This window comes from Streptomyces sp. CG4 (assembly GCF_041080655.1).
In the GTDB taxonomy this organism is placed as follows: Bacteria; Actinomycetota; Actinomycetes; order Streptomycetales; family Streptomycetaceae; genus Streptomyces.
Genome location: NZ_CP163525.1, coordinates 8,528,698 through 8,641,094, shown reverse-complemented (window position 1 = coordinate 8,641,094; position 112,397 = coordinate 8,528,698). Strand labels below are relative to the sequence as shown.

The following is a 112,397-nucleotide window of genomic DNA, read 5'->3' as shown; positions in this document are numbered from 1 at the left end:
GGGCGGACAGGACGGAGACGGCTGAACAGAGGGCGGTTCTGACTCTCATCGGTGCTTCCTCGCGCCGGTCCCGTAGCGGGAGATGTTTCGCCTCGACGACATCTGCGTATCGCCGTGCGGAAGAGATGGGATGTTTATAGGCGCGCCCTCGGTACCCTGTCTACCCCACAGCCGAATGGGCATCAAAGTGCCAGTTCATGACCCATGCGGGATTCCGGACGGCACCAAGAAGGCAAGATCCATCCCATCAATTCTCGGGTTTGGTTGATCCAAATCGGCCATGAAGCCCTGACAGACATTCCATGTCTGGCCAGTCGCATATCGCAACAGATCGGCCTCAAATAGAGCCAACTCCCGGGTCGCTCAGCGCTTTTCATCCCTGCACACCGGTTGACATCCCAGGGAGACATGGCGGACCTTCATGCGTAACAAGCGGCGCCCTGTATTCCCCTCCCCCTTCTGCACCAGGGATGTCTCCATGTCGAGTTCGATCAACAGACGCCACTTCCTGGCCGGTGCCACCTGCGTCGCCGCGGCGGCCGTTGCCGGAGGTGTGTTCGACGCCGGTACCGCCCGGGCGGCACCCAGCACGTATACGCCCGACTGGAACTCTGTCGACCAGCACCCGCCGGCCCCGGAGTGGTTCCAGGACGCCAAGTTCGGCATCTACTTCCACTGGGGCGTCTTCAGCGTCCCCGCCTACGACAACGAGTGGTACCCGCGCACCATGTACCAGGCGGGCAGCAACGCCAACCAGCACCACATCGCGACCTACGGCCAGCCATCGGCATGGCCGTACCACAACTTCATCAACGGGGCGCAGGACCTGGCGGGCAACTTCGTGAAGTTCGCGCCGAAACTGAAGTCGGCGGGCGGGAAGTTCGACCCCGACGAGTGGGTGCAGCTGTTCGTCGACGCCGGCGCCAGGTTCGCCGGCCCGGTCGCCGAGCACCATGACGGCTTCTCCATGTGGGACAGCCAGGTCAACGAGTGGAACTCGGTGAAGAAGGGCCCGGGGCTCGACCTGCTGCGGCTCTTCTCCACGGCCATCCGCGCCAAGGGCCTCAAGCTGCTGGTGGCCATGCACCACGCGTACCACTTCAACGGCTTCTACGAGTTCGTCCCCGCCCAGACGGACCCCAGCCTCAAGAAGCTCTACGGGCAGCTGGGCTCGGCCGCGGAGAACCAGCTCTGGTTCGACAAGCTCAAGGAGGTCATCGACCGTACCCAGCCCGACATCCTGTGGCAGGACTTCAAGATGGACGCCGTGGACGAGACACAGCGCCTGAACTTCCTGTCGTACTACTACAACCAGGCGGGCAGCTGGGGCAAAGAGGTCGTCGCCACCTACAAGGACGGCATGAACGCCAAGGGCGAGGTCTTCGACTACGAACGTGGCGGCCCGGCCGACATCACCACCCCGTACTGGCTGACCGACGACAGCATCTCCAGCTCCAGCTGGTGCTACACCCAGGGCATCGGCTACTACACCGTCCAGCAGATGCTGCACTCGTTCATCGACCGGGTCAGCAAGAACGGCAACATGCTGCTGAACATCGCGCCGATGGCCGACGGCACCATCCCCCAGGCGCAGAAGGACATCCTGCTCGGTATCGGGGACCACCTGAAGCGCTTCGGCGAGTCGCTGTACTCGACGCGCGCCTGGACGGCGTACGGCGAGGGCCCGACGAAGATGGGCGGCGGTGCGTTCACCACCCCACACGCCGGCACGCCCCAGGACATCCGCTTCACCCGCAACAAGGCGAACACCGTCCTGTACGCCACCGTCCTGGGCTGGCCCGGCAGTTCACTGACGATCAAGACCCTCGGCTCGGACCGGATCACCCTCTCGTCGCTGACCTCGGTGAAGCTCCTCGGCACCACCGCCGGCACCTACATCGACCTGCCCACGCCGGCCCAGAGCTCCTCCGGCCTCACGGTCACCCTGCCGTCCTCGGCCCCGTACAGCGCGGGCGCCTACGTCCTGAAGCTCGCCTTCTCCGGCACCATCCCGGGCCTGCGGCCGCTCGCCGGCACCCTCGCCTCCACGGACGTCAACTACGGCGGCAACTCGGCCGTACTCGCCGTCGGTGACTACACCACGGCCGACCTCACCTCGGCCGGGCTGGGCGCGGGCAGCATCTCCTCCCTCCGGCCGGCCCCCGGCTACCAGGTGACCGGCTACTCCGGGGACAACTTCACCGGCACCTCCTGGACGTTCACCGCCGAGAACCCCGACCTGCGGGTCACCGGCAACAACGACCAGATCGCCTCGCTGAGGGTCCAGTTCAACCCGGCGGCGTACTTCCGGCTCACCAACGCCACCGACGGACTCGCCCTGGACAGCGGCGGCGGCGTGGCCTCCGGGTCCGACCTCAAGCAGTGGACGTGGAACGGCAGCTCCAACCTGCAGTGGCAGGCGGAGGCGGTCGGCGACGGCTTCTACCGGCTGGTCAACCGGACGAACGGCATGGTCGCCGACGGCTGGGGCGCCACCGACAACGGCTCTCCGGCCCGACAGGCTCCCTGGAACGGCGGTACCAACCAGCAGTGGAAGATCACTTCCCGGGGCGGCGACGCCTACTCGATCGCCAACCGCACCACCGGCCTGGTCCTCGACGGCGGTGGCAACGTCGACTCGGGCTCCGTCACCAAGCAGTGGGCGTACGGCAGCAGCACCAACCTGCTGTGGTCCTTCACGGCCGTCTGATCTCTTTCCGCGGACCCCCGCCGCCGCCCGGATTCCGTTCCAAGTCGGCCGGGCGGCGGTGGGTCACCACGACGACGGGTCACCGCTCCCCTCCCCCACGACCACGCCCCGCCGACCGGACACAGGAGTCCCCTTGACCGACAGCGCCATCAACCGCAGACGGTTCCTCACCGCGGCCGCACTGAACGCGGGAGCCGCGGCCCTGCCCGGCGGTCTGCTCTCGGGCAGGTCGGTGGCGGCCGTCCCCCCGCAGATCACCCTCCCCGAGCGCGGCATCCACGACACGTCCCCGGCCTCCTCCTGGACCGACGGCTTCCTCACCGGCAACGGCGAATACGGGGCCGTGCTGCACGGCGCTCCCGCTTTGGAGAAGGTGGTCTTCAACTACCAGCGGCTGGTGCTGCCGAACGGCACCCGTGACGTGACCCCGCCGGTGATCTCCGGCCGTCTGGAAGGCGCACGCGACAAAGCACTCGCGGGTGACTACGCGGGCGCCAACCGGGACTTCGCCGCGGGCTGGTCGCTGCGTTGGACGCAGGCCTATCACCCCGCGTACGAACTGCACATCGACACGCCCGGCATGACCACGGTCAACGACTACGCACGGGTCACCGACTTCCGTACCGGCGAGGTGAGTTGCGCAGGCCGGCGCCAGGTGCGCACGGCGAGTCCTCCGCCGTCGGTCGCGTACGGGATCCACGTGCGCCCTGCCTCGTCCGCCGGCCCGAGGGCCGCGGGATCCAGGAGGCGCGCCGTCTCGACGAGCCCTGCTCGGACCGGGTGCGACCTGCTGCCGCCCGAGCGTCGGAGGAGCACGTCCCAGTCGCCCTCGGCGAGGTCCCAGTGACGTTTGTCGAGGACGGCCCGTACGCTGCGGTCGCCGCCCATGTCGGGCTGTTCGAACTGAATCCCCGCAGTGGCGGCGATGTTCTCGCTCCGGGGGTGCAGGACCAACTGCCAGTTCCGGGGCACCGACTGACCGGCGGACACCTCGAAGGCGAGCGAGCCTCCGGGCACCACCCGGCAGTCGACCGTGACCGGCCGGCTGCGCCGGGCAACGCCCAGGCCGGACAGCCCGGTCAGCCGCCGCAGACCGGCCGCGGCCTTCGACGAGGCGCGCCCGCTCTTCGGGCCGAGGGCGGCCGTCCGCCCGCGTTCGGCGTCGTTCTCGACCGGGCGGCGGTCCCGGACCACGAGGCCGTCCTCGCCGTGCGTAATGATCTCGCGGGGCGCGCGCCTCACTCTGCTCATTCCGAACTCCTCGTGGCCTTGGTCCGCACCTCCATCCCATCGCGGGCCCCTGCGATGTTCACTCCGCCGACCAGCGGGAGCACCCCCGCCGACAGGCTGATCGGTGACCATCCTTCGACCTGCGCATCGCCACCGTCGAACACCGGTCAGGCATCCGCCCTGGTGTCGTACGCCCGCTGGCTGCTCTGGATCTCTTCGCTGTGCTCGACGGTCCAGTCGTAGAGGTGTCCGAACGGCTCGCGCAGGGACTGGCCCAGGGGCGTGAGCGAGTACTCGACGCCGACCGGTGAGGTCGGCAGCACCGTACGCCGAATCATGCCGTTGCGCTCGAGACGGCGCAGTGTCTGGGTGAGGACACGTTGGGTCACGCCCTCCAGACCTCGCTAAGGCTCATTGAACCGGGTGAGCCGCGGGCGCCGTCGCCGACGTTAGGTATGCATCGCAAACCTACATGCCTGCTCGACCCTGCGCGTGAGCACCGAACACGGCGTCGCCCGGATCGTCCTCGACAATCCCCCGGTGAACGCGCTCGGAACGACGATGATGCGCGAGCTGCGGACGGTGCTGACCGGCCTCAAGGACGATTCAACCGTCCGCGTGATCGTCTTCTCGAGTGCCGACCCGGAATTCTTCATCGCTCACGTGGACATGCGCATCGGGGAAGAGACGGACACCCTCCAGGAACTCGCTGCATCCGCGTCGGCAGACGTCAACGTGTTCCAGGCGATCGGTGAGCTGATTCGCCATCAGCCCCAGGTGACCATCGTGAAGCTCGCCGGGAAGGCCCGCGGAGGCGGCGCGGAATTCGTGGCCGCGGCGGACATGGCGTTCGCCGCCATGGAGACCGCCGGACTCGGTCGGATCGAAGCGCTCATGGGCATCATCCCCGGCGGAGGCGGAACGCAGTACCTCCGGGACCGCGTGGGTCGCAACCGCGCACTGGAGGTGGTCCTCACCGCCGACCTGTTCGATGCCGAGACCGCAGCGTCCTACGGCTGGATCAACCGGGCCCTGCCGACCCACGAGCTCGACGAGTTCGTCGACCGTATCGCCCGTAACATCGCCACGCTGCCCGACGGTGTCATCGAAGCGGCCAGGCGCTCGCTGCCCGCCGATGACTTCAAGGAAGGGCTCCTCCGTGAGAACGACGCCTTGGCTTCTACGATCAGTCTGCCGGCCGCTCAACACCTGATCAGCGGAGCCCTGCAGGACGGGGCGCAAACACCGGCAGGCGAACGCGACCTTGAGAGACTGATGCGCAGCGTCGCGCGCTGATTGCCGCCATCCCGTCTCGGCTCCCTCTAGGGCACCGAGGCACGGCTGGCTCTCGATGTCGGGGGACCGAGGCCAGCCGCGCCTGAGGAAGGAGACGGACCGACCCCGGCCCTGATGTCTGGTCAGCCGCCGCTGACGGTCAGGTTGTTGGTGTTGAAGTTGAGTCCGCCGGACGACGAGGTGATCTCATAGCCGAACTGCACGTCGCCGATGACCTCGTTGCCGGGCATCCAGCCCTTGGTGTAGGCGATCCAGTTGAGGACCTGCTTGACGTCCACGGTGCCGGAGTCGGAGTTGGACGTCCGCAGGAACGAGAACACCTGGTTCGACCCGTTGGTGCCCTTGTAGACGTCCCAGTTGTGGCCGCCGAGCGTGACGTTGGCCTGCCAGCTGCCGATCGGGCCGACGGCTCCGGTGTGGTTGACCCAGAGCATGATCTCGTACTGGTGGGCGTTGTCCCAGATGTCGTACGACGTGTTGTACGCGCCGGACGACGGGACGCTGACGTTGTAGTCGCTGGTGAGCCGGCTGAGGGTGTCGATCGACTTGTTGATCGACTTCGTCGAGTTGGCGTAGGACTTGATACCGCCGGTGTTGGGGTGGTCGGCCCAGACTCCCCAACCGGTCCCGGAGTTGGCCCAGATGCACTGGCCGCCCGCACCGGAGCCCCAGATGTTGTTGTAGAGCCTGTAACCGTCCAGGCTGGTGCTGGCCCACTGGTCGCAGGAGTTCCAGACGGCGGCCGAAGCGCGGGCGGAGGCGAGGCCGACGGTGGCGCCGAGCGCCATCGCCGACGCGAGCACCGCCATGGTTATCTTGCCTGTTCTGCTTTTCACCATGCTGTCCCTTCCATGGGTGGGGGGAGATGTGGGGGTTCTTGCCACGCCCCTTGCTGAGGACGTGGTCCTCTCCGGCGACGAGCTGGACCAGCTCCGCGTCGCCGGAAGAAATCCTGGTGGGTGGCGGGCACCTCGCCGGTCACCGGGCGAGGTCGCCGGGGTCTCAGCCCTTGATGGCTCCGGTGAGCATGCCCTTCTTGAAGTGCCGCTGGACGAAGGGGGAGGCAACCGCGACGGGGATCAGCGCGAGGACCATGACAGCCATCTGCAGCCCCAGCGAGGACAGTTGTCCGGTGCGGACCTGCTGCTGGAGACCGGTCGGCGCCTCGGTGTTCTTCTGGACCAGTTGGATGAGCACGTTCTGCAGCGGCATCATGTTCTGGTCGGAGAGGTAGATGGAGGCGTTGAACCAGGCACTCCAGTAGCCGACCGCGTAGAACAGCGAGATGACGGCCAGCACCGCGCGCGACAGCGGCACGATAATGGTCAGCAGGATGCGCAGGTCACTGGCCCCGTCGATGCGGGCGGACTCGGTGAGTTCGGGTGAGATGCCCATGAAGAAGCCCCGCAGGACGAGGATGTTGAAGACACTGACCGCGCTCGGCAGCACCAGTGACAGATAGGTGTCGGTGAGGCCCAGCGTCTGTACCAGAAGGTACGTCGGTATGAGTCCGGCCCCGAAGAACATCGTCGCCATCATGGCCATCAGGAAGAACCGGTGGCCCAGACTCCCCGGCCGCGACAGGCCGTAGGCCGCCAGCACCGACACCGTCATCGAGAACAGCGTGCCGAAGAGCGTGACACCGACCGAGACCATGATCGCGCGGCTGACCTGGCCGCCGCCGAGCAGTTCCGTGTAGTTGACGAAGGTGATGCCCTGGGGGATCACGACGAGGCCGCCGGCCCGGTCGATCACGGGTTTGGGAGAGAGGCTGGTGACGATCACGATCCACAGCGGACCGAGCACTCCCAGGCAGCACAGCAGGAGGAAGCCGCTCTTGGCGGTGGTTCCTGCCTTGCTCGGCGGCTCCTCCCACACGGGGCGGGCAGGAGCCTTCAGGCTGCGGATGAGCTGCGTGTTGAGGCTCACTTCTGGTACACCCCCTGCTCGCCGAGCAGGTGCGCGACCTTGTTCGCGCCCAGGACGAGACACACTCCGATGGCTCCCTTGACGAGGCCGACCGCGGCCGCGTAGCTGAAGTCGCCGTACTTGATGCCCACGCTCCACACATAGGTGTCGAGGACCTCGGCGGCCCTTGTGCCGACCGCGTCCCGCTGGAGCAGGAACTGCTCGAATCCGACGCTCAGCGCGTCGCCCACCCGCAGGACCAGCAGCAGCGCGATCACCGGGCGCAGTGCGGGCAGCGTGACATGCCACATACGGCGCCGGCGCCCCGCGCCGTCCATGGCGGCGGCCTCGTACAGGTCGGTGCTGACGGCGGACAGGGCCGCGAGGAAGACGATGATCCCCCAGCCGGCGTCCTTCCACACGGCCTGCCCGATGACCAGATACTTGAAGACGTCCGCGTTGGTCATCAGGTCGAAGCCGCTCCACCCGTGCTTCGCCAGGGTCTGCGCGATGATGCCCGCGCCACCGAGGATCTGCTGGAACACGGTCACCACGAGGACCCACGAGAAGAAGTGCGGCAGATACATGATCGCCTGCGCCACGGCTCGCACCCGGGGCCGGATCACGCTGTTGATGACCAGCGCGAGGACGATCGGTACCGGGAAGAACAGCACCAGTTGGAGCACGAACAGGATGATGGTGTTCTTCACCGCGCTCCAGAACAGCGGGTCGTCGAGCATCCGCGAGAACTGCTCCACGCCCACCCAGGGGCTGTGGAAGATCGCCGTGATGCCGTTGCTGGAGGCGTACGGGTCGTAGTCCTGGAAGGCGACGACGTTGCCGAGCAGGGGGACGTAGTTGAAGAGGAGGAGCAGGACGATGACGGGCAAGGTCATCAGGATGAGCCCGCGGTCGCGGCGCAGCCGGATCCGCCACGGGACCTTGCCCGCCTTGCCGGCCTTGCTCGTCCTGCGGGGCACCCGGTCCTTCGCCGCCGCGGTGGCGACCGCGGCCGTCGGTTCCTCGACGGCCACGGACGGGCTGGTCCCGTCGGGCCTGCTACCGGCCGTCATGGACATCAGTTGCCGCTGCCGTTCTTGTCGAGGAGCTGCTTGTACCAGTCGCGCAGCTTGTCGCCACCGGAGGACTTCCAGGTAGAGATGGCCTGCTGCACATCGGACAGCTTCTTGTGGCCGCGCACGAAGTCGATCTCCAGCTGCTCGAACTGGCTGGCGAGGTTCGCGTAGCGGGTCGGTTCGACGATGTTCATGCCGAAGGTGGACGTCTTCTTCATGAAGGCACCCATCCGCTGCTGCCACTCGACCTGCTTGCGGGCGACATCGGGAAAGTCGGGGTGGGCGAAGTAGGGGGCCGGGGACGCCAGCATCACCCAGGCGTTGATCACCTCGGAGTTGCCCTGGTCGTTCTTGACCGGGACGCCGTCCTTGACCGTGTAGTGGGTGCCCTCGACGCCGTAGTCGACGAGCATGCGCTCCTTGGTGCCGTAGGGCGCTGCCGCGAAGTTGGCGGCGGCCAGCGCGTTCTCCACGGTCTCCTTGGAGGCGCCCTTGCGGATCAGCGACCAGATGCTGGCGGGCGAGGACGCCCACAGCTTCGGGTTGCCGCCGCCGGCGCCGAAGTAGTCCATGCCCTCGATCTTGAAGTCCGGATGGGACTTCGCCTGTTCGGCGGTCTTGACGTACCAGGCCGAGGCGTCATCGGCCATGACCAGGATCTGTCCGGAGGTGAACCGCTGGCCCGCGTCGCCGGTGCGCGCCCTGTCGTCGGGATGGACCACGCCGGCGTCGAACAGCTTGCGAGTCCACTCCAGGGCCTCGAGGTACTCGGGCTGCTCGATACGGTAGGTCAGCTTGCCGTCGTCCCCGATGTTCCAGCCGAGCGTCCCGGAGGGACGGACGCCGAAGATGCCCGCCGATACCCAGGTCATGTTGTCCCCGCAGGCGTACACCTTGGCCTTGGCGCTGGTGACGTCCTTGGCCCAGCTGAGGAACTCCTCGGGCGACTTGGGTACGGTGTAGCCCTTCTTGTCGAAGATGTCCTTGCGGTAGTAGGGCACGATGGACGACGCGGCAGCGGTGGGCATCGGGATACCGCGCAGCGCTCCGCCGAAGATGGACATGCGCCAGGAGTCGGAGGGGATCGCGGCCAGGTTCGGGTACTTCTTGACGTTGTCGCCCGCCAGGTAGGGGCCGAGGTCCATGAACTTCGCGGACACCGCGTTCGGGATCTGGCCGACCAGCAACCAGCTGGGCACGACCACCATGTCGGGTATGGAGCTGGAGGCGAGAACGGCGCCGAGCTTCTGGGCGTAGGTGTTGCCGTCCTGGTTCTGCCAGGTGACCTTGGTGCCCGCCGCCGCGTCGACCGCCTTGTAGTACGCGCAATCGGTCTTCGGCGGGGTGCCCCAGAGGGGGGACATGATCGTGAAGGAGGCGCCGGTGCCGAGCTTGTGCGGGACCGAGGTGGCGAGGGCCGCGAGGTCGATCTTGCGGGTGTAGCCGGCCGACGAACCGTTCTTCGACGGAAGGTCCGGCTTGGCGACCGTGCCGGCGACGTAAGTCGGGAGCAGCTTGTCGGCGGCCTTGCCCGACGTGGTGCCGCCTTGCGACCCGGTGTCCGAGCCACCGCAGGCGGTGAGCAGCGGCATTCCCCCGGCCGCCGCCGCGGTGGCGACCGCCGTGGAGGCGAGAAAGCTTCTCCGGCTCAGTCCGGAGGAGGCGGCGTTCGGCGTCATTGCGTCAACCCTTCATGGCGCACCTGGACACCCGGCGGTGGGCCGTCGGCTGCGGTGTCGTGACTGGAACTGGCTGAGCTGAAAGCAGACATCCCATTACTACGACGTGATTTACAGTCGAAGCGCTTCGATGTTGCTGTGAGGTTAAGTGAACACCCATGGGCGCACAAGGGTCGGTTCCAAGATTCCTACGGGGCACTGGGGGGCACTATATGTATGACCTGCTTGATGAGTTGATGTTGATCTCTTGACACCTCGCTGATGCCTGAAGAGCATCGAAGCGCTTCGAATAGCCTGCCAGCTCCCCCTCAAGGAATCCCGCGTGTCCGTACACACGCCGCACACGCCACTGCCTTTCCGCGATCCGCAGCTGCCGTTCGCGAAGCGCATCGACGACCTTCTGTCCCGGCTCACGCTCGACGAAAAGGTGGGATTCCTGCACCAGTTCGTGCCCGCTGTGGAGCGCCTCGGCATCGCCGCGTTCCGCACCGGCCAGGAGGCTCTGCACGGCGTGGCCTGGATGGGCCCGGCCACCGTCTTCCCGCAGGCCGTCGGCCTCGGGGCGACCTGGAACACCGATCTCGTACGACGGGTCGGCGAGGCCGTCTCCAAGGAGACCCGCGCGATGCGCGCCCGCGACGACCGCGTGGGCCTGAACGTCTGGTCCCCCACGGTCGACCTCCTGCGCCACCCCCTGTGGGGCCGAAACGAGGAGGGCTACTCCGAGGACCCGAAGCTCACCTCGGCCATCGCCACCGCGTACACCCGTGGCCTGCGCGGCGACCACCCGACGTACTGGCGCACCGCGCCCGTCCTCAAGCACTGGCTGGCCCACAACAACGAGACGGGCCGTGACGTCACGTCCTCCACGATCCGCCCGCGCGTGCTGCACGAGTACGACCTGCGCGCCTTCCGCGAGACGGTCGAGGCGGGCGCGACGGCAGGCGTGATGCCGGCGTACAACCTGGTCAACGGCCGCCCCAACCACGTCTCCCCGTACCTGCGCGAGCACCTGCGCACCTGGACGGACGAGGACCTCCTCGTCTGCTCGGACGCGGGCGCGCCCTCCAACCTGGTCGACTCCGAGCACTACTTCGACACCCACGAGGAGGCGACGGCCGCCGCGCTGCTGGCCGGCGTCGACAGCTTCACCGACCACGGCACGGACAGCTCGAAGATCACCGCACGGGTCCGAGGAGCCCTGGAACAGGGCCTGCTGACCGAGTCGGACCTCGACACGGCGGTCCGCCGCCAGCTCTCGGTCCGCTTCCGGCTCGGCGAGTTCGACCCGGAGTACGACCCGCACGCGCTCACCCAGGACTTCGACACCCCGGCCCACCGCGCCCTCGCCCAGGAGGCCGCCGAGCAGGCGGTCGTCCTGCTCAAGAACAGCGCCGGCCTGCTGCCGCTCGCGCCCGACACCCGGCTCGCCGTGGTCGGCCTGCTCGCGGACGAGTGCAAGCTCGACTGGTACAGCGGCACGCTCATCCACCGCTCGACGCCGCTGGAGGGCCTGTACGAGCGGTTCGGCGCGGAGCGTGTGGAGGTCGCGGAGGGCGTGGACCGGATCCTGCTGAAGACCTCGGCCGGAACCTTCCTGCACGTCCCCGAGGCGGACACAGCCGACGAGGTGCGCGGCGCCGAGGGCGCCCTCGACCCCGCCCTGCTCGCGGGCCGTACGGACCTGCCCCCGCTCACCACCGACGCGGCCGGCACGGAGTTCGCGCTCGTCGACTGGGGCGAGGGCGTGCTGACCCTGCGCTCCCCCGACGGCCGCTATCTCTCGGTCGCCGAGGACGGCCGTGTCCGCGCCTGCGCCGACCAGCCCGGAGGATGGGTCGTCCAGGAGACGTTCCGCCTGGAACCACACGAGAACGGGCACCTTCTTCGGCACATGGGAACGGGTCACCACGTCTCTGTCGCCGCCGACGGCCTCAAGGTTGCCGACGGGAACGGAGAGATCTTCGAGGTCGTCGTCGTCGAAAGCGGCGAGGACGCGGTGAACAGGGTCGCCTCACAGGCGGACGTGGTCCTGGTGGTCGCGGGTAACGATCCGCACATCAACGGCCGCGAGACCGAGGACCGTACGACCCTGGCCCTCCCCGCCCAGCAGGAGCGCCTCCTGCGCGCGGCCCGCACCGTCAACCCGAACACGGTGCTGGCGCTGGTGTCGGCGTATCCGTACGCCGTGGATCACACGTCGCTGTCGGCGATGCTCTGGACGTCCCACGGCGGCCAGGCGGCCGGCACCGCCCTGGCCCGCGTCCTCGCCGGCGACGTCTCCCCCGCCGGCCGCCGGGACGAGCCGGCCCCGTGCTTCGAGGCGCGCCGGCCCCGACCAGTGCCCCGTGAGGTGCAGCACGGAGCCGGGCCCACTTCGGCGGAAGCGCTCCGGCCGCTGTCGAGCGGGGGCGCGAAGGTCCCCGTCCACGTCGCTCCGGTGACTGGCACCCCCGAACGCACCAGCCCGAGCGCCGTGGAGCGGAGGCCGATCCAGGCTGGAAGTCGAAGCGCGTGATGGGGGTGGCTGCCACTTCGAGCGAGAAGGCCATCGATCACCCTGCGGTCGAAGGAGTTCATCCGCGGCGTGCGAGCGCGCGTGCTGCCATGTGGTGCTGACTCCTCGGCGTCCGATGCTGGCCTTTTGCTGACGCCCGAGGGTCTTCGATGCCTCTGACCTGGGAAGAACCGCCAACGCCACTCGCCCGAGTTGTCCGACGCAGCCTGATAGCAAGAACCCGGCGACCACCGCGGCCACACGCGCGTCGACTGCACTGACGTACAGGCCTATGTGCGCACCAGAGGCCTCATGCTGCCGTCATGACGTCAGCCCTTCATGCCGGACCAACGGGCCTCATGTCTGCCTCAAGATCACTCGCAGCGCCGACACCGAACTGCGACCCGCGAACGACACCGGAAGCCATTTATGGGCGTCCGCTCCACTCCGCGTGACCTTGGCCGCTGCAAGGTCGATACTGCCGACAGCAGGATTTCGACAGCGCCACCATCGATCACCAAGGGATATCTGACACCCTATCAGAAAAGTCAGCGTTGAGTCGGCATCAGGACCGCCGGAACCCGCTTTCAGCCGCCGTGGACCGCCAAGATCGATAACTGACCTCACCCATCCTGACCAGCAAAGACTCTTGCCAGAGACCCATCTGCTAGTCTCACAAGGAGGTACCCATGAAGATGCTGATCAACGTGCCCGAGACCGTCGTGGCGGACGCGCTGCGCGGGATGGCGGCCGCGTATCCCGATCTGACCGTGGACGTGGAGAACCGGGTGATCGTCCGCCGGGATGCTCCGGTGGCCGGGCAGGTCGCGCTGGTGTCCGGCGGCGGGTCGGGGCACGAGCCGCTGCACGGCGGGTTCGTCGGTCCGGGCATGCTCTCCGCGGCGTGTCCCGGCGAGGTGTTCACCTCACCGGTGCCGGACCAGATGGCGCGTGCCGCGGCCGCCGTGGACAGCGGCGCCGGGGTGCTGTTCGTCGTGAAGAACTACACCGGTGACGTACTGAACTTCGACATGGCGGCCGAACTGGCCGAAGACGAGGGCATCCAGGTCGCCAAGGTGCTGGTGAACGACGACGTGGCGGTCACCGACAGCCTTTACACGGCGGGCCGGCGCGGCACCGGCGCGACTCTGTTCGTGGAGAAGATCGCGGGCGCCGCGGCCGCCGAGGGGCAGCCGCTGGAGCGGGTCGAGGCCATCGGGCGCCAGGTGAACGAGAACGCGCGCAGCTTCGGCGTGGCCCTCAGCGCCTGTACGACCCCGGCGAAAGGCACCCCGACCTTCGAGCTGCCGGACGGCGAGCTGGAGTTGGGCATCGGCATCCACGGCGAGCCCGGCCGGGAGCGGCGGCCGATGATGACCTCCGGGGAGATCGCCGACTTCGCAGTGAACGCGATCCTGGAGGACATGCCGCCACGCAACCCCGTGCTGGTGCTGGTCAACGGCATGGGCGCCACCCCGCTGCTGGAGCTGTTCGGCTTCAACGCCGAGGTGCAGCGGGTGCTCGGCGAGCGCGGAGTGACCGTGGCCCGCACGCTCGTCGGCAACTACGTCACCTCGCTGGACATGGCCGGCACCTCGGTGACGCTCTGTCAGATCGACGAGGAGCTGCTGCGGCTGTGGGACGCGCCGGTGAAGACCCCGGCGCTGCGCTGGGGGATGTGATACGGCGGACGAGGCGCTCATCACCCGCACACGCCGGTCAACACTCCTACCACGCAAGGAGATCCAGTGCTCGACGCCGACTTCTTCCGCCGCTGGATGGCGGCGACCGCCGCATCCGTCGACCGTGAGGCGCAGCGGCTCACCGACCTCGACTCGCCCATCGGGGACGCGGATCACGGCAGCAATCTGCAGCGCGGCTTCCGGGCCGTGACGGCCGCCCTGGAGAAGGAGGCCCCGGACACCCCGGGCGGCGTGCTGACCCTCGCCGGACGGCAGCTGATCTCGACGGTCGGTGGCGCGTCCGGGCCGCTGTACGGCACGCTGCTGCGCCGCACCGGCAAGGCGCTCGGCGACGCCTCCGAGGTCGGTGCGGAGCAGTTGGCCGAGGCGCTGCGTTCGGGCGTGGACGGGGTGATGACGCTCGGCGGGGCGGCCCCCGGCGACAAGACCATGATCGACGCCCTGGTGCCGGCCGTCGACGCGCTCGGCGACGGCTTCGCCGCCGCGCGGGCCGCCGCCGAGGAGGGTGCGGTGGCCACCATCCCGCTGCAGGCCCGTAAGGGCCGGGCGAGCTATCTCGGCGAGCGCAGCATCGGCCACCAGGACCCCGGGGCGACCTCGTCGGCGCTGCTGATCGCCGCGCTCGAAGAAGCGGCGGAGGGCTGACGGTGAGTGAGGAGAAGCTGGTCGGCATCGTGTTGGTGTCACACAGTGCGGAGGTGGCCGCTTCGGTCGCGGAGCTGGCGAAGGGTCTGGCGAGCGGAGCCGCGGCGGTGCCCGTGGCCCCGGCCGGCGGCACCGAGGGCGGCGAGCTCGGCACCAGCGCCGAGCTGATCTCCGCGGCGGCGGCCTCGGTGGACCGGGGCGTCGGCGTCGCGGTCCTCACCGACCTCGGCAGTGCCGTGCTCACCGTGAAGGCGCTGCTCGCCGAGGGCGACGAACTGCCGGACGGCTCACGCCTGGTGGACGCGCCGTTCCTGGAGGGCGCGGTGGCCGCGGTGGTCACCGCCGCCACCGGGGCCGACCTGGACGCGGTCGAGGCCGCGGCGACGGAGGCGTACGGCTACCGCAAGGTGTGACCCGGCGAAGGGAGTGCGGCCGGTCATTTCGTCGCGAGGAACAGCCTGTTCGTCGCGACGAACGTCCTGGCCAGCCGCACCCCCTCGGCCACCGCCGCCGCGTGGTCCTCGATGGGGTCCACGCGGGTGTTCTTGAAGACGATGTAGGTGACACCGTCGGGCGCCCCGCCGCCGTTCGGGTCGGGCCGCAGGCCGAGGCCTTGCGCGGTGGCGTAGGAGGCCTCGCCGATGACGTCGCCCGGACCGGTGTCGCCGACCACGGCGTACTGCACCTGGTCCCGGTAGACCACGGCGACCACGGCACCGCCGCGCACCCCGTCCTCTTCCGGGTTCCAGATGGGGCTCGGGGCGGGGACCACGATGTAGGGCAGGGTCTCGGCGTTCAGATAGCGGCCGTCGGACTGCTGATAGGCGGTCGTCGAGGCGAACTGCGGGTCGGTGCGGGGGTTGCAGCGGGCGCCGGGCTGCCCGTCGCAGTCGATGTCCAAGTCGGCCTTCCAGTAGACGGCGTCCTGGGTGCCGCAGACGGGTACGTTCGCGGGGCTGCCGGCGTCGATGCTGTACCGGCCGTGGGAGATCTCGCGGCACTCGCCCAGCCGGGCCAGCAGGTCGGCCGCGGAGACATCGCCTTCGCTCCGGGCCGCGGGCCGCTCCTTCGGCGGGGCGGCGGAGGCCGGGACGGGCAGCGTCGCCGGGGCGAGCAGGGTGGCGCCGGCCGCGGCCAGCGTCAGGGCGGGGACACGCACGATGAAGGGGCCTCTCGTCGGGGACAGGACGGACGTCCCGCCCCGGCGGGGCGGACATCCCGCACACTGTGGTGCGCGTCCGCGCCGTCGGCCGTCCGGATCGCTCCGAAGAGGCCGGATGGAGCACGCTTCTGACACCCCGTGAGGGACAACCAGGGGTAACAGGAGTAACCCGAGGCAGCGGATGCAACCGCTGCACGGGGACAACAGGGGCCGGGGATCCGGTCCGAAGTCGGCCCGGATCCCCCGGCCGCCCGTGTCGGCGCGGGATCGGCGACGACAGCGTGTCCGCGCCACAGGCGTGAACTTCCCTGATTTCCGGGGCAGTTCAGCCGTAGGGAGCCTCAGCATACGTAACTTCCCGAGATGGTCACCACCACGGGGCCCCGCACCGGCCCGCACACCCGGGCCGCGCGCCGTCCGGCCACGGGGGCGCGCGGGTGATGCGCGCGGCCCTCTTGCCGTGCCCGCGCCCACCGCGCCATATTGGTCCGGACCTTTACGTGATGCCCATGCCGCCGTCCCCGGGGAGGCAGCCGTGCGACGCGTTCCCTGGCCGCTCGTTCCGGTCTGCGGAGCCCTGCTGCTGGTCGCGTCCTGCGGCTGGGGCCGGGCCGACGCCGACGAAGGCCGGGCGCCCGGCGCGCCGACCGGGGTCACCGCGCAGGCCGGCAGCGCCACGAGCGTGCACGTGATGTGGAACGCCGTGCCGGACACTCCCGGGGTCCGCGTCTATGAGGTATATCGCGGCACCACGAAGGTCGAGGAAGTGCCGGGTTCGCAGCACATGGTGGACGTCACCAGGCTCAGGCCGTCGACCATGTATGCCTTCACCGTGCGGGCCCGGGACACCGAGGGCCGGCTCGGCCCGCCGAGCCGGGCGGTCCGGGCACGGACACCGGCCATGGTGGCGGCGGACCGCTCGGCACCGACCCGGCCGTCGAAGCCCGCCGGGCGCGCCGTCGGCAGCCGGGAGGTCCAGCTCTCCTGGGGCGCGTCCCGGGACGACCGGGGTGTGGTGTCGTACGACGTGTACCAGGGCGGGGCGAAGATCCACAGCGTGGGCGGGAACCAGACCGCGACCGTGGTCACCGGGCTGCGCCCGGGCACCGGCTACGTCTTCACGGTGCGGGCCCGCGACGCCGCCGACAACCTCTCCCCCGCGAGCGCCCCGGTCCGTCTCACCACCCCGGGCACCGACGACGGCCGGAGCACCGCGCCCATGGGGTTCACCGCGCGGACCCACCGGGCCGACGGGGCGTACTACATCGACCTGTCCTGGGACCCGCCGCAGGTGGACGGGATGATCACCGAGTACCAGATCCGGTTGGACGGCACTGCGGCCACCTCCCTGGTCTGGGGCGGCACGCCTCCGACGGGCCGGGCGAGCTACAGCTTCTACACCGGAACCAGCGCAGGCGAGGAACACCGGGTCCGCCTGCGCGCGCGCCTCCCGGACGGCACCTGGGGCGGCTGGTCACCGGAGCGGACGGTGACCACGGACAGCTGACGGGCACAGCAACCATCCCAGAGGCGCGGGGAACTGCGCGGCCGGCCACTGCCAAGCCGCAGCCGCCCACGAACGGGTCCCGGCAGGCGATGAGGCGCCCCGGCCCCCAACCCCGCTGCACCACACGAAGGAAACCGTCACCTGACCGGCTGCCTCCCGGGTGCGGGCCCGGCCAGGGCGACGTTGGCTGCTGAGCAGGCGCACGGACGCTTCCCGACCCCCGGCGGCGCATGGGACGTACCGCCGACCGTGCCGCCGGAGGCCAGCCCATGCACACCTCGCGACTCCTCGTCCGCTCCGGTCTGATACTGGCGGCCGCCGCGGCGCTGCCGGTATCCCTCGCCGGGCCGTCCAGCGCGGCCTCGGGCATCTCCGTCAGCACCGCCGGGTCCACCGTCTCGGTGGTCACCAGTGCGTGCACCCAGTTGAAAGGCAGTTGGGGCAAAGCGGCCCTGCTCACCAGCCGGCAGGCGAACTTCGCGCAGGGCCGGCAGTCGGCTCTGGCGGGGACGTCCGTCAGCCAGTCCGCGGCCTGGACGGGGGTGGGCCCAGGGACGTACAGCGTGGTCGTGGTCTGCTCCAACGGCAGTACGGCGGGCACCCAGTCGGTGATCGTCTCGTCGTCCTCGTCGACCTCGGCGTCCTCGGCATCCTCGGCGCCGACAACTTCGTCGACCACTTCGTCGACCGCGCCGTCGACCACCTCCTCGAAGCCCGCCTCGACGTCGTCGCCGGCGCCCTCCCACGGTGTGATGGGGGGCCTGGGCGGTGCCGCCCGCGACCACGGGCCGCTTACGCTGGGCATCGGCGCCGCCCTGGTGGGCACCGGAGTGATCGCCACGGGCTGGTATCTGCACCGCCGTTCGAAGCCGTACCGGCTCTGAACCGCCGTATCCGACTCCGAACTGCCGCGAGCGCGGGGCTCAGTCGGCGTCGGGCAGTGCGGCCAGCTCCGTCAGGGCGTGGCTGAGCCACTGGGTCCAGAAGGTCTCCAGGTCGATGCCGGCCCGCAGCACGAGGTGGCGCAGCCGGTCCTCGGGGGCGTCCCGGTCCGGCGGGAAGTCACGCTTCTCGATCTCCTGGTACTCCGCCAACTGCCGCCGGTGCAGCTGCAGATGGCGCCGCAGGTCGGCTTCGAGTCCCGCCGTGCCGACCACCGCCGCGGCCCGCAGCCGCAGCAGGAGCACGTCCCGCTGGGGCTTCGGGTCCTGTGCGGCGGCGGTCCAGCGGGCCAGTTCGGCACGGCCGGCGGGCAGGACGTCGTAGCTCTTCTTCTGCCCGCGGGCCGGCTGTTCGGACGGCAGTGTGCGGATGAGGCCCTCGGCCTCCAGCTTCCCCAGCTCGCGATAGATCTGCTGGTGCGTCGCGGACCAGAAGTAGCCGATCGACTTGTCGAACCGGCGGGTCAGTTCCAGTCCCGACGACGGCTTTTCCAGCAGGGCGGTGAGGATCGCGTGCGGGAGTGACATGGGCTCATCCTAGGGAGGTGCGGGAAGCGGGCTACAGCGCCGCCGCCAGCTCCGTGCCCTGCTTGATGGCCCGCTTGGCGTCCAGTTCGGCCGCGACGTCCGCGCCGCCGATCAGATGGACGCTGCGCCCGGCGGCGGCCAGCTCGTCGTACAGGTCGCGGCGCGGTTCCTGGCCGGTGCACAGGACCACCGTGTCGACCTCCAGGACCGTGCTCTCCTCGCCGACGGTGATGTGCAGGCCGGCGTCGTCGATCCGGTCGTAGCGCACGCCCGGGACCATGGTCACGCCGCGGTGTTTCAGCTCGGCGCGGTGGATCCAGCCGGTGGTCTTGCCGAGGCCCGCGCCGACCTTGGTGGTCTTGCGCTGGAGCAGATGGACCTGGCGGGGCGGGGCGGACCGCTGGGGCGCGGCGAGGCCGCCCGGCTCCTGGTAGTCCATGTCGACACCCCAGGCGCGGAAGTACGTCTGCGGGTCCTCGCTCGCCTTGTCGCCGCCGTCGGTGAGGTACTCGGCGACGTCGAAGCCGATGCCGCCGGCGCCGAGGACGGCGACCCGGTCGCCGACGGGGGCGCCGCCCCGCAGCACGTCGAGGTAGCCGAGGACGCGGGGGTGGTCGACGCCGGGGATGTCCGGGGTGCGCGGGGTGACACCGGTGGCGACGACGACCTCGTCGTAGCCCGCGACGGTCTCGGCGGTGACCCAGGTGTCGAGGCGTACGTCGACCCCGTGGGCGTCGAGCCGGTGACGGAAGTAGCGCAGGGTCTCGTCGAACTCCTGCTTGCCGGGGACCTTGCGGGCCACGTTGAGCTGGCCGCCGATCTCGCTCGCGGCGTCGAACAGCGTGACCTCGTGGCCGCGTTCGGCGGCGGAGACCGCGCAGGCGAGGCCGGCCGGGCCGGCGCCGACGACGGCGACGCGCTTCTTGCGCCGGGTCGGCGAGAGCACCAGCTCGGTCTCGTGGCAGGCGCGCGGGTTGACCAGGCAGGAGGTGATCTTGCCGCTGAAGGTGTGGTCGAGGCAGGCCTGGTTGCAGCCGATGCAGGTGTTGATGGCTTCCGGCGTCCCGGCGGCGGCCTTGGCGACGAAGTCGGGGTCGGCGAGCATCGGGCGGGCCATGGAGACCATGTCGGCGAAGCCGCCGGCCAGCAACTCCTCGGCCAGATCAGGGGTGTTGATGCGGTTGGTGGTCACCAGCGGCACGGACACCTCGCCCATGAGCTTCTTGGTGACCCAGGTGTAGGCACCACGCGGCACGGAGGTCGCGATGGTGGGGATGCGGGCCTCGTGCCAGCCGATGCCGGTGTTGATGATGGTCGCCCCCGCGGCCTCGACCGCCTTGCCGAGGGCGATCACCTCCTCCAGCGAGGAGCCGCCCGGGACCAGGTCCAGCATGGAGAGGCGGTAGATGACGATGAAGTCCGCGCCGACGGCCTCGCGCACCCGCTTGACGATCTCGACGGGGAAGCGCGTCCGGTTCTCGTAGGAGCCGCCCCAGCGGTCGGTGCGCCGGTTGGTCCGGGCGGCGATGAACTCGTTGATGAGGTAGCCCTCGGAGCCCATGATCTCCACGCCGTCGTAGCCGGCCTGCCGGGCGAGGCGGGCGGTGCGGGCGTAGTCGTCGATGGTCCGCTCGATGTCGGCGTCGGTCAGCTCGCGCGGCACGAAGGGGCTGATCGGCGCCTGCAGCGGGCTCGGTGCGACGAGGTCCTGGTGGTAGGCGTACCGCCCGAAGTGCAGGATCTGCAGCGCGATCCGGCCGCCCTCGCGGTGCACGGCCTCCGTGACGGCCTTGTGCTGCTCGGCCTCCGCCTCGGTGGTGAGCTTGGCGCCGCCCTCGTACGGCCGGCCCTCGTCGTTGGGCGCGATGCCGCCGGTGACGATGAGGCCCACGCCGCCGCGGGCGCGGGCCGCGTAGAACGCCGCCATCCGCTCGAAGCCGCGCTCGGCCTCCTCCAGGCCGACGTGCATGGAACCCATCAGCACGCGGTTGGGCAGGGTGGTGAAGCCCAGGTCGAGCGGGGTCATCAGGTGCGGGTAACGGCTCATCGGGCCCTCCGTGCGCGGTGTCGTCGCCTCTTGTTGTAGAGGAAGCCCGCCCGTTTATGCAACTAGTTGCACAACCGCCGAGGGGTGACACCAACCACTCTGTACCTACTAGTATGTACACAGCAAGCTCACCCAGCCCGCTCCGAAAGGACGTCTCACCATGCCCTTCGTCCGGATAGACGCACTCGGCACCGACCCCGCCCGGCTCGACGCGCTCGGCCAGGCCGTCCAGGACGCCCTGGTGGAGACGCTCGGCGTCCCGCCCGAGGACCGCTTCCAGGTGCTGACCGGCCACGACGGCGTCACCAGCACCCTGCGTTACGACGACCACCTCGGCCTGCACAAGGACGAATCGGTGGTGTTCGTGGCCATCACCATGCGCTCCGGGCGCTCCCCGGAGCAGAAGCGCGCGCTGTACCGGCGGATCGCCGAGCTGGTGCACGAGCGCACCGGCACCGAGCCGCGCAATGTCGTCGTCACCGTCACCGAGAACACGCTCGTCGACTGGTCCTTCGGCGACGGCGAGGCGCAGTACGCCCCGGCCGACGCGGAGCCGGCCGGGGCGCTGCCGTAGTACCGCGCCCTGTGTGCGGTGTCAGCGGCTCTCCAGGAGCAGGTGCAGGTCCCGCTCCTGGTCGCCGGAGGCCGTGCAGGTCTCCTGCACGGTGAAGATCGAGTCCAGGGTGTGCCGGAACCGGTCGACCGCCCAGTAGCCGCCCTGGACGTCCGCCTGCACGGACCCGCCGAGGTGGACGGGCGCGCAGTGCGGCACATGCTCGTCCGCGACGTCGTACGTGCCGAGCCACACCATCGGCCTGACCTCGTGGAACTGCTGCGGCACCTCGTCCGCGCCCCGGTCGGACGCGAAGCAGGACCTCAGGGCGTCGAAGACGAGGCGGGCGTCCTCCTTGGTACCACTGATCTCCACCGTGACGGTTTCCGGATGCGACCGCGCCGTGTGTTCCATGGACCGCTCCTCTCGTGGCCGCGCCGCGGTGGAACGGGGTACCCCGCCGAACCGCGTCCAACCCCAGGAAAGCACCACCGGACGGGCGGCACACCTCAGCCGCGGGAGAACTTGTACGTCTTGCTGTCGGTCAGGATGCAGAAGCCGGGCGACATCACGATCACGCGCAGGATGCCGGTGCGGCGGTCGTAGTCGATGCCCTCCACCTCGAAGGTGCCGGAGCAGGAGCTGCGCAGCGGCAGCTGGCGCAGGGCCGTGACGTGGCCGGTGACGTCTCCGGAGCCGTTCGGCGGGGCCGACAGGTCGACCTGGAGCAGCGGCTTGGTCATGCCGAAGAGGCTGCCGTCCGGGTCGTCGGAGGAGCACAGCAGGGTGGTGGGGCCGGAGAAGTCGCAGCCCTGCACGTCGCGGACGGGGTGGTCCAGGTGGACGGTGGAGGCCTGCGGGAGGTTCGTCGAGGGCGAGGTGGCCGGGTTGACGCCGGGGGTCGGGAAGACCAGCAGGCGGTTCATCGTGCCCCATTCGCCCGAGAGCATCCACTGGCCGTCGGGCGAGATCGCGTCCCAGGAGTTGTTCAGGGCCTCGCCGGGGCTCAGCGTGTGGACGTACTCCGACCAGGTGCCGCCGGGCGCCTGCACCCGGTACATCTTCGAGTTGCCGGAGTCCTGCTGGTAGGGCTCGATGTAGTAGCCGTTGTACGAGGCGTCGGGGTCACCGACGTGGTTCCAGCCGCGGCTGGAGACGCTGAGCGGGATGGTGCCGATGCCGGTGTACCGGTTGGGGCTGTTCGCCGGGACCTCCACGGAGGTCAGCCCCTGGCTCTCGGTCAGCGGCTCGGCGCGGTCGGAGCCGGTCTCGGTCCAGGTGTCGGCCGCGGCGGCGGGCACGGGTGCAGCGAGGGACACGACGGCGGCGGTGGCGAGGGTGACGAGTCCGGCGAGAACTGCGTGACAACGTTGCCGGGCGGACGCGGGCATGGCCGACTCCTCGGACGGAAGTGGGGACACAGGGCGGTCGGGCGGTGACACTCGATCGGCGGACAGTCTGGCGTGGCGTGATAGTCATGTACAGACCAATCCGGCAACATGGGCGTGAACTCTCCCGGTCCGCCGCAGGGGCGTGCAGGATGTCGGGGAAGGGAGTCCGGCCCCTGCGGGCCGGCTTCGGCGGACGTGCACGGCCGTGGTGAGAGATGGTGGAGGTAACCGGCGAGGCGTCGGAGAGTCGGGTGTGAGCACGGTGGATCAAGGGGAGTCGGCACGGGGGTCGACGTGCTGTGCGGACGGGCGAAGGCGGTGCAGGGCATGAGTGCAGCCGAGGCTCCGGTACCGGAGCGCGGTGAGCCCGTGCGCGGGCCCGTGCGGCCCGGCGGCCTGCTCGACGTACTCGGCGTGGCGTCGGTGGTGCTCGACACCACCGGCCGGATCGTGCTGTGGAGCCCGCAGGCGGAGGAGCTGTTCGGCTACAGCGCACAGGAGGCCCTCGGCGAGTACGCGGCCCGGCTCATGGTCCACGAGCAGCACTGGGAGCTGGTCGGCCGGCTCTTCGCCGATGTGATGCGCACCGGGCAGAGCTGGGCGGGCGGCTTCCCGGTCCGGCACAAGGACGGCAGCACCCGCCTGGTGGAGTTCCGCAACATGCGGCTGCTGGACGACCGCGGCGAGGTGTACGCACTGGGACTCGCCGCCGACCAGTCGACCGTGCGGCGGCTGGAGCAGGACGTGGCACTGTCCGAGCGCATGGTGAAGCAGTCGCCGATCGGCTACGCCGTCCTGGACACCGCGCTGCGGTACGTCTCGGTCAACCCGGCCCTGGAGAAGATCAACGGGGTGCCGGAGGCCGCGCACGTGGGACGGACCCTGCGCGAAGTGCTCCCCATGCTGAACTCCGAGCCCGTGCTGGCCGACGCCCGGCGGGTGCTGGACACCGGCGTACCCGTGATCGACAACACGCTGGTCGGCCGTACCCCCGCCGATCCGGACGAGGACCACACCTGGGCGCATTCGCTGTACCGGCTCGAGGACGCCATGGGCAATGTGCTCGGTGTCGCGGTCACGGTGGTCGACATCACCGAGCAGCACCGGGCCGCCCTGCAGGCGGAGGCCGCCCGCAGCCGGCTCGCGGTCATCGCCGACGCCTCCGCGCGGATCGGTACGACTCTCGAACTGGACCGCACCGCCTGCGAGTTGGCCGAGATCGCCGTACCGGAACTCGCCGACGTGGCCGCGGTGGACCTGCTGGACTCCGTGGTGGAGGGCCGGCCCAGCACGCTCGGCCCGTCGGAGGCGGCGGTGATCCGGGCCCTCGCGGTGCGCCCGCCGGACGACTCGGACGCTGTACGGGCCGCCGACCCGCCCGGCCGGATCGCCCGCTACGCTTCCGACCGCCTGGTCACCGAGTGCGTGCGCTCAGGCGAGGCGGTGCTGGTGCCGCAGGTGAAGGACGCGGACCTGCCGCGCATCGCCCGCTCCGCCGAGTCGGCCGAACTGCTGGGCCGGGCGGGACTGCACTCGTATCTGGCGGTGCCGCTGATCGCGCGCGGCGAGGTGCTCGGTGCCCTGGATCTCAAACGGACCCGCAATCCCGAGCCGTTCGGCGAGGACGACGTGGTGCTCGCCCGGGAGCTGGCCGCCCGCGCGGCCGTGCAGATCGACAACGCGCGCTGGTACCAGAACGCCCGCAACACCGCCCTCACCCTGCAGCGCAGCCTGCTGCCCAGCCGTCCGCCGGTCACGACCGCCCTGGAGGTGGCCTCCCGCTACCAGCCCGCCGGGGCCACCAGCGAGGTCGGCGGCGACTGGTTCGACGTCATCCCGCTGGAAGGCGGCAAGACCGCGCTCGTGGTGGGCGATGTGATGGGCAGCGGGATCAGCGCGGCCGCGACCATGGGACAGCTGCGCACGGCGACGACCACGCTGGCCGCCCTCGACCTCGATCCGGCGCTGCTGCTGGAGCACCTGGACAAGACGACGTCGGCTCTCGACCACTCGATCGCGACCTGTGTCTACGCCGTCCACGATCCGCATCTGCGCCAGTGCCGGATCGCCAACGCCGGCCATCTGCCGCCGGCCCGGGTCCGCCCGGGCCGGCCGCCGGAACTGCTCGACCTGCCGACCGGGGTGCCGCTGGGCGTCGGCGGGGTGGAGTTCTCCACCGTCACCGTCGACTTCCAGCCCGGCGACGAGCTGGTGTTCTACACCGACGGGCTGGTGGAGACCCGCAGCCACTCCCTGGACGAACGCCTGGACTTCCTGCTGTCCCTGCTCGACGCCCCCGCCCGCGCCCTGGAGGAGACCTGCGACCTCCTGCTGCGCACCCTGCACCACCCCGACAACCACGACGATGTCGCCCTGCTCATCGCCCGGGCGCAGCATCTGCCGTTGTGATCACGGTCGTACGCCGATCACCACGTGCGCGGACAGCTCCTCGGACACCGCCAGACGGGTCGTCAGGCCCGCGTCGGTGAAAGCCCGTACGGCCGCCGGTGCCTGGCGTTCGCTGGTCTCCGTCAGCAGACAGCCGCCCGGCGCGAGCCACTCCGCGGCCCCGGCGGCCACCCGGCGCAGCACGTCCAGGCCGTCCGCGCCGCCGTCCAGGGCGACCCGGGGTTCGTGGTCGCGGGCCTCCGGCGGCAGCAGGGGCAGCTCGGCGGTGGGGACGTAGGGCACGTTGGCGGTGAGGATGCCGACACGGCCGCGCAGGGCGGCGGGCAGCGCGGCGTAGAGGTCGCCGGCGTGGGCCCGGCCGCCGTAGGGGGCAAGGTTGCGCCCGGCACAGCGTACGGCGGCCGGGTCGATGTCGGCGGCGTGCACCTCGGCGCCGTCCAGGGCGGCGGCAAGGGCCGCGCTGAGCGCGCCGGAGCCGCAGCACAGGTCGACGACCACGGTCGCCCGCGGCGCCTGGGCCAGCGCCTGGTCGATCAGGAACTCGGTGCGGCGGCGGGGGACGAACACCCCCGGTTCCACCACGACACGCAGTCCGTGGAACCGGGCCCAGCCGAGGACCTGTTCGAGCGGGAGCCCGGCGACGCGCCGGTCCACCATCGAGGTCACTTCCCCGGCGGTGCGGGCGGTGGCGAGGATCAACTCCGCCTCGTCCTCGGCGAAGACGCACCCGGCGGCACGCAGCGCGGAGACGACGGCGGAAGGGGAGGAAGAGAGTGAGGGCATGGAGGCCGAGAGCCTTTCGGGAGCGCGAGACCGTGCGGGCGCTCCCGCGGTCACCGCTGCCGGTGGACCGCGCCGTTCCGAGGGGAGAGCACCCCGGCTGACACAGCGGTGATGGGTCCCACCTCCTCGGCGATCGGGGCCGCGTCCGTCCGCGACCGGACGGCCACGATACCCCAAGGGCCGTGCACCCGGCGCCGGGCGCGATCGCCCCGCCGGCTGCGTGGAGTTGCGGGAAAAACAGATGACGTCCCGGGCGGCGCGTGGTTACGATCCCCGCGATGACGACTTACGCCTCTCAGCGATTGGGGGTCCCGTCCGCGCAAGGTGAGCGCTGATGCTCCCTTCCACCGCGTACGGGGATTCCCGCCTCTCCTTGTGGCTGCGCGTACGGATGTACGCCGTGCCACCGTCCATGATCGAGCTCGCCACCGGCCGCCGCACGGCCGGCGACTGGGCCGGGGCCTGTGCCGCCGCCCGGATCGACGTCGACCTCGATCTGCGCTCCGTCGCCCGCGCCCACGGCCGGGAGATCGCGGCCCGGCTCCGCGCCGACCTCCGCGCGCTCGCGCCCGACCTGCTGCGCTGGCACATGCCGAGGGTCGCACCCGACGGGCTGCTGCGCCCCGGCCTGACCCTCACCCTGGCCCGGTACGAGCGGCCCGGCCGGGCCGGCCCGCTGCAGCTCGTGGCCCGTACGCCGCCCGCCTGGGCGGACGCCGGCCAGCGGATCAGCCTCGCGCTGTGGGATCCGGCGCGGCCCGAGACCGGTCGGCATCCGCATCCGCATCCGAACCGCCGCTTCCGGCTCGACCTGCACCGGCACCTGTGGGACGCCCGCCGGGCCGGAGAACTACGGGCGCGTTCGGGCGCCGACGGCCCCGCACCACCGGACCACGACCCCCTGGGACTCGCGCCGCCCGGCCTCGGCTGCGCCGTTGACCGCTGGGCGGCCGAGGCCCGCCTCCTGCTGCACGCCGAGGGCCGTCCCGGCACGCCGTTCGCGGTACGGCTCGGCGGTCGCCGCCGGTTGGTGCTGGCGGTGGCCGGGGGCGAGGGGGGCGGCGCCCGGGAGGCGGGCGGGTGCCGGGGTGGGGCCGCACCGGCCGAGGCCGAGCGCCGGTACGGAGCCGAACCGGCCGAGGGCGAACATCGCTGCGGCGCCGGACCGGCCGACGGCGCCCCGGGCTCGGTCCGGGTCGGGGTCGGTGGACACGCGTCCCTCGTCGCGGACGACCGCGGTGCGCCGGGCCTTCGGGTCGTCGGCGAGCTTCCCTCGGGTGGCCCCTCCGCCGTGCCGGTGCTGCCCGACGCGGCGACCTGGATCCCGCCCGACCTCGAACTGCTCCGCGCCGGGCTGCTCACGCCGGAGCGGCTGCATCCGCTGGTCGCCGCCGTGCTGGCCCCCGCTCACCGGGCGGAGGGTGCCCTCCGGGACGCGGACCCGGTGGCGCGGGCGCGGCTCGTGGAGTGCCGGGGGGCCACGCACCGGATCGGTCTGGTCGACGGCGTCCTGGTGCCGCTGGACCACGAACGGGACGAGATCCGGCGCGAGGAGCTGCTGGTCGCGCTCGGCGGACCGCCGTTGCCGTGTCTGCGGGTCATCGACGAGGCGCACCGGCGTCCGGACTGCCTCGCCGGCGTACGGGAACGGCTGGACCACGGTGACACGGACGGCGCCCTGGCCGTGGTCGAGGGGCTGCTGGGTCCCGGTGCGGTACTGCGCGCGGGGCCGCTGAGGGACGAACTGGCGGCGGCCGCCGAGCGCCGCATCGCCTACGGGCTGTACCGGGCCGGTCTGCTCGACGCCGGCCGGGACTCCCTCACCCGGAGCGGCCGCACCACCCGAAATCGACGCCCCACCCGCCGCCAGACCCGCACGGTCACCTTCTTCTGAGCCTCCTTCCTTCCCTCCCAGTGCTTCCGAACCGCCTTGCCCGTCCTGCGACTTCACACCACAGGTGATGCCTTCATGCCTTCGTACGCTTCCACCACTCTGCCCGCAGACCAGCCGGGCGCTCCCCAACTCGCCGTCGCCGACACGTTGTTGACCTTGCTCCGGGACACCACCACCGAACCCCGCGCCGACGTCCAGCTGGAGGCGCTGACGCTGGCCGTGGCCGCCGATCTTCCGGTGCTGCTCTGGGGTGAGCCCGGCATCGGCAAGACGGCGGCGCTGACCCAGCTCGCCACCGCCCTGGACCTGCCGCTCACCACCGTGATCGCGAGTGTGCACGAGCCGTCCGACTTCTCCGGCCTGCCCGTCGTAGGAGACGATCCCGCCGTGCAGGGCGTCCCGATGGCCCCGCCGGACTGGGCGGTGCGGCTCGTGCGGGCCGGGCGGGGGCTGCTGTTCCTGGACGAGCTGTCCACCGCTCCCCCGGCGGTGCAGGCGGCACTGCTGCGGCTGGTGCTGGAGCGGCGGATCGGCGCGCTGCGGCTGCCGCCCGGGGTGCGGATCGTGGCCGCGGCCAACCCGCGTTCCTCGGCGGCCGACGGCTGGGAGCTGAGCCCGCCGCTGGCCAACCGGTTCGTGCATCTGCAGTGGGAGCACGACCACGACGTCGTCGTACGGGGCCTCGGCGGGACCTGGCCGCGGGCGACCCTGCCCGCGCTCGACCCGGAGCGGCTGCCCGGGGCCGTGGCGTTCGCCCGGCGCGCGGTGTGCGAGTTCCTCGTCGCCCGGCCGGGACTCGTCCACCGGCTGCCGAACGGCGAGAGCCGGCGGGGCGGCGCCTGGCCGTCGCCGCGCAGCTGGGAGGCGACGCTGCGGCTGATCGCCTTCGCGACCGCCGCCGGATCCGCCCGGGACGTGCTGTCGCTGCTGGTGCGGGGCACCGTGGGCGACGGTCCGGGGCTGGAGCTGCTGGCGAGTCTGGACCGGATGGATCTGCCCGACCCGGAGACGCTGCTCGCCGACCCGGCGGGTGCCGAGCTGCCCGAGCGCGGGGATCTGCGGCAGGCCGTGCTGGACGGCGTGGTGGCCGCGGTCCGCAGGCGTCCGGAGCGCGCCCGCTGGGACGCGGCCTGGGCGTTGCTGGTGCGGGCGATGGAGACCGGGGCCCCGGACGTGGTGGTCGTCCCGGCGACCACGCTGGCCTCCCTGCGCCGGGAGGACTGGGACGTACCGGCGGCGATCGAACGGCTCGCCGGGGCGGTGTCGTTGTCCCGGCGGGCCGACGCGGCCGCCCGCCTGGCAGCGGGCACCGCGGGGGCGCGCCCATGACGGCGGACGCGCCCGGCGCGCTGGACCTCGGCAAGCTCTTCGCCGCGCGGCTGCACGCGGCCCGCGCCCGGCCGTACCTGGCGACGGCGCTGTTCGCGCTGCGGCCGGTGGAGTCGCGGGCGGTGCCGACGATGGGGGTCGACCGGTACTGGCGCTGTTATGTGTCCCCGGCGTTCGTGGACCGCACACCGCCGGCGGAGCTGGCCGCGGTGTGGGTGCACGAGGTGTCTCACCTGCTGCGCGACCATCACGGGCGCAGCGAGCGGTATGCCCGCGAGCACCGGCTGACCGGTCCCGCGGAGCGCTTGCGGATGAACATCGCCGCGGACTGCGAGATCAACGACGACGTGTACGGCGACGGGCTGGCGCATCCCGAGGACTGCGTGACGCCGCACCGACTGGGGCTTCGCGAAGGCGAGTTGATGGAGGACTACCTGCGGCAGTTCCGGCTCGGGCCGGACCTGGAGCGCCTGGCCTGGCTGGACTGCGGTAGCGGCGCCGACGGGCTGGACCGGGGGTGGGAGCTGGGTCCGGACGGCGCGCACGGGCTGAGCGAGCAGGAGCGGGACGCGATCCGGTTCCGGGTGGCGCAGGGCATCAAGGGCGCTCCGGGGAGCGCCCCGCAGGGCTGGCGGCGCTGGGCGGAGGAGGTGCTCCATCCGCCGCAGCCGTGGCGCCAGTTGCTGGGCTCGGCGCTCCGCTCGGCGATCTCCGGACCGGGTGCGGGTGAGGACTACCACTACGGCCGTCCGGCCCGGCGTTCGGCCGGGCTGCCCCGGGTCGTCCTGCCGAGTCTGCGGCGCCGGCCGCCTCGGGTGTGCGTGGTCGTCGACACCTCGGGGTCGGTCAGTGACGCCGAACTGGGCAGCGCGCTGCTGGAGGTGGCCGCGATCAGCCGGGCCGTGGGCGGCCGCCGGGACCTGGTCTCCGTGCTGTCCTGCGACGCCGCGGCCCAGACGGTGCAGCCGGTGTGCCGGACGGAGGGCATCGAGCTGGTGGGCGGCGGCGGGACGGATCTGCGCACCGGGTTCGCCCGTGCGCTGCGGACGCGCCCCGACGTGGTGGTGGTCCTGACCGACGGGCAGACTCCGTGGCCCGCGGAGCGGCCGGCCTGCCGAACGGTGGTGGGGCTGTTCCCGCGGACCGGCGGGTCGTACGACGAGAACGATCCCGCTTACCGGCCGGACGCACCGCCGGCGTGGGCGCGGGTGGTGACGATCGGGTCGGCGACGGGATGAGGTGACCGGCGTGCGGGGATCGACGTGCGGGGATCGACTGCCGGCAGGGAGCCCCGCCCGTCCCCGGGCGCGCTCCCTGTCCCTGGCCGGTATCGGGTCAGACGCCGACCGTCTCCTCGACCTCTTCCTCGACCTCTTCCTCGATCTGTGCCTCGGTCTTCTCCTCGACCGACCGCGCGGGGGCCGGCACGGCGGCCGGCTGCGGGGCGGGCTCGGCGTGGCCGGCCGCGTGCCGGGCCTTTCGGGGGCGCTCGTACAGGGCCGCGCTGCCGGTCACCACCAGGCCCACCAGCAGCCAGACCACGAGGGTCCACGCATGGCGCGCAAGGCCGTCGTCGCCGAAGTACAGCAGGCTGCGGATGCCCTCGACGAAGCCGGCGCCGTTCCAGAAGGCGTGCAGGGCGCCGAAGAAGCCGTTCTGCAGCTCGGGGCGGAACAACCCGCCGGAGCTGGTGAAGTTGAGCATCACGAACAGCACCATCATGGTGAGCGTGGTCCACCGCTTGAGGAAGGTGTGCAGGCCGACGCCGATGAAGAGGATGCCGGCCGAGTACAGCCAGGCCATGCCCCACACACCCGCGAGGTCGTGGTGCGCGAGGTGGAAGACCGGTCCGGCGAGCAGCGCACCGATGCCGCTGACCACGGCGGAGACGCCGAGCGCGAGCAGCGCCCGCACCCGCATGGCGAGACCGGCGCCCGCGGCGCCGAGGGCGGCGACCGAGGCGTAGGAGCCGATGCTGAGAGCGATCAGCAGGAAGAACAGGCCCTGCCCGGTGGGGTCGTCGGCGACCGGCGCGGCCACGTCGGTGACCTTCAGCGGCACGCCCTCCTTGGCGGCGACCGGCGTGAAGACCTTCTCCACGGCCGTCGCACCCATGTCGGAGGCGGCGCTCGCCACCAGCAGCTCGGGCGTGTGTGCGCTCGGCACATAGGCGCCGGTCACATCGCGGGACGTGAGCAGGTCGACGGCCTCGGCGCGGGTGGCGACCGTGCGGACGTCGAGCTTGTCCCCGGCGGTGTCCTTGACCGTCTGGGCGAACACCTTCGCCTGCGGGGTGGTGCCGACGACGGCGACGGGCAGGTGGTGCGGCTCGGGGGTGACGAAGGCACCCATGTACGCGAGCCCCATGCCTATGCACATCAGCAGCGGGGTGATCAGGTGCGTGAGCACATGGCGCAGCGCCGGTGACCTCATCGCGGGCGACCTCCAAAGGTTGGCTTATACAACTTCCACTCCAAGTTGTACTATACAACTAGAACGCCGGAGGAGGTATTCCTGTGAGCGCAGCGGAGTCGGCCGTCGAGACGATCCAGCGCGAGATGACCATCTTCGCCCGCCGGGCCCGTGCCTCGGCGGGCCGCATGCATCCCGAGCTGTCGCTGGTGTCGTACACCCTGCTCGGCCATCTGGAGGAGCGCGACAGCTGCCGGGCGACGGACCTCGCGGCGCACTACGCGCTCGACAAGTCCACGGTCAGCCGCCAGGTGTCCGCGCTGGAGCGGGCTGGACTGATCGAGCGCCGCCTGGACCCGGAGGACCACCGGGTCCAGGTGCTGCATCTGACAGAGGCGGGCCGGGAGATCCTCGCCCAGGTCACCCGCAGCCGTCGGGCCGCGTTCCGCGAGCGCCTCGCGGACTGGCCGGAGGAGGATCTGGTGCGCTTCGCGGCCTACCTGGAGCGGTACAACACGGATCCGGGCGAGACGGGGTCCGCCTGATTCGCCTGACCGGCCTGGCCCCCGGCCCCGGCGGCCCCGGCGCCCGTCCCGGCCCCGCACCCGCGCCGGTCCCGAGGTCATGAGGGCGCGGGCGCGCCCCCGCGTGTGGTGGTCACGCCACCGGTACCGCGGTCCGGTCGTCCGTCAGCCGCTCCGGGGCGCGGGCCGCGAGGAAGGCCGTACGGCGGCGCAGCCGGAAGCCCAGGGACTCGTACAGCCGGATGGCGTTCGTGTTGTGGGCACCGGTGTGCAGGAACGGTGTCTCGCCACGCTCCCGTATGCCGTGCGCGACCGCGCGGATCAGCCGGGTGGCGAGGCCCTCGCCGCGGACGGCCGGGTCGGTGCAGACCGCGCTGATCTCGGTCCAGCCCGGTGGGTGCAGCCGCTCCCCCGCCATGGCGACCAGCGCCCCGCCATGCCGGATCCCCAGGTAGGTGCCGAGTTCGATGGTGCGGGGCTCGAAGGGGCCGGGCTGGGTGCGGGCCACGAGGTCGAGCATCTCGGGGACGTCCGCCGGGCCGAGGCGCACCGCCTCCGCGTCCGGTGCGGCGACCAGTCCGTCGTCGACGAGCTGCACGCCCTCGACCCGGAAGGTGATCTCCCAGCCGTCCGGCACCTCACCCCGGTAACCCGGCAGCGGGATCTCCGCGCCGGGGCCGGCCAGCGCGGCCAGGTCCGCCCAGTCCCGTGCGTCCGGTGCGTCGGGCAGCGCCAGCCACGGCGACACGTCGACGGGATAGCGCAGCACCCGGCCGCGCCGCTCGGCGAAATGCGCGTGCGGGCCGGTGAGCGAGGCCAGCGCGGGGTTGTCGAGGACGTGCGGGGCGTCCGCGGCGGTCCGCTCGCCGGCGCCCGTGCCCGTTATGCCGCTCACACGGCCACCTCGATCACGATCTTGCCGAGGGCGTGCCCGTCCTCCACGGCGCGCAGCGCCGCGCCTGCCTCCTCCAGCGGGAAGACCCGGCTGACGTGCGGATTCAGCGCGCCGCGCACGGCGAGGTCGGCCACCGCCTGAAGGACGGCGGCGGTGCGGGCGCGCTGGACGCGGTCGCCGCCGAGCGCGGCGACGGTCTCCTGCCGGGAGCCGGCGGTGACCAGCTTGCCGCGGTCCTTGAGCAGCTCGGCGGCCTCGGTGAGCACCGGGCCTCCCACCAGGTCGTACACCCCGTCGATGCCGTCGCGGGCGACGGCCCGCACCCGCTCGGCCAGTTCGGACCCGGAGGACACGTGCACCGCGCCGAGGGACTCCACGAAGTCCTTCTTCCCCTCGCCGGCCACGCCCACGACGCGCAGTCCGAAGGCGCGGGCGATCTGCACGACCGCGGTGCCGACCCCGCCGCCCGCGCCCGTGACCAGCAGGGTCGCTCCCCCGGGCAGGCCGAGCTGGCGGACACCGTCGTACGCGGTGGCGGCGGCGACCGGGAGGGTGGCGGCGTCACGGAAGGACAGCGCGGCGGGTTTGTGAGCGGTCACGTCGGCGGTGAGCAGGGCGTACTCGGCGTATCCGCCCTGGGCGGTGCTGCCGAACACCTCGTCGCCGGCGGCGAAGCCGGAGACTCCCGCACCGACCTCCGCCACGACGCCGGCCGCCTCGCTGCCGAAGACCGTGGGAAAGACCTGATCGCCCTCGTCGGGGCGGCGGAAGCCCTGGCGCAGCTTCCAGTCGACGGGATTGACGCCGGCCGCGCGGACCGCGATCAGGATCTCGCCGGGGCCGGGGCTCGGGCGGTCCAGGTCGATCAGCGCCTCGGTCTCCGGTCCCCCGTGCCGCGTGTAGACGTACGCCTTGGGCATGCTCACTCCTCGCTGCTCTCGCGCTGCCACCGGTGTACCGGTGCCGGCATCGAGCGCAAAGGAGAAGCGCCGCAGAGCTATTCCCCTGGTCCGAAAGAGTTCATACGGGCGCAACGATCGGGCCGTGACCAGAGCCGTCATCGAGTCGGTGACCAGGGACGGAGCACCCGCGAGGACAGCGTACGGTTGAAGGATGAACGTCACGCGAGGCTTCACGGGCCGCCCGCGCGTCCACCATCCGGGGCTGCCGCCCGGGCAGTACGACGCGGGCGAGGACTGGCCCGTCCTGTCCGCCGAGGTCACGCCCGACCTCGCGGCGGCCGACTGGTCCTTCCGCATCGACGGCCTGGTCGAACGGCCGCACACCTGGGACTGGGACACCGCGCACGCGTTGCCGGCGTCGGCGTACGCCGGTGACATCCACTGTGTCACCGGCTGGTCGAAGTTCGGTGTGCGTTTCGGCGGCGTCTCGCTGGACGCGTTCCTTCATGTGGTGCGGCCCCATGTGTCCGCCACCCATGTGATCGCCGCCTCTCATACGGGCTACACCACCAATCTGCCGCTCGCCGACCTCACCGGCGGGCAGGCCTGGATCGTCTGGGAGTACGACGGGAAGCCGTTGCCGTCCGAGCACGGCGGCCCGGCGCGACTGCTGGTACCCCATCTGTACTTCTGGAAGAGCGCCAAGTGGATCGCGGGCCTCACGCTGCTCGACCACGACGAGGCGGGCTTCTGGGAGCGCAACGGCTACCACGAGCGCGGCAACCCCTGGGAGGAACAGCGGTACTCCGGTGACTGACACGGTGCGGACGACCGACCGACGGTTCGCGGTGCCCGGGCGCATCGCGGTGAGCGAGCAGGCGGCTGCGGTGTGGCAGACCGCCACACTGACGGAGATCCGGCGCGAGACGCCGCACGCGGCCACCTTCCGGCTGGCGGTGCCGGACTGGGCGGGGCATCTGCCCGGCCAGCACCTGATGCTGCGACTGACCGCGCCGGACGGCTATGTGGCGCAGCGCCACTACTCGATCGCCTCGGCGCCGGACGACTCCGGGCACATCGAGCTGACCCTGGATCAGGTGCCGGACGGGGAGGTCTCCGGCTGGTTCCACACGGTGGCCCGCCCCGGTGACACGGTGGAGGTGCGCGGGCCGCTCAGCGGTTTCTTCGCCTGGCCGGGCGACCGGCCCGCGCTGCTGCTCGGCGCCGGCTCCGGGATCGTCCCGCTCATGTCGATGGTGCGGCACCACCGCGGGCGCGGCCTCACGGTGCCGCTGCGCATGCTGGTGTCCGCGCGCAGCCCCGAGGAGCTGATCTACGGGTCCGAGCTGGGCGCGGAGACGACGCCCGTCTTCACCCGCAGCGCCCCACCGGGGGTGCCGGTGGGCCGTCTGACGGCCGCACATGTGGCGCCGCTCCTGGCCGAGCGGCCTTCCGGTGGGTGGGAGGCCTATGTGTGCGGATCCAACGGTTTCGCCGAACACGCGTCCCGGCTGCTGGTGGCCGCGGGTCAGCCGGTGGACCGGATCCGTATCGAGCGCTTCGGCTGACCCCGCGTCGCGCGCCGGGGTCGGTCGCGTGATCGTGGGGCGCGTGGCGCGTTTCCGCGCTCCAGGTGGGCTTGAACTAGCGGTTCGCCGTGTGGGCCAGGTGCTCCGTACGGGGTACGAGACGTGTGTGGACGCTCGTGTGCGTGAGCGGTGGGGGTGAGGGGCCGGGCGGACCGGTTCTTCGGCTCTCCGGCTCCGACGGTGCGAGGAGGTGGGCATGCGTACCCGGGTGCGCGGCTGGCGCTGGCAGCGCAATCCGCTGCGGCGCCGCTCGGATGTCGTCGAGGCCTGGACGGTGCTGATCGTCGCCGTCCTCTTGTTCGTCGTCACGCCGCTGGTGGGCGTGGCTGCCGGGCTCCACGCCCATGACCATGCCCGGACCGTCGCGGCCGCGCAGCGGGCCGAGCGCCACCAGGTGCGCGCGCTGGTGATCGGCGACCGGCCCGAGCGGGTGTCCGCCGTGCAGAGCGACCGCGAGCACCCGTACCGCGCCCGGGTCCGCTGGACCGAGCCCGGCAAGGGGACCCGTACGGCGTGGGCCCGGGTGCCGGCGGGGACCCGGGCCGGGGACACGGTCACCGTGTGGTTCGACACCCGCGGCCGCGGTGTCGGGCCGCCACCGGACCGCGCGACGGTCCTGCAGCACGCGGTGACCGTCGGGGTGTCCGCGGCGGGTGCCGCGGCGGCCGTCGTACTCCTCGGACACGCCGTCGAGCGCCGGATCGCGCTGCGGCACCGGCTCGCGGAGTGGGAGCGGGAGTGGGAGCGGACGGGACCGAGGTGGACCCAGCCCCAGGCGTGAGGGGGCACCGCCCGCACCGAGACAGCAACCGCTTGCTGGCCAGTTCTCCGACGACCCACGTACGGTGAGCCGACGCTGTTTCCTTCGCAAAGGCGGTTGTTGATGGCCCTGTTCGACCTTCCCCTCGACGAGCTCCGCGCACACCGCAGCGAGTCCACCGAGCCGGAGGACTTCGACGCCTTCTGGGACAAGACCCTGGAGGAGGCGCGCGAGCACGAGCTGGACGCCCGTTTCGAACCGGTGGACACGGGGCTGTCCACGGTCCAGGTGTACGACGTGACGTTCGCCGGGTTCGGCGGCCATCCGGTCAAGGGGTGGCTGCTGCTGCCGGCCGGCGCGAGCGAACCCCTGCCGCTGGTGGTGGAGTTCATCGGCTACGGCGGCGGGCGCGGGCTCCCGCACGAGCATCTGCTGTGGGCGTCGACCGGCCGGGCGCACTTCGTGATGGACACGCGCGGCCAGGGCAGCGCGTGGGGCGGCGGCGGTGGCACGGCGGACCCGGTGGGCGCGGCACCGGCGTACCCCGGCTTCATGACGCGCGGCATCGACGCGCCCGAGAGCTACTACTACCGCCGGGTGTTCACGGACGCCGTACGCGCCGTCGAGGCGGCCCGGGCGCACCCGCTGACCGACGCGGCGCGCACGGTGGCGCTCGGCGCGAGTCAGGGCGGCGGCATCGCTCTGGCCGTCGGCGCGCTGGTGCCCGACCTCGTCGCGGTGGCGCCGGACGTGCCGTTCCTGTGCGACTTCCCGCGCGCGACGATCCTGACGGACCGTCATCCGTACCGCGAGATCGGCCTGTTCCTCAAGACGCACCGCGGCCGCTCGGCGGAGGTGCAGCGCACGCTGGCGTACTTCGACGGGGTGCACTTCGCGGCGCGGGGCCGGGCGCCGGCGCTGTTCTCGGCGGCGCTGGAGGACCAGACCTGCCCGCCGTCGACGGTGTTCGCCGCCTTCAACGCCTGGGCGCACGAGGACAAGGCGATCGAGGTCTACGACTTCAACGACCACGAGGGCGGCGGTCCCTTCCACGAGGCGGAGAAGGTCCGCTGGCTGCGGTCGTACACCTGAGGTGACGGGCGTGGGCGCGGACCGGGCCACCGCTCCGCGCACAGGGCCGGTTCGCCGAAGTCGGGGCAGGTGTGGGTGGGTTTCGGCCGAAACCGCAGGGCGCTCTTCCCTCGTGGTTTAGACCAATGCTAATTGTGGTCGCGCAATGAGCCCGCACGGCTACGTCTTGTCACCACAGGAGGCGCGGCATGGCCCGCACCACCCCGCACGAACCCGCACCGAGCGACGACCGGCCGCTGTACGGACGGATCGCGGCGCTGCTGCTCGACGAACTGCGCGACGGCACCATTCCGCCCGGCGAACGGCTGCCGGGCGAACGGCACTTGGCCGCGCACTTCCAGGTCAGCCGGGAGACCGTCCGGCAGGCGCTGGAGGTGCTGCGGCGCGGCGGCATGGTCGCCACCGACCGGCGGGGCAGCCATGCCGCACTGCCCGCCCCGCCGGTCGGAGCCCAGGGGACGCCGGCCTTCCCGCTGGGCGCCCGCCCGGCGGACCCGTCCACGGTCGACCGGGCCACGGTGACCTGGGAGGCGCCGCCACCGGAGCATGCGCAGGCGCTGGGCCTGGCTCCGCTCCGGCCGACCCTGGTGCACCGTTACCGGGCGTCCACGCCGGACGGCCGGTCACTGCGGACGGCGCTGACGTCGTTCTCGGCGGTGGCGCTGGCCGAGGTCGCGGAGCTGGCCCGGTACCGGGGCCGGGCGGACGGTGCCACTCCGGCGCAGCTGCGGCGGGCCTACGACTGGATGCGAAAGGCCGGTCTGTGTCTGCACCACCGCGACTCCATCAGTCAGCTGGACGGCGCCTCCTCGGTACGGGTGACCCGGCGCGTCCACGACCAGTACGCCCGGCCGCTGGAGATCACCGATCTGGTGGTGGACGCCGAACGGGACGCCTTGGTCTACGAGTTCACGCTGCCCGCGGCGGGCTGAGTCCGCCGGGCCACCACCAGCCGGGCCCGTGGGCTGCCGTCGCCGCGCCGCCCGCACTCGGGCAGGGCGTACAGCTCGACGGCGAACCCCGCACGCTCCAACTCTCCCAGTACGGCCCCGAGTCGGAAGGTCCGGTAGTACATGACGAACGGCGGCCGCCACAGCATGTTGCGCACCCGCATCACCGCGTCGAAGCCGAGCAGCATCCAGAAACCGGCCCGTGTCGGAGGGGGCGGGGCGAGCACCGGGAAGGCGAACCGGCCTCCCGGCCGCAGGACGGAGTGGACCTGCGCGAACAGCCCCGGCAGCTCCCGCGGCAGGAAGTGACCGAACGCCCCGAAGGACACCACGAGATCGAAGGCGGCCCGCAGCGGCAGGGCACGGGCGTCACCGCGCACCCAGGCGACCCCGGGCCCGCCGGCGGGCCGCACCCGGTGCCGGGCGACGTCGAGCATGCCCGCGCTGAAGTCGACCCCGGTGACGCTGCGCCGGCACAGTCCGGTGAGCACCTCGGCGCCCGCACCCGTGCCGCAGCACAGGTCGAGCCCGTCCTCGAAGGGGCCGAGCGGCGCGAGCGCCTTCGCCACGGACTCCAGCACGTCGTCGGGCGTACGGAACGGCGTGTGGTCGAACTTCGGGGCGAGCAGGTCGTAGCCGCGCTCGACGGACGACAGCGCCTGTACGGCGAGTTCACGCAGGCCGGGGCCTTCTGGACCGAACATCTGCTCAGCCTAGAGCCACTCGCTGCCGCAGCACCGTGAGGACCCGGTCGCACCAGCGCAGGTTCTCCTCCTCGAAGGCGATCCCCGCCATGAGCGTGAGATAAGGGCCGATACGGTCGGCGTCGCGGAGGTACGCGTCCTCGGTGCGGCCGTCGAGGAGGCGGCTCCGCACCCGGCGGTAGCGGTCGAGCTTGCCCTGGGCCCAGCCCCTGCGCTCCTCGATCAGCGCGCGGGTGACCTCGGGGTCACCGCCGTCCATCGCCTGGATCTTGATGAGGAGTTCGTCGCGGACGGCCGTGGGCCGCTTCGGGGGCTCGGCGGCGAACGCGCCCAGCTCGGCCCGGCCGGCCTCGGTGAGCGTGAACATCCGCTTGTTCGGCCGCCGCTCCTGCTGCACCGTCCGAGCCTGCACCAGCCCGTCCTGGGCGAGGCGCTCCAGCTCCCGGTAGAGCTGCTGCGGGGTGGCCGGCCAGAAGTTCGCGAGCGAGACGTCGAACGCCTTCGACAGCTCGTATCCCGAGGCCTCGCCCTCCAGCAGGGCGGCCAGGACGGCGTACTTGAGCGACATGTGGACAGGCTAGCAGCCGTTGATTAATCTCATCCGCACCTATTCAATTAATTGACTATGCGAGGTGGTCCGATGCACGCGTTCCGCAGGGCGGTCGAGGCCGGGGACATCGACGCCGTCGAGGCGCTGCTGGCCGAGGACGTCGTCTTCACCAGCCCGGTCGTCTTCAAGCCGTACCCGGGCAAGGCGATCACCGCGGCGATCCTGCGCGCGGTCTCCCAGGTCTTCGAGGACTTCCGGTACGTCCGTGAGATCGGCGACCCGGCCGGCCCCGACCACGCGCTGGTCTTCACGGCCCGGGTGGGCGACCGCGAGCTGACCGGCTGCGACTTCATCCATGTGAACGAGGACGGCCTGATCGACGACCTCATGGTCATGGTCCGCCCGCTGTCCGGCGCGCACGCGCTCGCCGAGGCCATGGGTGCGCGGTTCGACGACATCGTGAAGGAGGCGGAGGCGCGGTCGGCGATGCCCAGCTCGTAGAAGGTGGACGGTCGGCGCATGACTGCCAGGTCCCTTGTCCCCTGCCGCCGGAGTGTTCGTATGGCTGGTATACGGCTCAGGCTCCCCGGTTGCCGACGGGTACGGGCCGCACCGGCAGCGCGCGCACGCTGTTGCCGACGAATCCGGCATGCGGTGCCAAGTCTGCTTCGTCGGCGGCGAGTTCGAGACCGGGGAACCGGGTGAAGAGGCGCTCCAGCGCGATACCGGCCTCCAGCCGGGCCAGCGGCGCGCCCAGACAGTAGTGCGCGCCGTGCCCGAGGGAGAGATGGCGTACGGCGTCGGGCCGGGCGGGGCGGGTGACGTCGAAGCGGTCGGCGTCGGGTCCGTGCGCGGCCGGGTCGCGGCCCGCGGCGGAGTAGCCGGCGAGCACGGGGGTGCCGGCGGGTATCGGCGTGCCGTCGACGGTCAGGTCGCGCACCGGGTAGCGGAACGGGAAGTAGCTGACCGGTGCGTCCCAGCGCAGCGTCTCCTCCACCACGTCGGCCCAGCTCGCCCCGCCCGCGCGCACCAGGTCGAGCTGGTCGCGGTGGGCGCACAGCGCGCGTACCGCGTTGGTGATCAGGTTGAGGGTGGTCTCGTGCCCGGCGATGATCATCAGCAGGAGGGTGCCGGTCAGTTCCTGGTCGCCGAGCCGGTCGCCACCCTCGTCCCGGACGGCGATGAGCGCGCTGGTGAGGTCGTCGGCGGGCTGCGCGGTCTTCGCCGCCGCGATCTCGCCGAGCACCGCCACGAGCTCGCGGTTGGCGGCGATGGTCTGCTCCGGTGTGGTGTCGGTGGCCACGACCTGATTGCTCAGGTGGTGCAGTCGGTCGCGGAACTCCACGTCCACGCCCAGGAGTTCGCAGATGACGCCCATGGGCAGGGGCAGGGCGAAGTGCCGCCGCAGATCGGCGACACCGTCTCCGGCCGCCGCGGCGCCGGCCAGGTTGTCCAGCAGCTCCGCAGTCAACTGCTCGATTCGAGGCCGCAGTTGCTCCACCCGGCGCGGAGTGAAAGCACGACCGGCCAGGGACCGCAACCGCCGGTGATTCTCGCCGTCGGCGGTCGTCATGCCCTGCACGGTGGCGAAGGTGAGCAGGGGCCAGCCCGCGGGGATCCGCCCCTCCCGCAGATCGGTGAAGTGCCGTGCGTTCTTGGCGACTTCGGGATGCTGGAGGAACTCCTTCAGCGCCTCGTGCCCGAGTACGGCCATCCCCTCGATCCCGCCGGGCAGTTCGACCGCGGCCACCGCGCCCTCGGCCAGCAGGCGCGCGTTGACGGCGTGCGGGCAGCCACCGGCGGGGTCCAGACGGTAAGGAGGTCGGACGGGGGAGGTTTCCACGGGGTCTCCTGACGGTCACGCGGATCGGGCGGGAGCAGCGAATCTGGGCGGGAGCAGCCCATCGGGCGGGAATAGACGCGGACGCCATCATGTTGACCCAACCGGATGCACGGGTATAGTGCGATCAGCGCATGTGCGTGTCCCGTCGTTGGGACACCGGTGTCGCCTTCTTCTCCATCAGCCCCTCGGCCGAGGCTTCCGACCGGCCCGGGCTTCTTCTCTGCACCACCTCGTGACCAGGGCGTTCCCGCCATACCCGAGGTGCCGTTCCCGCCGCCCGGAGGCAGCTGTCACCGCCTCCCGCTCGCGGCCTCTCCCCCCTTCCCACTCTCCTCCTCCGTCCGTGAAAGGACTTCCCACCATGACCACCACACTCGAACACCCTCCCGTGGTCCAGCAGGCCCCGGCCGCCCGGCTCGTCACCGGTGTCCTCGACATCGACGCGCACGGGAAGGGGCATCTGCGGGCCGCGAGCCTCCTCCCCTCGCCCGCGGATCCGCAGGTCCCGCCGGCGCTCATCCGGCGCCACGGGCTACGCAAGGGCGACCTCGTCGAGGGCGTCCGGGGCGCCCAGCGCGCCCTGACCGAGGTCACGCGCGTCGAAGGCCGCGACCCGGCGGATCCGCGCGGCCGGCGCCACTTCCGAGACCTCACCCCGCTCCACCCGCACGACCGCATCCGCCTCGAACACCCCGCGTCCGGACCGGCCGGACGCGTCGCCGATCTCTTCGCGCCGGTCGGCAAGGGCCAGCGCGGACTCATCGTGGCCCCGCCGAAGAGCGGCAAGACGGTGCTGCTCCAGCAGCTCGCCGCCGCCGTGGCCGGCAACCACCCCGAGTGCCGGCTGATGGTCCTGCTGCTGGACGAGCGCCCCGAGGAGGTCACCGAGATGCGCCGCTCGGTGCGCGGCGAGGTGTACGCCTCGACGTTCGACCGGGCGCCCAAGGAGCACATCGCCCTCGCCGAGCTGGTCGTCGAGCGGGCCAAGCGCCTGGTGGAGGCCGGTGAGGACGTCGTGATCCTGCTGGACTCGCTGACCCGGTTGTGCCGGGCGCACAACAACGCCTCCGCCGCCGGAGGCCGCACCCTGAGCGGCGGTGTCGACGCGGGCGCGCTGCTCGGCCCGAAGCGGTTCTTCGGCGCCGCCCGCCAGGCCGAGGAGGGCGGCTCGCTGACCATCCTCGCCACCGCTCTGGTGGACACCGGCTCCCGCGCCGACGGCTACTACTTCGAGGAGCTGAAGAGCACCGGCAACATGGAGCTGCGCCTCGACCGGGAAGCCGCCGCCCGGCGTCTCTTCCCGGCCATGGACCTCGACGCCACCGGCACCCGCCGCGAGGAGCTGCTGCTCACCCCGGCCGAGTTGACGGCCGTACACGGTCTGCGCCGGGTGCTGCGCTCCCGTGAGGGCGGTCCGTCCGGTCTGGAGACGCTCCTGGAGCGGCTGCGCTCCACCCCCGACAACGCCGCGTTCCTGCGGCAGGTCCGGCCCACCCTGCCCACCCTGCCCACCGGCTGACCCTCTCCCCACAGGGGAGTTCGGGCATTCGGGTTGCCCGCGTGGGCCGAACGGCCCTCACAGCGCGAGGGATACCGGACCCGTTCGTACGTTGAGCATATGATCACCGGATTCTCTCATCGGGCGGCCCTGTCGGCCTGTTCCCTGTGCGCGGCGGGCGTGCTGGCGCTCCTGCCGGCCACCGCCTCCGCCGGGCCCCGGGCCGGGGAACCCGCCCCACCCGCACCCCGGGCGGCGATGCCCGGACCGTCCCTGCTCTACGACTCCGGCACCCAGGTCCGGCCGCGCCGGGGCGCGCCCGAGGTGCCCGAGGTGTCGGCGCTGTCCTGGGTGGTGGCCGACGCCGGCACCGGCGAGGTGCTGGCCGCGAACGGGGCGCACCGCAGGCTGCCGCCCGCGAGCACCCTGAAGACCCTGTTCGCCGTGACCGAACTGCCGGCCCTGCCCGCCGCAATGAGACACACCGTGCGGAACGAGGAGCTGGCGGACATCGGCGCGGGCAGCAGCATGGTCGGCGTCCAGGAGGGTCACTCCTACGAGGTGGCCGACCTGTGGCGCGGTGTATTCCTCCGCTCCGGCAACGACGCGGTGCATGTGCTGGCCGCGCTGGACGGCGGCTGGGAGGCCACGGCCAAGCGGATGCAGGCCAAGGCACGTTCGCTCGGCGCCCTGGACACCCACGTGGTCTCCCCCGACGGCTACGACGCCGACGGCCAGGTGTCCTCCGCCTTCGACCTGGCCGTCTTCGGCCGGGCGGGCCTGCGCATCCCCGACTTCGCGCGATACTGCTCCACCGCCGAGGCCACGTTCCCCGGTGACGGATGGTCGTACGGCATCCAGAACACCAACAAGCTGCTGACCGGTGCGGGCGGGGTGGAGCGGTATCCGGGGCTGATCGGCATCAAGAACGGTTACACCACCCACGCGGGCAACACCCTGGTCGCCGCCGCCCGCCGGGACGGGCGCACGCTGCTGGTGACGGTGATGAACCCTCAGAGGGGCGGGTTCACCGTGTACGACGAGGCGCGCGAGCTGCTCGACTGGGGCTTCGACGCGGCCGGGCGGGTGGATCCGGTCGGCTCGCTGGACGGGCTGGTCGCCAAGCCGCGGCATGTGTCGCCGCCTGCGCCGGTGGCCGCGGCCGCTTCGCGGCCGGCGGCGGACGGCACGGACTGGACGGTCCCCGCCGTCGTCGCGGGACTCTCCGGGCTCGGCGCCGTGGGCGCGGTTCTGGGACTGCAGGCCAAGGGCAGGCGCACCAAGCGCGGCTGACCCGTCGGCAGACCGAGCAGCAGACCCAGCGTGATCCAGGTGTAGGTGTTGCTGCCCAGGAAGCCGCCGATGCCGGAGGCGTCGTCGAACCACAGCCAGACCACGCTCGTGCACAGCACCGCGTACAGGGCGCCCGCGATCCGCCGGTGCCCGGTGCGCAGCAGCACGGCGAAGGACGGCAGCAGCCACACCAGGTGGTGCACCCAGGTGATGGGGCTGACCAGGCAGGCCGCCGCGCCGGTGAGGGCGAAGGCGGCCGTCCAGTCGCCGGCCTTCACCGCCCCTCGGGTCCGCCACGCCCAGACGCACAGGGTCAGCAGGACCACCGTCGCCCACAGCGGGCGGCCGGTCTCGCCGAGCCGGGCCAGCACGCCCTGCAGCGACTGGTTCGAGACATAGGCGAGCCGGCCCACCCGGCCGGTGTCCCACAGCGCCTCGGTCCAGTAGAAGCGGGACGCCGCGGGGTCCGCCCAGACGGCCAGCGCGGTCGCCGCGGCGGCGACGGCCGTCGCGACACCGGCTGCCCGGCGCCGCCCGGCGAGCAGCAGCAGGCCGATGAACAGCGCGGGCGTCAGCTTCACCGCGGCGGCGAGCCCGATCCCGGCGCCCGCCCAGCGCCCCCGGCCGGTGGCCAGCAGCCGGCAGTCGCCGAGGACGAGCGCGAGCAGCACCAGGTTGACCTGGCCGAAGCTGAAGGTGTCCCGCAGCGGCTCGAACAGCGCGAGCAGGCACAGGCACAGCGACCAGCGGAACCAGCCGTGCCGCCGCCAGTCGGGACCGGCCAGGATCCGCAGGACCACCGCCAGCGCGGCCAGGTTGACGAGCAGGGACGCCACGATCGCCGAGGGCCGGTCGAGCGGGGCGAGCGGCAGCATGGCGACCGCCGCGAACGGCGGATAGGTGAAGCCGTACGACGTACCGGGCACGTGGTAGTCGTAGATCCGGCCGCCGTGGTGCACCCACGTGTGCACGGCGCCGTAGTAGACGCGCAGGTCGAAGAAGCCGCGCAGCAGCGGCACGGTGGCGGTGAACACCGTCACGGCCGCGACGAGGGCGAGGACGAGCAGCATCCGGCCGCGCTCCGTACGAGGTCGCACCAGCCCCGCGAGCCCGCTCACGCGGTACGTCCCGGTGCCGGGGCCTGGGCCGCCTGGTGGGCCTGCCACAGGACGACCACACCGAGCACCCCGCCGGAGACGGCGAGCACCAGTTGCCCGAGGTCGGCGGGGCCGCCGCTCGGCAGGACGGCGAGGGCGAGGACGCCCGCCAGAGCCGCGACCCGGTGCCGTACCGAGGTGTTCGGCGCGGCCGCGGCGATGAGGAACAGCCCCCACAGCACGTACCAGGGGCGGATCGCCGGACCGAACACGGCGACCGTCAGCAGGCTGAGCCCGAGTGCGTACACGGGTCTGAGACGTAGCCGGCGCCATATCAGCGCCACGGCGACGGCGGTGGCCGCGAGCCCGAACACATGCCAGGCCGGTACGGCGAGCGGGGCCAGGCTGCTGCCGAGGTGTTCCAGCAGGGCGCCGGTGGCGCGGCCGAGCAGGCTGGTCAGGGCCCAGTTGTGCGGGGAGACCGGGGTGCTCAGGGCAGCGATCCAGCCATAGCCGGTGCCGGCGACGGCGGTCGCGACGACGGTGGTCACGGCGGAGGCCGCCGCCGTGGTCAGGGCGGCCGGCAGCGGACGGCGGCCGGAGCGGACCCGGAGGGCCACGACCGCCAGCAGTCCGAGCGCGGCCGGCGCCTTGACCAGGGCGGCCAGGGTGACGAGGACCGCTCCCAGCAGGCCGCCGGCCGGCCGGTCCCCGCGTGCGGCGACCAGGCCGAGCCCCAGCAGTCCGAGCATCAGGGCGTCGTTGTGGGCGCCCGCGACCAGGTGCAGCAGGACGAGCGGATTGAGGGCGCCGAGCCAGAGCGCGGCGGCCGGGTCGGCGCCGCTGTGCCGGGCGAGCCGGGGCAGCGCAAGGGCCATCAGGGCCACCCCGAGCAGGGCGACCAGACGCATGCCGAGCAGTCCGGCGGGCAGTTCGCCGCGGGTCAGGCCGGTCAGCGCGGAGGCCAGCCCCAGGAAGGCGGGGCCGTAGGGGGCGCCGGTGTGCTGCCACATCGGGGCGACCTCGTCGGCGAGCGGGCCGCCGAGCTGGGCCGGGCCGTGGGCGTAGACGTCCATGTGGTGGTCGACCATGGCGCCCTGGGCGAGGTAGCTGTAGACGTCCCGGCTGAACAGCGGGGGTGCGAGCAGCAGCGGTGCCGCCCACACGGCGAGCACCAGCAGCAGGGCGCGCGGGGATGGCGGCTGCGGTCCGCGCACCAGGCGGCCGAGGAGCACCCAGGCCGCTATCAGCAGGACGACGCCGAAGTAGACCCCGACCAGTCCGAGCGCCGCCTGCGCGGAGGCGGGCGCCAGCAGGTCCTGCACGGGCAGGGCGCCGGCGGTCTCGCCGCCCAGCGCGAGGAAGGCGGTACCGGCCAGCCCGAGCAGCTGACAGCGGCGGAGATCGAAGGGAAATGCCATGGCCAACACTGGCTCAGCGTGTCAACGCCGGGTGGCCGGGAGGCGACGTTCCCTTCACCTGTGGGCGGCCCGCACGTGACCGGCATGTGAGGAACGGTGAATTCGGCACGTCAGGGCGGTCGCCGGTGCGTCCGGGAGCGAAAGGAACGACGCGATCACCGGTCAGAACACGGACAGCCCGGTGAGGGTCGTGAACCGGTCGAGGGCCGCCACGCCGGCCACCGAGTTCCCGCGTTCGTCCAGCCCGGGACTCCACACGCACAGCGTGCACCGGCCCGGTACGACGGCGATGATCCCGCCGCCGACCCCGCTCTTGCCGGGCAGGCCGACGCGGTAGGCGAAGTCGCCGGCCGCGTCGTACGTCCCGCACGTCAGCATCACCGCGTTGACCTGCTTGGCCTGGCTGCGGGTGAGCAGGCGGCCGCCGTCGGCGCGGATGCCGTGCCGGGCGAGGAAGCCGGTGGCGAGAGCCAGGTCCGCGCAGGAAGCGGTGACGGAGCACTGCCGGAAGTACTGGTCGAGCAGGGTGGGCACGTCGTTGTCGATGTTGCCGTAGGACGCCATGAAGTGGGCGAGGGCGGCATTGCGGTCGCCGTGCGCGGTCTCGGACGCGGCGACGTCCAGGTCGAAGTCCAGGTCCGGGTTGCCGCTCTCGGCGCGCAGAAAGGCGAGCAGCTCGCCGGCCGCGTCTCCGGTACGGGTCTGCAGGCGGTCGGTGACGACGAGGGCGCCCGCGTTGATGAAAGGATTCCGCGGGATGCCGTTCTCGTACTCCAGCTGGACCAGGGAGTTGAAGGGGTTGCCGGAGGGCTCACGGCCCACGTGCTCCCAGAGTTCGTCGCCCTCGCGGGCCAGGTCCAGGGCGAGCGTGAAGACCTTGGTGATGGACTGCGCGGAGAACGGCTCACGCCAGTCCCCCACCCCGTACACCGTGCCGTCGAGCTCGGCCACGGCCATGCCGAACCGGCGGGGGTCGCACGCGGCGAGGGCCGGGATGTAGTCGGCGGCCCGGCCGCGGCCCGGGGTGCGTTCGATCTCCGTCATGATGCGTTCGAGGACCGGCTGGAACTGCGAGGACATGATCGTCATCATGCCGTACTCCTGTCCTCCGGGTACTGCCGGGGGAGGCCGGTCCTCAGCGATCTACCCGGGCAGCCCGTGCCGAGGACGGGTCATCCGTCCGGGGACTCTCCTGGCGTGGGGCCGCCGGCACGCGCGCTGGGACGGGCGTAGCCGTCGGGGTTGAGCTCCTGGAACCGCCAGGCGTCGCGGCACATGGTGGTGAGGTCGCGTGTGGTGGTCCAGCCCCAGGCCGCCGCCACCGCACTGGCGTCGGCGACGAGTGCGGCGACGTCGCCCGCTCTGCGGCCGACGGTCCGGCAGGGCACCGAACGGCCGCTCACCGCCGCGAAGGCGTCGACCAGTTGGAGCACCGAGGTGCCGGTGCCCGTGCCGAGGTTGAACACCCGCATGCCGGCGCGGTCGTCGAGGTGTTCGAGGGCCACCCGGTGTCCTTCGGCGACGTCCATGACGTGGATGTAGTCGCGCACTCCGGTGCCGTCGGGGGTGGGGTAGTCGTCCCCGAAGACGCTCAGCTCCTCCCGACGGCCCACGGCGACCTGCGCGATGTACGGCATGAGGTTGCCGGGGATGCCATGCGGGTCCTCCCCGAGCAGCCCGCTCGGGTGGGCGCCGACCGGGTTGAAGTAGCGCAGGGCGAGCACCTTCAGATCCGGGAGACGGGCACAGACGTCTTCCAGGATCCGCTCGCACGTCAGCTTGGTGCGGGCATATGGATTGGTGGGCGCCACGGGACTGTCCTCGGACAGCGGCACGGTCCGCGCGTCGCCGTAGACCGAGCAGGAGGAGGAGAACACGAGCCGGTGGACCTCGTGTTCGTGCATGACCGACAGCAGTGCGCAGGTGCCCCCGACGTTGGTGTCGTAGTACTCGATCGGCAGGGACACCGACTCGCCGACCGCCTTGTGGGCCGCGAAGTGAATGACCGCGTCCACCGGGTGCCGCGCGAACACCTCGGAGAGCGCCGCCCGGTCGCGCACGTCGATTGCGTAGGCAGCGATGAGCGGCCGGCCGGCGATCTTCGCGACGCGGACCAGTGCCTCGGGAGAGCTGTTGACATGGTTGTCCACCACGACGACTTCGTAGCCGTGGCCGAGCAGTTCGACACAGCTGTGGCTGCCGATGAATCCCGCGCCACCGGTCACCAGGACCGTCTCGGGCATGAGTACCTCGTTTCGTCTGGTCGGCCGGGTGCGGCCGTCGGGGCGGCCATCCGGTTCCGGCGCCGCCGGGCGGCGGGTCATCGGGCGATGAACCCGCGTACGTACGTGGGGAACAGGAGCAGGGCCCACGCCGGCGGAAGCAGCGCGAGGAGCCCCGCGGCCGGGGGCAGGACTACGGTACGCACCGCACGGCGGCTCGGGCTCCCTGCGGATCGAGCGGTCTCCCGGATGCGCGGGGCACCCACCGTGAAAGTCGCCGTCGCCTGCGACGTCCTCGGCGTCGACGGCGAACGCACCTTGCCAGGCAGCCGAGTCCGGCGGAAGGGTCGTCCAGAAGTCCGCTCGGCGGGCGCCCGGACGACCGCGAACGCCCTGCGCGACACGGGTACTTCGAAGACGGTGTCGAAGGTGCGCAGGCGCAGCACCACGACAACGAAGCACATCGGCAGCAGCGCGCTGTTCACCGCGAAACCCGTCCGGCCGGTCCGGTACTCCGGGCGCGCCCACCACCCCGAGAACCACACCGAGGCGGCCGGCCGGGCTGGGTCACGAGGCGACCGGGGTCGCTCCGGACGGACCGGGCCGGGCTGCGGTGACACCGTCCTGCTGCCCGCCCCGGATCGCCGTGAGAGCGGCGGCGACGTCAGCCGGCCGGTCGGCGAACCAGCGCACCGTCCGGCGCAGCCCCTCCTCGATGCCCACCTCGGGGACCCAGCCCAGGCGCTCGGCCGCCCGTGCGATCACCGGTCGCCGGCGGGTGGGATCGTCGACGGGCAGCGGATGGAACTGGACCTCGGCCCGGGAGCCCGTCAGGCGCAGCACGAGTTCGGCCAGTTCGAGGACCGTCAGTTCGACGGGGTTGCCGAGATTCACCGGTCCCGGTTCGTCGCGGTCCAGCATCGCGACGATGCCGCGCACCAGGTCCTCGACATAGCAGAAACTGCGGGTCTGCTTACCGTCGCCGTAGACGGTCAAGGGCTCTCCGGCGAGGGCCTGCGCCACGAAGCTGGAGACGACCCGGCCGTCGTGCGGACGCATGCGCGGACCGTAGGTGTTGAAGATCCGGACGATTCCCGTGTCGGTTCCATGGTGGGTCCGGTAAGCCTGGGTCAGTGCCTCGGCGAACCTCTTGGCCTCGTCGTAGACGCTGCGCGGTCCGATGGGATTCACATGACCCCAGTACGTCTCGTCCTGGGGATGCACCTCCGGGTCCCCGTACACCTCGCTCGTGGAGGCCAGCACGAAACGGGCGTCGTGCCGCGCGGCAAGCCGGAGGGCGTTCTCCGTGCCGCGGCTTCCGACGGCGAGCGTCTCCAGGGGGCGTCTGAGATAGTCGGGGGGTGAGGCGGGGCTGGCGAGATGCGCCACCGCGTCCACCGGGCCCCGTACATCGATCAACCGGCTCACATCGCCTGCGACGAGTTCGAAAGCGGGGTTTTCCCGAAAGGCGGTGATGTTCGCGGGATCACCGGTGGAGAAGTCATCGAGACACACGACCTCGTCACCACGCCGGAGGAGTGCTTCGCAGAGGTGGGACCCCAGGAAGCCGGCACCACCAGTAACGGCCACACGCATGAATTCTCCTGGATTAACCTAGGATTTTCGCGGCTCCTCCTGGTGCAGCAGGTCGGCGGTCCATGTGCCAGGAAGGGAGACGATCTTCATCCAGACCGCGAATTCACCATATGAGCGTCACTAGCGCTTTTCGGAAAATTGGCGAATCGGGCTGCGCCAAACAGCCGGTATGCGCGACGACAATCGCGCGTCGCACGCCTGCGGGGTTCATCCCTGGGTGTGACGGCAGCCCGCGTGTCGGCCGGGTCCGGTGGTCCGGCGCCCTGCCGACACGCGGGCTGCCGCTGCGTCAGATGGCCGGCTCGGCAGTGCTGCCGGCGAGCACCTCCGGCCGCAGCAGGTCCGCCAGCCGCTCGGCCGGCAACAGGCCCTTCTCCAGCACCAGTTCGGCCACTCCACGGCCCGTGACGAGGGCCTCCTTGGCGATGTCGGTCGCGGCCGTGTAGCCGATGTGCGGGTTGAGGGCGGTGACCAGGCCGATGGAGTTCTCCACGCCGGCGCGCAGCCGCTCGGTGTTGGCGGTGATGCCGTCGACGCACCGCTCGGCCAACGTGAGACAGGCGCTCTGCAGGTGCGTGATGCTCTCCGACAGGGAGTGCAGGATGATCGGCTCGAAGGCGTTGAGCTGGAGCTGTCCGGCCTCGGCGGCCATGGTGATGGCGACGTCGTTGCCGATCACCTCGAAGGCGACCTGGTTGACCACCTCGGGGATGACCGGGTTGACCTTGCCCGGCATGATGGACGAACCGGCCTGCACCGGCGGCAGGTTGATCTCGCCGAGGCCCGCGCGCGGACCGGAGGACAGCAGCCTGAGGTCGTTGCAGCTCTTGGAGAGCTTGACCGCGATGCGCTTGAGCACCCCCGACATCTGGACGAAGGCACCGCAGTCCTGGGTGGCCTCGACCAGGTTGGCGGCGGTGACCAGCGGCAGCCCGGTGATCGCCGACAGGTGCCGGCGGGCCGCCTCGGCGTAGCCCGCCGGGGCGTTGAGCCCCGTACCGATCGCCGTGGCACCCAGGTTGATCTCATGGATCAGCTCGACGGCCTCGGCAAGACGGCTGCGGTCCTCCTCGATCATGACGGCATAGGCGGAGAACTCCTGCCCCAGCGTCATCGGCACGGCGTCCTGCAACTGGGTACGGCCCATCTTGAGCACGTCCCGGAACTCGACGGCCTTACGGGCGAACGAGTCCTGCAGTACGGCCATCGCCTTGAGCAGTCCACGCACCGCGAAGACCGTTGCCGTCTTGACGGCGGTCGGGTAGACGTCATTGGTCGACTGACCCAGATTGACGTCCTCGTTGGGGTGCAGATACGTGTACTGCCCCTTCTCGTGGCCGAGGAGTTCCAGCGCGCGGTTCGCCACGACCTCGTTGGCGTTCATGTTGGTGGACGTGCCGGCGCCGCCCTGGATGACGTCGACGACGAACTGGTCGTGCAGCCGGCCCGCCCGGATCTCCTGACAGGCGGCGACGATCGCGCGGGCCTTCTCGGGTGCCAGCAGGCCGAGTTCCTCGTTGGCGAGCGCGGCGGCCTCCTTGACGGCGGCCAGGGCGTCGATCAGATGCGGGTACGCGGAGATCGGCGTACCGGTGATGGGAAAGTTCTCCGAGGCACGCAGGGTGTGCACACCCCAGTACGCGTCGGCGGGTACGTCACGGTCGCCGAGCAGATCGTGCTCGCGGCGGGTGGCGGGGGCGGTCATGAGGGTGGGTCCTCTTTCTGAGGTACGGAGGTGAAAGAAAAGGGGCGCGGGGAACCGCGCGATCGACCACGGCGGAGCCGCAGATCCAGGACGGCCGATCCGGCGGCGCGCTACGCGCAAGCAGTGAACGGAACCGGATCCAGCGCGCGCACGGCCCGCACGCATCCCACCGGCTCCCCGCCACCCAACAGCGGCTCTCCCGCGAACTCGGTGAGCAGCTCCGGGTCGACGCCCGCGCGAGCGAGCGCGGCCGCCGCCACCGGAACACGCGCGCGGTTCGCCCCGTCGGCGATCTTCACGGCAATGGCCCGGCCATCGGGCAGCGCGGCAACCTGAACGCCCTCGAACCCGTCCTTGGCGAGCAGCCCCGGTACGGCCCGCATCAGTGCCGCCACATCCCGCCCCGAGCCGGAGGCCATGTCGGCGTGCGAGCGCATCGCGTCCGCGACCTGTGCCTCGGGGGTGCCGGGGGCGGCCGAGGTGATCCGGGACAGGGCGCGGGCCAGGCCGTGCAGGGAGATGGAGAACAGCGGCGCGCCGCAGCCGTCGACGGTGACGCGGGCGACCCGCTGGCCGGTCAGGTCCTCGACGATCTCCTGGATCGCCTGCTGCAGTGGGTGCTTCGGGTCGAGGTAGTCCGCCAGCGACCAGCCGTTGAGCTGGGCGGTCCACAGCATGGCCGCGTGCTTGCCGGAGCAGTTCTGGGCGAGCCGGGAGGGCAGCCGGCCCTCGCGCACCCAGGCGTCCCGGACGACCGGGTCGAACGGCATGTCGGGGACGTTGCGCAGGTGGTCCTCGGTGAGCCCGGCGAGTTCGAGGATGCGCCGGGTGCCGGCGAGGTGCCGTTCCTCGCCGGAGTGGCTCGCGGCGGCCAGCGACAGCAGTGCGCCGTCGAGCGGCAGCCCGGCCCGCAGCATGGCCACGGCTTGGAGGGGCTTGACGGCCGAGCGCGGGTAGAAGGCGGCTTCGATGTCGCCGAGCTGGAACTCCACCCGGCCGTCGGCGCCGAGGACGACGACGGAGCCGTAGTGGATGCCCTCGACGACCCCGCCGCGGACGAGGTGGGCGACGGGGGCGTGGAGGGGTTCGCGGACGACGGGTGCGTCGGCGGGGGAACTGCTGTACATCACTGCCTGCATCGTGAGTCGGGGTCGGCCGGTACGCGGGTCACGCGTCGGCGCCGGTGGAGGTGCGGGATATGCGGGCGCGGATGGCGTACCAGCCCGCGACCAGCGCTGCGACGATCAGCGGCAGACAGAGCACGGTGGTGCGTCCGGCGCCGCCGTCGGCGTACATGAGGACCAGGACGGAGGCGAGGAACGCCAGCGTCACGAGTTCGGTCCAGGGGGAGCCCGGCAGCCGGTAGGCCGGCCGGGTCAGTTCGCTGTTCTGGGTCTTCCGCCAGAAGAGCAGGTGACAGATCATGATCATGCCCCAGGTCGCGAGGATACCGATCGCCGCGAAGTTGAGGACGATCTCGAACGCGTCGGCGGGGACGACGTAGTTGAGACCCACGCCGAGGACACAGATACCGCTGGTGAGCAGGATTCCGCCGTACGGGACCTGGCTGCGGCTCATCCGCCCGGTGAACTTGGGCGCCGAGCCGCTCATGGCCATGGAGCGCAGGATGCGGCCGGTGGAGTACAGGCCGGAGTTGAGCGAGGACATGGCGGCGGTGAGCACGACCAGGTTCATCACGCCGCCGGCCGCCGGGACACCGATGTGCGACAGGACGGTCACGAAGGGGCTCTCACCGGCCTTGTACACGTTCCAGGGCAGCAGCATCGAGAGCAGGACGACGGAGCCGACGTAGAACAGGCCCACGCGCCACATGATCGAGTTGATCGCCTTCGGCATGATCTTCTCGGGGCTCTCGGTCTCGCCGGCGGCCACGCCGACCAGTTCGACGGAGGCGTAGGCGAAGACGACACCCTGGATGATCAGCAGCATCGGCAGCAGACCGTTGGGGAAGATGCCGCCGTTGTCGGTGATCAGGGACGGGCCGGGGTGGTGGCCGTCGACCGGGTGCTGGGTGACCAGCAGGAAGATGCCGATGCACATGAAGATCACCAAGGCGCTGACCTTGACGATCGCGAACCAGAACTCCAGTTCGCCGAAGATCTTCACCGAGATCAGGTTCACGGTGAGGACGACCGCGAGGGCTATCAGCGCGATCACCCACTGCGGGATGTCGGAGAACATGCCCCAGTAGTGGGTGTAGGTGGCGACCGCGGTGATGTCGGCGATACCGGTGGTCGCCCAGTTCAGGAAGTACATCCAGCCCGCGGTGTAGGCGCCCCTCTCCCCCAGGAACTCCCGCGCGTACGACACGAAGGCGCCGGAGGACGGGCGGTACAGGACGAGTTCGCCGAGAGCGCGCACCACCAGGAAGGCGAAGACGCCGCAGACGGCGTACGCGATGAACAGGGAGGGCCCGGCGTCGGCGAGCCGGCCGCCCGCGCCGAGGAAGAGGCCGGTGCCGATGGCTCCGCCGATGGCGATCATGTTGACGTGCCGGTGCTTCAGGCCTTTGCTGTAGCCGGCGTCTCCGGCGTCGACATGGCCGGACGAGGGGCGCGTCTCGTCTTTGAGGTGCTGCTCGCTCACGCCTCGGGTCCGCCTTCCGTGGGGAGGTCGTCCGTCCGCTGCGGACGCACGATGTCGGTGAGGGTCGTCTCGACGCGGTCCAGATGGTGGCTCATGGCCTCCACCGCGTCGTGTTCGGAACCGTCGACCAGCGCCTCGACGATCGCCCGGTGCTCGCGGTTGGACTGCTCGCGGCGCCCGCCCAGTTCGTTGAGGAAGGCCGACTGACGCGCCAGTGCGTCGCGGATCTCCTCGATGACCCGGCGGAAGACCGGGTTCTGGGCGGCCTCGGCCACGGCGAGGTGGAAGAGGGTGTCCATCGCCACCCACGCGGTGGTGTCCGTCTCCCGCTCCATGCGGTCGAGCAGATGGGCCAGGTGGTCCAGATTCTCCGGGGTGCGGCGCACGGCCGCGTACCCGGCGACCGGGATCTCTATGTGCCGGCGCACCTCGAGCAGGTCGCTGGCCGCGTAGTCGCCGAAGGTGGGGTCCTCGACGGCGTTCGCGACGACGAAGGTGCCCTTGCCGGTCCGGGAGACCGTGAGGCCCATCGTCTGCAGCGCGCGCAGCGCCTCCCGGAGCACGGGCCGGGACACCTCAAGGGTGCGGCACAGCTCGGCCTCGGAGGGCAGCTTGTCGCCTATGGCGTACTCGCCGCGTTCGATGGCGCCGCGGAGGTGGCTGAGGACCGCTTCCATGGCGCTCACACGCCGGGGACCCAGACCACCTGTCTGGCTGTCTGACAGGTTCACGGGAGCGATCCTGCGGGTTGCGTCAGGGAACTGTCAAGACACCCCGTAAAGGAAACATTCACGGGGTGCGGCGCCTGAATGCAGGCATCCGCACCCCGTGGGTGATCAGGAGGGTTCGGTCAGGCGTCGAGCACACCGGTCGCGAGCAGGCCGAGCAGTCCCACGCCGATGATGATGCGGTAGATCACGAAGGCGTTGAAGGAGTGCTTGGCGACGAACTTCAGCAGCCAGGCGATGGAGGCGTAGGCGACCACGAAGGAGACGATGGTGCCGACGGCCAGCGGAGCGGCGCCCACGCCCGCGCCCAGGGCGTCCTTGAGCTCGTAGATGCCGGCGCCGGTGAGGGCCGGGATGCCGAGGAAGAACGACAGGCGGGTGGCGGCGACGCGGTCCAGGTCCCGGATGAGCGCGGTGGACATGGTGGCGCCGGAGCGGGAGAAGCCGGGGAAGAGCAGGGCGAGGATCTGGGAGCAGCCGACCCACATCGCGTCCTTGAAGGACGTGTCGTCCTCGCCGCGCTTGTGCCGGCCCATCTGGTCGGCCGCCCACATCACGCCCGAGCCGACGATCAGCGAGGCGGCCACCACCCACAGGGAGCCGAGCGCGCCGTCGATCAGCGGTTTGGCGGCCAGGCCCACGATGACGATCGGGATGGTGGCGGCGATCACCCACCAGGCGAACTTGTAGTCGTGGTGGTAGCGCTCCTCGCGGTTGACCAGACCGCGGAACCAGGCGGAGACGATCCGCTTGATGTCCTTGAAGAAGTACACGAGCACGGCGGCGATGGCGCCGACCTGGATGACGGCGGAGAAGCCGACGACGGACTTGTCGTCGACCGGGATGTGCATGAGTCCCTCGGTGATCTTCAGGTGCCCGGTCGAGGACACCGGGAGGAACTCGGTCACCCCCTCGACTACTCCGAGGACGACGGCTTGACCGACGGAGATGGCGCTCATGGGATCCAGTTCTGAGGAGTGTAGGTCGACAGTGTTGTAGAAAGTACTTGCTGTGCCCGGCCGTATCGAAGCGCTAGGCCCACAGCACTCCGGCGAGCGAGACACCGGCGAAGGCCGCGGCGAGCCCCGCCACCACACTCGCGACGACGTTCACGGCAGCGTAGAGCCCGGAGCCGGCCTCGGTCAGCCGCAGCGTCTCGTAGGAGAAGGTCGAGTACGTCGTCAGGGCGCCGCACAGCCCGGTGCCCAGCAGGAGTTGCAGGTGAGGTCCGGCGGCCCCGGCGGAGGCCGCACCGGTGAGCAGCCCGAGGATGAGACATCCGGTGACATTCACCACGAAGGTGCCCCAGGGGAACACCGAGTCATGGCGGGCCTGCACGGCGCGGTCGGTGAGATAGCGCAGCGGTGCGCCGACCACGGCTCCCGCGATCACCAGCAGCCAGTTCACAACGACTTCTTACCCTTCGGGTCCATGCCGCGCGGACCGCCCGTACGTCCCACGTACCGGACGACCTCGCACTCCTCCAGCGTGACCAGGCCCTCGTCGACGAGTTCGTCGAGCTGCGGCAGGAACGCCCGTACGCGCTCCTCGGTGTCCACGACGACGACTGCCACGGGCAGGTCCTCGCTCAGGGACAGCAGGCGGGAGGTGTGGATGCGGGAGGAGGCGCCGAAGCCCTCGATGCCCCGGAAGACGCTCGCCCCGGCGAGTCCGGCCGTGTGTGCGCGGTGCACGATCTCGGAGTACAGGGGCTTGTGGTGCCAGGTGTCGTCCTCGCCGATGTAGACGGTCAGCCTGAGGGCGCGGCCGGTGAGTGACGTCATCGCTGCCTCCTGATCAGCACGCGGCGGGCGGCGACCGAGGCGAGCCACACCGCGGCGAGGGCCGCGCACAGTGTCGCGGCGAGATAGCCGAGCCCGAGGCCGGGGCGCCCGGCGTCGACCAGCCTGCGGATGTCGACGGCATAGGTGGAGAACGTGGTGAAGCCGCCGAGGATGCCGGTGCCGAAAAAGGGGCGGACGAGGCGGTGGGCGGCCCACACCTCGGTGATGAGCACCATGAAGACACCGATCACCGCGCAGCCGACGGCGTTGGTCCAGAACGTCGCCCAGGGAAAGGAGCCGGGCGGCGTGGGCCAGACGAGGGTGAGCCCGTAGCGGGCGCAGGCGCCGAGGGCGCCGCCGAGGGCGACCACCGCGACGACGGGTGCCTGGGTGCGCCACTCGGACCGCCGCCCTGGCGTGGGGCGGACACGGAGGCTCTCGGCTTCCGGGGCTGTCATGTGCGTGCGTCTCCTCTTCGGCCGGTCCCGAGGGGGTGTTCGGCCCGCCCCTACGGGTGATCACGGCCGGGCACCAGCCTACCGCCGGGTCAGCGGGCGGTGGTCCGGGCGCAGACCGCGACGCCGGGCTCCCGGAGGCTGCCGAGGACGAGGTGGCCGCCGGTCGCGCAGACGGCGGTGAGCATGCGGAAGCCGGAGCGGCGGCGGACGAGGTGCCGGACGGTGCGGCCCGTGTCGTCGAGGGCCAGCACCCCGATCGTTCCGCTCGGGCGGTAGGGCGCGTGGACGGCGGCCCGGGCGGCTGCTGCGCGCACGCCGGGCGGGGTGCGGTGCAGGAGGTGCAGCGGCGGAACCCTGGGGCTGGCGAGCGCGACCCAGATCGGGCCGTCGGGGCCCTCGCGCCAGAGGTTGTCCGGCATGCCGGGAAGCCGGGCGAAGAGGTCGGCGTGGCCGGCGCGGGGGCCGGTGAGGTGATAGCGGGTGAGACGGCAGGCGCCGGTCTCGGCGATCACCAGGAAGGAGCCGTCGCCGCCGGCCGCCAGGCCATTGGCGAACTGCAGCCCGTCCAGCAGGACTTCGGGCTCAGCGCCCCCGGGCGGAAGGCGCAGCAGCCGTCCGGTGCCGGTGTGCTCGACGATGTCGCCGATCCAGTGCTCCAGTGGGTAGCGGCGGCTGGAGACCGTGAAGTACACGGTGCCGTCCGGCAGGGCGACGACGTTGCTGCAGAAGCGGAGCCGCTCCCCCGCCGCCGAGTCCGCGAGGACACGGACGGTGCCGCGGCCGCGGCCGGGGTCGACGCGCAGCAGGCCGCGTTCCGCGTCGCACACCAACAGGCCGCCGTCCGGCAGCAGTTCGAGTCCGAGGGGACGCCCGCCGGTCTCGGCCAGCACCTCCACACGGGCCGTCCGCGGGTCGCCGAGGTGGTGGAGGCGCAGGATCCGGCCGTCCTCCACTCCGGTCAGTACGCGCCCGTGTGCGTCGGCCACCACGTCCTCGGGGCCACGGGCGCCGAGGGAGACGTAGTGGAGCGGGACAAGTCCAGTGGGTCGGTCCATGCGCGGTGCCCTCCGCCGTCGGTCGGCATCTCCCGCCTGCCGGCCGGGGGTGTTCGCCGAGCTCTCTCCCTCCCGTCATCCTGCCCCGCCCTGCCCGGTCCGACGCCGGCTCACCAGCGCCTTCCTCACCACCCCTTCTCGAACACGCGCGCCACCTCGGCGATGCGGATCTCGTCGCGCCGGTAGTAGGTACGGCACCGCAGGCGGCGGGTGCGCAGCACGCCGAGCCGGGTGAGGAAGTCCAGGTGGGCGCGGGCGGTGCGGCGACGCACGCCCAGCTTGGCGGCCACGGCACGCGCGGTGACTCCGGTCGCGACGGGATCCCGGCGAGCGGGCGCCGGGAAGTTGGCATCTGGGTCCTTGAGCCATTCGAGAATCGTCTGCCGCATCCGGCCCGAGGGGGTTCCCATCATCCGTCCGCCTCCGTCCCCGACCTCCTCGTACGCAGTGTCACCACTGTGGCCCGGGCGACGCCGCCGCGTCCGGCACTCGGTGACCGTTGTCCGGTACCGAACGGCCGTGCGACCCAGGGGTGTGCATATGACCCCGGAAAATGGGGGAGACCCGGCCGCCCCTTACGGCCGGGCCCCCTCAGCTGTGGTTCAGCGGTGGCTGAACCACGTCATCGAGGACAGCGCCTTGTCGTCGTAACCGAACAGGGCCTGGTTCTCCCAGCCGTTGCCGGAGCCGGCGTCGGTCGGGTCCCAGCCGTTGCCGGTGACGGCGGTCCAGGTCGCCTCCCAGGAGAAGACGCCGAGGCCGCGGCCGTCCGGGACGGCCTCGACGATGCTCGCCACGTCGTTCAGCCACTTGGTCTGGCCGGCCACGGTCGCCGGGTAGCCGGACACCAGTTTGACGGTGGTGTCGATCTGGTTCTCCAGCGAGTCGTTGTTGGCCAGGGTGAAGGGATAGGCCGTCTCGGCGACGAAGACCCTGTTCGGAGACCGCGGCAAGGGTGCGTACGACGTCACGGTCTACGCAAGCGACTACGTCCACGGCAGGCAGGTGCTGCCGGTCCGCGTCGACCGCGAACTTCAGTCGCTGCTCGGCTCGTTGCCAGGCGCGGCGCGGGTGACGGCCCGTGGGGACGAGGATGCGCGGATCGAGGGTTCCGCACAGAGGGTCACCTTCGAGGGCAGGCGCGGGCCGGACCTGCCCCTGGGCGACGCGCTCGTCCGGGGCCGCTGGATGCACCGTCCGGGAGAGGTCGTGGTCGGCTCGGCCTTCCTGCGCCGCAACGGGGTGCACATCGGGGACCACCTCCGGCTACGCAAGAGCGGCCGCCAGGAGGAGGTCACGGTGGTCGGCGAGCAGATGCAGGAGAACGACCGGGTGGTCGCCGGCACCTGGCCGACGTTCACCGCGCTGGTCCCGGACGGCAAGGCGTTCGCCTATCACGTCAAACTGCGTGAGGGCACGGACGGGACGGCGTACGCGCGCGCCGCCCGAGCCGTCGACACGGGGCTCAGTACCCAGCTGACCGGCCCGAGCAACGGCGCCGAGACCATCATCGGCTCGGCGGCCGCCCTCACCCTGATGCTGGCCCTGGTCGCCTCCCTCGGTGTGTTCAACACGGCCGTGCTCAACACCCATGACCGACGTCGTGACCTCGGCATGCTCAAGTCGATCGGCATGACCCCGCGCCAGGTGACGGTGATGACGGTGACGTCCATGGCGGTACTCGGCGTGATCGGGTCGGTGCAGGGCGTCCCGCTGGGCATCGCCGCCTACGAGGTGGTCGTCCCACGGATGGCCGCGGGGATCGACCTCACTCTGCCGTCGTACATGACGGACGTCTGGCACGCGCCGAAGCCGGCCGGACTTGCGCTGGCGGGTCTGGTGATCGCCGTGGTGGGCGCCCTCGTCCCCGCCCGGCGCGCGGCCCGGCTCACCGTTGCGGAGGTGCTGCACAACGAGTGAGCCACGGGGAGCCCGCAACCGGTCAGGATCGAAGAAGCCGGAGCGGGCTCCCCGGTCCTAGCGTGAAGTGCACCGACGGAGAACCCGTCGGGCCACGCACCTCAGAAGGAGAGTCCCATGACCGCCGGCGTGCAGACGATCATCTACCCCGTCAAGGACAAGGACCGTGCCAAGGCCCTGTTCACCGCCCTCCTGGGCGTCGAGCCGTACGCGGACGAACCCTATTACGTCGGTTTCAAGGCCGAGGGACAGGACGTCGGCCTCGACCCCAACGGGCACGCGCAGGGCCTGACCGGGCCGGTGCCGTTCTGGCACGTCACCGATCTTCGCGAGCGCCTCGCGGCCCTGCTGGCGGCGGGCGCCGAGCCCGTCCAGGACGTGCGGGACGTCGGCAACGGCAGGCTGATCGCCTCCGTGAAGGACCCCGACGGCAACCTGATCGGCCTGCTCCAGGACCCGGTCGCCTGAGCTGCGGCCGCCTGTTCGTACCCGCTCACACCCGCACTAGTTGCACACTCAATGATTGGCTGGATCGGTGCTACGGTGCGGGTATGGCAGTCAAGACGGCCGACGCCCGGCTCGAGGAACGGTGGCGGGACATCCTCGCCGTACACGCGCACACGATGTGCGAGATCGACCGGGCCCTGCACCCGCACGGGCTGGGCGCCAGCGACTTCGAGGTGCTGGACATCCTGGCGTCCGAGTCGCCCGCGGAGGGTGACCAGTGCCGGGTGCAGAACCTGGTCGGCCGGGTCCATCTCACCCAGAGCGCGCTGTCCCGGCTGATCGGCCGACTGGAGAAGGACGGCCTGGTGGAGCGCTCGGTGTGCGCCGAGGACCGGCGCGGGGTGTGGGTGGCGCTCACCCCCAAGGGCCGTGCGCTGCACGCCGAGGTGCAGCCGCTGCAGCGCGCCGTGCTGGAGCGCATGCTCACCGGGCAGGAACGTTAGACGCGGGCTCACCAGGCGGGAACGATAGACGCAGGCTCACCGGGCGGGAACAGCGGAGACCGCGCGGGAACGTCCGCGACCGCGGGCAGGGACGCACCGGCCGGCAGGGAGGTCAGAGCAGCAGCTCGGCCCCGTCGGGCAGTACCTCGACGCCCTCCTCGGCGATCCGCGCACGTGCCGGTGAATCCGGGTCGAGCAGCGGGTTCGTGTTGTTGAGGTGGGTGTAGATCCGGCGCGCACCGGGATGGCGGGCCAGGGCCGCGAGCGTGCCGTCCCGGCCCGTGACCGGCAGGTGTCCCATGGCGGCCTGCCCGGCACCGGAGCGCACCGCCGTGCCCATCTCGTCGGCCGCGAAGAAGGTGCCGTCCAGCAGCACGCAGTCGGCCTCGGCGCACAGCTCGTCCAGCTCCGGACTCCAGGCGCCCACGCAGGGCGCGTACACCAGCACTCCCCCGCTGGCCAGATCCTCCACGCGGTACGCCGTCACCCATGGGCCGCCGGCGCCGGGAACCTGCGCCGGTACGTACTTCGGGATCTTCGCACCCACCGGATGGGCCGTGACCACCAGTCCCCCGGCCAGCACGAATCCGCCGTCGGCCAGGCTGTCCGCCCACTCCCAGGGGGCGTAACGGTCCAGAGCGGCGCGGGCCGGACCCAGTACGGCGCGCACCGGTGCGGCGGCGTAGACCTTCAGGCCCGCCGCTCCGCGCAGCTCGGCCAGGCCGGTGACGTGGTCCGCCTCGGCGTCGGTGAGCAGGACACCGCGCAGCGGGGTGTCCCGGGGACCCGGGCCCGGCCAGAGCGCCGGGGTGGCGGTGAGCTGGGTGCGCAGATCGGGCGAGGCGTTCAGCAGCCACCAGTCGCGGCCGTTGCCGGTGACGGCGGCGCACTCCTGGGTGCGGGAGGGCAGCTTGCCGTCCCGGGCGGCCGTGCACAGCGCACAGGCGCAGTTCCACTGCGGGAAGCCGCCCCCGGCGGCGGTGCCCAGCAGGACGACCCTCACGACCATCGGCTCCTTCGCACGCGTCCGGACCTGCCTCGGACCGGTCTTGGACCTGTCTTTCGCTGGGATCTTCCCGCCACGGGCCGGGGACTATCCGGTGGCGGGGGGCAGTTCCGGCCGTCCTTCGCCGGGCCGCCGGTCGGCCGGACGCGCGGGCGGGATCGGCCCGCCGGGGAAGTCGCGGGGGCCGGTCCACAACGCGGGTACGGCGTCGCAGCGGCGGCACAGTTCATAGGCGATCGCCTCGTAGTTGACCCGCCAGCCCTGGAAGTGCGGCCAGGCCTCCTTCGGCGACCGCTCGGCGTGGAACCCGGCCGACTCCAGCATGGCCACGGCGGCGTCGAACTCGGCGAAGGTCAGCCGGATCGTGGCGTCCGGCGACGGGTCCTCGTCGAACGGGAAGCGCAGGGCGCGGGCGATGTCGCGCAGCGCGGTGAAGCCGGCCCGCAGCACCAGCCGGGCCTCCGGCGGGGCGAGCCGCGGTTCCAGGGCCAGCTGCATCGCCGCCGCGTCCATCACCGCGACGAGTCCGACCAGCCAGCTGCGGTGCGGGCGCGGGGAACGGAAGGTCAGCAGGATGGGGTACGTCGAGTGGCTCTCGCCCATGTCCGCGGCGAGCCGCTCCCAGGCCCGGTACAGCTCGGGCAGCGCCCTCTCGGTGTCGACCAGCCACTGCCGGGCGAGGATCTCCGGGCCCCACGCCGGCTCGCCGGCCCGCGCCTGGAGCAGGGTGACCTCCAGTTCGCGGCGGTTGTAGGCGGCGTACAGCGTGGGCAGGTAGGCGATCTGCAGGGCGATCAGGACCGGGCCGGTGGCCGCGGCGACGAAGTCGAGCACCGACAGTTTCAGCCGGGCTCCGCCGGCGAAACCGAGCGTGAACAGGCTGGACCCCGCCTCCCGGAACGCGGTGGTCCAGGACAGCGGGGACAGCGAGTACAGCAGGAGGCCGAAGCCGAGCAGGGCGCCGCTCAGCCAGCTGGCGAGCATGCCGATGAGCATCAGCGGGGCGAGCCAGGTCTGAGCGCGGTCCATCGCGGCGTAACCGCCGCGCAGGGCTGTGCGCCGCAGAAGTCTGCGCAGGCTCCACCACAGGCGGAAGACCAGCGCGGAGTAGAGGCCTCTGGGGACCACCAGCGTGCGAAGGATGCTGCTGAGGACCAGTACGAGGACCAGGGCCCCGGCCGCGCCGGAGAGGTATTCCATGGGGCTATTTTTGCGCCCACGGTGTGGGGGATCGGATGTGTGCGCGGGTGCGGGTCCGTCGTGGCTTCTCGCACCCACGCCGCGGAGCCGCATGTCGACTCGGCCCCGCGCTCCTTTCAGAGCGCTCGCTCACCGGGCCAGCAGCGTGCGCACCCCCTGTGACGTGAGCGTCAGGGCGTGCGAGGAGTTGCCGTCTATGGCCAGGGAGAGGTCCTCGTCGGGCCATTGGGAGGCGAGGGCGCCCAGCGGGATGAGGCGGTAGCGGGAGACGAACGGCAGTAGTTCGACCATCTCGCCCTCCGTGGTGAACACGGGGACGACCGGCTCACCGCCGGGCTGTTCGAGGACGGGCAGGGCCACGGACGTGGCATCGGCGCCCTCGCCGTCGATCGCGTCGTCCGGCACGGGTACGAGCACGTCACTGTGGGCGAGGACGTCCAGCGCGCCCTGGTCCTCCGCGTTCTCGGCCAGCGCGTCCAGTGCCTGCTGGGCCGGCGTCGGCAGGTCGTCGTGTGCGGGTGTCTCCATGGCAGATCCCCAGGTAGCGGCGGCCGTACGGGCCACCCGGGGGCGGATCCGCGCCCGGGCGTGCTCGATGCTCGCGTACCCGTCGGGCCGTGGGACATGCGTGCGGACGTACGGGAGATCCGGTGGTGGTCCGGCCTACGAGGTGGCCAGGGACGGTGAAAACCGGCCAGTAGGGGCAGTCCGACGCAGCTCCGGCACGGCCCTGGTCGCGTGCCGCCGAGCCGGCCGGTTGCGGCCCCTGGGGCGTCTGTGCGGTGGGCGACGTCACGATGGTGTGGCCCCGCACCCTCGAACCAGGTGCGGGGCCGCATACGTGCCGATCGTTCAGGTCAGGTGGTGCCGCCGTACTTCGGCGAGCACACCGGCGTGGAGCCCACCGCCACCGCACGGCATGGAGCAAATGCACGCCTCACCCCCGTCGAAGCCTGATTTCGCTCACCGCCCGTGCGGGCGCCTCGATCGCACCGTGCGACCAGTTTCCCCGGCGAGAGGATCTACGTCGTTGGCGCAGAGTGCACAAACGAGTTTGCAGTCGGTGCAGTAGATGCAGATATCGACTGTTGGCAGCGGTGCCGAGCCGTTCGGCGCAGGCATGGCAAACGAGCAAAGGTGTGGGTGTGCTGAACGAGACGGTGTTCCGGAGTGAGGACGTGCCGCCGGCCGACCGGTTCGGGTACTGGGCGGAGCGGCTGCGGAAGACCCACGCTCCGGTGACACTGAGCAGCAAGCACACCCACGATTTCCGTTTCACCCAACGCGTGCTGGACCTCGGCAGCGTGTCTCTGTGGCCTGCCACCTTCGAGCAGGTGACGATCCGGCGGACCCCGAAGCTCATCCGCCAGTCCGACCCAGAGCTCTACCACATGTCTCTCGTCGTGATGGGGACCGGAGCGGGCACATGGGACGACGGCGAGGCCACGTACCGCCCCTCCGACCTGCACATCAACGACTCCGCGGTGCCCTGGGAGATCCGCACCGGCGCGGAACCGGTCACCGCGCTGGGACTTGAGATTCCCAAAGCGCTGCTCCCCCTGCCGCGAGCCGTGTCAGGACGCCCGTTGCCGCGGCTGGTGACGAGCCGGGAGGGGACCGGTGCGCTGCTCTGCGACCTGCTCACCCGACTGGCTTCGCACCCCGACCAGTTCCAGCCGTCGGACGGTCCCCGCCTGGGCACGGCCGTGACCCACCTCGTCGCCGCCCTGTTCGCCCACCTCCTGGAGGCCGAGAAGTCACTGCCTCCGGAGACCCACCAGCGTGCCCTCATCCTGCGCGTCAAGAACTTCATCCGCCGGCACATGCACGACCCGCAGCTCACACCGAGCGTCGTGGCCGCGGCACACCACATCTCCGTCAGCTATCTGCACCGCCTCTTCCAGGAGGAGGAGATCACGGTCGCGGCCTGGATACGCCGGCTGCGCCTGGAGGCCGCCTGCCGCGACCTCGCCGACCCGGCACTGGGTGATGTGCCCATTCATGTGATCGGCACCCGCTGGGGATTTCCGCGGGCGGCGGAGTTCAGCCGCGCCTTCCGGTCCGCCTACGGCATGCCGCCCAGGGACTACCGGCACCTGTCCCAGACCTCGCCGGCTCTCTGACCGGACGTCGCACGGCGGGTCAGCCGAGGCTGAGGGTCAGCTCGACGTGGGTGGGGTCGAGCAGGGCGACGGCGTGCTCGGCGAAGGAGTCGTCGGCCGCCCGGGTCGTCCGGCGCTTGTGCAGGAACCAGTCCCCCGGTGCGCGCCGCACCAACTCCGCCTCGCGGGCGTCGACCGGCCGCCCGGAGACCCGCTGTTCTCCTTGGTCGGGCCGCAGCCCGGCGGGTTGCAACAACTCGGCGAGCGAGTCCTGGCCGAGGCCGTTGGCGGGCAGTTCGCGGATTCCGGGCACCGGCGACAGAGGGCTGCGCTCTTACGCCACCACGCTGGCGAGGACGGCGCCGCCGACCAGGCAGAGGACGGCGACCACGGCGAACGGCACCAGGAACCAGGTCGGCAGGATCGTGGTGAGCGCGCCGATCGGGTCGGCGGCGATGGACTGGCTCAGCTTCGGGGGGGAACCGGCCAGCGGCAGCCCGGAGACCAGCAGGAGCAGGGGGGCCACGGAGGCGCCGGAGGTGGTCCAGCCGATCACGCCCCGGCTGGACGAACTCCGGGGCATATAGCGTGAGTAGTCGGCGCCAGCGTTGACCCAGCCGAGGCCGAAGCCGGTCATCATGAACATCAGGGCGCCGATGAACTCCTGCGCGGATCCGTCCGGGAGGGCACTGACCGCGCTCCTTCGTTGAGTCGAGCCAGTCAACTGAGTAAGTGCGGCCAACTGACCAGGCAGGGCAGGCTCACTGACCCATCGAACACGCCCTGGGCCAGGAAGGCTGGATAAGTGCCGACTGTGAGGCCTGAGAACGTGAGGAGCTGGCGGGGCTTGAGACAAGTGAACGCGGCTGGTGCTCTGACCGGGAAGGTTCGCCGGGTTGGGCGTTGTGGCGGTTGGATGTGCGGTGACGTCCGATCCGCTGGGGCGGACGGCCCATCGGCTGGGCTGCCTGATTGCTCAATTCGCCGACGCTGACGGACCATGCATCGGCTCGGATTGCAGCAGCGGGACTCGCCTCGTGAGCGCGGCAGCCGGAAGCAGATTGTCCGGTTCGATGCCAGGGTCCGCCGTGACAACGACGCCGGCTGTTTGAGCGTCGAAGTCGGTCGGCCAGATCGTTAGGTCGCTCGCCAGCGCGCCTTCCAGCCTCGCCTCTCGCAGGTCAGTGTCGGTGAGGTCACAGCCCCGGAGGTCGGCCAACCGCAGGTCCGCACCGGCGAACACGGCACCCTGGGCACGGGCCTTGCGCAGGTTCGCCTCCCGCAGGTCCGCACCGGAGAAGTCCGCCGACCTCAAGTCGGCTTTGACCAGGCGTGCGCCGCGCAGATCGGCTTGCAGACAGCGGACCTGGTGGAGAATGGAAGTGCCGAGTTCGGCATGCCGCAGGTTGGCGGCGATCAGTGACGCCTTGCTCAAGTTGACCTGGTAGACGCTCGCCGCTTCCATGCATGCGCCGTCGAAGTTGACTCCGTGCAGCGACAATCCGTCACAGTCGGCTCGGCGCAGGTCGGTCAAACTGACGTTGAGCCACTCCGGACGGCGTTCCTGGTACAGGACCCCGAGGCAGGTCAGCGCCGTCTGGGCGTCCGCGGCGTGGGTCTCCAGCGGGGGCACCGAGTTAATGGACACGTCGGCCGCCGGAACTGCGGGTTCCTGCGGCGGCCAGGGAAGGTGTGTCCGCAGATACGCCGCCATGATGGAGACGACCGCCTCGCGGTCATGGTCGGAATGATCCGCGATCCGCCACAGTGCGTAGATGCCTCCGATCCGCACGTCCAGTTTGTCACTGCCGAGCTGATCCACGGCCCGGCTGAAGCGATCGGTGATGTTCCCCTCGCGGGTTGCGTGCAGCCCGTCTTGGCTGACGCGCAGCTGCCGCCATGTGGCATAGGCGCCGAACAGGACGACCGCACCGCCGACCGTCTGCAGAAGCGTGGTACGCACGTTGTTCACCGCGTTCAACCGGTCCGCTGCAGCGAGGTGGCCACCTGCGAGGTCGTGGTCGACTATCAGCCCCGGAAGAACCAGGAGCACGACGCCCAGTAACACCATCACGGCCAGTACGGCCAGCGCCACAGCAACGGCACGAGTCAGGCGCCACCGGCCACGAAAAGATCCCCCCATAGCCAGAGGATCCTAGAACAAGGCCGAACCCGGCGAACCTTCCCTCAGAGCACTACCGCGATCTCCATGGCAATGACCGTGGTCGCGATCAGACGCCGCAGGCGGACGTCCCGTTCGGCGAGGTTGCCCGTGTGCCGGCGGACGAAGCCGACGTGCATTCCGTGGCCGAGTTCGCCAGCGAGGGCAGGACCACCTGCAGCGCGAGGCGGGGACCATGGCTTAGCGCCAGAGCGAGGGCGGCGGCCGTACGTTCAATCAGGGCGGGCCGGTAGACGGTCACCAGAAGACGAGTTCGGACGGCGCCGAAGCGCTGCTCAGCGAGGTGGGCGCTGAGCGAGGCGGAGGCGAAGCGGTCCCAGCCACCCTGGCCGAAGGCGAGGGCGAACCGCTGGGTGGGCACGGCGCCGAAGATGCTCCGGAACCACTGGAGGCGTCCCGGGTCGGTGGGGTGCTGGAAGCCGGAGGCGAAGGTGTCAACGAACCACACGGCTGTCCCTCAACTCCACAGGCTGCTGACCCCGAGCGGACAGGACGCGGCCGTGTCCGTCGATCCGGTCGTACCAGCCGCTGCCGGCGAGGTGGTCGAGGATCGTCTGGAGCTGGGGCGGGCCGAGGGTGAAGGAGCCCGGGGAGAGGCAGTCGTAGACGTTCACCCTCCGGATGGGGAGGGTGAAGGCGAAGGGGGCAGGCCGAGAGATCGAGCGCCAGGGGTCAGCGCTCGGGCTTGGGGGGCCGCTGCATCAGCGCGGCCGCGGCCTCGGCGAGGGTGACTTTCTCGTGCAGCAGGGTGGAGATCACTTCCGTGATCGGCATCTCGATGTCGTGGGCGTGGGCCAGGGCGAGGATCGCCTCCGCGGACTTGACACCCTCGGTGGTCTGCCGGGTGGCGGCTGCGGCCTGCTCGGCGCTCAGGCCCCGGCCGAGGTGGGTGCCGAAGGTGCGGTTGCGGGAGAGCGGGGAGGAGCAGGTGGCCACCAGGTCGCCCATGCCGGACAGGCCGGCGAGGGTGGCCGGGTGGGCGCCCAAGGCCATGGCCAGCCGGGTGGTCTCCGCCAGGCCTCGGGTGATGAGCATGGCCGTGGCGTTTTCGCCCAGGCCCATGCCGGAGGCGATGCCGACCGCGAGGGCGATGACGTTCTTCGCCGCGCCGCCCAGCTCGCATCCGGCCACGTCGGTGCTGGTGTAGGGCCGGAAGTAGCCGGTGTGGCAGGCCTTTTGGAAGCGGTGGGCGGCATCCTCGTCCGCGCAGGCGATGGTGGCGGCGGCGGGCCGACCGTCCATGATCTCGCGCGCCAGGTTCGGGCCGGACAACACCGAGACCCGGTCCGCGCTCACGCCGGTCACCTCGGTGATGATCTGGCTCGCCCGCAGTCCGCTGCTCTGCTCGATGCCCTTCATCAGCGACACGATCACGGTGTCGTCTCCGATGTGCGGCGCCCACGCGGCGAGGTTGGTCCGCAGGGTCTGCGCGGGGATGGAGAGCACCAGGAAGTCTGCGCCCTCCAGCGCGGTGGCCGGGTCGGTCGTCGCAGTCAGGGCGGCAGGCAGCTCGATGTCCGGGAAGTAGCCGGGGTTGCGGTGATGCGTGTTGATCGCGTCGGCGATCTCGCTACGGCGGGCGTGCACAATGACGTCGGTGCCGGCGTCCGCCAGGATCTTGGCGACGGCGGTTCCCCAGGACCCGGCCGAGAACACCGCCGCACGAGCAACACGGTGCTGACTCACTGAGGGGTCCTTCCGCCGGGAGCGGGCCCGTCGCCGGGACGGCAGCCGGGATCCGACATCGTATCGGCCGCGCGGGGCCCGGTCGGGGAGGCCGAGGGCGCCGGAGGGTCAGCAGGACCGCGCGGCGGCCCGGCAGCGTGGGCAGCACCTGGTGCGCCTCGCGCAGCATGTTCTGCGCCTCGCCCTCACCCAACTCGTGCCTCAACTCCTCGACATGGGCGATCCACAGCCGGCAGAGCCTCTCGCACGTCGCGGGCTCGGCGGGGCGCTCGTCCACGTGCTCCATCGCAAGGCTGGCGGCGCGGGCCTGCTCATGCCAGGCCGGCTCCGCTCCGCGCCGCAGCGACCGGGTCAGGACCAGGCGACCGCCCGGGGCCAGGACGCGAGCCAGCTCGCGCAGTGCCGCGTCGACGTCGGCGTTACGCCCGAGGGCGTCCACGCACACGATGCCGAGGGCACAGCCGTCGGGCAAGCCGATTGCCTCCAGCTCGGCGACGCGGAAAGCGGCCCGGCCGACGGTGCCATCGAGGAAGTGCGGGCAGTGTGGGCAGCGGCTTGGCCCGTACCGTGCCCGGCAGCGCCACCACGCCGTCACCCCGTAACACTGGCCGTCTCCGTCCGCTCAGTCGTCTCGTTCATCTCCTGAAGCAGCCCGGGGACGAGCCGCTTGGCCGCCGCCACGGCGCGCGTCCCGCAGACCAGCCCCCGCGCGGACGCCTCCGCGTCGAACTCCTGCCCAGGGCACCCCCACACCCGTTGAAGGAGCCGGCGGGTGAGGTCGTCGCGCACCGCCGCGACCGTGAACCCGGGCCGGGTGCGGCACTCCCCCGCGAGCGCGTCGGCGTACCGGGCGACGACCGCCCTGGCGGTCCTGCCGGCGGTCGCCCATCGACTCAGTGAACTCTCCGCAGGGATCGGCCGCCGGCCCTGCCGCACCAGCGTCGCCGCGATCGGCCTGCGCGCGGCCATCGAAGAGTGCGTGAACTCTGCCCAGCGCCGGCTTGCACTCTCGCCGGGCGAGGGCTCCGCCTGATTCGATCGCGGCGATGAGTGCTCCGCCTGACACCATGCGCAACCACTGGCGGTGGCAGCCCGGTTGGAGCGTGGGCCGCCGCTGCTACACATGGCACCTGACCTTCGAAGGCCAACAGGACGTGCAAACATGCACCGGCTCGCCGCCCGGTACCGGGACGCGCTTGCGCACCTCGGCGACCTCCTCCACGCCGTACGGAACGCGATCCGCAGCGCGATCGGCGACATTCTCGACGAGGTCCCGGAGAACGCTGACGGCTTCACCCCCGCACGTCTCCGTCGCCTACAGCGCCAGCGACGGACCGGCCGACCCCATCCGCGAAGCCCTTGACGGGCTCGACCTCGCCCCAGCACACGGCCGGATCTGGACGACTCCGGTGAGGCGGTGGGGCGGCCGAAGCGCGCGAGGCTCCGGGCGTGCGAAACCTTGCGGCCGGTGCCCGGGCTCAGTCCACGGCCCGGACGGCGGGCACGCCCAGGTGGACCGGGCCGGCCGCTCCCCCGGTCTTGCACGCGTCATGGCAGTCCTTCTCCAGGCTGCAGCACAGCGAGCAGATCGCGCCCTGGTGGAAGGGGCATCCGGCCATGTCGGGCCGCTCGAAGTCGGTCGCGCACACCGAGCAGTTCAGGACGGCCGCCGAGGGCAGGCCGTCGGGACCGAGCAGCGGCTCGTCCAGGCCGTCGGCGCGGGCGATGTAGTACCTCCCCTTGGTCAGCACCGCGCACAGCGGCGAGAGCACCATGGCCAGGAACAGCGCGATGAACGGCGAGAACGCCTTGCCGTAGGCGCCGAAGGCATCGAAGTACGCGGCGATGGAGACCGCCGACGCGATCAGCATGGAGCCGAAGCCGACGGGGTTGAAGTGGTGGAGATGAGCCCGCTTGAACTCGATGTACGAAGGGCTCAGCTTGAGCGGCTTGTTGATGACGAGGTCGGCGACGACCGCACCGATCCAGGCGATCGCCACGTTGGAGTAGAAGCCGAGGACGGTGTTGAGGAAGCCGAAGACGCCGCCCTCCATCAGAGCGAGGGCGATACCGACGTTGAGGAAGATGTAGACCACGCGGCCGGGGTGACGGTGGGTCAGCCGGGAGAAGAAGTTCGACCAGGACAGCGAACCGGAGTACGCGTTCGTCGAGTTGATCTTTATCTGGGAGAGGATCACGAAGAACGTGGCCAGGCCCAGGGCGATCGGCGCGGCGAAGGTCTTGAAGCCGTGCACGTACTGCTGGATGGGTTCGTTGGCCTTGGCCAGACCGACGCTGCCGGCGATGTAGAACGCGAGGAAGGCGCCGCCGATCTGCTTCGCCGCGCCGAGCACCACCCAGCCCGGACCCGCCGAGAGCACGGCTCCCCACCACTTCCTGCTGTTCTCCGGTGACTTGTCCGGCATGAAGCGCAGATAGTCCACCTGCTCACCGATCTGCGCGATCAGCGACAGCGCCACACCGGCGCCCGCCCCGACCCCGAGCATGCTGATGCCGGACCCGGTCGGCGAGTCACCCGCGAAGTGCGTGAACTCCGCGAATTTTCCCGGCTCCTGGGCCGCGACCGACACGAACGGCGCCACCATCAGGACCAGCCAGACCGGCTGGGTCCACACCTGCATCTTCGACAGCGCGGTCATGCCGTAGACGACCAGCGGCAGGATGATCAGCGAGCAGATCAGATAGCCGACGGCGAGCGGGATGTGCAGGCCCAGTTCGAGGGCCTGGGCCATGATGGAGCCTTCGAGGGCGAAGAAGATGAAGGTGAAGCTGGCGTAGATGACCGAGGTGAGCGTCGAGCCGAGGTAGCCGAAGCCCGCGCCCCGGGTCAACAGGTCCATGTCGATGGAGTACTTGGCCGAGTAGTATGCGATCGGGATGCCGGTGAGGAAGATGACCAGCGCCGCGGTCAGGATCGCCACCAGGGCGCTGGAGAAGCCGTGGGAGACCGCGATCGAGCCGCCGATGGCGAAGTCCGCGAGATAGGCGATGCCGCCGAGGGCCGTGGTGGCCACGACGTACGGCGTCCAGCGCCGGAAGGACTTGGGCGCGTAGCGCAGTGAGTAGTCCTCCAGCGTGTCGTTCCGGGCCCACCCGTTGTACGTCCGGCCGCCCGGCGAGGACGGCGGGGCGGGCGGCGCCTGTTGCGCCTGCTGGTCGACGGTCTCCGGCACGGCTGCTCCCTCTTCCCGCGGTCCGCCCCGGTGGGTGCCGAGGCGTTGCAGGGAAGGTTCGCGCCGCGCCATTACTGCGCCGTTTCACCGTCTTTACGGCGGCGAACACGATGCGCCGGGGCTCCGGCCGGGAGCGCTTCGGCTCGCTCTGCGGGCAGGCCGGCCAGGGGACGCGGGGCGGCGGGCTCGGGCAGCGTGCGCAGCAGCAGCCAGCTCAGCACCGGCATCAGGACGAGCGGGGCGAGCGCGGTCCGCAGGGACGTGGCGTCGGCGAGCCGGCCGATGAGCGGGCTCGCCAGACCGCCGGCGCTGACGGCCAGACCGAGGGTGATCCCGCCGGCCGTGCCGACCCGGGAGGGCAGATAGTCCTGACCGAGCGTGACCTGGAGGGAGAACGGCACATACAGACCGGCCGAGGTCAGCGCTATGCATCCGTAGAGCGCCGGTCCAGGGACGCACACCACGCCCGCGACCGCCACGGCCGAGACCAGACAGGACCAGCGGCACACCGTGACCCGGTCCCAGCGCTCCGCCAGCGCGCCGCCCAGCACGGAGCCGACGGCACCACCGAGATAGAGCAGGAACAGCGCGGCGGTGCCGGCGGCCGCGCTGCCGCCCAGCTGTTGGCCGACGTAGAGGGAGAGGAAGCTGCTCAGCCCGACGAACACGATCGACCGGCACGTCACGGCCAGCGACAGCTTCACGAACGACGCCTTGTCGTCGCGCTGGACGGCCGGCGCCGTACCGGCCCGCGCGGCCGGCCGTCGTTCCGGGGTACGCAGTACGACCAGGCACAACGCGGTGCCGGCGAGGGCCGGCAGCACCAGCAACGGCGTCCGGCGCAGCCCGCCCGTGCCCACGACCGCGGCGACCAGGAGCGGGGCCAGGGCGAAGCCCACGTTGCCGCCGAGCGAGAACCAGCCCATGGCGCTGTGCGCGCCGCGGGCCGCCTGCCGGGCGATCCGGGCGGACTCGGGGTGGTAGGCGGCCACGCCGATCCCGGAGAGCGCCACGCACACCAGGGTGAGGGCGTAGGTGCCGCCGAGTCCGCTCAGTGCGATGCCGACGCCGGCCAGGAGCGTACTGACCGGGAGCAGCCAGGGCACCGCCCGGCGGTCGGTGAGGGCGCCGAAGAAAGGCTGTGCCACGGACGACAGCAGGGATGCGGCCAGGACGACGCCCGAGGCGGCGGCATAGCCGTATCCGCGCTGGGCGACGAGGTAGGGGATCAGGGACGCCACCGCGCCTTGGTAGACGTCGACGCAGGCGTGCCCGGCGGACAGCAGGGTGATCGAGGTGTTCCTTCGCACCCCGTCATGCTCCGGCCCGGCCGGGCTGTCGCACTTCCGATAAACTGCCACGTGATGATGGAAATCCGCCATATGCCGACGGCTCCGACACGCACCCGGCGGCTGGCGTCCCGGACGGCGATCGAGGCCCACCGGCACGACGACCACCAGATCGTCTACGCGGGCCGCGGAGTCGTGACCGTCACCACCGACGCCGGTTCCTGGGTCGCGCCCGCCACCCGCGCCATCTGGGTGCCGGCCGGCACGGTCCACGCCCACGAGGCGCACGGCGAGCTGGAACTGCATCTGATGGGGCTGCCGGCGACGGAGAACCCGCTGGCTCTGGACGTACCGACGGTGCTGGCCGTGGGCCCGTTGCTGCGTGAGCTGATCATCGCCCACACCGGCACGCCCGACGACGGCAGTCCCGAACGGGCCAGGCTGCGCGCGGTGTTGCTCGACCAGCTGCGGGCCTCGCCGCAGCAGCCGCTGCATCTGCCCACGCCCGGCTCGCCCGTGCTGCGCGCGCTGTGCGACATCCTGCGCGCCGATCCGGCCGACGGCCGCACCCTGGCCGAGCTGGGCCGGGAGGTCGGGGCGAGCGACCGTACCCTGTCGCGGCTGTTCCGCCAGGACCTCGGGATGACGTTCCCGCAGTGGCGGACCCAGCTGCGGCTGCACCACGGGCTGGTCCTGCTGGCCGAGCGGACGCCGGTGACCACGGTGGCGCACCGGTGCGGCTGGTCCTCGGCCAGTGCCTTCATCGACGTCTTCCGCCGCACCTTCGGCCACACGCCGGGTACGCGCCCGACGGGCGCCCGCCGGCCGCTCGGCTGACCCCCGCGGGCGCCGCCGGGTTCCCGTGTCCGCTTGGCGGAGGGTCCCGGCGGCGTGGCGCGTGCTGCGCGGAAGCGGTCCGCGGTGAGGATGGCGAGCGGGAGCAGCCGACTGGGAGGCGGATATGACGGTGAACCGTGTCGGCCTGGTGGTGCACGGCGGGCGGGCGGAGGCCGTGGCCGCCGCGCGAGCGGTGCGCGCGTGGTGCGCGGAGCACGCCGTGGGGTGCGCCGACATCGACGTGTGGCGGGAGGGAGCGCGGCACAGCGCCCGGGAGGAGCTGGACGCCGCGGGCGATCCGGATCTCATCGTCACCCTCGGCGGCGACGGCACCTTTCTGCGCGGCGCCCGCCTGGCGGCCGAGAACGACGCCCTGGTGCTCGGTGTCGACCTCGGCCGGGTCGGCTTCCTCACCGAGGTCCCGGCCTCGGCGGTGCGCACGGCACTGGACGCGGTCCGGTCCGAGCGGATCAACGTCGAGAGCCGGATGCTGCTCACCATGCGGGCGTCGTGCCGACTCGAGGTGCCCGCGCAGATGGAGACGCTGCTGCGGTACGGCCGTGGGCCGATGCTGCCTCCGCCGCGGGTGCGGGCGGGGTGCGAGACGGGCGAGAACTGGGGCGTCGCGCTGAACGTCACCGCCCTCAACGACGTCGTCGTGGAGAAGCTCGCCCGGGACCGGCAGGTGTCGGTCGGGGTCTATCTGTCCGGCCGGCTCCTGGCCTGCTACTCGGCCGACGCGCTGCTGGTGGCCACGCCCACGGGCTCCACGGCTTACAGCTTCGCCGCGGGCGGCCCGGTCGTCTCGCCGCGTGCGGAGGGCCTGGTCTTCACACCGGTCGCCCCGCACATGGTGTTCAACCGCTCGGTCGTGGCCGCACCCGACGAGCCCGTCGCGTTGCGGGTCCTCGCACGTTCGGGGCAGGCCGCGGTCAGCATCGACGGCCAGCTGCGCGGCGTGCTGAGCCCCGGGGACTGGATCGGCGTGTACGCCGCACCGCGTCGGCTGAAGGCGGTCCGGCTCGGCCCGATGGACTTCTACGGCCGGCTGCGCGAGCGCATGAACCTCACCGACGCGCCGGCCGCCCTCGCCGACGGGGAAGCCGCTCCCCTGTGGCCGGTGACCTCACCTCCACCGGACGACCTGGCCCACCTCGCGCTGCCCACGGCGCCCGAGGACGGGCCTCGGCCGGCCTGACGCCTTCGGCACCTTTGACAGGCGAGGGCATACCGACGGGTCAACGGCTCCGACCGCCCTGAGTACGACGGCTGCGGGTGTCGTCCGGGGTCTCGGGCGGCGTGACGGGTCCGCGGGTGCGGACGAGTGCCGGCAGCATGACCGAGCCCGCCGCTACGGCGGCGCTGTGCAGCGCGGCCGCGACGGCGAGGTTCTCCGGCGGGGACGTACCGGCGGGGTGGGCCAGCGCAACGTACAGCGTGAAGGGGAGTTGCCAGCCGCTCCACGCGCACAACGACCCCGTTCCCAGCCAGCCGAGCGTCAGAGGGATCCAGCGGGGCAGCCGGGCGGGCCGGCCGCGGCCGATCGTCCAGGTGGCGGCTGAGGCGATGAGCGCCCACAGTCCCCACACGCCGGTCAACAGCCGCTCGTCGACGCCCCGTTGCGCCGGATGCGCGACACCGGCCGTACCACCGAGCGCCCAGTAGGCCCAGACCGCCCCGGTCACCGCACCGGTGCCCACCGCCCATCGCGCGCAGCGCGCGAGGCCGTGGCCCGCGTCGCCGACCCGGCCGGCGAACACCTCTGGCCGGCGCCGTCGTAGGTGTGCGGGCAGGGCGATGGCGAGACCGAGTCCCATGCCCACGAAGCTGGTCTGGATCAGCGCGGCTTCCCAACCCGGCATGGCCGGGCCGCCGTCACGAGGGTGCCGTGGCGCACCGTCGGCGAGTCCCAGCAGCGAGTCGAGTACGGCGTACGGCAGCAGGGGGACGAGGAAGCCCGTAGCCACCCAGGCGACACCCGCGACCCACCGCACCGGCAGGCGCAGGCCCCAGGGCCGTACCAGAGCGAGCGCCACGGCGATCCCGAGGCCGGCCATGCCGATGGTCGCGGTGTTGAGCACGACCCAGCCGGCCAGGCCGAAGCCGTCACCGATGGGCAGCACCCCCGCGATCGCGCCGACCACCCACGAGACCTTGATCAACGCGTACGGCGTCATCACCGCCGCTCCGTATGCCGCCAGCCGGCCGAGCCGGTCGAAGCGGTCCCACGAGTCCGGCCGGTCCACCGAGTCCCCCGTTCCTCCTTCGGAAACTCAAGACTCCTCACCGGGCGGACCGGTCACATCCCGCGCCGGTCGGATCGCGCTCCCCCGTCCGGCGGAGACACGGAGGGCCAAGGGCGGATCGGCCAAGGGCGGATCGGCCAGGGGGTGCGCTCAGTTCGTCGTGGCCGAACCCCGGCGCGGCAGCTTCCAGTTGGGGCGCGGGAAGTGGCAGGTGTAGCCGTTGGGATAGCGCTCCAGGTAGTCCTGGTGCTCGGGTTCCGCCTCCCAGAAGTCACCCACGGGCGCCACCTCCGTGACCACCTTGCCCGGCCACAGCCCGCTCGCCTCGGCGTCCGCGATCGTGTCCAGGGCGACGCGGTGCTGTTCCTCGTCGCCGTAGAAGATCGCGGACCGGTAGCTGCGCCCGATGTCGTTGCCCTGGCGGTCGCGCGTGGTCGGGTCGTGGATCTGGAAGAAGAACTCCAGGATGTCGCGGTAGCTCGTGACCGCGGGGTCGAAGAGGATCTCGATGGCCTCGGCGTGGTCGCCGTGATTCCGGTACGTCGCGTTCGGCGTGTCGCCGCCGCTGTAGCCGACGCGCGTGGACACCACGCCCGGCTGCTTGCGGATCAGATCCTGCATGCCCCAGAAGCAACCGCCCGCCAGTACGGCCCGCTCGGTTCCCACTGTCATCGGTCACTCCCTGACGTTCGAGGCCGGCACGGTCGTCGACGTGCCGGTTTCACCGGTCACCCAGCCTAATACCGCCCTTGAGCGAGCGACGAACGGTCACCGCGGGAGGCCGTCATCCGGCGGTCACCCGACACCGCCGTCCGTCGCAGCGGCGGGTGCGGCCCGGTCAACTCGCGCCCTTCACCGCCGAGTTCCGCCTCACGTACCGGCGGGGACAGGCATGGGAAATCCGGATGGTTCCAGTTGGTCTAGTCCTCTTGACGGGGTGACGCGCGGGCGGTTTGGTATGTACCAACGTCGGCCCGGCACCACACCGCACCACCCCACCACTCCCGCCCGAGAGGCACCCCCGAGAGGGGCAATGTCATGCACCTGGCAAGATTTGGCGCTTCCGCCTGCGCGCTCGCGCTCGCGGCCACCGGCGCCGTCGTCGCGCTGGCACCCGCCGGCAGCGCCGCGACGAGCAGCGTCTACTCCGTGGCCCCCTATGTCGACATGTCGAACAGTCAGGAGGGCATGCTCGACACCGCCATCACCGCACACCACCTCAAGGCCTACACCGCGGCCTTCGTCCTCGGCGAAGGCTGCAACCAGATCTGGGGCGACACGCTCCCCATCGGCAACGACTCCTACACCGACCCCGAGATCGCCAAGGCGAAGTCCGAGGGCGCCTCCGTCATCATCTCCTCGGGCGGAGCGAGCGGTGAGCCGCTTGCCTGGACGTGCTCCACCCAGAGCAGCATCGATGCCGGATACCAGGCAGTCATCAACGACTACGGCGTCACCCGGCTCGACTTCGACGTCGAGGGCGCCGCCGTCGCCGACACCGCGGCCGCGGCCCGCCAGATGCAGGCGATGAAGGACCTCAAGGCGTCCAACCCCGATCTGCGCTTCTCGATGACCCTGCCGGTGCTGACGAGCGGTCTCACCAACGACGGCGTCAACGTCCTCAAGGCCGCCAAGAACGCGGGCATCAAGATCGACGTGGTCAACGTCATGGCCATGGACTACTACGCGGGCACCGGCACCGAGATGGGCCAGGGCGCGGTCGATGCCGCCAAGGCCACGCTCGCCCAGATGCAGTCCGTCGACTCCTCCTACACCTATACCAACCTCGGGATCACCCCGATGATCGGCAAGAACGACGACGGTTCCACCTTCACCCTGGCCGATGCCCAGACGGTGGAGAACTTCGCCGCGCAGAACGGCGTCGGGCGGCTGGCGTTCTGGTCGGTCAACCGGGACCAGCCGTGCAGCGGAAGCGCCAACTCCCTGCCCACCTGCAGCGAGATCAGCCAGAACAGCCTCGCGTTCACGGACGCGTTCGTACCCTTCGAGGGCAGCACGGGCGGCGGGGGCGGCGGCACGACCGGTGACTTCTCCCTGTCCCTGGCGCCCGGCTCCGCCTCGGTCGCACAGGGCGGCTCCGCCACCGCGACCGTCTCCTCGGCCGTCACCTCCGGCAGCGCCGAATCCGTCACACTCTCCGCCTCCGGCGCGCCCTCCGGGGTCAGCGTCTCCTTCAGCCCCGCCTCGGTCACGTCCGGCGGCAGCTCGACGCTGACGGCCACGGTCGGGTCGTCCGTGGCCGCGGGCACCTACCCGATCACCGTCACCGGTACGGCCGCCGGCGGCAGCCACAGCGCGACGTACACGCTCACCGTCACCGCCGGAGGGGGCGGGGGCGGAGGGGGCGGAGGCGGCGGGGGCTCGCTCACCAATGCCGGCTTCGAGACCGGCAGTCCGAGCCCCTGGACCTGCACGGGCGCCGGCACGGTGGTGTCGACCCCGGCCCACACCGGCAGCCACGCCCTGCAGATCACGCCCAGCTCCAGCAGCACCGGTGAGTGCGACCAGACCGTCACCCTGTCCCCCAACCACAGCTACACACTGACCGGTTGGGTCCAGGGCCCCTACGCCTACATCGGCGTGAGCGGCGGTGCCACCGCCGGCACGTGGTCGAGCAACACGAGCTGGAACCAGCTGACGGTCAACTTCACCACCGGCGGCAGCGGAACCGTCACCGTCTACGTCCACGGCTGGTACGGCCAGTCCGACATCCACGCCGACGACTTCGCCCTCAGCTAGAGCCCCACGGCGCGGGCGTGCGGCGCGCGCCGCCTCCGACAGGAGCAGCGCGCCGCACGCACCGCCACCGCCGTCCTTTCCCGCCGGTACACGCCGGGGAGGTCAGCCCTTCAGGGCGTAGAACTGCATCGGCGAGTTCGGCTGGAAGCCGATGCGGGGATAGACGGGTGCCCCCGCCGCCGTCGCGTGCAGGGTGGCCCGGGTCAGGCCGGTGGCGCGGGCGCCCTCCTGGAGGGCCTTGCGCGTGACCGCCTCCGCGTAGCCACGGCGCTGCCACTCCGGGGCGGTGGCGACGAGCACGACGAAGAGCCGGCCGTCGGTTGCCACCGTCGCGGCGCAGGTCACCGGGACGCCGTCCCGTACGCCCAGATAGGCATGCACCTCGTTCTTCCACAGCGTGGAGCCGAGGAGCCCGTCGCGGCCGACCTCCAGCGGGAATCCGTAGGCGCGTGAGTTCAGGTCCGCGTACGCCTGCAGCTGTTCGTCGGTGGTCACGCGCACGAACGTCAGCTCGGGGTGGGACGGCTCGGGCAAGGGAATGACGTCTCCGGCCATGCCGGTGCCGGGGAAGGCGTACTCCAGCCCCGCCTTCTCGGCGGCCGTCCGCACGGCCGCGCGGGCCTCGGCGTCGAGGAGGTCCTCGAAGAGCCACAGGAATCCGGGATGGTGCTTCGCGCGCATGATGTCCGCGGCCTCGCCCAGACGTTGCCCGACGAGTGCCGCGCCGGCGTCGACCTCGGTCAGGGTGACGCAGTTCCAGAAGGGGAACCGGCAGTCGGCCCAGCGGACGGCGATGCCCGGCAGGTCCCGCACATCGGCATCCGCGTCACGGTCGAGCACCAGGGCGCGCCAGCCCACGGCGAGTTGCTCCATCGACTCGATCGACTCCGTACGACCGGGCATCGGACCTCCTGAGGGGTGAAGTGGGAGACGGTCCTTCCCGTCATAGCCGCTTCGCCGTGTGCTCGCTCGCACACCCACGGCAAGGTCTGGATCTCGCCCCCCGGCCCGGGAAACGGTCTCGGTCCAGGCCGGGGAAGCCCGGTGGGTTCGGCGCCCTGCGCGACGGCGCCGTGCCGGCGTTCGGGCGGCGTCCGCGGTGGCGCTCAGGCCAGGTGTGACAGGGCCTCGCGGGTGACCGCGCCGAGCAGCGGCTCGCCCGTCACCCAGCGATCGACCTCCGCCGCCGCATACCGTCCGAGCCGTTGCACCTCGCTGCCCTGTGCGCCGGCGATGTGCGGGGTGACCAGCACATTGGGCAGGGACAGCAACGGGTGGCCGGACGGCAGCGGTTCGGGGTCCGTGACATCCAGGTACGCCTCCAGCCGCCCGGACGCACACTCACGGGTCAGCGCCTCCGTGTCGACGATGGCACCCCGGGCCGTGTTGATGAGCACACCGCCGTCCGGGACGAGCCCCAGCATCGCGGCGTCCAGCAGACCCGTCGTCTCCGGCAGCAGCGGCGCGTGGACGCTCACCACCCTCGACCGACGGCACAGCTCGGCCAGTTCGACCCGCTCCGCGCCGAGCCGGCGTGCCTCGTCGTCCGTCACATACGGGTCGCTCAGCAGCAGCCGGTGGCCCGCGTCGGACCGCCGTAGAGCGGCCAGCACGCCGCGGCCGATGCGTGACGCGCCCACGATGCCCACCGTGCTGCCGTCGGCACCGGAACGCCCCGCGAAGGCCGGCCAGCCCTCCTCGTAGTGGGCTGCCATGGTCAGGGTGCGCCGGGCGGCGAGGGTGATGAGGGCCAGCGTGTAAGCGATGACGGGGCCGGCGTTGGCGTCGGCCGCCGACGACACGACGATGCCCCGTTCCCATACCGCGTCGCTCACCAGCGACTTGACGGTGCCGGCGGCGTGCATCACCGCGCGCAGCCGGGGCGCCCCGGCCAGCACGCCGGGCGTGAGCCGGGGGCAGCCCCAGCCGCTGATGAGGATCTCCGCCTCGGCGAACTCGGCGGGGAACATCGCCCGTGGAGCCGAGCGCTCCGGGCCGGGGGCGAGCCGGACGCGGGCGGAGAGGCGTTCGCGCAGCGCTGCGGGAAGCACCTGGTCCGCGATGGCGGGGTCCATGACGCAGACCGCCACAGGCAGGTCGGGGCGGTCGGGGCGGGCAGTCATGTGGTGTGGTCCTCTTTCGGTCTCTCGGTCTCTGGTCCACCATCTGGAACCGCCGCAGCGCGCGTACGACACGCCCGTCCACCGACCGTGCCGAGCGGTTCCGCGTCGGGCAGCGGGCGTTTCGGCGGATCCGTCGAGGCGGCCCGGTTGTCAGCGAACCTCACCGCACTCGGCGCGCGGGGCCTGTCACCGGGGCGGGGCGCTCGCAGGTACTGGTCACCGGCAGCGCGCGGCCCTGACCGGCCGCGTCCAGGAGCGTGAGCATGATGTCCAGGACGTGCGCGGCGAGTTCGGCCGAGGCGCGGTGCGGACGCCCGGCCGGCAGGGCCTCGGCCAGATCGGCGAGGCCCACGCCCCGCCCCGCGTCCCGGCAGCCGGCGGACACGGGCAGCGTCTGTCAGCCGTCGCCCCGGTGGATCTCGACGGAGCCGTCGAAGCCGTTGGGGTCGGGCACGGACAGCGAGGCGTCGGTGCCGTGCACCTCGATGCGCGGCAGCCGGGCGGCACGGATGTCGAAGCTCATGACCAGGGTGGACAGAGCTCCGCCCGCGTGCTCCAGGACGCCGGTGAGGTGGGTGTCCACCTCCACCGGGAAGGTGTGCCCGGCGCGGGGTCCGCTGCCGATCGTGCGCTCCGTGCGCGGTCGGGAGGAGGCACCGGTCACCCGGACCACCGGGCCCAGCAGGTGGACCAGTGCCGAGAGGTAGTAGGGGCCCATGTCGAGCAGCGGGCCGCCGGCCGGCTGGTAGTGGAACTCCGGGTCCGGGTGCCACCTCTCGTGGCCCGGGCCGGTCATGAAGGCGGTGGCCGCGACCGGCCGGCCGATCAGACCGTCGTCGACTGCCCTGCGTGCGGTCCTCCTTGCGGTTCGCCGCGAGGGGCTTCTCGCCGTACACGTGCTTGCCCGCGCCGAGTGCCGCCAGGGCGGCGTCCGCGTGCGCGGCCGGAATGGTGAGGTTGAGTACGGCGTCCACGTCGTCCCGGGCCACGAGGGCGGCCACGGACGGGGCCACGGCCACCGGGTGCTCGGCCGGCGCCTGGTGCGCGCCCGCTGCCGCGCGGCCCGGGTCGAGGTCGGAGACGGCGGTCAGCCGCAGGGACGTCAGCCGCTCCAGCGTCGAGAGGTAGGCGCCGCTGATCTTCCCCGCGCCCACGATGCCGATGTGCAGGGGCTTCAGCGGCTCGCCCACAGCAGTCCCCTCTCGGTCAACGTGCGCACCTGAGGCACGTCGAAGTCGTCGGGCTTGTGCCCGATGGTCGAGACGAACACCCGCCCCGCGCCCCACGTTCTGGCCCACACGGCGGGCATCGCCGCCGGCCGGTCGCGCAGTTCGTCGGGCGGGAAGGTGGTGGTGGCCAGCACGTCGATGTGCGGGTCGGTGAGTACCCAGTACTGCTCGGTGTGTACGGCGAAGTCGTCGAGCCCGGCGATGACGGGATGATCGGCGTGCTCGGGCGACAGGTGGTACGTGTGGTCGTGGAAGCCCGGCGGGTGCATCACGAGCCTGCCGCCGGTCAGCAGGTGGTAGCCGTGATCGTGGAAGGAGTCGACGATGCCGCCGTGCCGGCCGGCCAGCCCGGTGCCCGCGCGCACCGCGGCGGCGAGATGCTCGCTCTGCTCCCGGGTGATGGTCCCCATGGTCCAGCACTGCACGATGAGGTCGGTGGCGGCCAGGCGCTCCGTGTCCTCGTACACCGCGAGGTCGTCGGAGGTCTCGACGGTGAATCCCCGCTCCTTGAGGAACGGGGCGAATCCGTCACTGATCGTCACGGGCTGATGCCCGTCCCAGCCGCCGCGGACGACCAGCGCCCGCCGGGTGTCAGTGGTCAAGGTGGTGCACGCTCCCATCGGCTCCGCGCGCGGCGGTCGGGGTGGAATGGTGTCGGCCAACAGCCAGTCCGTTCAAGGGAATTGCCGCTGTCCGGGGCGATGTCGCGCAAGGTGGCATGTGAAGGTGTGAACGGGTACGGACGCCCTTCGACGCGGTGGAGCGATCACGGTTGTCCGGCATGCCCCGGACAGGGCAGGCCGGGCGGGTCCCGAGATAGGACGCTGGCAAAATATCTCGGTGACCGGGAGGCGCTGGGCCGCCGTAGTCCTGGTGGGAGCGTCGGCCGTGGCCGTCGTAGCGGCATGGCTGAGCCCGCGCCCGGGGTCGGTGAAGCGGAGCGGGAACAACTCCTGCGCACGAAGCGCTGACGCTCATACCCCGCCAGGTATCGGGCCCCGGGTGGCGACCGCGGGGACGGAACCGACCGGCGGAGGAGCGTGAACCGATGACGACAGCAGAGAGCGGCCGACTCCACAGGATCGAAGTGGGCCGCGCGGAAGAGGTACCTCTGGTGACCACGTGCGGGCGCCGGATCCAGGTACGGTGCCTGCGGCTCGGACATCCGGACCGGCCCGTCAGCCGGATCGCTCTGAACGTCGGAGAGGACCAGGGCGGCGAACCGGGAGTCTGGGCCGCACTCACCCCGGACGAAGCACGTGGCCTGGCCCGCCTTCTCCTTGAGCAGGCGGGCACGACCGAACAGTCCGCCGATGTCCGGCCCCGGGACGGCGTCTCCTGATGTCCTGACGATGGTCAGCCGCGGCGCAGTGCCGCGAGCGTCGTGGCCAGGTCGGCCGGACGCGGCCGGTTGTGGGGCGGCTTGCCCAGCAGGACGGCCATACCGCAGGTGTCGGTGAGCGCGGAGACGACGAGGCCGCCCGCGATGCCCGCCGAGAGGAGCTCGAAGGCCGGGTGGACGAGGACACCGAGGAGCAGACCCAGGAGTACGACCGTGCCGGCGGTGAAACGGATCTGCCGCTCCATGCTCCAGACGGCCCGGGTCTCCCAGGCGGCGGGCCGGTGCAGCTCGTGTCCCCCGGCCGCCCACGCGACGGTGCCGCCGACGAGGGTGGCGGCCGAGACGCCCCGCTCGGCAAGAAGCTTGCAGGCGTTCTCCGAGCGGGCGCCGGAGGCGCACACCACGAGGCGGTCGCCACGTCCCACGGCTTGCCGGATCTCGGGCAGCGCGCGACGGATCTGGTCCAGGGGGATGTCGAGGGCGCCGGGCAGGTGACCGGAGGCATGCCGCCCACCACGTCGACGGCCTCGACGCCCCGGGCACACAGCAGTTCGGCGGCCTGCCGGGATCGGTTGCCCGACCGGGAGAGTCTGGTGCGACACAAGCGGGACGAGCCCGGCGCGACAGGGGCAAGACGAGGAAAGGCGCCAGGGACCCACGGGCAGGCGTCCGAGCCGCGGGCGGGCGCCCCCGTACCTGCGTGCGGTGCGGCTACCCCTTGCCGCATGTCCGCGCAGCCTCGTTCCGACGCCTCCGCGCCCGGCTCCGCCCCGCAGGCGCCCGAGGCCCGTCTGCTCACCGAGGCCGTCACCGGCTGCGCCGCGCGCTGCGCTCCTCGATCCGCACCGACCTGACCGACTACCCGTGGGAGGCCCTTCCCATGGCCCAGATCGAACTGCTCCAGGTGCTCGGTGAACGCTCCCCCGCCCGGATCAGCGACCTCGCCGCGCGCCGTCGGCTGGCCCCGAGCACGGTCAGCGGACTGATCGGCCAGATGATCGCCTCCGGACTGGTGGCGCGTGGCGTGGACTCAGCCGACCGCCGGGCCTCCGTCGTCACCCTCACCGACACCGGGCGCGAGAAGCTCGCCGCCTGGACCACCGCCCACGAACGCCGTATCGACGACGCGCCGGCCGCGCTCGACGACAGCGCCAGGGCAGCCATCACGGACGCGCCGCCCGCCCTGTTCCAGCTCGCCGAGCACCTCGGCGAACCGGCCACCGGCACTACGGCGCACCGACCGAAGCAGGGATCAGCCGGCGTCCGGGCCCACGGAGGCCGCCGAGTCGGGCAGATAGCTCGCCAGGCCGCGCAGGATGATCTCCAGACCGATGTCGAAGCGCTCGTCGGAGGAGTCCGACACGATCAGCCCGGCCAGGGCGCGCAGATGGGGAAAGTCGTCCGCGGGCAGGGACGCGAAGTAGTTCCGCATCTCGTCGGCCATCGCACGCCAGTCGGGGCGGGCCAATGAGGCGTCGTCACCGCCCTGCCCGGCGGCCCGGTCCTGCCACATGCCCTCCTCCAGGACGAACCCGTCGATGTAGGTGGAGATGAGGTCACCGGCCATCGCCGCGATGCGGTCGGGCAGTCCGGAGGTCCGGAAGACGGCGAGCAACGCCTCGACGTGGGGCAGCAGTTCGGTGGTGAAGGGGACGTGGGCCATGGAGATCCGGGCCATGTCTCGATGGGACCGCAGGCGCCGCCGTCCGGAGCGGGCGTAGTTCCGCACCTGCTCCTGCCACCGCTCCGGGTCGGGTGCGGGCAGCTCGGCACCGTCGAAGAGCCGGGTGTACATCAGCTCCAAGAGGTCGTCCTTGGAGCTGACATGGGCGTACAGGGCGGAGACCGCGACCCCGAGTTCGGCGGCCACCTGACGCATCGACAGCCCGTCGAGACCCTGGCGGTCCAGCACGGTGAAGGCGGCCTCGACGACCCGTTGGCGCGACAGTGGTGCGCGCGCGGGCGCGACATGGGCGCGAGCGGGGCGCCCGCGGTCCCAGGGGGACGGCGGAGGAGATGTCGGGGTGCCGGCGGCCGGGTCGGTCATGAACACAGTCTAGGCGTGGGGGAGAACAGTGTTCTCCGTCGACGAGCGGCGTTCAGGCACGGCGCATCCAAGACACGATATATCTTGTCCGGCGCCGGGAGTTGCGCTATATCTTAATGAACACCGTTCTTCTGGTGAGCACTGTTCTGCTACCTTGAACAGTGTTCTCCAGTGTGCTCGGCCACGTCCATCAGGCAGTCACAGCCATCCGTCCCACCGCGCTCGCGGCGTCATCGCCGCGTGGCCCTTCCTGCGAGGAGTTCCGATGTCCACCACCGGTGTCGCGTCCGCCGAGGCGCCGCCCACCGACTCGCCGGCGCCCTACCGATGGCGCTGGGCTGCGCTCTTCGTGATCCTGGCGGCCGAGGTGATGGATCTCCTCGACGCCGTCGTCACGAACATCGCCGGGCCCTCCATGCGGGCCGACCTGGGCGGCGGAGCCTCCACGCTGCAGTGGCTCGCCGCCGCGTACACCCTCTCGATGGCCGTCGGGCTCGTCACCGGAGGGCGGCTCGGCGACATTCACGGGCGGCGCCGGATGTTCCTGGTGGGGGCCGCCGGTTTCACGCTGGGTTCGCTGCTGTGCGCGCTGTCCGTGTCGCCCGAGATGCTGATCGGCGCACGCGTCGTCCAGGGACTCTTCGGCGCGGTGATGCTGCCGCAGGGCCTCGGCATGATCAAGGAGATGTTCCCGCCGAAGGAATCGCAGAAGGCCTTCGGCATGTTCGGCCCGGTGATGGGGCTGTCCGCGGTGTGCGGGCCGATCCTGGCGGGCTGGCTCGTGGACGCCGACTACTTCGGCACCGGCTGGCGGATGATCTTCCTGATCAACCTGCCGCTGGGTGCCGCGGCCTTCCTCGGTGCCCTGCGCTTTCTGCCGAGGGGCAGGTCCGGGCCCAGGCCGCGCCTGGACATCCCCGGCATGTTCCTGGTCTCGCTGGCCGCGCTGCTCATCATCTTCCCGCTGGTCCAGGGACGTGAGTACGACTGGCCCGTGTGGACGTTCGTGATGATGGGCGCCTCGGTGATCGTCTTCGCGGCCTTCGGCAGGTACGAATCGCGCCGCAGCGGGGCCGGGCGGGACCCGCTGGTCGTGCCGAGCCTCTTCCGCAAGCGCGGATTCAGCGGCGGTATGACCCTCGGGCTGGTCTTCTTCTCGACCATGCAGGGCTTCATGCTGGTCTTCAACCTCTACACCCAGATCGGCCTCGGCTATTCGCCGCTCAAGGCCGGCCTGGTGATGGTGCCCTGGTCCGGCGGCATGATCGTCGGCTTCGGTATCGCACAGGGTGTCGCCCGGTTCGGGCGGGCCGTGCTGCAGGCGGGCGCGCTCGTCATGGCGGTCGGTGTGTTCGGCGTGTGGCTGACCCTCGACCAGGTCGGGAGCGGCGTCGGCCCCTGGCAGCTCGTGCCGTCCCTGCTCGTCACCGGCATCGGCATGGGCCTGCTGATGGCACCGTTCTTCGACATCGTGCTCGCCAGCGTCGAGTCGCACGAGACGGGCTCGGCATCCGGCACGATGACCGCCGTGCAGCAGCTCGGCGGCGCGTTCGGTGTGGCGCTTCTCGGCACCATGTTCTTCGGTCTGCTGGGCGGCGGGATCGCCACCGCCGTCGACCACCACGCGGACGGTCTGCGGGGGAAGTTGACCGCCGCGCACGTCGCGCCCGCCGCTCGCGAACGCATCGTGGCGGACCTGCGTACGTGCGCCTCGGACCGGGCCGTCGCCAAGGATCCCGCCGCGACCCCGGCCTCCTGCGCCCGCCTGGAGAAGGACACCCGGTCCGCCGTGACCTCGCCTCAGGCCGGCGCGCAGATACCCGCCGCGCTGCGGGACACCGCGTCGTCGGCCTTCCGGAGCGGTTTCGGCTCCGTCATGCAGACGATTCTGTGGATCGTCGACGGCATGCTCGCCCTGACCTTCCTGCTCGCCTTCCTCCTGCCACGCCACGCACGCCCCGAGGAGTCCGCCGGGCACTGAGCCGCAACCACAGCCGCACAGGCGCAGGCGCAGGCGAACGGGACGGCCGGTCACCACCGAGAGGTGGCTGCCGGCCGTCCCGTTTCAGACCTCGGGGTTGGCGCAGTGGGCCAGCGGCTCGCCGCGCAGGAAGCGGCCGACCTCGGCGGCGACGATCCGGGCGGCCTTGTGGGCGACCTCGCGGCTCGCGCCGGCGATGTGCGGGGTGAGGACGACGCCCGGGGTGGACAGCAAGCGCGAGCCGGCCGGTACCGGTTCGACGGGGAACACGTCGAAGCCGGCGGCGGCCAGACGCCCCGAGTCCAGCGCGTCGCACACCGCGTCGTAGTCGACCAGCGCGCCGCGGGCGCAGTTGACGAGGACGGAGCCCTGCGGCATGGCCTCGATCTGGGCCTGCCCGATCATGCCGCGGGTCTCGTCCGTCACCCGCGCGTGCAGCGAGACGATCCGGGAGCGGCTCAACAGCTCGTCCAGGGACACGAGTTGCGCGACATCCCGCACCGCCTCGGGCCGTACGTACGGGTCGTGGACGAGGACCGTGGCTCCCATGGCGTTCAGGACGCGGGCGACGCGCGAGCCGATGGCGCCGAAGCCGACCAGACCGACCACCGAGCCGTCGATCTCCACGCCACAGCGGTCGTAGTCGTAGTAGTCGCCCCGCCAGGTGCCCCGCTTGAGGTCGGTGTGGACGTCGCCGATGCCGCGGGCGGCGGCGAGGATGAGCGCGAGGGTGTGCTCGGCCGTGGCCACGGCGTTGCGGCCGGGGGCGTAGCAGACGGCGACGCCATGGCGCGTCGCGGCCTCCAGGTTGGCGTTGACCGGTCCGCCCCGGCTGACGCAGTACAGCTCCAGGTCGGGACAGGCCGCCAGCACGCGTTCGGTGAGGGGCGCCATCTGGGTGACGCAGATCCGCACGCCCCGCAGCGCCTCGATCAGCTCCTCCTCCGTGCCGGACGCCTCGTCGACCTCGGCGACCTTGCCGAACGGGGTGTGCGGCCAGGGGAGTTGGAGCTGCCGGATGTCCAGGTCGGTGCCGGCGGGCGTCGCGACGCGCAGTTCCTGTTCGAGAAGCCGGGGCAGGACGAAGTGGTCGCCGGCGGCGAGGACGGTGGTGGGCACGGTGGATCTCCCGGAGAGCGAAGGATCAGCGAACGGGTGCGTTGAGGCGGAGCAGGGACGCCTGACCGTCGCGCAGCCGCAGTTCGGTCAGCGCGCCGTTGTGCAGGGCGGGGAAGACCTGGCGGTAGCGCGCGAGGGGAATGCCGAGGAGCTTGCACAGCACGAGGCGCAGCAGGGTGGAGTGGGCCACGACGAGGACGCGCCCGTCGGGGAGTTTGTGCGCGGTCTCCTCCAGACAGTCGACCGCGCGGTCCGCCGCGGCGGCGGGATGTTCTCCGCCGGGCAGGTGGTGGGCGACCGGATCGGCGAGGAAGGCGGCCAGCGCCTCGGGGAACTCCTCGGCCATCTCGGCGCGGGTGAGACCGTCGCCGCGGCCGAAGTCCACCTCGTACAGGCGGTCGTCGACCCAGGGGGTGAGGCCGAGCGCAGACGCCGCGGGCTCGGCGGTCAGCCGGGCCCGGGACAGCGGTGAGCAGAGCACGGCGTCCAGGCGCTGCCCGGCGGCCCAGGCGCCCAGTTCGGCGGCCTGTCGGCGGCCGAGTTCGGTGAGCGGCACGTCGGTGCGGCCGGCGTAGCGGTTGTCCGCGTGCCACACGGTCTCGCCATGGCGGACGAGGACGAAGTCGGTCACTGCTGGGCCTTTCCGCGCGCATGGTCGGCCACGGACTGGTCCAGCCAGCCGCGGCGGGCCAGCGCGTCGACGAAATCGAGGTAGACGGGGAGCATGCGGGCGGTACGGGCGGGGTCGGGGCGGAGTTCCTCGCGCAGCCGCACCATGCCGCCCGCGGCCTCCTCCAGCGTGGCACCCGAGGCGGTGGCGGCGAGCACCGCCATGCCGAGGGCGCTCTCGGACTGCTCCGGCAGCCGGGCGGTGCGGCCCAGCACATCGGCGCGCAGCTGCGACCAGTAGCGGTTGCGGGCGCCGCCGCCGGTGAAGGTGAGCGGGCCGTCGACGGGGGCGCCGAGGTGGTCGAGATAGTCGAAGCAGAGCCGTTCCACCAGTGCCACGCCCAGCAGGCAGGCGTGGAACTCCTCCGCTTCGCCCGAGGGTTCGCCGAGGACGAAGGGCTCGGCCTCGGGGGCACGGAACGGGAAGCGTTCGCCGCCCGAGCCCACCAGCGGGTAGACGACGGCGGAGGAGCCGGTCGCGGCGGCGCGCGCGGTCAGCGCGTCGAGGCCGGCGGGGCGCACGCCGGGGAAGCGGTGGGCGAGGACGCCGGCGCCGCTGCTGGAGGCGCCGCCGGGCAGCCAGGCGCCGCCGGGGCCGCGGTGGCAGTACACGACGCCACCGGGATCGCGGACGAGGTGGGGGCTCGCCCCCTTGAACACCAGGGTCGTGCCGAGTACGGAGTTCCAGGCGCCGGGCGTGAGCGCACCGGCTCCGATCTGTGCCGCGCAACCGTCGGTCATGCCCGCGGTGATGAGGGTGCCGACGGGGATGCCGGTCGCCTCCGCGGCGTCGGCGCACACGGTGCCGATGACCGTTCCGGGCCGTACGACGTCGGGCAGCAGGGCACCGGGGACGCCGAGCGCGTCGAGTTCGGCCTCGGGCCAGCGTTCGGCGATCAGGTCGTAGCCGGTCTTCAGGGCGTGGCTGGCGTCGCTCGCGACCTGGTGCCCGGCCAGCCGCCAGGTGATCAGGTCGGCCTGGTGCAGCAGACGGGTGCCCGCGGGAAGACCCTTGCCGCCCGGACGGGAACCGTCCCTGTCGCCCGGCCGGGTCGGGTCGTCCAGCAGCCAGAGCAGTTTGGGCAACGCCCAGGACGGCTGCATGGCGCGGTAGCCGAGCTTCTGCCACACCCGTCCGCCGCGCGTGTTGACGCGGTCGGTGTGGGCGTCGGCCCGGCGGTCGTCGTACATGAGCCCCGGGGTGAGGGGGGTACCCGCCGCGTCGGCCAGGAGCACGGTCCCGGAGGTGGCGTCCACGGCCAGGCCCCGCACCCGGTGCGGGTCGATACCGGTCAGGGCCTCGCGGCAGGCGGCGGCGAGCGCGGACCACCACTGCTCGGGGTCCTGTTCGTGCCGTACGCCGTCGCGGCGTCCGGTCAGCGGACGTGCGGCGGCCCCGAGCAGCCGGCCGGTGCCGTCCACGGCGACCGCGCGGGCGCTCTGGGTGCCGAGGTCGAGTCCGAGGTGGACGGCGTCGGGTGACAGGGCGTCAGACATGCGGTGCCTCAGGGGTGCGGCCGGAAGTGGCGGACGGTACAGCAGCGGGCGCCGAGGCGGAGGCCGCGGCCGCCGGAGCCACCGGTGCAGGTGCGACTGCCGGTGCGGGTATGGGTGCGGGTGTGGGTGCCCAGCCGAGGGAGCGGGCGGTGTCCCGCCAGGTGCGGTACGTGTCGTAGAGCCCGTCGTAGAACGCGGCGCGTTCGGCGTCCGGTTCCCAACTCGCGCGCATGCGGACGTACTTGGCGGCGGCGCTGTGCATGCTGCGCTCCGCCCCGGTGAGGACGAGACCGGTCAGGAACGCCCCCTTGGCGCCCAGCTCCGTGTCGGCGCTGCGTGCCGTCGGCACGCCGGTGACGTCCGCGATGAGCCGGCACCAGTCGTCGCTGGCGGATCCGCCGCCGCACAGGCGCAGTTCATGGACCTCGGTGGCGGACGCGGTCAGGCAGTCGCGGACGACGAGGGACAGGCCCTCGAAGACGGCACGGGCGACATGGGCGGGGGTGTGGTCGAGGGACAGGCCCCAGAAGGCGCCGCGGGCGTGCGGGTCGAGGAAGGGAGCGCGCTCGCCTGCGGGCGAGAGGTACGGCAGGAACGCCAGCCCGCCCGCGCCCGGTTCGGTGCCGAAGGCGAGCCTGCCGAGCTGGGCGGGGTCCTCGACGGACAGGGTGCGGCAGGCCCAGTCCAGGACTTCGGTGCCGGAGAGGGTCGGGAAGGCGCGCAGGATGCGTTCGCGACCGCGGTAGGCGATGTTGATGCCGCACGGCTCTCCGCCGGTGTCCGGCGCGCGGGTGACGATCTCGGTGCACAGGGTGGTGCCGAGGATGGCGCAGGCCTGTCCGGGGTTGACGGCTCCGGCGCCGCGGGCGGTGGCGGCGATGTCGTAGGGGGCCATGACGACGGGCAGGCCGGCGGGCAGGCCGAGTTCGGCGGCGGTGTGCCGGGTGATCTCGGCGATGCGCTCGTGCTCGCCGAGGATCCGCGGCAGCAGCGGCTCGGCCCACTTCATCGCGAAGAGGTCGAGGATCACGGGGTCGTAGCCGCCGGTGGTGTGGTCGAGGAAGGGCGCCGAGGCGTCGGACTCGTCGACGGCGCTGACTCCGGTGAACTTCAGGAACAGCCAGCCGGCCGCCGTAAGGGCGGTACGGGCGCGGCGCAGGCGCTCCGGGTCGTGCTCGGCGAGCCAGCTGAGCACGGCGTTCGGCATGCCGCTGCAGGTGAGGGAGCCGTTGCGGCGGAACGCGCGCTCCAGGACGCCGTCGGCCTGCCAGCGGGTGAGCAGGTCGCCGGCGCGCCCGTCGGACCACAGGATCGCCGGGCCGGTGGGGCGGCCGTCGCCGTCCACGAGCCAGCAGCCGTCGCCCTGTGCGGTGAAGCTCACCAGCCAGACCGGGTCCTGGTCGGTGCCGAGCTGGGACAGGGCGCTGCGGACGGTGAAGACGACGCCGTTCCACACGGCGTCCATGTCCTGCTCCGCCCATCCGGGACGGGGCCGCAGCACCTCTGTGCCGATGCGGGCGACCGCCAGCTCCTGACCCTGGTCGTCGAACACGACGGATTTGATGACCGAGGTTCCGACGTCGATGGTGAGAACCGACATGACTGCAATCCCTGCCCTTTCACCAAGGCCGCGCCCACGGACCGGACCTGCCGGATCGAAATGTCCGGCCCCCTGCGGCTCGCAGAAATAGGGGAACGCGGATCCGGGGGGACCGTCAATCAGCCGTGCGAATTATCCCGCGGCCGGACCTCCGGGCCGTGTTAAATTCCCTGCCGGACCGGGCGACCACCCCCGCTCGCGTGCCGCTCGCACCGACACGGGCCAGGTCACGGACCGCCTTCACCGTGTTACGTTCATGTGGGATTCTCACGAGGCACACGAGGCTCTTCTCACCCGGAAGGGAGCGGCTGCCATGGCCGGTTCGGACGCCCGGACGGACGCCCAGGAGGAGCGTCGTCATCAGCTGCGCGAGCTCGTTATGGGCAAGGGGTTCGTCCGTACCGCCGACCTCGCCGACACGTTCGGCGTCAGCATCATGACCATCCACCGGGACCTGGACGCCCTTCAGGCGCAGGGGTGGCTGCGGAAGGTGCGCGGCGGGGCGAGCTGTCTGCCCTCGACGCAGTTCCACGGCAGCGCGGGCGAACGTCTGACGACGATGGTGCAGACGAAGCAGCTGCTGGCGCGGGCCGCCGCCGAGGAACTGGCACCCGGGCAGGTCGTGATGATCGACGACTCCACGACCTGTCTGAATCTCATCCGGCATCTGTCCGATCACACCCCCATCACGGCGATCAGCAATGCGCTGCCGGTGATCTCGGCCCTGGCCCGCGAACCCGGTGTGGCCCTGATCGGGCTGGGCGGCACCTATTTCCCGGCGTACGACGCCTTCATGGGCGTGCACACGGCGCAGAGCGTGGAGGCGTTCCGGGCGGATGTGCTGTTCATGTCCACCACGGCCGTGACCCAAGGCCGCTGCTATCACATGTCGCCCGAGACGGTGCAGGTCAAACGGGCGATGATGGCGGCCGCCGCGCGCCGCGTACTGATCATCGACCACACCAAGTTCGCCCAGCAGGGCCTCTACGCGCTCGCCCCGCTCAGCGACTTCGACCTGGTGCTCGTCGACGACGCGGCCCCGGCCGGCGAGGTACGGCGGCTGCGCGACAACGGCGTCCAGGTACGCACGGTCTCCGCCACCTCCGGAGAGCTCCGGCCGCACGCCGCCACGTGAACATCACACGGTTCTCACGCGGCGCGCCGCAGCACACCGCACTCCGCACAACGCTCTGATCAGGGACGACGCGCTCAACCCCGGATCCCCTGCGCACCGCCGGAACGACAACTTAACGCCACGGGCCACACGGCTCGCGAGGTCTTTCCCCCGACGGATTGACCCCGCCCCGGAGCGGACTTTTCATCTGTGCCACGCCGTACGGCACTCCGCTCCCCATTTCCGCAAGAAGGTGGCCGCCGTGACCGTCCCCCCGAATCCCCATTCCGCAGCCGCGAAACCCGAGCCCCGCGGATTCCCGGACCGCACAGGTATTCCGAAGGCCCTTTCCTGGGGATTTCTCGGTGTCCTGATCTTCATGATCGGTGACGGCGTCGAATCGGGATTCCTCTCGCCCTACCTGCTGCACGAGGGCATCTCCAGGGAACGCGTGGCGCTGCTGTTCACCGTGTACGGCGTCACGGCGAGCATCTCCGCGTGGTTCTCCGGAGCCCTCTCCGACCTGTGGGGTCCGCGCCGCGTGATGATGCTGGGCCTCGGCATCTGGGCCGCCCTGCAGGTGGTCTTCCTCGGCCTCGCGGTCCCGACGCACCACTACTGGCTGCTGGCGATCAGCTACGGCCTGCGCGGCTTCGGCTATCCGCTCTTCGCCTACGGCTTCCTGGTCTGGGTGACGGCGGTGACCCCCCGCCACCGGCTCGACTCGGCCGTGGGCTGGTTCTGGTTCGCGTTCACCGGCGGGCTGCCCACGCTCGGCTCACTGGTCGCCAGCTTCACGGTGCCGTGGCTGGGCACGTATCGCACCCTGTGGTTCGCGCTGGTCCTGGTCGTCGCGGGCGGTCTGATCGCCCTGCTTCTGGTGCGCGAGCCGACGGGCCGGAACCGGCTGGCGCCCAGCGGCGAGCGTCCGGTGGCCACCCTGCTCGGCTCGCTCTCCATCGTCTGGCGCAACCCGCGCATCGGCGTCGGCGCGGTGGTCCGCACCATCAACACCGCGGCACAGTTCGGCTTCCTGGTCTTTCTGCCGGTCTTCTTCACCGACACGCTGGGCTTCTCCCTGACCGAATGGCTACGGCTGCTGGCGGCGATGTTCGCCACCAACATCTTCTTCAACCTGCTCTTCGGCCTCGTCGGCGACCGCCTGGGCTGGCAGCGCACCGTCACCTGGTTCGGCGGCGTGGGCTGCGCGGTCACCACACTCCTGCTGTACTACGGCACCGTGGCCGCCGGCGACAACTTCGCCCTCGCCATGGTGCTGGTGAGCCTCTTCGGCGCCACACTCGCCGGCTATGTGCCGCTGTCCGCGCTGATGCCCTCACTGGCGCCGGAGCACAAGGGCCAGGCGATGTCGGCGCTCAATCTCGGCGCGGGCGCCAGCACGTTCGTCGGCCCGGCCGTCGTCGCCCTCTTCCTCGGTCCGCTCGGCGTCCAGGGCGTGATGTGGATCTTCGCCGGCCTCTACCTGGTGAGCGCCGGCCTGACCCGCTGCCTGACCCTGCCCGCACAGTCCTCCGCGTCCGACACCTCCCTGGCACCGGTACCGAGCACGGCCGAACAGGTGTAGTCACCTGCCGGCCCGCACCGCTTCCGGCCCTTCGGGTGGGGAGCGGTGTGCTCATGTCCGCCCGGCGCCCGGAGAGCGCCACGGCGGTGAAGACCTCCGGTACGGTGGTCAGCCCACAACCGGCGGCAACCAGCTGGAGCTTGGCCGGCCAGTCACAGGCCATGTGCGCGATCTGGCCGCCCGTCCAGGCCGGGCCACACCCCCATCACGCGGCGCTCCCCCGAGGAGGAGTCGGCGATCCAGCGCTGCCCGCGCAGATCGGCCACGTCGACGAAGTCGCCGCGGGCCAGAGGGGGCCGACGGGCACCGCCAGCCGCAGCGCACGTTCCGTCAGCGTCTGCAGCTTCAGCGGGGGCGACACGGTGGCCGGTGGCCGCAACGCCGGGGCGGAGGCGAGCAGCGCCAGGTACAGGCTGCCGACCCGCAGAGGGCACACCAGCGCCGGGGTGCCGCCCGCTCGGCCGATGACCTGCAGACCGGGGTCCGTCCGAGGCAGCGCGGCCGGGGCCCGGGGCACCAGGACGGCACCGGCGCTGGGGAACCAGCCCAGCCGGACCGTCCCGGACTGCCCGGACCATCCCGGACTGCCGGGGCAGGCCCGAGAGTTCCCGGGCCGGCGTTCGCAGGTGGAGCAACTCCCCAAGAACCACGAGTACTTCGCGCACATGCGCCAGTACCGGGCGGAAGGCTACGCCACACGCGGTGTGCGGTGGATGATCAGTCGGCCGGCCAGGCTCCGCCGAGTCGGCTGAGACCGGCGGCCGCCGTGATGGTGGCGTAGATGTAGTGCAGCGGAGCCTGGGGCATGACGTCCATGGGCTTGAGCAACAGGACCGCGCCCCATATCGATCCGTCCCACAGGACGGGGGCGGCGACGGAGTTCCACTTCGCCATGCACTCCTGGTACCCGAGGGCGTACCCCTGGTCGCGGATGTCGACGAGCGAGGCGAGCAGCTCGTCGCCCTCCCGGATGACGCCGGGACCGGCTTCCTCCGGGACGGGATCGGCGGCCACCCGCCGCTGGATCTGTTCGGGCAGGAAGGCGAGGATCGTCCGGCCCGAGGCGCCGGTGCGCAGCGACCGCGTGACCGACAGGACGTCGCGCGGTGTCATGCCGAGCTCGACGAGGTCGGAGTCCCCCACCGCCATGTCCAGGCACTGTCGGCCCGCTATGCCGAAGGGGGCTCTCATGTACAGGAAGACCAGGCCGTTGTCGGTCGCCCTGCGCAGGCTCTGCAGGACCTCGGTGGCCTCGCTGCCGGAGAGGTTGTCCTCGGCGAGGGCGTGGAGCCCGAGGTCGCCGACCGTGCTGCCGAGCTGGTACAGGCCTCGGTCGATACGGACGAAGGTGTTGTTGTAGGTCCCGGCGGTGAGCATGCGGCCGGTGGTGGAGTCGTCGAGATCGGCGGTCTTGGCGATCTCGGACAGCCGGTGGGCACCGGGGCCCAGCGTGATGAACGCCTGCTGCACCCGCATGAAGCGGTCGGCGTAGCTGGTCCCGGTTCCACGCTGTCCACTCATCAGCCCGTACCCCCTTCAGTGCGCCCGTGCCCGTCCTCCTGGGCTTCGGTGGTACCCGGTCGCCGGTACCACCTCGTACGGGGGTACAAGACTATTACGTGGTGGGGTCGAGACTGAACTTGCCCGTTCCCGTACGACTGTTGAGCATCTCGTGCACCTTCGCCGCGTCGGCGAGCGGGTGCACCCCGCCGGTCACGATCTTGAGCGAGCCGTTGGCCACGGCGTCGAAGAGCTGCCTCATGGACGCGGCCAGCGGGAGCGTCCGGTCGGAGTACAGGTGCGGGAGCCAGAAGCCGGCGACGGTGATGGACTTCTGGAGCAGGGTGTGCACGGGGACGTCGGCGAGCTGCCCGCCGGCGAATCCGTACACGACGAGCCTGCCGCGCGGGCCGACCGCGTCGAGGGTCTGCTGCAGCGTCGTGCCGCCGGTCATCTCCAGCGCGGCGTGTACCGGGCCGCCCGCCGCATCGAGGATCCGCTCGGTCAGGCCGTCCTCGGCACAGGAGTCGACGGCAGCCGTCGCCCCCAGCTCCAGGGCCAGCCGGCGCTTCTCCTCCGTGCCGGCGAGCGCGATGACCCGGGCGCCGGCCCGGTGCGCCAGCTGAACGGCCAGTGTGCCGACGCCGCCGGCCGCGGCGGGGATGACGACGATCTGCCCCTTGGTGATCTGGGCGACCGTGAAGAGGAGGTGGTACGCGCTGTTCCCCTGCAGGGCCAGCGGCACCGCCTGTTCGTCGGTGACCTCGTCGGGAACCTCCCATTGCAGCCTGCGGTGAACGGACACCTTCTGGGCGTAGCCGCCGCCCCGGGTCAGCGCCACGACGCGCTTGCCGTCCGCCGTGGTGCCGACGACCTCGTTGCCGGGGACGTAGGGCAGCTCGACCGGCGCGAGGTAGGTGTTGCCCCGGACATGGACATCCGCGTAGTTGACACCCGCCAGCCGCACATCCAGCAGGTTTTCTCCGCGTGCGGGCTCGGGGTCGGGGACCTCTTCCAGTCGCAAGACCTCAGGGCCGCCGAATTCCCTCATGACAATGGCGCGCACAGCACTCCTATCGATGCAAGGCCGGACCTGTACCCACGACAGGCTAGGACATCCCTGTCACGCCCCTGACTTGGGTATCGTGCCCTATGCATCTTTCTCGCAAGGTGAGAAACAGCGGCCCATTTCTCGCTCAGCAAGAAAGTTCAACCTTAAATTTCTCGCGAGATGAGAAGCGAAATAAGCGGGTTGCAATTGCCCATTCAATAGAGACATAGTGATGCCGCCTCGTTTGCCGGGCACTTTCCCCACTGCCGGCCGTCACGGGGGTGCGGCCGGCGGTGGGGGGAGACAGGGATCAAGCCCGGCGTGCCTCCGGCGTGCCGACGACCCAGCAGTCGGTCAGGGCCAGGTGGCCGGCGCACAGCCCGTCAGAATGGCGCGGAGCGCCAGCTGGACGGCCACGATGGCTCCGTGCCCGAGCCGCATCAGCACGACTCCCGTCACGCCGGCCACCAGTGCCAGAGCCCCGAAGCCCAGCACAGGCGTCCAGTCCGGGAGATGAGGCATGCCGGTTCGGTCTTCTCAGGGGGTTCGGCTGGGGATGACGCAGTTCTTCGGTTGTTCCTGGCCGGTGGGCCAGCCGAGGCCGACGAACCGGAGCCTGCCCGGGCCCTGCCGGCCCGGGTCCAGCTCGACCACCGCGACCGGTTTGTCGTACGGGTTTCCGCCGCTGGTCAGGCAGATCAGGCCGCTCGTGCCCTGCACCCGGTGCCGGGACTGGAGTTGCGGCCATTCGCCGCCCACGTCTTCCAGGCCGGGCACCTTCTCCGCGTCGCCGCTCTGTACCTGGTGCAGTGCCGTGCCGATGGTGACCAGGCCGTCGTACACGAGCATCGTCCGGGAGTCCTCCAGGTTGGGGGTGGAGCCGAGTTTCGTCCCCTGGTGGAGGGTGCTCTGCATCAGTCTGTTCAGGTTGTCCAGGGCAGCACGGGGCTCGGTGAGGTACTGGGGGAGTTCGTCCTCGGTGGGCTTGCGGTGGTGGGTCGTCCGGAACTGCTGGGTCCAGGTGGCCAGTTCGGCACCCCAGGCGTCCGGATGCGCGGGAGCGGCGTACTGGACGGTCACCTTCGCCTTGCCGTCCGCGCCGCGCAGCTGTGCCCAGTCCTGGTCCGTCATGTTCTGTCGCAGCGAGGCGGCGTCGGAGCCGCTGATGATGGTGTAGTGCCGGTTGGTGCAGTCCATCTGAGCGAGCTTCAGCGCGAACAGTCGCAGATGGAGCGTACGCCCCGCGAAGTAGACCGTGTCGGCCTCGGAGTCGCAGATGTTGTTGGCGATCTGGGTGAACTGGTTGCCGGTCGAGCCCGGTTCGTCGATCGCCGGGGAGGTGTAGGGCATCGCGTCGGGACCGGGCGGCCCCGTCTCCTTGATCCCGCTGAACGCCTTCGCCAACGACTCGTCGTAGCTGTCCGGGCGCCTGTCGTAGACCAGCACCGTCCTGCGGTTCTCGCGGCCCTGTGCGCCGTTGAAGTTGGCCAGTGCCTGGGCCACGTCGTGATTGGTGGGGATGATCCGGGCCAGGCCGGGGAACTGCGGCTTCGCCATCCCGTCCGCCCCGTCCTGGTTCGCGATCCGGTCTCCGGTGATCCGGGAGGCGAGCACCGGAATCCTGTGGTCCGTCAGCCGTCTGACGGCGGCCTCCGTGGCATCGAGGCTGAGGTTGAATCCCGTGACGGCGCGCAGCTGGTCCTTGGGCGAGTCGGCCATGCGCACCAAGGTGTCCACGACGTTCGACTGGTGGCCGTAGTCCCGCCCGGGGTTGGCCAGCACCAGCCGGATCCTCGGCGGCTCCCCCTCGCCCTCATTGGCCTCCAGCTGTCCCAGATACGCCCCCTGCAGATCGCTGCGCATCTCCCGCCGCGCCGCCGCCACGTCCGAGTGAAGCGGCAGCATCATCGCCACCGTCACATGGGGCTGACCTGCGATCTTCGCGTTCTCCTGGGCGATGGCCCGGGCCACGTCGCCGATCTCCGGTGTGCCGAAGTCGTAGCCCGCTCCGTTGACCCCGATGCACTCGCCGTCGATCCGTTCGACCCCCTCGGCGCAGGTGTCCGGCCTGCTGAGGACGGACCAGCCGAACAGGCTCCCGGCCACGACCGCCGCCGTCACCACCAGCGTGTAGAGGATCTTCTGCCATCTGGGCACGCCGTTACCTCCTTCGCCCGAGCTGATCGGTGCAGGCGCAGCGCAGCAGCGGCTGCTCGTTCTCCGCGAGGCCGCTCCAGTCGGTGGCCGTCCTGCCGAGCTGCCCGGCGCCGTCGAACTCCATGATCGAGAGCAGGTCCAGCAGCTTGGCGAGGGTGCGGGCGGTCTCCCTTCCGGTCGGCCTGGTCCGCTCCTCGCACAGCCACACCGCGTGCAGCAGCTGGTCGACGGTGCGGCGCAGCGCCGGTCCGTCCACCGCCACCAGTCCCTGGGCGCGCTCCCGGCGGGTGTCCGCGCCACCCGGATACGGTGCCTGCGCGATCTCCAGCAGCTCCGCGCACCACTCCTGCGGACGGCCGGGCAGCGTGGCGGCCAGGTGACGGACCACGTCGTCCACGCCGCCGGACACCAGGTGGTGGTTCATCCGGTGCGCCATGACCGAGCGGAACGCCCCGCCGCTCGACGCCCCCTCCTGCGCCACGCGTCCGGTGAAGTGGTCCCGCAGCAGGTGGTGGTCGGCGTACCAGGCGGCGCCATCGGGGCGCAGCCCGTACAGCCGGTGCACCAGCAGCTGACGCAGCCCGAAGTCCCCTATGAAGTGCCGCTCGCAGCCGGGCCACCCGGTGTCGGTCAGCAGCTGCGCCACCTGATGCGCCGTCAGACGGTGGACGCGGTCCGACTGATGATGGCGGAGCAGGACGTCCGCGCACTCCGCGTCGTGTGCCACCGACAGATGGGTGAGCAGATCGAGCCACTGGTCGTGGTGCTCGGCCGGCAGCCGTACCGGCAGCTGCTCCAGGATCAGTTCTCGCAGCAGTACGTCCGCCACCGGCCGCTCGGAGTCCCCACTGCCGGGGAGTCGCAGCGGGGCGTCCAGGATGTCCCGGTCATTGGCGTCCGCCGGCATCCGGAAGGCGGCGGCAGCGGCGGCCAGCCGGATCACCGTGTGCGGCCGTCCGCCGCTCAGCCGGGCCACGGCGGCGTCGATACGACGGCGGTTCGTGCCGCCCTCCGGCTCCGCGCGCCGCTGTCTGCGCTCGGTCTCCAGGCAGAGCTGGTCGCCGGTGAGCAGCGGCATCCGCAGCAGGAGCACCCCGTCGGCCAGCGGTGCCCGCTCCGCGGGCGAGTCCGTACGCCGGGACCACGCGGGCGGCACGCCGTCGGCGGGCCGGAACTCCGCCGGGGACGGCACCTCCTGCGGCGGCAGTCCCCCGTACAGGAAGGCGCCGCCGTCCGCCCGGCGCGCCGTGCCCACGATCACCACGCGGTCGCGCTGCCCGCCCCGGCGGTCGGTGAGCACGGCGCGCAACAGCTGCTCCCCCAGCGGCGACTCGGCGCGGTCCAGCAGCACCGCCGGGCGGCCGACCCGGCGCAGCCAGCCGAGCGCTCCCGCATACGCCGCCTCCAGGTCCTCGCGCAGCGCCCGGAAGAGGAAGCTCTCCGCCAACTCCCGCTCCTCGCCGCCGGTCTGGAAGTCGGCGGCGAGGTCGCGCAGCCCGTGCTCGGGCTGACCGGCCGCGCCGGGATACGCGCCGTAGATCCGCGCCAGTTCCGTACGGCCCCGCGGCGCCAGGCTCGCGAAGAGGGCGTCCAGCAACGCGTTGGCCACCGAGGCCGAGTACGGGTCGAGCGTCTGCCCGGACAGGGTCGTCAGCAGGTTCCGCAGGGCTCCGCGCAGCGCACCCCGCCAGAAGTCGCCTGCGGCCAGGCCACGGAGGTGCTGCTTCTGCGGTAAGTCCCCGTACCGTTCCACCTCCGCCGCGACCGCGTCGGGGGTGCCCTCCGTGACGCCGGTCGCGATCATCGCGAGGCCCGCGAAGAGCCGGGGAAAGGCGAACGAGCCGCCCGTCCCCTGCCAGGTGCCCAGCCGCCGGGCGGCCTCCACCAGGGCCTCGGTCGCGGCGGAGCGGGCGCCCGGCTCCGGTGCCGCCCGGTCCGCGTACACCGGTGAGCCGCAGTCCACATGGATCACGGGCACTTTGGTGGCGAAACGGTCCCGTACCGCGCGCAGCAGCCGCCCCTTGCCCATGCCCGGGCCACCGGTGAGCAGCACCACGGGCAGGTCGGGGCCGTACAGCGGTTCCCGGCCGCCGCCCGAGGGCGACCGCCCGAGCAGGCGCGCGAAGAAGCCCTCCGTACCGAGGAGTCTTTCGAACCCCAGGTCCTCACACACGGATCCCCCATGGATGCTCTCCCGCCCAGGAGCAGGTGATCGTTGTGGTGAAAGGAGATTAGTGGAACATAGAGCCTTCTGTTCGGACAACGATCGGTACGTGAAAGGAAGTTGGTGATGATGGGCGCGATGGCTCGGGAGGGATCCCGCAGGCGATAAAGGATGTGCGGGTGTTCGAGCAGGTGAGGTACGTTTCTGCCTGTTCGAAGGGGGGCCCGAAGTGGCGAAGCTGAACCAGATCATCGCTGTCGAGAAGGGTGTCAAGAGCAAGTCGCTCCAGGACATCACCGCGGCGCACCACAAGGTGCAGAAGCCGGCCCTGCTGGCCGGTATCTCGCGTACGTACCAGCCGAAGGACGAGGAGGGCGAGCAGCTGCCGCCCGAGTCCACGCGGGTACAGGTGCAGGCGGAGGACGTACTGCGGGAGATGTCCGCGTCGCTCACCCGGCTCTTCGATGTGACCGCCACCAAGGACTGGGCGAACTGCGCGGCCCGCGCGGACATCACGGTCGACGGCCGGACGATCGTCACCGACGTCCCGGTCAGCTATCTCCTGTTCCTGGAGAAGCAGCTCACCGACCTGCACACGTTCGTCAGGAAGCTCCCTACGCTCGACGCCGCGGAGTCCTGGTCGCACGACCCTTCCACGGACTGGTGGAAGACGGACCCGGTGCGCACGATCCGCACCAAGAAGGTCCCGCGCAACCACGTCAAGGCGGAGGCGACCGACAAGCACCCGGCACAGGTCGAGGTGTACTACGAGGACGTGCCCATCGGGTACTGGACGACCGTGAAGTTCTCCGGAGCACTCCCGGCGCGGCGGGTGAACGAGCTGGTCGACCGGGTCGAGAAGCTCCAGCAGGCGGTGAAGTTCGCCCGCGAGGAGGCCAACGCCGCCGAGGTCACCGACCAGCGGGTCGGCGACGCGGTGTTCGGCTACCTGCTCGGCTGACGCCGGCCGCGGGTAGCATCCATGATCGCCCCCGCGTGCGAGCGCGGGGGTGCGCAACAGGCGCGGGCCGGATTGAGGACCGGTTCGCGCGATGAGCGCAAGCTGACACTGAAGTTCAGCCTGAAGGCACGGGCAACCGTGGTCAATCTCAGACTCTCGCTCCAGTCTCAGCATCGCCGCCGATCGCCGGATCGATCGAGGGCGGACGAACGCCGTCGGATGCGAGTTCGACTCTCGCCTGCAGCTCTTTCCTGCTGCGGTAGTTCAAAGGAAGAACACGACGGCATGATGACTGATCCGTTCTCTTAAACGCCGCCGGCGTGCGCAATTGGGTGGCATCCCCAGGGGCCCGGGAGCTGGATACGACTCCCGGGCCCCGCCACGTCCACCGGCCATGGGCCGCTACCGGGTTTCCTTGGACGCCGGGGAGAGCCGGACCGTGATGTGGCTACCCCGTGCGGCCAGGGTGCCGGGCTCGGGGGTCTGGCTGCAGATGTGTCGCGCGGGCAGGTGCGGGGCGTCGGGGCACTCTCCGGCGCCGGAGTTCACGAGGTGCAGGCCGTGGGTTCGCGCGCCGGCCCTTGCCTGGGCAAGTGGGCTGCCGATCAGGTTGGGGACCTGGACAGGCATGGTGTGATCGACCGTGGTGGAGGGCGTCGCCCGGGAAGCGTGCGGGAAGAAGCCGGAGCCCGCTGAGGCCCACGCCGCCCCGGCGATCAGCAGTGATGCCAGAAGTACTCCGAAGACGGCGCGGCGACGACGGGTCGTACGCCGGCGGGGAGACGGTTGACTCGCGGCGTCGGTTGTCGCGACGGCGGCCGTAGCGTCCCGACAGGGGTTGCTGGTGAGGGTCGTCCGGTGGGCGGAAGTGGCCGTGTCCGGGGAAAGGACGGCCGTTCGTGCAGCGGGAATCGGGGCTGGGCCAGCGGTGTCCGGGTGAGCAGGGTGCCCAGGCGACACAGCCGTACCGAGTTCTCTGCGAAGGCCGTCAAGGGCGGTCAGCATCTCCCACGCCGTGGCGTAGCGGTGGTCGGGGTCCTTGGCGAGGGCGGTCAGAACCACGCTGTCGCATACCGGAGGTGCCTGCGGTGTGCAGGCGGAGGGTGGCTCGGGCTCGTCTCCGAGGTGTTGATAGGCGATGGCCATCGGGGACTCGCCGGTGAACGGAGGGTGCCCGGTCAGCAACTCATAGAGCAGGCAGCCGGTGGAGTACAGGTCGGCCCGCGCGTCGAGCTGCTGCCCGCGGGCCTGTTCGGGCGAAAGGTACTCGGCGGTGCCCACGACCATGGACGTCCGCGTCAGTGTCGTGCCGGGCATGAAGACGTTGCGGGCGATCCCGAAGTCCATCACTTTGACCGAGTCGTCGGCAGTGATCATCACGTTGGCGGGTTTGATGTCGCGGTGGATGATGCCTCGTTCATGGGCATGAGCCAACGCGGCCAGCACTCCAGCGGTCAGGCGTAGCGCCCGGTCCGGCCTGAGCGGGCGTGAGCGCACCAATTGGTGCAGCGTATGGCCTGCGACGTACTCCATGACGATGTACGGACACTCAAGCCCGTCAGCGATTTCCACGCCGACGTCGTAGACCGCGACGATCCCGGGATGACTCAGGGAGGCAACCGCCTGCGCCTCGCGGGCGAACCGTTCCCTGCCCGTCTCGTCCAGCACGTCGACGCGCGGCATCTTCACCGCAACCCGGCGAGCGAGCATGAGGTCGTCAGCGAGGTGCACTTCGGCCATCCCGCCGCGGCCCAGCAGGCGGCGCAGCACGTACCTGTCGCCCAGCGTACGCTCCTGACACATCGACTTCTGCATGACCTGGCGCCCCCGGATCTGTCGCGTGACTGGATGTGCCGGCCCTCCCACCCGGCTGCACGCAGCAGAACCTAGGAACCCTTCTTGTGAAAACTCTGTGGCCACGCGCCTCGACCGGCCCAGCGGCCGCGAGCCGAACACGCTCCTCCTGGCGGACGCCCCCGGCCGTCTCCTGACGGCTCAGGGTTCCCTCGTGCAGCAACCGCCCCCGCCGGCGGTGTCCGAGACCGCGTCGAGGCGGCAGAAGCAGGACGCCTCGATCGGCACGTCCGCCATCGCGAGGGCAATCTTCAACTGCTGGGCCACGATCTGCGCCTCTCCCGCCTTGCCCAGCCGGACCAGACACTCGTGCAGGCCGTGCAGGGACCAGACGTTGCCGGGGTGCTGCACGGCGCGCGGAAGGGTGTCGTCGAGTCCCAGATCGGCCCGGTAGACCGCCTCGGCCTCCGCGACGCGCCCCCGTTCCAGGAGCAGGGCCCCGTATGCGTGCCGAGTGGGCTGCATCCATCCCCATGGCTCGTCGTAGGGAAGGTTGTCATCCCGTTCGATCGACCGCTCGAGCGCGGCGAAGGCTGCGTCATGGTCGCCCTTGCGGTATTCGAGTTCGCCGTCGAGCATCGCCGACGCGATCGCCAGGATGTCGGCACAGGTGTTGTTGAACAACATGCGCGTCTCCGGGACCCGGGCGACCGCCTCGCCGAACAGCCGGCGTTCGGCCTCGGCCTCGGCAATCCGGCCGGTGGCCGAGAACGCGACACCTCGGGCGTAGTGCAGCATCGCCGTGCTCACGCTGTAGAGCTCCGGGTCGGCGGGCATGGGCATCCGCAGGATGTCGCTCCAGCGGCCGAAGCGGATCAGTACATGGACCCGCATGGCGAGGAAGCCTTCCAGCCAGTCGGCCATGGGCGGGCTCTGCACGCGCAGCAGCTGCTCGGGGATGGACGCCTCCAACTGGGCAGCGGTCTCCAGCGCGGTCCGGAACCGGCCGAGGAACATCGCTCCGTAGATCTTGAAGTGGTAGTTGTGCGACCGATACAGCGTGTAGAAGTTCATGGCTCCGGCCCGTGCACGGAACTTCTCGTCGGCGACGATCGCGGCGTCGTTGTCCGACACCACGCGACGGTAGTCGCCGCAGAGCACCTCGATGTGTGAAGGCATGTGCTGCAGATGACCGGCGTCGGGCACCAGGCCGCGCAGCCGGTCGGCGGCGGGCAGGGCAGCCTCGGGTGTCGGGGACATCTCCATCAGGTGGATGTACATGTGCAGGATGCCGAGGTGTTCCGCCCCGGCATCCGTCGCGAGCGCCCGGTCCAGGACGGCCTTGGCCTCAAGCGTGCGGGCGCCTTCGGCCGGGTCACCGGTGCGCAGGTTCCACAGCCGCCAGGGGGTGAGGTTCATCAGCGCGTCGGCGTACAGGGCGGTGATGTCGAGGTCGTCCCGGGCGAGTTCGTGGACGACGCGCATGCTGTCGGCGTACGGCGCATTCCACACGGAGCAGTCGTCGACGGCCTCCGCCTGCGGACAGCGGGCACGCAACGCGCCGATCAAGGCCCGCTCGACGGGCGTGGCGGCGGCTTCCGCCTTCTCGTGGGCGAGTTCCACGGCGGCGTGGGTGCGTTCGACGGTGCGTGCGAGCTCCTGCTCGTCGAAGAACTCCCACGGCTTGTTGTAGTTGGGGCCGAGTGCGTACGCGATGCCCCAGTACGCCATGGCACAGCCGGGGTCGGCCGCCGCGGCGGCTTCGAAGCAGGAGACGGCTTCCTCGTGATGGAAGGCGTATGTCCACACCAGTCCGCGGTCGAACCACAGTTGTGCCTCGGGCGAGGACGTCGTCACGGGGCGGCTGTACGTGCCGAGATCGTAATAGTCCATAGAGCCCATGCACCGTCCCTGACCAGCCGACCGCCGAGGCGCCGGGAACCGACCGCGCTTATGACGCAAAGCTTGTACCGAACAGCGTAGTGGGCCGAGCCGCGTGTCCCGGGCCGGACCGCACCGCCCCCTGCGTCCATAACCCGATGTTCTGGGGATCCGAGAGCTGGTCGTCGGAGCCGACCACCTCCACCCTTGGCCCAAGCCGCTGTGCAATGTCACATCACATAGGAGCTCAATCGTGAGAGCACGACGATCCGGGATGGTCATGGTCGCCGCCCTCGGGCTCGTCGCCTTCGCCGGCTGCGGGAGAGCCGGCGGGGGCGACGGGCAGGGCGGGCCCGCGAGCAAGGGAGGCACCCTGCACGTGCTCTCCAGCACCGACCTGGAGCACCTCGACCCGGCCCGCAACTACGTCACCTCCTCCGAGGACGTAGGCCGCCTCATCTACCGGACGCTGACGACGTACGCGGCGGCACCCGGGCCGGCCGGCGGAAAGATCGTGCCGGACCTGGCGACGGACACCGGACGCCCGAGCGCCGATGCCCGCACCTGGACCTTCACACTCAAGGCGGGGGTCAAGTTCGAGGACGGGCGGCCCATCACCAGCCGTGACATCAAGTACGGGGTCGAGCGGACGTTCGCCGCGGAACTCCCCGAAGGGCCGCCGTACGCACGGATGTGGCTTGCGGGAGGCCGGAGTTACCAGGGCCCCTACAAGGACAAGCACGGGCTCGCCTCGATAGAGACCCCGGACGACAGGACGATCGTCTTCAGGCTCAACCGGCCGGTGGCCGACTTCGGTTCGGCGGTGTCGCTGCCGATCTTCGCCCCGGTTCCGCAGGACAAGGACACCGGGGTCCGTTACGACAGCAGGCCCTTCTCGTCCGGTCCGTACAAGATCGGGGAATTCGAACCCAAGAAGCGGCTCACGCTGGTCCGCAACACCCACTGGAGCACGGCCACCGACGCGGTGCGCAAAGGTCTGCCGGACGAGGTCGTGATCGATCTCGACCTCGACCCGGCCGTCGTCGACCAGCGGCTCATCGCCGCTCAGGGACAGGACGCGGACGCCGTCGCCTTCGCGCCGGTCGGCCCGGCCTCGGTCGGGCCGGTGATGGCCAACCCGGCGGTGCGCAAACGACTTGTGACAGGTGAGTCGATCAACACGCGCTACCTGAGCATCAACACCCGGCACAAGCCGCTCGACGATGTCCGGGTGCGGCAGGCGATCGCCTACGCGCTGGACAAGGACGCCCTGCGCACCGCTCGGGGCGGCCCGATCGCCGGCAAACTGGCCACCACCCTGCTGCCGCCGTCGCTGCCGGGCGCCGTCCCGGACGATCCCTTCCCGAGCCCGGGCGGCAAGGGCGATCCGGCCAAGGCCAAGGTGCTGCTCGCCCAAGCGGGCCACGCCTCGGGTCTGACCCTCACGCTGGACACCCCGGCCACCGCGGGCGGACAGACGCAGGGCGAGGCCGTGCAGGCGTCCCTGGCCAAGGCCGGGATCAAGGTCAACATCAACGCGATCAGTTCATCGGCGTACTACAGCACGGTCGGGAACACCGCCCAGGAGCACGACCTGGTGATCGACGGCTGGACGCCCGACTGGCCCGGCGCCTCCACCTACCTGCCCCTCGTGTTCGACAGCCGGCTGATCACCCCCGAGGGCAACAACAACCACGCCCAGTACGACTCCCCCGCGGTCGACTCCCGCATCGACGCGATCGCCCGGATGAAGGATCCGGCGGCCGCCGCGACGGCCTACGGCGAACTGGCCCGGCAGATCATGCGGGACGCTCCGGTCGTACCGTTCCTGTGGGACAAGGCGGCTGTCCTGACCGGGCCTCATGTCAGCGGCGCCTATGGCCACATCGCCTACGTCGGCGAGCTGGATCTGGTCTCCCTGGGGCTGCGCAAGTGACCGCCGGGCTCCCCGCCCCCGTACCGTCCGACGCGGCGCATCGCGTCGTGCCCCGCGAGACCTCCCTGGTGCGCCGGCTGCTGGCCCAGCGCTCCGCCACGGTCGCGCTGACGGTGGTCGTGCTCCTGGTGCTGATCGCCCTCGCGGCCCCGCTGATCGCCTGGGCCGTCGGCACGTCCCCGACCGACTTCCATTCCGAAGCGGTGGACCCGGAGCTCGGCGGACTGCCGCGCGGCACCGGAGGCGGGATCAGCGCCGCGCACTGGCTGGGCGTCGAGCCCGGCAGCGGCCGGGACATCCTCGCCCGTGTCGTCTACGGCGCCCGGGTCTCGCTGCTGATCGCCCTGCTCGCCACCGCAGTGTCGGTGACGCTCGGAACGGCGCTCGGACTGGCCGCCGGGTTCTTCGGCGGCTGGACCGACACCGTCGTCGGCAGGCTGATGGACCTGCTCATGTCCTTCCCCGCCCTCATCTTCATGATCGCGCTGATCTCGGCGGCGCCGGGAGTGAACCGGCAGCTGCTGCTGGTCGTCGTGCTCGGCTTCTTCGGGTGGCCGTACGTCGGGCGGATCGTGCGCGGGCAGGCGATGGCGCTGGCCCGTGGCGAGTTCGTGGCCGCGGCCCGGGTGCTGGGTGCCTCCCGGCGCGCCCTGCTGGTACGGGAGGTGCTGCCCAACCTGAGCGGGCCGATCCTCGTGGTGGCGACCATGTCGATCCCCGGCTACGTCGCCACCGAGGCGGGCCTGTCCTTCCTCGGCATCGGCGTGCGCCCGCCGACCGCCTCATGGGGTCAGATGATCGCCTCCGCGGTGCCGTGGTACGCCGCCGACCCCGTCTACTTCCTCGTCCCCGGCGCCTTCCTGTTCGTCACCGTGCTCGCCTTCAACGTGCTGGGTGACGCGGTGAGGGACGCACTCGACCCCCGGAGCCGCCGCCGATGATCCTCTATGTCCTGCGCAGACTGGCCGCGACGGCGGCGATCCTGCTGGTGATCTGCGCGGCCACCTTCGCGATCTTCTATCTGATGCCCGCCGACCCTGCCCAGGGCGCCTGCGGCAAGGCATGCAGCCCGGAGCGGATCGCCGAGATCCGCACCACCCTCGGCCTGAACCACTCAGTGTTCGTGCAGTTCCGCGACTATCTCGTCGGCATCGTGGCCGGCCGCGGCTACGGCACGGGGACGCATGCCGTGCACTGCCCCGCCCCCTGTCTGGGCTTCAGTTTCCAGACCGATCAGCCGGTGTGGCGCATGCTCACGGACCGGCTCCCGGTCAGCGTGTCCATCGCCGTGGGCGCGGCGACGCTGTGGCTGGTCGTCGGTGTCACGGCGGGTGTGATCTCGGCGCTGCGCCGTGGCAGCCTGTGGGACCGGGCGGCGATGACGGCCGCGCTCGGCGGTGTCTCGCTGCCGGTGTACTTCACCGCGCTGGTCCTGCAGTACCTGCTCGTCGTCAAGCTCGGTCTGCTGCCGTATCCGCAGGCGATCGCGCTCACCGCGGACCCGGTCGGCTGGGCGGGGTCCATGGTCATGCCGTGGATCACGCTGGCGATGCTCTACGCCGGCATCTATGCCCGGATCACCCGGGGCGAGATGCTCGACAGCCTCGGCCAGAACTACGTCCGCACCGCCCGCGCCAAGGGCCTGCCCGAGCCGGCCGTCCTGCGTCGCCATGCGCTGCGGCCGGCGCTGATGCCCATCGTGACGATCTTCGGCATGGACCTCGGCGCCCTGCTCGGCGGCGCCCTCATCACCGAGTCGGTCTTCGGCCTGCCCGGTGTGGGCAAGCTCGCGGCCGATGCGATCAACAGCGCCGACCAGCCGGTGATCCTCGGCGTGACGCTCTTCGCCGCGGCGTTCGTCGTGATCGCCAACGTCGCGGTGGACCTGGTCTACGCGTTCCTGGACCCGAGAGTGAGGGCCGTGGGATGAGCCTGCTGACCGTACGTGATCTGACCGTGGACTTCGCGGGCGGCGTGCGCGCCGTCGACGGACTCGATCTGGACCTGGCCGCCGGGGCGGTGCTCGGCGTGGTGGGTGAGTCCGGCAGCGGCAAGTCCGTGACCAGCCTGGCCATCATGGGTCTGCTGTCCGATGCCCGCGTCACGGGTGAAGTCCGCTTCGACGGAAGGCAGTTGACCGGCATGGACGGGCGGGCGCTGCGCCGGTTGCGCGGAGACCGGATCGCGATGATCTTCCAGGATCCGCTGTCCTGCCTGAACCCCTACTATTCGGTGGGCTACCAGATCGCCGAGGCGTACCGTGCGCACCGCCGGGCCGGACGCCGCGAGGGGCACCGGGTCG

100 protein-coding genes and 9 pseudogenes (2 of these 109 only partly in view) are annotated in these 112,397 nt (G+C 71.3%); 41 read left to right on the top strand and 68 right to left on the bottom strand.

The window, feature by feature from the left end:
* On the bottom strand, nucleotides 1–49 hold the 5' portion of the coding sequence (locus AB5L52_RS39855) for a sugar ABC transporter substrate-binding protein (RefSeq protein ID WP_369368129.1). It extends 1,010 nt beyond the left edge of the window; only the first 49 of its 1,059 coding nucleotides appear in the window; it begins with the start codon at nucleotides 47–49; the stop codon falls past the left edge of the window.
* Nucleotides 50–478: 429 nt separating this feature from the next.
* Between AB5L52_RS39855 and AB5L52_RS39850 the strand changes: the two genes are divergently transcribed.
* Both AB5L52_RS39850 and AB5L52_RS39845 read left to right on the top strand, forming a co-directional pair.
* A complete protein-coding gene (locus AB5L52_RS39850; RefSeq protein WP_369368128.1) occupies nucleotides 479–2,710 on the top strand; it encodes an alpha-L-fucosidase in 2,232 nt (743 codons plus the stop codon).
* Between the two features lie 133 nt (nucleotides 2,711–2,843).
* Entirely contained in the window at nucleotides 2,844–3,557 is a 714-nt protein-coding gene (locus AB5L52_RS39845; RefSeq protein WP_369368127.1) for a glycoside hydrolase N-terminal domain-containing protein, read from the top strand.
* Nucleotides 3,558–4,107: 550 nt separating this feature from the next.
* Here AB5L52_RS39845 and AB5L52_RS39840 read toward each other — a convergent pair.
* On the bottom strand, nucleotides 4,108–4,329 hold the full coding sequence (locus AB5L52_RS39840) for a winged helix-turn-helix transcriptional regulator (RefSeq protein WP_369368126.1): 222 nt from the start codon (nucleotides 4,327–4,329) through the stop codon (nucleotides 4,108–4,110).
* A gap of 103 nt (nucleotides 4,330–4,432) precedes the next feature.
* On the opposite strand from AB5L52_RS39840, the gene AB5L52_RS39835 reads away from it, so the two are divergent.
* Entirely contained in the window at nucleotides 4,433–5,236 is an 804-nt protein-coding gene (locus tag AB5L52_RS39835; protein WP_369368125.1) for an enoyl-CoA hydratase/isomerase family protein, read from the top strand.
* Nucleotides 5,237–5,358: 122 nt separating this feature from the next.
* Here the strand turns inward: AB5L52_RS39835 and AB5L52_RS39830 are convergent, their stop codons facing one another.
* The 4 genes from AB5L52_RS39830 to AB5L52_RS39815 form a co-directional block, all read right to left on the bottom strand.
* On the bottom strand, nucleotides 5,359–6,075 hold the full coding sequence (locus AB5L52_RS39830; RefSeq protein ID WP_369368124.1) for a hypothetical protein: 717 nt from the start codon (nucleotides 6,073–6,075) through the stop codon (nucleotides 5,359–5,361).
* A gap of 163 nt (nucleotides 6,076–6,238) precedes the next feature.
* On the bottom strand, nucleotides 6,239–7,165 hold the full coding sequence (locus AB5L52_RS39825; RefSeq protein WP_369368123.1) for a carbohydrate ABC transporter permease: 927 nt from the start codon (nucleotides 7,163–7,165) through the stop codon (nucleotides 6,239–6,241).
* A complete protein-coding gene (locus tag AB5L52_RS39820) occupies nucleotides 7,162–8,223 on the bottom strand; it encodes an ABC transporter permease (RefSeq protein WP_369368122.1) in 1,062 nt (353 codons plus the stop codon). Before AB5L52_RS39820 ends, AB5L52_RS39825 begins: the two co-directional genes overlap by 4 nt.
* Nucleotides 8,223–9,899 carry an extracellular solute-binding protein gene (locus AB5L52_RS39815; protein ID WP_369368121.1) on the bottom strand — a complete coding sequence of 559 codons (1,677 nt, stop codon included), beginning with the start codon at nucleotides 9,897–9,899 and terminating at the stop codon, nucleotides 8,223–8,225. Before AB5L52_RS39815 ends, AB5L52_RS39820 begins: the two co-directional genes overlap by 1 nt.
* Nucleotides 9,900–10,221: 322 nt before the next feature.
* Here AB5L52_RS39815 and AB5L52_RS39810 point away from each other — a divergent pair.
* The 4 genes and pseudogenes from AB5L52_RS39810 to AB5L52_RS39795 all read left to right on the top strand — a co-directional run.
* A pseudogene (locus AB5L52_RS39810) lies at nucleotides 10,222–12,195 on the top strand (glycoside hydrolase family 3 C-terminal domain-containing protein); the annotation flags it as partial.
* A gap of 890 nt (nucleotides 12,196–13,085) precedes the next feature.
* A complete protein-coding gene (gene dhaK, locus AB5L52_RS39805) occupies nucleotides 13,086–14,078 on the top strand; it encodes a dihydroxyacetone kinase subunit DhaK (RefSeq protein WP_351018769.1) in 993 nt (330 codons plus the stop codon).
* A gap of 66 nt (nucleotides 14,079–14,144) precedes the next feature.
* Nucleotides 14,145–14,744, top strand: a complete 600-nt coding sequence (dhaL, locus tag AB5L52_RS39800) for a dihydroxyacetone kinase subunit DhaL (protein WP_351562700.1) — start codon at nucleotides 14,145–14,147, stop codon at nucleotides 14,742–14,744.
* Nucleotides 14,745–14,746: 2 nt separating this feature from the next.
* Nucleotides 14,747–15,157: a PTS-dependent dihydroxyacetone kinase phosphotransferase subunit DhaM gene (locus AB5L52_RS39795; RefSeq protein ID WP_369368119.1), complete on the top strand. Its 411-nt coding sequence runs from the start codon at nucleotides 14,747–14,749 to the stop codon at nucleotides 15,155–15,157.
* A 23-nt stretch (nucleotides 15,158–15,180) separates the two neighbouring features.
* Here AB5L52_RS39795 and AB5L52_RS39790 read toward each other — a convergent pair whose 3' ends face one another.
* Nucleotides 15,181–15,903 carry a glycoside hydrolase family 75 protein gene (locus AB5L52_RS39790; RefSeq protein ID WP_351018776.1) on the bottom strand — a complete coding sequence of 241 codons (723 nt, stop codon included), beginning with the start codon at nucleotides 15,901–15,903 and terminating at the stop codon, nucleotides 15,181–15,183.
* Nucleotides 15,904–16,441: 538 nt separating this feature from the next.
* Between AB5L52_RS39790 and AB5L52_RS39785 the strand changes: the two genes are divergently transcribed.
* Nucleotides 16,442–17,413 carry a fibronectin type III domain-containing protein gene (locus tag AB5L52_RS39785; RefSeq protein ID WP_369368118.1) on the top strand — a complete coding sequence of 324 codons (972 nt, stop codon included), beginning with the start codon at nucleotides 16,442–16,444 and terminating at the stop codon, nucleotides 17,411–17,413.
* Between the two features lie 269 nt (nucleotides 17,414–17,682).
* Complete coding sequence (locus AB5L52_RS39780; protein ID WP_369368117.1) at nucleotides 17,683–18,297, top strand: hypothetical protein; 615 nt, start codon at nucleotides 17,683–17,685, stop codon at nucleotides 18,295–18,297.
* A gap of 39 nt (nucleotides 18,298–18,336) precedes the next feature.
* Here AB5L52_RS39780 and AB5L52_RS39775 read toward each other — a convergent pair whose 3' ends face one another.
* Together AB5L52_RS39775 and AB5L52_RS39770 are read right to left on the bottom strand one after the other, a co-directional pair.
* Complete coding sequence (locus tag AB5L52_RS39775) at nucleotides 18,337–18,882, bottom strand: PadR family transcriptional regulator (RefSeq protein WP_369368116.1); 546 nt, start codon at nucleotides 18,880–18,882, stop codon at nucleotides 18,337–18,339.
* Between the two features lie 31 nt (nucleotides 18,883–18,913).
* A complete protein-coding gene (locus AB5L52_RS39770) occupies nucleotides 18,914–20,929 on the bottom strand; it encodes an FAD-dependent oxidoreductase (RefSeq protein WP_369368115.1) in 2,016 nt (671 codons plus the stop codon).
* A 160-nt stretch (nucleotides 20,930–21,089) separates the two neighbouring features.
* On the opposite strand from AB5L52_RS39770, the gene AB5L52_RS39765 reads away from it, so the two are divergent.
* Nucleotides 21,090–21,503, top strand: a complete 414-nt coding sequence (locus AB5L52_RS39765; RefSeq protein WP_351018789.1) for a tautomerase family protein — start codon at nucleotides 21,090–21,092, stop codon at nucleotides 21,501–21,503.
* Between the two features lie 21 nt (nucleotides 21,504–21,524).
* Here AB5L52_RS39765 and AB5L52_RS39760 read toward each other — a convergent pair whose 3' ends face one another.
* Nucleotides 21,525–21,896, bottom strand: a complete 372-nt coding sequence (locus AB5L52_RS39760; protein WP_351018792.1) for a hypothetical protein — start codon at nucleotides 21,894–21,896, stop codon at nucleotides 21,525–21,527.
* A gap of 95 nt (nucleotides 21,897–21,991) precedes the next feature.
* The gene (locus AB5L52_RS39755; RefSeq protein WP_351562714.1) at nucleotides 21,992–22,873 is read right to left on the bottom strand and encodes a hypothetical protein; all 882 of its coding nucleotides are present in this window, start codon (nucleotides 22,871–22,873) and stop codon (nucleotides 21,992–21,994) included.
* 327 nt (nucleotides 22,874–23,200) lie between these two features.
* Between AB5L52_RS39755 and AB5L52_RS39750 the strand changes: the two genes are divergently transcribed.
* A complete protein-coding gene (locus AB5L52_RS39750) occupies nucleotides 23,201–25,282 on the top strand; it encodes a SpoIIE family protein phosphatase (protein ID WP_351018798.1) in 2,082 nt (693 codons plus the stop codon).
* Here AB5L52_RS39750 and AB5L52_RS39745 read toward each other — a convergent pair whose 3' ends face one another.
* Entirely contained in the window at nucleotides 25,283–26,065 is a 783-nt protein-coding gene (locus AB5L52_RS39745) for a putative protein N(5)-glutamine methyltransferase (protein WP_369368113.1), read from the bottom strand.
* Between the two features lie 334 nt (nucleotides 26,066–26,399).
* On the opposite strand from AB5L52_RS39745, the gene AB5L52_RS39740 reads away from it, so the two are divergent.
* From AB5L52_RS39740 to AB5L52_RS39730, 3 genes are all read left to right on the top strand, one after another.
* Complete coding sequence (locus AB5L52_RS39740) at nucleotides 26,400–27,959, top strand: hypothetical protein (protein WP_369368112.1); 1,560 nt, start codon at nucleotides 26,400–26,402, stop codon at nucleotides 27,957–27,959.
* Between the two features lie 75 nt (nucleotides 27,960–28,034).
* The gene (locus AB5L52_RS39735; RefSeq protein ID WP_369368111.1) at nucleotides 28,035–29,288 is read left to right on the top strand and encodes an AAA family ATPase; all 1,254 of its coding nucleotides are present in this window, start codon (nucleotides 28,035–28,037) and stop codon (nucleotides 29,286–29,288) included.
* Nucleotides 29,285–30,526 carry a VWA-like domain-containing protein gene (locus AB5L52_RS39730; protein WP_369368110.1) on the top strand — a complete coding sequence of 414 codons (1,242 nt, stop codon included), beginning with the start codon at nucleotides 29,285–29,287 and terminating at the stop codon, nucleotides 30,524–30,526. The genes AB5L52_RS39735 and AB5L52_RS39730 overlap by 4 nt, the downstream gene beginning before the upstream one ends.
* Nucleotides 30,527–30,623: 97 nt before the next feature.
* Here AB5L52_RS39730 and AB5L52_RS39725 read toward each other — a convergent pair whose 3' ends face one another.
* Nucleotides 30,624–31,721: a hypothetical protein gene (locus AB5L52_RS39725; RefSeq protein ID WP_369368109.1), complete on the bottom strand. Its 1,098-nt coding sequence runs from the start codon at nucleotides 31,719–31,721 to the stop codon at nucleotides 30,624–30,626.
* Between the two features lie 125 nt (nucleotides 31,722–31,846).
* Between AB5L52_RS39725 and AB5L52_RS39720 the strand changes: the two genes are divergently transcribed.
* The gene (locus tag AB5L52_RS39720) at nucleotides 31,847–32,245 is read left to right on the top strand and encodes a MarR family winged helix-turn-helix transcriptional regulator (RefSeq protein ID WP_351019462.1); all 399 of its coding nucleotides are present in this window, start codon (nucleotides 31,847–31,849) and stop codon (nucleotides 32,243–32,245) included.
* A gap of 112 nt (nucleotides 32,246–32,357) precedes the next feature.
* Here AB5L52_RS39720 and AB5L52_RS39715 read toward each other — a convergent pair whose 3' ends face one another.
* Nucleotides 32,358–33,110 carry a GNAT family N-acetyltransferase gene (locus AB5L52_RS39715; RefSeq protein ID WP_351019464.1) on the bottom strand — a complete coding sequence of 251 codons (753 nt, stop codon included), beginning with the start codon at nucleotides 33,108–33,110 and terminating at the stop codon, nucleotides 32,358–32,360.
* 5 nt (nucleotides 33,111–33,115) lie between these two features.
* The gene (locus AB5L52_RS39710; RefSeq protein ID WP_369368108.1) at nucleotides 33,116–34,039 is read right to left on the bottom strand and encodes an NADP-dependent oxidoreductase; all 924 of its coding nucleotides are present in this window, start codon (nucleotides 34,037–34,039) and stop codon (nucleotides 33,116–33,118) included.
* A gap of 193 nt (nucleotides 34,040–34,232) precedes the next feature.
* Between AB5L52_RS39710 and AB5L52_RS39705 the strand changes: the two genes are divergently transcribed.
* The 5 genes from AB5L52_RS39705 (at nucleotide 34,233) to AB5L52_RS39685 (ending at nucleotide 38,394) form a co-directional block, all read left to right on the top strand.
* Nucleotides 34,233–34,838: a sulfite oxidase-like oxidoreductase gene (locus AB5L52_RS39705; protein WP_369368107.1), complete on the top strand. Its 606-nt coding sequence runs from the start codon at nucleotides 34,233–34,235 to the stop codon at nucleotides 34,836–34,838.
* The gene (locus AB5L52_RS39700) at nucleotides 34,831–35,589 is read left to right on the top strand and encodes a ferredoxin reductase (protein WP_351018821.1); all 759 of its coding nucleotides are present in this window, start codon (nucleotides 34,831–34,833) and stop codon (nucleotides 35,587–35,589) included. Before AB5L52_RS39705 ends, AB5L52_RS39700 begins: the two co-directional genes overlap by 8 nt.
* A gap of 217 nt (nucleotides 35,590–35,806) precedes the next feature.
* Entirely contained in the window at nucleotides 35,807–36,391 is a 585-nt protein-coding gene (locus tag AB5L52_RS39695) for a DUF3592 domain-containing protein (protein WP_351018823.1), read from the top strand.
* Between the two features lie 102 nt (nucleotides 36,392–36,493).
* On the top strand, nucleotides 36,494–37,462 hold the full coding sequence (locus AB5L52_RS39690) for an acetylxylan esterase (RefSeq protein WP_369368106.1): 969 nt from the start codon (nucleotides 36,494–36,496) through the stop codon (nucleotides 37,460–37,462).
* Between the two features lie 188 nt (nucleotides 37,463–37,650).
* Nucleotides 37,651–38,394, top strand: coding sequence for a GntR family transcriptional regulator (locus tag AB5L52_RS39685; RefSeq protein ID WP_369368105.1), 744 nt, complete (start codon nucleotides 37,651–37,653; stop codon nucleotides 38,392–38,394).
* Here the strand turns inward: AB5L52_RS39685 and AB5L52_RS39680 are convergent.
* Both AB5L52_RS39680 and AB5L52_RS39675 read right to left on the bottom strand, forming a co-directional pair.
* Nucleotides 38,364–39,116 (bottom strand): class I SAM-dependent methyltransferase, encoded by a 753-nt coding sequence (locus AB5L52_RS39680; RefSeq protein WP_369368104.1) that lies wholly within the window; start codon nucleotides 39,114–39,116, stop codon nucleotides 38,364–38,366. The two genes, AB5L52_RS39685 and AB5L52_RS39680, sit on opposite strands and share 31 nt — an antisense overlap.
* Before the next feature lie 4 nt (nucleotides 39,117–39,120).
* Complete coding sequence (locus AB5L52_RS39675) at nucleotides 39,121–39,684, bottom strand: PadR family transcriptional regulator (protein ID WP_369368103.1); 564 nt, start codon at nucleotides 39,682–39,684, stop codon at nucleotides 39,121–39,123.
* 72 nt (nucleotides 39,685–39,756) lie between these two features.
* Here AB5L52_RS39675 and AB5L52_RS39670 point away from each other — a divergent pair, with 72 nt between their 5' ends.
* A complete protein-coding gene (locus AB5L52_RS39670; protein WP_351562746.1) occupies nucleotides 39,757–40,167 on the top strand; it encodes a nuclear transport factor 2 family protein in 411 nt (136 codons plus the stop codon).
* A gap of 76 nt (nucleotides 40,168–40,243) precedes the next feature.
* On the opposite strand, the gene AB5L52_RS39665 is transcribed toward AB5L52_RS39670, so the two are convergent.
* A complete protein-coding gene (locus tag AB5L52_RS39665; RefSeq protein ID WP_369368102.1) occupies nucleotides 40,244–41,509 on the bottom strand; it encodes a cytochrome P450 in 1,266 nt (421 codons plus the stop codon).
* Nucleotides 41,510–41,870: 361 nt separating this feature from the next.
* Between AB5L52_RS39665 and rho the strand changes: the two genes are divergently transcribed.
* Both rho and AB5L52_RS39655 read left to right on the top strand, forming a co-directional pair.
* Nucleotides 41,871–43,028 (top strand): transcription termination factor Rho, encoded by a 1,158-nt coding sequence (gene rho, locus AB5L52_RS39660; protein WP_369368101.1) that lies wholly within the window; start codon nucleotides 41,871–41,873, stop codon nucleotides 43,026–43,028.
* 99 nt (nucleotides 43,029–43,127) lie between these two features.
* Nucleotides 43,128–44,114 (top strand): annotated as a pseudogene (locus AB5L52_RS39655) (D-alanyl-D-alanine carboxypeptidase family protein); the annotation flags it as partial.
* Here AB5L52_RS39655 and AB5L52_RS39650 read toward each other — a convergent pair.
* The 16 genes and pseudogenes from AB5L52_RS39650 to AB5L52_RS39575 form a co-directional block, all read right to left on the bottom strand.
* Nucleotides 44,021–45,400 (bottom strand): glycosyltransferase family 87 protein, encoded by a 1,380-nt coding sequence (locus tag AB5L52_RS39650; RefSeq protein WP_369369043.1) that lies wholly within the window; start codon nucleotides 45,398–45,400, stop codon nucleotides 44,021–44,023. The pseudogene AB5L52_RS39655 and the gene AB5L52_RS39650 overlap by 94 nt on opposite strands.
* Nucleotides 45,401–45,414: 14 nt before the next feature.
* Complete coding sequence (gene mptB, locus AB5L52_RS39645; RefSeq protein WP_369368100.1) at nucleotides 45,415–46,818, bottom strand: polyprenol phosphomannose-dependent alpha 1,6 mannosyltransferase MptB; 1,404 nt, start codon at nucleotides 46,816–46,818, stop codon at nucleotides 45,415–45,417.
* A gap of 162 nt (nucleotides 46,819–46,980) precedes the next feature.
* Nucleotides 46,981–47,910, bottom strand: coding sequence for a glutaminase (locus AB5L52_RS39640; RefSeq protein ID WP_351018847.1), 930 nt, complete (start codon nucleotides 47,908–47,910; stop codon nucleotides 46,981–46,983).
* An 80-nt stretch (nucleotides 47,911–47,990) separates the two neighbouring features.
* Nucleotides 47,991–49,061, bottom strand: coding sequence for a UDP-glucose 4-epimerase GalE (gene galE / locus AB5L52_RS39635; protein ID WP_369368099.1), 1,071 nt, complete (start codon nucleotides 49,059–49,061; stop codon nucleotides 47,991–47,993).
* Between the two features lie 546 nt (nucleotides 49,062–49,607).
* Entirely contained in the window at nucleotides 49,608–50,636 is a 1,029-nt protein-coding gene (locus AB5L52_RS39630; protein WP_369368098.1) for a UDP-glucuronic acid decarboxylase family protein, read from the bottom strand.
* 289 nt (nucleotides 50,637–50,925) lie between these two features.
* On the bottom strand, nucleotides 50,926–52,341 hold the full coding sequence (gene aspA, locus AB5L52_RS39625; protein WP_351018859.1) for an aspartate ammonia-lyase: 1,416 nt from the start codon (nucleotides 52,339–52,341) through the stop codon (nucleotides 50,926–50,928).
* 110 nt (nucleotides 52,342–52,451) lie between these two features.
* Nucleotides 52,452–53,468, bottom strand: a complete 1,017-nt coding sequence (locus AB5L52_RS39620; protein ID WP_351562759.1) for an asparaginase — start codon at nucleotides 53,466–53,468, stop codon at nucleotides 52,452–52,454.
* Between the two features lie 40 nt (nucleotides 53,469–53,508).
* Nucleotides 53,509–54,948, bottom strand: coding sequence for an amino acid permease (locus AB5L52_RS39615; RefSeq protein ID WP_351018862.1), 1,440 nt, complete (start codon nucleotides 54,946–54,948; stop codon nucleotides 53,509–53,511).
* A complete protein-coding gene (locus AB5L52_RS39610) occupies nucleotides 54,945–55,625 on the bottom strand; it encodes a FadR/GntR family transcriptional regulator (protein ID WP_351019473.1) in 681 nt (226 codons plus the stop codon). Before AB5L52_RS39610 ends, AB5L52_RS39615 begins: the two co-directional genes overlap by 4 nt.
* 173 nt (nucleotides 55,626–55,798) lie before the next feature.
* On the bottom strand, nucleotides 55,799–56,635 hold the full coding sequence (locus tag AB5L52_RS39605; protein ID WP_351018865.1) for an undecaprenyl-diphosphate phosphatase: 837 nt from the start codon (nucleotides 56,633–56,635) through the stop codon (nucleotides 55,799–55,801).
* A 73-nt stretch (nucleotides 56,636–56,708) separates the two neighbouring features.
* On the bottom strand, nucleotides 56,709–57,083 hold the full coding sequence (crcB, locus tag AB5L52_RS39600) for a fluoride efflux transporter CrcB (RefSeq protein ID WP_369368097.1): 375 nt from the start codon (nucleotides 57,081–57,083) through the stop codon (nucleotides 56,709–56,711).
* On the bottom strand, nucleotides 57,080–57,460 hold the full coding sequence (locus AB5L52_RS39595; RefSeq protein ID WP_351018870.1) for a DUF190 domain-containing protein: 381 nt from the start codon (nucleotides 57,458–57,460) through the stop codon (nucleotides 57,080–57,082). The genes crcB (AB5L52_RS39600) and AB5L52_RS39595 overlap by 4 nt, the downstream gene beginning before the upstream one ends.
* Complete coding sequence (crcB, locus tag AB5L52_RS39590) at nucleotides 57,457–57,918, bottom strand: fluoride efflux transporter CrcB (RefSeq protein WP_369368096.1); 462 nt, start codon at nucleotides 57,916–57,918, stop codon at nucleotides 57,457–57,459. Before crcB (AB5L52_RS39590) ends, AB5L52_RS39595 begins: the two co-directional genes overlap by 4 nt.
* An 89-nt stretch (nucleotides 57,919–58,007) precedes the next feature.
* Nucleotides 58,008–58,973, bottom strand: coding sequence for an SMP-30/gluconolactonase/LRE family protein (locus AB5L52_RS39585; RefSeq protein ID WP_369368095.1), 966 nt, complete (start codon nucleotides 58,971–58,973; stop codon nucleotides 58,008–58,010).
* 125 nt (nucleotides 58,974–59,098) lie between these two features.
* Nucleotides 59,099–59,386 (bottom strand): ArsR family transcriptional regulator, encoded by a 288-nt coding sequence (locus AB5L52_RS39580; protein ID WP_369368094.1) that lies wholly within the window; start codon nucleotides 59,384–59,386, stop codon nucleotides 59,099–59,101.
* Nucleotides 59,387–59,575: 189 nt separating this feature from the next.
* Nucleotides 59,576–59,905: pseudogene (locus AB5L52_RS39575) on the bottom strand (glycosyl hydrolase 53 family protein); the annotation flags it as partial.
* Nucleotides 59,906–59,978: 73 nt separating this feature from the next.
* Between AB5L52_RS39575 and AB5L52_RS39570 the strand changes: the two are divergent.
* The 3 genes from AB5L52_RS39570 (at nucleotide 59,979) to AB5L52_RS39560 (ending at nucleotide 61,843) form a co-directional block, all read left to right on the top strand.
* A complete protein-coding gene (locus tag AB5L52_RS39570; protein ID WP_369368093.1) occupies nucleotides 59,979–60,893 on the top strand; it encodes an ABC transporter permease in 915 nt (304 codons plus the stop codon).
* Nucleotides 60,894–61,010: 117 nt separating this feature from the next.
* A complete protein-coding gene (locus AB5L52_RS39565; RefSeq protein WP_369368092.1) occupies nucleotides 61,011–61,361 on the top strand; it encodes a VOC family protein in 351 nt (116 codons plus the stop codon).
* Between the two features lie 83 nt (nucleotides 61,362–61,444).
* Entirely contained in the window at nucleotides 61,445–61,843 is a 399-nt protein-coding gene (locus tag AB5L52_RS39560) for a MarR family transcriptional regulator (protein WP_351018887.1), read from the top strand.
* Nucleotides 61,844–61,955: 112 nt separating this feature from the next.
* Here the strand turns inward: AB5L52_RS39560 and pqqB are convergent, their stop codons facing one another.
* From pqqB to AB5L52_RS39545, 3 genes are all read right to left on the bottom strand, one after another.
* Nucleotides 61,956–62,852 carry a pyrroloquinoline quinone biosynthesis protein PqqB gene (gene pqqB, locus AB5L52_RS39555; protein ID WP_369368091.1) on the bottom strand — a complete coding sequence of 299 codons (897 nt, stop codon included), beginning with the start codon at nucleotides 62,850–62,852 and terminating at the stop codon, nucleotides 61,956–61,958.
* Between the two features lie 84 nt (nucleotides 62,853–62,936).
* Nucleotides 62,937–64,049, bottom strand: a complete 1,113-nt coding sequence (locus AB5L52_RS39550; RefSeq protein WP_369368090.1) for a hypothetical protein — start codon at nucleotides 64,047–64,049, stop codon at nucleotides 62,937–62,939.
* A gap of 129 nt (nucleotides 64,050–64,178) precedes the next feature.
* Entirely contained in the window at nucleotides 64,179–64,577 is a 399-nt protein-coding gene (locus tag AB5L52_RS39545) for an SseB family protein (RefSeq protein WP_351018895.1), read from the bottom strand.
* A gap of 617 nt (nucleotides 64,578–65,194) precedes the next feature.
* On the opposite strand from AB5L52_RS39545, the gene AB5L52_RS39540 reads away from it, so the two are divergent.
* The gene (locus tag AB5L52_RS39540) at nucleotides 65,195–66,172 is read left to right on the top strand and encodes a helix-turn-helix domain-containing protein (RefSeq protein WP_369368089.1); all 978 of its coding nucleotides are present in this window, start codon (nucleotides 65,195–65,197) and stop codon (nucleotides 66,170–66,172) included.
* 19 nt (nucleotides 66,173–66,191) lie between these two features.
* On the opposite strand, the gene AB5L52_RS39535 is transcribed toward AB5L52_RS39540, so the two are convergent.
* The 10 genes and pseudogenes from AB5L52_RS39535 to AB5L52_RS39490 form a co-directional block, all read right to left on the bottom strand.
* Nucleotides 66,192–66,464, bottom strand: a complete 273-nt coding sequence (locus AB5L52_RS39535; protein ID WP_351018901.1) for a UTRA domain-containing protein — start codon at nucleotides 66,462–66,464, stop codon at nucleotides 66,192–66,194.
* Nucleotides 66,465–66,503: 39 nt separating this feature from the next.
* Nucleotides 66,504–66,845: pseudogene (locus tag AB5L52_RS39530) on the bottom strand (allantoin permease); the annotation flags it as partial.
* A gap of 282 nt (nucleotides 66,846–67,127) precedes the next feature.
* Nucleotides 67,128–68,246 (bottom strand): pentapeptide repeat-containing protein, encoded by a 1,119-nt coding sequence (locus tag AB5L52_RS39525; RefSeq protein WP_369368088.1) that lies wholly within the window; start codon nucleotides 68,244–68,246, stop codon nucleotides 67,128–67,130.
* A gap of 136 nt (nucleotides 68,247–68,382) precedes the next feature.
* Nucleotides 68,383–68,781 carry a hypothetical protein gene (locus tag AB5L52_RS39520; protein WP_369368087.1) on the bottom strand — a complete coding sequence of 133 codons (399 nt, stop codon included), beginning with the start codon at nucleotides 68,779–68,781 and terminating at the stop codon, nucleotides 68,383–68,385.
* Nucleotides 68,768–68,947, bottom strand: coding sequence for a hypothetical protein (locus AB5L52_RS39515; protein ID WP_369368085.1), 180 nt, complete (start codon nucleotides 68,945–68,947; stop codon nucleotides 68,768–68,770). The genes AB5L52_RS39520 and AB5L52_RS39515 overlap by 14 nt, the downstream gene beginning before the upstream one ends.
* 58 nt (nucleotides 68,948–69,005) lie before the next feature.
* A complete protein-coding gene (locus tag AB5L52_RS39510; protein WP_351018910.1) occupies nucleotides 69,006–70,019 on the bottom strand; it encodes an NAD(P)H-dependent glycerol-3-phosphate dehydrogenase in 1,014 nt (337 codons plus the stop codon).
* The gene (locus AB5L52_RS39505) at nucleotides 69,904–70,614 is read right to left on the bottom strand and encodes a class I SAM-dependent methyltransferase (protein ID WP_369368082.1); all 711 of its coding nucleotides are present in this window, start codon (nucleotides 70,612–70,614) and stop codon (nucleotides 69,904–69,906) included. The genes AB5L52_RS39510 and AB5L52_RS39505 overlap by 116 nt, the downstream gene beginning before the upstream one ends.
* Nucleotides 70,611–70,988: a hypothetical protein gene (locus AB5L52_RS39500; RefSeq protein ID WP_351018915.1), complete on the bottom strand. Its 378-nt coding sequence runs from the start codon at nucleotides 70,986–70,988 to the stop codon at nucleotides 70,611–70,613. The genes AB5L52_RS39505 and AB5L52_RS39500 overlap by 4 nt, the downstream gene beginning before the upstream one ends.
* A 509-nt stretch (nucleotides 70,989–71,497) precedes the next feature.
* On the bottom strand, nucleotides 71,498–73,213 hold the full coding sequence (locus tag AB5L52_RS39495; RefSeq protein WP_369368081.1) for a cytosine permease: 1,716 nt from the start codon (nucleotides 73,211–73,213) through the stop codon (nucleotides 71,498–71,500).
* Between the two features lie 71 nt (nucleotides 73,214–73,284).
* A complete protein-coding gene (locus AB5L52_RS39490) occupies nucleotides 73,285–74,523 on the bottom strand; it encodes an MFS transporter (protein WP_369368080.1) in 1,239 nt (412 codons plus the stop codon).
* A gap of 54 nt (nucleotides 74,524–74,577) precedes the next feature.
* Between AB5L52_RS39490 and AB5L52_RS39485 the strand changes: the two genes are divergently transcribed.
* Both AB5L52_RS39485 and AB5L52_RS39480 read left to right on the top strand, forming a co-directional pair.
* Nucleotides 74,578–75,339, top strand: coding sequence for a helix-turn-helix transcriptional regulator (locus AB5L52_RS39485; RefSeq protein ID WP_369368079.1), 762 nt, complete (start codon nucleotides 74,578–74,580; stop codon nucleotides 75,337–75,339).
* A 124-nt stretch (nucleotides 75,340–75,463) separates the two neighbouring features.
* Nucleotides 75,464–76,537 (top strand): NAD(+)/NADH kinase, encoded by a 1,074-nt coding sequence (locus tag AB5L52_RS39480; protein WP_351018927.1) that lies wholly within the window; start codon nucleotides 75,464–75,466, stop codon nucleotides 76,535–76,537.
* Between the two features lie 40 nt (nucleotides 76,538–76,577).
* Here the strand turns inward: AB5L52_RS39480 and AB5L52_RS39475 are convergent, their stop codons facing one another.
* On the bottom strand, nucleotides 76,578–77,585 hold the full coding sequence (locus tag AB5L52_RS39475; protein ID WP_369368078.1) for a hypothetical protein: 1,008 nt from the start codon (nucleotides 77,583–77,585) through the stop codon (nucleotides 76,578–76,580).
* A gap of 150 nt (nucleotides 77,586–77,735) precedes the next feature.
* A complete protein-coding gene (gene msrA / locus AB5L52_RS39470) occupies nucleotides 77,736–78,257 on the bottom strand; it encodes a peptide-methionine (S)-S-oxide reductase MsrA (RefSeq protein WP_369368077.1) in 522 nt (173 codons plus the stop codon).
* Between the two features lie 366 nt (nucleotides 78,258–78,623).
* Between msrA and AB5L52_RS39465 the strand changes: the two genes are divergently transcribed.
* Complete coding sequence (locus AB5L52_RS39465) at nucleotides 78,624–80,345, top strand: carbohydrate binding domain-containing protein (RefSeq protein ID WP_369368076.1); 1,722 nt, start codon at nucleotides 78,624–78,626, stop codon at nucleotides 80,343–80,345.
* A 102-nt stretch (nucleotides 80,346–80,447) separates the two neighbouring features.
* Here the strand turns inward: AB5L52_RS39465 and AB5L52_RS39460 are convergent, their stop codons facing one another.
* The 4 genes and pseudogenes from AB5L52_RS39460 to AB5L52_RS39445 all read right to left on the bottom strand — a co-directional run bounded on the left by AB5L52_RS39460 (nucleotide 80,448) and on the right by AB5L52_RS39445 (nucleotide 84,317).
* Nucleotides 80,448–81,248 carry a GNAT family N-acetyltransferase gene (locus AB5L52_RS39460; RefSeq protein WP_369368075.1) on the bottom strand — a complete coding sequence of 267 codons (801 nt, stop codon included), beginning with the start codon at nucleotides 81,246–81,248 and terminating at the stop codon, nucleotides 80,448–80,450.
* 203 nt (nucleotides 81,249–81,451) lie between these two features.
* The gene (locus tag AB5L52_RS39455) at nucleotides 81,452–82,468 is read right to left on the bottom strand and encodes a hydroxyacid dehydrogenase (protein ID WP_351018939.1); all 1,017 of its coding nucleotides are present in this window, start codon (nucleotides 82,466–82,468) and stop codon (nucleotides 81,452–81,454) included.
* Between the two features lie 160 nt (nucleotides 82,469–82,628).
* Nucleotides 82,629–83,658 (bottom strand): annotated as a pseudogene (locus AB5L52_RS39450) (Gfo/Idh/MocA family protein).
* Complete coding sequence (locus AB5L52_RS39445) at nucleotides 83,643–84,317, bottom strand: ThuA domain-containing protein (RefSeq protein WP_369368074.1); 675 nt, start codon at nucleotides 84,315–84,317, stop codon at nucleotides 83,643–83,645. The pseudogene AB5L52_RS39450 and the gene AB5L52_RS39445 overlap by 16 nt, the downstream one beginning before the upstream one ends.
* A gap of 428 nt (nucleotides 84,318–84,745) precedes the next feature.
* Here AB5L52_RS39445 and AB5L52_RS39440 point away from each other — a divergent pair, with 428 nt between their 5' ends.
* On the top strand, nucleotides 84,746–85,039 hold the full coding sequence (locus AB5L52_RS39440) for a hypothetical protein (RefSeq protein ID WP_351018945.1): 294 nt from the start codon (nucleotides 84,746–84,748) through the stop codon (nucleotides 85,037–85,039).
* Between the two features lie 14 nt (nucleotides 85,040–85,053).
* Here the strand turns inward: AB5L52_RS39440 and AB5L52_RS39435 are convergent.
* Nucleotides 85,054–85,545: pseudogene (locus AB5L52_RS39435) on the bottom strand (rhodanese-like domain-containing protein); the annotation flags it as partial.
* Nucleotides 85,546–85,764: 219 nt separating this feature from the next.
* Here AB5L52_RS39435 and AB5L52_RS39430 point away from each other — a divergent pair.
* Nucleotides 85,765–85,893: a hypothetical protein gene (locus tag AB5L52_RS39430; RefSeq protein ID WP_369368073.1), complete on the top strand. Its 129-nt coding sequence runs from the start codon at nucleotides 85,765–85,767 to the stop codon at nucleotides 85,891–85,893.
* A 26-nt stretch (nucleotides 85,894–85,919) separates the two neighbouring features.
* Nucleotides 85,920–86,054: pseudogene (locus tag AB5L52_RS39425) on the top strand (MarR family transcriptional regulator); the annotation flags it as partial.
* Between the two features lie 15 nt (nucleotides 86,055–86,069).
* On the opposite strand, the gene AB5L52_RS39420 reads toward AB5L52_RS39425, so the two are convergent.
* A complete protein-coding gene (locus tag AB5L52_RS39420) occupies nucleotides 86,070–86,276 on the bottom strand; it encodes a hypothetical protein (protein ID WP_351019495.1) in 207 nt (68 codons plus the stop codon).
* A gap of 15 nt (nucleotides 86,277–86,291) precedes the next feature.
* Nucleotides 86,292–87,086, bottom strand: a complete 795-nt coding sequence (locus tag AB5L52_RS39415) for a TetR/AcrR family transcriptional regulator (protein WP_369368072.1) — start codon at nucleotides 87,084–87,086, stop codon at nucleotides 86,292–86,294.
* A 265-nt stretch (nucleotides 87,087–87,351) separates the two neighbouring features.
* Between AB5L52_RS39415 and AB5L52_RS39410 the strand changes: the two genes are divergently transcribed.
* Nucleotides 87,352–89,067 carry an MFS transporter gene (locus tag AB5L52_RS39410; RefSeq protein ID WP_369368071.1) on the top strand — a complete coding sequence of 572 codons (1,716 nt, stop codon included), beginning with the start codon at nucleotides 87,352–87,354 and terminating at the stop codon, nucleotides 89,065–89,067.
* 84 nt (nucleotides 89,068–89,151) lie between these two features.
* On the opposite strand, the gene AB5L52_RS39405 is transcribed toward AB5L52_RS39410, so the two are convergent.
* The 4 genes from AB5L52_RS39405 to AB5L52_RS39390 are packed head-to-tail and all read right to left on the bottom strand — an operon-like array spanning nucleotide 89,152 to nucleotide 93,952.
* A complete protein-coding gene (locus tag AB5L52_RS39405) occupies nucleotides 89,152–90,186 on the bottom strand; it encodes a 2-hydroxyacid dehydrogenase (protein ID WP_351018953.1) in 1,035 nt (344 codons plus the stop codon).
* Between the two features lie 25 nt (nucleotides 90,187–90,211).
* Nucleotides 90,212–90,817 carry a histidine phosphatase family protein gene (locus tag AB5L52_RS39400; protein WP_369368070.1) on the bottom strand — a complete coding sequence of 202 codons (606 nt, stop codon included), beginning with the start codon at nucleotides 90,815–90,817 and terminating at the stop codon, nucleotides 90,212–90,214.
* On the bottom strand, nucleotides 90,814–92,352 hold the full coding sequence (locus tag AB5L52_RS39395) for an FGGY-family carbohydrate kinase (RefSeq protein WP_369368069.1): 1,539 nt from the start codon (nucleotides 92,350–92,352) through the stop codon (nucleotides 90,814–90,816). Before AB5L52_RS39395 ends, AB5L52_RS39400 begins: the two co-directional genes overlap by 4 nt.
* A complete protein-coding gene (locus AB5L52_RS39390; protein ID WP_369368068.1) occupies nucleotides 92,345–93,952 on the bottom strand; it encodes an FGGY-family carbohydrate kinase in 1,608 nt (535 codons plus the stop codon). The genes AB5L52_RS39395 and AB5L52_RS39390 overlap by 8 nt, the downstream gene beginning before the upstream one ends.
* 313 nt (nucleotides 93,953–94,265) lie before the next feature.
* On the opposite strand from AB5L52_RS39390, the gene AB5L52_RS39385 reads away from it, so the two are divergent.
* The gene (locus AB5L52_RS39385) at nucleotides 94,266–95,087 is read left to right on the top strand and encodes a DeoR/GlpR family DNA-binding transcription regulator (protein ID WP_351018963.1); all 822 of its coding nucleotides are present in this window, start codon (nucleotides 94,266–94,268) and stop codon (nucleotides 95,085–95,087) included.
* A gap of 232 nt (nucleotides 95,088–95,319) precedes the next feature.
* Nucleotides 95,320–96,651 carry an MFS transporter gene (locus AB5L52_RS39380; protein WP_369368067.1) on the top strand — a complete coding sequence of 444 codons (1,332 nt, stop codon included), beginning with the start codon at nucleotides 95,320–95,322 and terminating at the stop codon, nucleotides 96,649–96,651.
* A gap of 97 nt (nucleotides 96,652–96,748) precedes the next feature.
* On the opposite strand, the pseudogene AB5L52_RS39375 reads toward AB5L52_RS39380, so the two are convergent.
* The 6 genes and pseudogenes from AB5L52_RS39375 to AB5L52_RS39350 form a co-directional block, all read right to left on the bottom strand.
* Nucleotides 96,749–97,265 (bottom strand): annotated as a pseudogene (locus AB5L52_RS39375) (LysR substrate-binding domain-containing protein); the annotation flags it as partial.
* A 103-nt stretch (nucleotides 97,266–97,368) separates the two neighbouring features.
* On the bottom strand, nucleotides 97,369–98,172 hold the full coding sequence (locus tag AB5L52_RS39370; RefSeq protein ID WP_369368066.1) for an IclR family transcriptional regulator C-terminal domain-containing protein: 804 nt from the start codon (nucleotides 98,170–98,172) through the stop codon (nucleotides 97,369–97,371).
* A gap of 94 nt (nucleotides 98,173–98,266) precedes the next feature.
* Nucleotides 98,267–99,175, bottom strand: a complete 909-nt coding sequence (locus AB5L52_RS39365; RefSeq protein WP_369368065.1) for a zinc-binding alcohol dehydrogenase family protein — start codon at nucleotides 99,173–99,175, stop codon at nucleotides 98,267–98,269.
* Between the two features lie 381 nt (nucleotides 99,176–99,556).
* Entirely contained in the window at nucleotides 99,557–99,724 is a 168-nt protein-coding gene (locus AB5L52_RS39360) for a hypothetical protein (RefSeq protein ID WP_351018973.1), read from the bottom strand.
* A 15-nt stretch (nucleotides 99,725–99,739) separates the two neighbouring features.
* On the bottom strand, nucleotides 99,740–101,359 hold the full coding sequence (locus AB5L52_RS39355) for an amino acid ABC transporter substrate-binding protein (RefSeq protein WP_351018976.1): 1,620 nt from the start codon (nucleotides 101,357–101,359) through the stop codon (nucleotides 99,740–99,742).
* Nucleotides 101,360–101,363: 4 nt separating this feature from the next.
* Nucleotides 101,364–103,532 (bottom strand): hypothetical protein, encoded by a 2,169-nt coding sequence (locus tag AB5L52_RS39350; protein WP_369368064.1) that lies wholly within the window; start codon nucleotides 103,530–103,532, stop codon nucleotides 101,364–101,366.
* A 220-nt stretch (nucleotides 103,533–103,752) separates the two neighbouring features.
* On the opposite strand from AB5L52_RS39350, the gene AB5L52_RS39345 reads away from it, so the two are divergent.
* Nucleotides 103,753–104,484 (top strand): hypothetical protein, encoded by a 732-nt coding sequence (locus AB5L52_RS39345; RefSeq protein WP_351018981.1) that lies wholly within the window; start codon nucleotides 103,753–103,755, stop codon nucleotides 104,482–104,484.
* A 402-nt stretch (nucleotides 104,485–104,886) separates the two neighbouring features.
* Here the strand turns inward: AB5L52_RS39345 and AB5L52_RS39340 are convergent, their stop codons facing one another.
* Both AB5L52_RS39340 and AB5L52_RS39335 read right to left on the bottom strand, forming a co-directional pair.
* Nucleotides 104,887–106,287, bottom strand: coding sequence for a protein kinase (locus tag AB5L52_RS39340; RefSeq protein WP_369368063.1), 1,401 nt, complete (start codon nucleotides 106,285–106,287; stop codon nucleotides 104,887–104,889).
* A gap of 192 nt (nucleotides 106,288–106,479) precedes the next feature.
* Nucleotides 106,480–108,171: a tetratricopeptide repeat protein gene (locus AB5L52_RS39335; protein ID WP_369368062.1), complete on the bottom strand. Its 1,692-nt coding sequence runs from the start codon at nucleotides 108,169–108,171 to the stop codon at nucleotides 106,480–106,482.
* Between the two features lie 241 nt (nucleotides 108,172–108,412).
* Here AB5L52_RS39335 and AB5L52_RS39330 point away from each other — a divergent pair, with 241 nt between their 5' ends.
* The 4 genes and pseudogenes from AB5L52_RS39330 to AB5L52_RS39315 form a co-directional block, all read left to right on the top strand.
* On the top strand, nucleotides 108,413–110,095 hold the full coding sequence (locus AB5L52_RS39330; protein WP_369368061.1) for an ABC transporter substrate-binding protein: 1,683 nt from the start codon (nucleotides 108,413–108,415) through the stop codon (nucleotides 110,093–110,095).
* A gap of 65 nt (nucleotides 110,096–110,160) precedes the next feature.
* On the top strand, nucleotides 110,161–111,036 hold the full coding sequence (locus tag AB5L52_RS39325; protein ID WP_351019476.1) for an ABC transporter permease: 876 nt from the start codon (nucleotides 110,161–110,163) through the stop codon (nucleotides 111,034–111,036).
* Entirely contained in the window at nucleotides 111,033–112,025 is a 993-nt protein-coding gene (locus AB5L52_RS39320; protein WP_351018992.1) for an ABC transporter permease, read from the top strand. Before AB5L52_RS39325 ends, AB5L52_RS39320 begins: the two co-directional genes overlap by 4 nt.
* Nucleotides 112,022–112,397, top strand: a pseudogene (locus AB5L52_RS39315) (ABC transporter ATP-binding protein) (its annotated part continues 392 nt past the right edge of the window); the annotation flags it as partial. The gene AB5L52_RS39320 and the pseudogene AB5L52_RS39315, both read left to right, overlap by 4 nt.

Excerpts from the sequence above, each read along its gene's own strand:
- AB5L52_RS39750 (WP_351018798.1), top strand. The coding sequence starts at position 23,201 with ATGAGTGCAGCCGAGGCTCCGGTACCGGAGCGCGGTGAGCCCGTGCGC.
- rho (WP_369368101.1), top strand. The coding sequence starts at position 41,871 with ATGACCACCACACTCGAACACCCTCCCGTGGTCCAGCAGGCCCCGGCC.
- AB5L52_RS39545 (WP_351018895.1), bottom strand. The coding sequence starts at position 64,577 with ATGGAGACACCCGCACACGACGACCTGCCGACGCCGGCCCAGCAGGCA.
- AB5L52_RS39730 (WP_369368110.1), top strand. The coding sequence starts at position 29,285 with ATGACGGCGGACGCGCCCGGCGCGCTGGACCTCGGCAAGCTCTTCGCC.
- AB5L52_RS39585 (WP_369368095.1), bottom strand. The coding sequence starts at position 58,973 with ATGGACCGACCCACTGGACTTGTCCCGCTCCACTACGTCTCCCTCGGC.
- AB5L52_RS39690 (WP_369368106.1), top strand. The coding sequence starts at position 36,494 with ATGGCCCTGTTCGACCTTCCCCTCGACGAGCTCCGCGCACACCGCAGC.
- AB5L52_RS39725 (WP_369368109.1), bottom strand. The coding sequence starts at position 31,721 with ATGAGGTCACCGGCGCTGCGCCATGTGCTCACGCACCTGATCACCCCG.
- AB5L52_RS39770 (WP_369368115.1), bottom strand. The coding sequence starts at position 20,929 with ATGAGCCGTTACCCGCACCTGATGACCCCGCTCGACCTGGGCTTCACC.
- AB5L52_RS39630 (WP_369368098.1), bottom strand. The coding sequence starts at position 50,636 with ATGCGTGTGGCCGTTACTGGTGGTGCCGGCTTCCTGGGGTCCCACCTC.
- AB5L52_RS39605 (WP_351018865.1), bottom strand. The coding sequence starts at position 56,635 with ATGAGCGCCATCTCCGTCGGTCAAGCCGTCGTCCTCGGAGTAGTCGAG.
- msrA (WP_369368077.1), bottom strand. The coding sequence starts at position 78,257 with ATGACAGTGGGAACCGAGCGGGCCGTACTGGCGGGCGGTTGCTTCTGG.
- AB5L52_RS39830 (WP_369368124.1), bottom strand. The coding sequence starts at position 6,075 with ATGGTGAAAAGCAGAACAGGCAAGATAACCATGGCGGTGCTCGCGTCG.
- AB5L52_RS39465 (WP_369368076.1), top strand. The coding sequence starts at position 78,624 with ATGCACCTGGCAAGATTTGGCGCTTCCGCCTGCGCGCTCGCGCTCGCG.
- AB5L52_RS39820 (WP_369368122.1), bottom strand. The coding sequence starts at position 8,223 with ATGTCCATGACGGCCGGTAGCAGGCCCGACGGGACCAGCCCGTCCGTG.
- AB5L52_RS39320 (WP_351018992.1), top strand. The coding sequence starts at position 111,033 with ATGATCCTCTATGTCCTGCGCAGACTGGCCGCGACGGCGGCGATCCTG.
- AB5L52_RS39775 (WP_369368116.1), bottom strand. The coding sequence starts at position 18,882 with ATGTCACTCCCGCACGCGATCCTCACCGCCCTGCTGGAAAAGCCGTCG.
- AB5L52_RS39360 (WP_351018973.1), bottom strand. The coding sequence starts at position 99,724 with ATGCCTCATCTCCCGGACTGGACGCCTGTGCTGGGCTTCGGGGCTCTG.
- dhaK (WP_351018769.1), top strand. The coding sequence starts at position 13,086 with ATGAAGATGCTGATCAACGTGCCCGAGACCGTCGTGGCGGACGCGCTG.
- AB5L52_RS39670 (WP_351562746.1), top strand. The coding sequence starts at position 39,757 with ATGCACGCGTTCCGCAGGGCGGTCGAGGCCGGGGACATCGACGCCGTC.
- AB5L52_RS39685 (WP_369368105.1), top strand. The coding sequence starts at position 37,651 with ATGGCCCGCACCACCCCGCACGAACCCGCACCGAGCGACGACCGGCCG.
- AB5L52_RS39745 (WP_369368113.1), bottom strand. The coding sequence starts at position 26,065 with ATGCCCTCACTCTCTTCCTCCCCTTCCGCCGTCGTCTCCGCGCTGCGT.
- AB5L52_RS39680 (WP_369368104.1), bottom strand. The coding sequence starts at position 39,116 with ATGTTCGGTCCAGAAGGCCCCGGCCTGCGTGAACTCGCCGTACAGGCG.
- AB5L52_RS39610 (WP_351019473.1), bottom strand. The coding sequence starts at position 55,625 with ATGGAAGCGGTCCTCAGCCACCTCCGCGGCGCCATCGAACGCGGCGAG.
- AB5L52_RS39415 (WP_369368072.1), bottom strand. The coding sequence starts at position 87,086 with ATGACCGACCCGGCCGCCGGCACCCCGACATCTCCTCCGCCGTCCCCC.
- AB5L52_RS39485 (WP_369368079.1), top strand. The coding sequence starts at position 74,578 with ATGATGGAAATCCGCCATATGCCGACGGCTCCGACACGCACCCGGCGG.
- AB5L52_RS39460 (WP_369368075.1), bottom strand. The coding sequence starts at position 81,248 with ATGCCCGGTCGTACGGAGTCGATCGAGTCGATGGAGCAACTCGCCGTG.
- AB5L52_RS39675 (WP_369368103.1), bottom strand. The coding sequence starts at position 39,684 with ATGTCGCTCAAGTACGCCGTCCTGGCCGCCCTGCTGGAGGGCGAGGCC.
- AB5L52_RS39850 (WP_369368128.1), top strand. The coding sequence starts at position 479 with ATGTCGAGTTCGATCAACAGACGCCACTTCCTGGCCGGTGCCACCTGC.
- AB5L52_RS39410 (WP_369368071.1), top strand. The coding sequence starts at position 87,352 with ATGTCCACCACCGGTGTCGCGTCCGCCGAGGCGCCGCCCACCGACTCG.
- AB5L52_RS39500 (WP_351018915.1), bottom strand. The coding sequence starts at position 70,988 with ATGGCCGCGCGCAGGCCGATCGCGGCGACGCTGGTGCGGCAGGGCCGG.
- AB5L52_RS39455 (WP_351018939.1), bottom strand. The coding sequence starts at position 82,468 with ATGACTGCCCGCCCCGACCGCCCCGACCTGCCTGTGGCGGTCTGCGTC.
- AB5L52_RS39550 (WP_369368090.1), bottom strand. The coding sequence starts at position 64,049 with ATGGAATACCTCTCCGGCGCGGCCGGGGCCCTGGTCCTCGTACTGGTC.
- AB5L52_RS39440 (WP_351018945.1), top strand. The coding sequence starts at position 84,746 with ATGACGACAGCAGAGAGCGGCCGACTCCACAGGATCGAAGTGGGCCGC.
- AB5L52_RS39765 (WP_351018789.1), top strand. The coding sequence starts at position 21,090 with ATGCCCTTCGTCCGGATAGACGCACTCGGCACCGACCCCGCCCGGCTC.
- AB5L52_RS39565 (WP_369368092.1), top strand. The coding sequence starts at position 61,011 with ATGACCGCCGGCGTGCAGACGATCATCTACCCCGTCAAGGACAAGGAC.
- AB5L52_RS39695 (WP_351018823.1), top strand. The coding sequence starts at position 35,807 with ATGCGTACCCGGGTGCGCGGCTGGCGCTGGCAGCGCAATCCGCTGCGG.
- AB5L52_RS39580 (WP_369368094.1), bottom strand. The coding sequence starts at position 59,386 with ATGATGGGAACCCCCTCGGGCCGGATGCGGCAGACGATTCTCGAATGG.
- AB5L52_RS39705 (WP_369368107.1), top strand. The coding sequence starts at position 34,233 with ATGAACGTCACGCGAGGCTTCACGGGCCGCCCGCGCGTCCACCATCCG.
- AB5L52_RS39755 (WP_351562714.1), bottom strand. The coding sequence starts at position 22,873 with ATGCCCGCGTCCGCCCGGCAACGTTGTCACGCAGTTCTCGCCGGACTC.
- AB5L52_RS39815 (WP_369368121.1), bottom strand. The coding sequence starts at position 9,899 with ATGACGCCGAACGCCGCCTCCTCCGGACTGAGCCGGAGAAGCTTTCTC.
- AB5L52_RS39780 (WP_369368117.1), top strand. The coding sequence starts at position 17,683 with ATGCACACCTCGCGACTCCTCGTCCGCTCCGGTCTGATACTGGCGGCC.
- AB5L52_RS39720 (WP_351019462.1), top strand. The coding sequence starts at position 31,847 with ATGACCATCTTCGCCCGCCGGGCCCGTGCCTCGGCGGGCCGCATGCAT.
- AB5L52_RS39430 (WP_369368073.1), top strand. The coding sequence starts at position 85,765 with ATGTCCGCGCAGCCTCGTTCCGACGCCTCCGCGCCCGGCTCCGCCCCG.
- AB5L52_RS39595 (WP_351018870.1), bottom strand. The coding sequence starts at position 57,460 with ATGACGTCACTCACCGGCCGCGCCCTCAGGCTGACCGTCTACATCGGC.
- AB5L52_RS39710 (WP_369368108.1), bottom strand. The coding sequence starts at position 34,039 with ATGCCCAAGGCGTACGTCTACACGCGGCACGGGGGACCGGAGACCGAG.
- AB5L52_RS39390 (WP_369368068.1), bottom strand. The coding sequence starts at position 93,952 with ATGTCGGTTCTCACCATCGACGTCGGAACCTCGGTCATCAAATCCGTC.
- pqqB (WP_369368091.1), bottom strand. The coding sequence starts at position 62,852 with ATGGTCGTGAGGGTCGTCCTGCTGGGCACCGCCGCCGGGGGCGGCTTC.
- galE (WP_369368099.1), bottom strand. The coding sequence starts at position 49,061 with ATGCCCGAGACGGTCCTGGTGACCGGTGGCGCGGGATTCATCGGCAGC.
- crcB (WP_369368096.1), bottom strand. The coding sequence starts at position 57,918 with ATGACAGCCCCGGAAGCCGAGAGCCTCCGTGTCCGCCCCACGCCAGGG.
- AB5L52_RS39560 (WP_351018887.1), top strand. The coding sequence starts at position 61,445 with ATGGCAGTCAAGACGGCCGACGCCCGGCTCGAGGAACGGTGGCGGGAC.
- AB5L52_RS39385 (WP_351018963.1), top strand. The coding sequence starts at position 94,266 with ATGGCCGGTTCGGACGCCCGGACGGACGCCCAGGAGGAGCGTCGTCAT.
- AB5L52_RS39335 (WP_369368062.1), bottom strand. The coding sequence starts at position 108,171 with ATGGACTATTACGATCTCGGCACGTACAGCCGCCCCGTGACGACGTCC.
- AB5L52_RS39760 (WP_351018792.1), bottom strand. The coding sequence starts at position 21,896 with ATGGAACACACGGCGCGGTCGCATCCGGAAACCGTCACGGTGGAGATC.
- AB5L52_RS39620 (WP_351562759.1), bottom strand. The coding sequence starts at position 53,468 with ATGTACAGCAGTTCCCCCGCCGACGCACCCGTCGTCCGCGAACCCCTC.
- AB5L52_RS39445 (WP_369368074.1), bottom strand. The coding sequence starts at position 84,317 with ATGGGAGCGTGCACCACCTTGACCACTGACACCCGGCGGGCGCTGGTC.
- AB5L52_RS39370 (WP_369368066.1), bottom strand. The coding sequence starts at position 98,172 with ATGAGTGGACAGCGTGGAACCGGGACCAGCTACGCCGACCGCTTCATG.
- AB5L52_RS39740 (WP_369368112.1), top strand. The coding sequence starts at position 26,400 with ATGCTCCCTTCCACCGCGTACGGGGATTCCCGCCTCTCCTTGTGGCTG.
- mptB (WP_369368100.1), bottom strand. The coding sequence starts at position 46,818 with ATGGCATTTCCCTTCGATCTCCGCCGCTGTCAGCTGCTCGGGCTGGCC.
- AB5L52_RS39340 (WP_369368063.1), bottom strand. The coding sequence starts at position 106,287 with ATGTGTCAGGAGCGTACGCTGGGCGACAGGTACGTGCTGCGCCGCCTG.
- AB5L52_RS39640 (WP_351018847.1), bottom strand. The coding sequence starts at position 47,910 with ATGATGACGATCATGTCCTCGCAGTTCCAGCCGGTCCTCGAACGCATC.
- AB5L52_RS39735 (WP_369368111.1), top strand. The coding sequence starts at position 28,035 with ATGCCTTCGTACGCTTCCACCACTCTGCCCGCAGACCAGCCGGGCGCT.
- aspA (WP_351018859.1), bottom strand. The coding sequence starts at position 52,341 with ATGACCGCCCCCGCCACCCGCCGCGAGCACGATCTGCTCGGCGACCGT.
- AB5L52_RS39480 (WP_351018927.1), top strand. The coding sequence starts at position 75,464 with ATGACGGTGAACCGTGTCGGCCTGGTGGTGCACGGCGGGCGGGCGGAG.
- AB5L52_RS39395 (WP_369368069.1), bottom strand. The coding sequence starts at position 92,352 with ATGTCTGACGCCCTGTCACCCGACGCCGTCCACCTCGGACTCGACCTC.